The organism is Sphingobacterium sp. UBA7631 (assembly GCF_002483935.1).
Classification (GTDB): Bacteria; Bacteroidota; Bacteroidia; order Sphingobacteriales; family Sphingobacteriaceae; genus Sphingobacterium; species Sphingobacterium multivorum.
Genome location: NZ_DLIX01000004.1, coordinates 1 through 92,817, shown reverse-complemented (window position 1 = coordinate 92,817; position 92,817 = coordinate 1). Strand labels below are relative to the sequence as shown.

Here is a 92,817-nt window from a genome sequence, read left to right as displayed (position 1 = left end):
AAGGAGAAGGAGAAGGAGAAGTGTGAGCAAAAATGCTAATAAAAGCAAAGGTGATACTGGGGTATGTATCACCTTTAAGCTAACTAAACATTAAACATAAATAAACAGTCTTTTTTAAAGACCACACTAAAAATTACAATACTACTCTGCCACTTGTTGATTTGTCAACTTGGACATTTTTTGGTTGATTTTTTAACGCAATTCTTGCCGATGTAGAAACATTTCCCTGTAAGTTTTCTTTCACGCTGAGCGTAACATTTGCAGACGAATTGGCTTGTACTTGGGCATTTGTTGTCGAGAAACGGCTCATGTCAACCGATGCGGATGAATTGGTGTTCAAATTTAAATTTGAAGCGCTACCCGCAATTTCCTGCTTAGACGAACTGCTTGCCGATACTTGCAAATTTTTACTGCTGACATCTGTCGTTAACTTGCTAGAAGAGCTCGTTGAAAGGTTGATATCATCAGCAATTAATTTTTTAAGCGATATTTTTGCGGAGGAGGATACGTCTACAGAAATTTTGTTTGCCTTAATCGTTTCATCGGTATAGATCGAACTGCTGGATGATGCCGAAAAGCGTGTCGGTATCTTGCTTGAGTAAACAGTTACGCGATTGTTTCTCGCATTTCTGATTGAACTGTTTCTTTTATACTGTACATACAGTGTACCGTTTTTTACAGTCGTTTCGATAAGGGATAAATGTTCGGGATTATCTGCTTCAACAATAACCTCGTTGCGATTAGAGTGAATATAATCTACACGTAATGAAGTTGCCGATGAAATGCCATCTGGAGCAGTGATCTTACGTGTTTCGCGTTCTTGTGCCTGAGCTACATATAAAAATGAAATAAAGGCAATGGTTAAGATTCTTTTCATTATTTTTCTGTTATTAGTTTAAATTTATTTTTACTGAAAGTTTCATTTTAATTTCCCTTTTTATCGTTTCTTATGTGCTTATGCATACGCTCTATCGTTAACTGCCACCTATAGTATAATAGTAATGCCAAAACTTTAAATCCGTTTAAAATACTGATTAACACTAGTTTTGTTCCTGAGTGCTATTTTCGTTCATGCTCATTTTTGAACATCAACTGTTCGGTATCGGACAATAGTTTGTTTACCAGACTCTTCGTTTGTAGGCTGCTAACCAGAATTGATACTCTAATTGGGAAGCTGTTATAAATACTTGTCGCATCTTCTCCCGTTTTGTTGCAGTAGTTTCTGCTGCAATTTTGTCAACGTAGTTTTTCGCCTTGATAACGCCCTGTGCAAAATCCTCACCGCTATAAGTTGCTATCCATTTGGAATAGGGATTTCCCTGTGTATTAGCTGTCGATACAATGTGATCTCCGACCTCCTTATAAATCCAAAAACAGGGGAGTGTTGCCGCCATAGCAACCTCAATGCTCTCGAAAGCGGCTACGCTTTTAAGAAAATGAACATAATGATGGCAGGTTGGTTCGATTTTGTTGCTCTTGTCGGCAGGACTTAAACCAAATTCCCGAAAGTAATTTTCGTGTAATGCCCGTTCAACAAGTAGCGCATTGCGACCAAATTCGAAATAGTCCAATGCTTGTTGGTTATCCGTACTTTTTGCACCTATAAAGGCGAGCACACGGCCAAATTCTTCTAAATAGAAAGCATCCTGCTGCATGTAAAATTGAAATTTATCCAGGGGAAGACTACCATCACTAAGCTGAACAATAAACGGCATAGTGAGTATATCTGAATAAATTGATGTTATTGAATCCCAGGCATGATCAGTCCAGTTCATATTGAATAAGTTTAATCGGATTGTGGAAGTGATTTAATGGCCCATTTCCTTTGCCAATGATGAGGTCTTTGCTACCAGCTATTGCTGCGTGTATATAGGCCAATGCGAATTCAACCGCGCTATCGAGACCAACGCCTTGTGCCAAATGGCTCGCAATTGCTGAAGAAAGCGAACAACCGGAACCATGTGTATTTTTGCTGTTAATTTTTTGAGATTTGAATTCAATTGGTGGATTCTTGTGCTGGAACAATAGGGATGTTAATTCTTGACTTTGGAGATGCCCGCCTTTAATCAAAACGGATTGACAACCTTTCGCCAGTAGGCTATTTCCCGCTTTTTTCATCCTCTCGACATCGTCAATAACTTCGTCTACTAAAACACTTACCTCGTCTAAATTTGGTGTAATCAGCGTTGCCAAAGGAAAAAGAAGTTCAATGCAGGCCTGAATTGTATCATCGTGAATGAGCTTGTGCCCGCTGGTCGAGACCATGACTGGATCAAATACGATAGGCCCTTTATATTCTTTTAAATAGCTGCTAATAAGCTCCACAAGTTCAATATGGTGTACCATGCCTATTTTAATTGCATCGGGATAGATGTCGTCAAAAATAGCATCTAATTGGTCCTGGACGGCTGCTGTAGGAATGTCATAAATACGTCTTACACCTTGTGTGTTCTGAACGGGTAAGGCAGTTAACACATTCATGGCATAACAACCTAATGCAGATATGGTTTTGGTATCTGCTTGTATACCTGCACCACCGCTACCATCGAACCCCGCAATGCTGAGTACGGTAGGGACGCGGTATTTTTTATCTTTTGTCATTTTAATAGTTCTTTTAGTTGTGCACTGGCAGCTCTGGGATCTTGACTTTGGCATATGGCCGAAACGACTGCAATGGAGTCTGCACCGGCATTCCAGGTCTCTTCTGCAGTTTGTAAGTTCATCCTTCCGATAGCGATCAATGGTTTTTCCGTCTTATTCCGAAGTTGTTTTAAACCTGCAATTCCCCATTCAGTAATCGTATCCATTTTTGTTCTCGTAGAAAAAATGGGACTTACACCAAGGTGGTCGACAGCGTACATTTGTGGACTTTCCAGCTGCTGCATATCTTCTATGGACCAGCCTATGTTTAATTTATCGCCATATTTTTCGCGAATAGGGAGCGGCTGCAAATCATTTTGACCCACATGTACTCCCCATGCCTCGATTTTTGCAGCGATTGCTACGGCATCATTGATCACGAGCGGAATACCATAACGATCGGTCAGTTTTTTCAAACACATGGCTTTATCCAAAAATGTAGCGGGATCGTCAGCTTTTTCGCGTAATTGAATAAGATCGACTCCACCAATGATGGCTTCTTCGGCGACATTGAGCCAATGTTGAGGATAACAGTCCCGCTCAGAAATTACCAAATATAAAGGGTAGGGAAAAAGCGGATTAATGCGCATAACATTTGATCTTGAGCTTTGATTTTAGACGTTCTGCATTGAGCTTATAGAGTTCATCATAGAGATTCAATTGCAAGGTACCCGGGCCAGCTGCTGTTTGGGCTGCGAGTTCTCCCGCCAAGCTCAAAATGGAAACGCCGGCAACAGCTGCTTCAACATATTGGTCTGTAACACCTAGAAATGCACCAATAAGTGCAGTAGCACTACAGCCAAGTCCAGTTACCTGTGTCATTAAAGGGTTGCCATTAAAGACTTCAACCCTGTATTGTTCGGAAAGAATATAGTCTACTTCTCCGGAAATACAGATAATGGAACCGGTTTGCTCTTGCAATAATTGGCCAAATCGGAGCGCATCTTTACTCGCTGTCGTGCTGTCGACTCCTTTTGTGTTCGGTTGGTTGAAATTGTACAGCGTCATGATTTCTGATGCATTTCCACGAATAACCGTTGGTTTGAGATCCAGTAGATTGGCTAATAAATCATTGCGGAATGCTGATATCCCAGCACCAACAGGATCAAGTACCCATGGCCGTCCAATGGTATTGGCATGTTCGGTAGCAACCAGCATAGCTTCGGCTGTATCTTCACTCAAGGTGCCGATATTAATAACAAGAGCTTGCGCAATATCGACAACTTCGCGTACTTCTAAAGGACTGTGTACCATTACGGGGGACGCTCCTAGGGCTAACAGTGCGTTGGCCGTATTGTTCATCACGACTAGGTTTGTGATGTTGTGTACAAGGGGTTTTTCGACCCTCAGCTGCGCTAATAAATTGATAATTGAATCTTCCATTCTTTTTACATATGCTAAGATGTACGGTGTAGCCTTGGAGGGAAGAAGAGCGATAGACTGCGCAGTGAAGGAGTATGCTGTACAGTGGATTTTTGCTTTTCCCTACGCCGGTATAAACCGAATCAGGTTCAAAGGGACTATCTCAATTCTATACAGAATACCCCCAAAGCCAGACCAAATTTAAACAAAAAAGAGGACTTTTCATATCCATCATTTTTCGATCACTTAGCTTGTTAAATTAATCGGCCGGATTTTGATCGGCACTAATTTCAATATATTCAACAGGGGTATAAGTAACCCGGGCAAAATTTTTGGTCAAAAGTTCTGTTTCTAAAATCTTTCCACCCTGAAATTTTAAAAACTTCTCGCGCCAAATCTCATTTTTACGAAAGAACTGATTGTCTATTTTAAGAAATTGATGTTCTTTTTCAACGACATGGTATGCAAAATCCAGCTCCTGATCGATCCTCAATTCGCCCTCTAAACATTTCTCTGTAAACCAGAGGTTGATCTGGAAGGTGTAAGGCGTGTTGTTGGTGAATTGATAATCACGGTAGTTATAAAATACGGTAGCCCCACTGCCGAATGGCAAAACACGACCATCGTCAGGAAAAGGATCAAAGGAGTGATGATAACGTTCGCTGACGGTGAGTGGACTATGGATAACAAGCCAATGGATGAGATTGGATATTTGACAGATTCCACCGCCAATACCCGCCCTTGCTTCACCGAAGGATAACTCCATGCCGGGCAGATACCCTTTCTTTACGGTGGGGAGCCCCACGAGTTTACAAAATGAAAAGGTTTCCTTCGGTCTGATCAGAATGCTATTGATCTGTGCTGCTGCAATTTTCAGGTTGGTCACTTTGTTGATCTGCAATTGCATATTATTTTCGCCCAGCTTTTTTAATAATACAGACTGATGCTTTTTAATACGAAAGGGAAGTTTTTCAGCTGATTTAACTTTGCTGTATTTTTTGTCGTCAAATAGCCAGACGGCTTTTCGCTGCATTCTTCTTACCCATACTGCAAAAAAATAGAGCAAGGGGTGCTGTTGACTGATCAGTTTTCTTTTTTTCAATACGATGTTTATTTATCGCTATCAAAATTAATGCAGAAATGTATCTTTTGCCGCTTTTTTTGATTTTGTCCTGTGTTTTTACTGTATAGGGGGTAGAACTTTTGTTCCATCGGGTGTATACTGGCTTTTCGCTCTATGTCTATAGCTGTTTTCTTGTTTGTACGTATTTGCCCGTGATCTTCCCATGCCCGTTATAGTTCAGGTTTTCATACGTACAGTTTCCCAAATCTTTTACAATTGATTTTTGTTGCAATACCCCCTTGAAGTAGAATTCATCAACTGTTTCGTTGGCCCGGTAGGATCGCTTGATTTCCGCTGTGAGTTGGTCATTTTGATCGAAGGTTTGGCGTAGTATATAATCACTTGTTTTCGGATCGCTATACGCATAACGGACCCGACTTTCCCTTCGATCATTTCTGCCCGACAGCTCTTCACTCATGCGATTCTGTTTGTCATAACTGTAAATGGTCCAATCTATCCGTTGGTATAAAAAATGAATGGATTCACTTTTTACAACCTGGAGTTTGCTGTTCAAGTGGTCTATTGTCGCTGTTTGTAATGTTGGATCGTAGGAAACAATGGCGTTTGGGAGATAACGGTAAATGGTGCTGTTGCTCCATTTGCTGTTTTGAAGGTACTGTATGGAGTCGATAAGTCCGAACTGATTATAGCATCTTTTGCTGAAATAATTATTTCCGCCGGAAAGATTGTTGGATGTGAGCTCTTTGCCTTCTTCATATACAGTCGTCACAATTGCTCCAGTTTCCACCTCATTTTCATCGGAAAACTGCTGCATGACGTACGTGCCGTCACATTGATTTTTACGCTGACTGTAGTAAAGAGGGAGAGCTGTATTGGCGATAATAGCCGCTGCATATTGCCTGGATGGAATAAATTGCACTTGTGCAATGGAGTCAAAGAAATGTTGGGCATTATATTGTGACGAAGGATTCTTCGACGCAACTTGTGTGTTGTTGCTTAATATGGATTTGGCTGCTGTCAGATAGGTATTACTATCGTATATGATCTTGGGTTTGCCTAAGCCATCAAACAAGATCATGGCATGACGTTGTTTCAATGACAATAGATTGATGGTCCATTGTTGATTTTTAATGCTAAATGTAAGTTTTTTTGCATCGGTTTTTGTGACCAGTAACTTTGTTGTGCTAAAAGGTACTTGCTTGAAAATCGCAGCAGCATTTTTTTCGTGTAAACGCATGATAAAATCAGTTGATTTATCGGACTCATTGGTTACAAACAGAACTGCCTGTGTAGGGCTAGCTATTGTTAACGATTTTACTGTTTGCGATGCTGCAATGGGACTATAAAACAGCAATATCAACAACTGAATGATAATCGGATAAATTTGCAGTTTCGCGTTATAATTCATTTGGGTCGATATTGCTGTTGCTTACTTTGCTATTTAATTTAATACTTCTTTCAAAAATAATAAGGTGTGCTCCCAGGCACGTTTGGCCATCACGGGATTATATTCCGCTGACTCGGGATTCGTAAACGTATGTCCAGAATTTGCGTAGGTAATTATTTGCCAGTCTGCTTTTCCTTCATTTAATTCCTTGACCAACCCATCGTAATCTTCTTTTGATACACTCTTATCGGCTGCAGGGTGCTCAATGAGTACTTTTGTTTTAATGGAACCATTGGGTCTATCGGCAGCTTTGGATAGGCCTCCGTGGATACTGATCACGGCATTGACGGGGAAGCCGGCTCTCGCCGCTTCTAATGCTCCTGAACCTCCAAAGCAATAGCCAATGATCGCAATTTTTGTCGGATCTGCGCCTTCTTTTTTCAGTTGTTCTAATGCGAGCTTGATGCGATGCTGATAAGCTTTATAGTCCGTCTTGTAGTGGCCTGCAATTTTCGAAGCTGCGGTGTTGTCCGCAGGAATATTTCCCTCACCGTAGATGTCGGCAATGAACGCGATGTAACCTTCTTTTTCAAGAAGCAATGCCGCTTGTTTCGCTTCGTTGTCAATTCCCTTCCACGCAGGAATAATTAAGACAGCAGGGCCTTTTTTTGCCCTATTGGCGGTTACCATGCCGTTGAGTTTTTGTTCACCATCCTGGTAAGAAACCTGTTTTAATTGTTGGGCCTGCGTAGTCATCGTGACCATAGTAAGCATCAATAGTGTCATAACTGTTTTCATCTGTCAATAATTTGTTCCGCTCATTATTTTGTGTGATCAGAAATGAACCTAATTTGGAGTCCATCTCAACTAAATATAATTTTCAATGTACATTTTTTCCGCTGTCGCCAACCTGAAGTTACGACTTTATAGATTCAATAATACCAATAACATCGAGTTGTCCGAGACCTTGGTCGTGTGCTTTCCCGTAGGTATCGAGTAATGTCTTGAGGAGGGGATATTCGGCACCGGCTTGTTGCGCCAGTCGAATATCTTTCAGCATAAGATCTAGTGCGAAAGCAGGACTGTAGTTTTCTTCCACCAGTAAAGGCGTTTTGACTTTTGTTGCGCCACTGCCACTGGCACTATCATTGATGATTTCGAGCATATCACTCCGTTGAATTCCCAGTTTATCTGAAAATAAGATCGTCTCTGCGAGACCTTGATAGATCGTTGAAAGAAAATAGTTGATCGCAAGTTTGGCGGCAATTCCCTGGCCATTTTCGCCAACATGTTTGATCGACTTGCCCATCTGCTCGAGGTATGGCCGGGCGCGATGAAGATCCTCCTGTTCACCACCGACCATAATAATCAGGGTGCCCTCTGCCGCGGGCTTGGTACTGCCGGCCACAGGTGCATCTATAAATGCGGCTCCTTTTTCTTTGAGTTTGGATGCGATAGACAGGGTGAGTTTACGGGATATGGTACTCATATCGACAAATAATTTGCCCTTGATATCTCCTTGAAGGATTTTTTCATATACTTCACTGACAGCTTCATCATTGGTGAGCATGGAGAATACAATATCAGCATGTTCGACCAATTCGGCTATACCTTCTCTGATCATTGATTGTTTTTCAAAGCCCGCTGCTTTTGCACGGTTTCTATTATAAACAGAAAGGGGGAATCCTGCTTTTTCCAGGTTTTTAGCCATGGGGTGCCCCATGTTTCCTAATCCTATAAATCCTAATTTTTCTATCTTCATCTAAAATTACATTAATAGCTCTTGAAATTTACGTCTATTAAAGATACAAATGTTTTGGTCATTCCACTAATACCCTGATTTCGTTACGAAGGAGCACTATTTTATCTTCCTGTTCCAGTTTTTTTAAAATTCGGGAGACAACTACCCGGGATGTGTTTAGGTCAGAAGCAATATCCTGATGCGTAAGGGTAAGTATTCGGTCGTTGTTCAGCTTTACTTTGGCTTTCAGATATTGGATGATTCGTTCTTCCATATTGGAAAAAGCTAGACTATCAATAGCTTGTAACATTTCGTCCATACGGCTTGAATAGCTTGATATGATGAAATTTCGCCAAGAGGGGTATTTTCCCATCCAAAGGTTGACAAGCTCATTTGGAATCATGGCAACCGTTGTTGTTTTTTCTGCGAGGGCACGAATTTCACTTTTTTTATTTCCGAGACAACAGGCTATTGACATCGTACAGGTTTGACCTTTTTCCAAATAGTAGAGCAGCAGTTCGCCTTTGTCTTCATCTTCCCGGACAATTTTTATTGCTCCATCTAGGAGAAGGGGCATCGACTTGATGTATTGATTGGTATCAATGATGAGATCCCCCTCATGAAACGTTTTGATGTGTGCGTTTTTGGCTATTGCAGTAATTAACTCTGGCTCAAGAATGCCTGTATAAGCTTGTTGGATTGACAACATACGGTATTATTTTAGTTAAAGTTAATTATTTACGGGCTTATTTTATCCCCTGGGGGTGGAAAAGAATGTTGGTGGAAAAGAATGTTGGTGGAAAAGAATGTTGGTGGAAATAATGTGTAGAAAGACCGGTTTTTTTGTGCTGTGTGTGGCGTATCCAGCAGCTAACATATAAAATCGTGAAATTCATAAATTTTGATTTATTCAAAACAGACAAAATGTTATTCTGATTATTTTTAGTGTTTTTTTAAGAATGTGATGAATGTGTTGTATTTATTTTATTTAATCTGTTTTTTTATTGCCTCTTTGTTTTAGAAGTAGCTGTTTTTCTGTGGAAGCTTAAAACTGATTTGTTTTGTATAGCGCTAGGGTCTGATAATCCTATTGTTAAAATTAGTTAAAAAGACAATCAATTCCTAATTTTGCGCCACAAAAACAAAACAATCACATCTAACATGAAAAAGTCTTTACTTTTTTTTGCCCTCGTTTTTGCTAGTTATAGTGCCGTTCATGGTCAAACAGCAAATACTAGTTCGGTTTCAGGAGTTGTCAAAGAAGCTACTGGACAAACGGTTAAAGGAGCAACCATTAAAATTACCCACATCCCAAGTGGACAAGTTGTAAGTGGCTCAGCCGATGCCCAAGGAAAATTTCAAATTTCAAATCTTCAAGAAGGAGGCCCCTACAAAGTAGAGGTAACTTACATTGGCGAAACGCCTGTTGTTTTCGAAAACATCATGCTGAAATCGGGGGAATCGTTGAATATCAATCCAATTTTTACGGCTGGATCTTCAACAAATTTGGATGAGGTTGTTGTTGTTGGTCATGGTGTTATTGATATTGCTGCGGGAAGAAAGACGCCGATTGCCGTTTCGACGATCCGTAAACAGGATTTAGAGGAAAGGGTAGGCGCACAGGATATTACTTCAGCACTAGCTAATACCCCGTCGGTTTATATCACTGGTCAGGCAAAAGGTTTTGGTGAGTCTTCTATGACAACACGTGGTTTTGATCAGTCCAATACCGCATTTTTGTTGAACGGTCAGCCGATCAATGGTATGGACAATGGAAGTGTATATTGGTCAAATTGGTCGGGACTTACAGATATTGCTTCTTTAGTGCAGATTCAACGTGGTTTGGGATCATCTAAATTAGCGATTTCATCTGTCGGCGGTACCGTAAATTACGTGACACAATCTACCGCAATGAAAGAAGGTGGTTTTGTCCGCACTACTGTTGGTAACGATATGTTTATGAAGGCAACAGTAGGTTACAATACCGGTCTGATGAAAAACGGTTTTGCTGTTTCGGCTATGTTTACGCAATGGTCAGGTAACGGTTATATGGATCATACGGAAGGTGCTGGACAAAGTTATTTCTTGTCCGTTGGATACAAAGCAAATGAAAAGCACAACCTGAACTTCATGGTAACCGGTGCACCACAGTGGCACAACCAAGGATATACCTCAAAATTGTCTAACTATCTTGCTAATGGCAGACGTTACAACGACAATTATAAGGATGCAAATGGCGTGATGATGAATGCGCAAAAGAACTTTTATCATAAGCCGGTAGCCAACTTGAACTGGGATTGGACCATCGATGATAAATCATCTTTGTCAACTGTCGTTTATGCGTCGTTAGCTGCTGGGGGCGGTCAATCGTTAAGAAGTGATAAATACAACAAAGGCAAATATTTGGCTGCTGATGTGAACAATCATCAGTGGTTTGGTATAGTTTCCAATTATAACCGTAAGCTTTCAGAGTCCCTGAATTTTAATGTGGGTTTTGATGTGAGAGATTATAAGGGTACACATTATCGTAAATTGACAGATCCACTAGGAAATACAAATGGTGTTGTATTGGGCGGTAATGTTAATTTCCCTAATAAGCCATTGGTTACCAATACATACTCAACAAATCCTTGGAAAGCTTTCTCAAGCAAACCTGATTCGCGTGAAGATCGTTTAGCTTGGGATTACAATCAATACATCCGTTATGGCGGTCTGTTCGGTCAATTGGAATATGCGAAAAATGGCTTTACAGCGTTTTTCCAAGGATCGGTTTCCGAACAACAAAACAAACGTTCTGATTATTTTCAATACACACCAGGTAATGAGGATTCTAAAGACGTGAACAACTTTGGCTACAATACGAAGGGTGGTGTAAGTTATACATTGGGACATCATAGTGTTTTTGGTAATGCGGGGTACTATTCCCGTCAGCCTTATCAAAACAATATTTTCATGAATTTTGCAAATGATATTAATGAAAATGCTGAAAATGAAAAAATCCTTGGTTTAGAGGCTGGTTATAAATTTGCTTCTCGATTCTTGGATGTGAATGTGAATGTTTACCGCACAACTTGGGAAAACCGTGTTACGGGTAGTTCGAGTTTAGCGACGGCAGATGATGTGAAAAAATACAACCCAACAAATGATCCTGGTATTTTGGTCGAAGGTGCCTATTTATATACAACAAATTACGGTGTAAAACAGGTGCATAGAGGGGTAGAAGTTGATTTTGAGGCCCGCCCAATCGAAAAATTAAGCCTAACAGGGTTTTTATCGATAGGTGACTGGAAATACGATGGTGCAGTAAACTCTGTTATACGTAACGATAACCGCGTCGAATTGGGACGTTCTCAGGTTAACTTAACCGGTGAACATGTTGGTAACGCAGCGCAAACTTCTTATGGATTTGGTGCTAAATATAAAGTGTTTAAGGGTTTGTCTGTTGACGCAAACTACAGATATTATGAGCGTTTGTATGCATCGAATTATCGTAGAGAAGTAATAGATGGCCAAACTTATGGACGTTATATGAAATTACCGTCTTTTAATCTTTTGGATGCCGGTCTTTCTTACAATGTCAAAGTAAGTGACAAGAACAGCATGAGTTTCCGTGTTAACATGAACAATGTGTTGAATAAGTTCTATATTTCGGAAGCTACTTCGAGTAACTTGGTGACAGATGTGAACAATACTTGGAATGGTATTGATACTTCCAATTTTGTTTTGATCGGACAGGGTAGAACTTGGAATGCATCTGTGAAATTTACATTCTAATAAGATTTACGTCGAATACAAAAGGTCCACAATTATTTTGTGGGCCTTTTTTTGTTTTTTAATAAAAACTTAATAATTTTAGGTGATCTAATTGTCAACCTGATGTTGCATAAATTAATTTGTCTGGAAAATTTACAGATCGGTACTGTCCATTTTTCTGCTTTTGTTGTTAATTTGGATGGTGGAAATACAGGCTTTGCTTTATTTATTAACCAAGAAAATGACCCAATCTTTATTTTTCGAAAAGAAAAGAAAAATGAGGTATCTTTCCATGTAAATGAAGAGCAATTCTTTTGGATTGTAAAAAACAGCCAGTTTACACCAGGAGAACGTCAAGACTTTTTTGCTGAATTTGTTGAATTCCTGCGTTTGATGGAAGAGAAGGTTTCCAATTATGTTTTCAAAAAGGAAAAATTAATCAAATTTACAAATTCGAGGGATATTGTCCGCTATAAATACTTATACCTGACAGGTGAAATTAGTTGATAAGAATACCCGATTATAATACCTGATCTCCCGTTAGATTTCTTTTGTAATGAAATTTAGCTTAGTTTTGGGTATGAAGCATATGTTTTCAAATCTAGCTGTCATTCTACAAAACAATACTTTTGTGGAATCAGATTTTACACTGCCAGTACCCGTACTTCTTGCTAAGTTTTCTTTTTTACCTATTTCATCATTTTTTCCGGAAGCGAGTTCATCTTTTTCCGCTGATTGGTTAGACATCGTCCAACAGAGCGCGATTAGATCTACATTGGAAGGATTTAATGTCGGAATCAGTGGCGATGGTAATCCTGTCGCTTTACTTGAGCAGGCGATTGCTTTGACCAATCATGCACTTGCCTATAGCTATTTGGGGCTTTATTATTTTAAAATAGCGGCATATGACCAAGCTATTGCAACGTTTACAAGCGCAATCGAACAGTATAAAGAGGAGCCATTTTTTTATGCGAGCCGTTGTTTAGTTTATCGACTCATCGATGAAGACGAAGGTGCTTTCTATGATTATCAGATTGCCAAGAGACTGGATTTTAATTACCATAGTGTATTGGAATGGGCGGAGAATCAAGCTGAACTCACTTACTTTGAGGCCGATAATTTGGTTATTCAAGAGCTGGAATCGAAGCCAAAGCACCTGAGTACTGACGAAATAAATTCATTGGGACTTGAATATGTTCATTGCTATAGCTATCTAAAAGCAATCGGTCTTTATTCTTCTGCTATTGCGGAATCCGACAACAAGGATAGCAACCTGTTTGTTTTTAGAGGAAGTTTGTACCTGAAATTGACCTGTTTTGAATTGGCATTGTCTGATTTCAATCAGGCTATTGCTCTTGATGAGAATCGTTCTGCCGCCCATATATTTCGCGCTAAAGTGTTTGAATCCTATCGTAATTACCAAAGTGCGCTGGAAGACTATGCCAAGGCGGAGGAAATAGATCGTGATTCATCGATCGTATACGAAGAAAGGGCATCTTTGTTTGAGCGGTTGGGAAATTTTGAGGAAGCATTATTGGATTTTGATCGCCTTGTTACGCTCAATCCGGAAGATTTTTATGTGTATTCATTACGAGCCGATTTGAATGAAAAGTTGGAGGATTTACCAGGCGCACTGGCAGATTACTCGAAAGCGATCGATTTGAATCCATATTATTCTGATTTGTATTCATATCGCGCAGCAATTCGTGAAAAATTGGGTGATCCTATCGGGGCAAAAGCCGACCTGGATAAATTCAATGAATTGGAAGATGAATAAAAAAAGTCCACCTTTTGGTGGACTTTTTATACCTACTGCTCTAACTAGAGCAGCCTTTATTTAATGATCCTTTTTATCTTATTGGAACGGGTAATAAGTTTGTGCAATTTGTCATAATCCTCCGTGGCAATAGAATCGTGCAGGGATTGAAGCTGCTTGATATGTTCTTCGAGTACTTCGAGTACATTTTCGCGATTTTGCTTGAAAATAGGTGTCCACATATCGGGCGAACTTTTGGCTAGACGTACTGTAGATTCAAATCCCGAGCCTGCCAGCTCAAAGATACGCCCTTGAGATTTCTCTTTTTCCAATACTGTTAAGGCGAGGGCGAAAGAGGTCAGGTGAGAAATGTGGGATACATAAGCCGTATGCACATCATGTTCATCTGCATTCATAAAACAGCTGCGCATCTCCAATTGGTCGGTGATGGCATCGGCAATCTCGAAAGCATCCTCATCCGTTTTAAATGCTTCAACATACACCATCATTTTTCCTTTGAATAAGCCTGCTATTGCAGCTTCGGGTCCCGAATACTCTGTTCCGGCCATGGGATGGGCTGCAACATAACGGCCCCTATTGGGATGATCCTTTATTTTATTCAGAATATTCGTTTTTGTTGATCCCATGTCGATGACAACCTGGTCTGTGACCAGATCCAAGATTTGAGGAACAACATGTAAAATGGCATCAACAGGAATTGTGAGCACCAATACTTTACAGGTCTTAATCGCATCTTCTAAGCTTGCTGTTTCGTCAATGAAGCCGATATGCATCGCTTTATCTAAGTTCTTTTGACTCTTATCTACACCGATTATTTTGTCGCAGAATTTTGTTTCTTTTAGGCGAATGGCAACTGAGCCGCCGATCAAGCCTACGCCTACAATGGCAATGTTCATATATAAACAATTATATTAAGCGTATTTTTGTTCAAATGTTATACATCGAACCCTTCATACCCTGGTTGTTTGTTGATCAATTATTCTATCGATAATTTCAAAGCAGTTAAGCTGCGCCGAAATCGAATGTGTTAGAAATTATCTTTAATACGTTGGATTGATTCTTTGAGTACCTCTACCGTAGCACAGAGACTGATGCGTATATATTGATCGCCTTTATCTCCAAAAATTCCACCCGGTGTAATAAATACCCGTGATCTCTCCAAAACAGCATCACTCAGGGCATAGCCATCCTCGTATTTCTCCGGAATACGCGCCCATACAAATAGACCTACTTGGTCTTTTTGATAAGCACAGTCCAGCAAATCCATGATCTCATAAACCTGTTGGCGTCGTTCCGCATAAATTTTGTTTAGATCAGCATACCAGGAGGCATCAAGTTGTAAGGCTTTTGCCGCAGCCAGCTGAACGGGTAAAAACATACCTGAGTCCATGTTGCTTTTGAAACGGAGTACTTGGTTTATACGTTCTTCGGCACCCACGAGCACACCAATTCGCCATCCCGCCATATTGGAAGACTTGCTCAGCGAATTCAACTCAATGGCTACATCTTTCGCGTCAGGGATACTCATAATGCTTCTTGGCGTATCTGTCAAAATAAAGCTATACGGATTATCGTGGCAAATCAGGATATTATACTCTTTAGCAAATTGAATCAGCTCTTGATAAAATGCATCGGGTGCTGAAGCACCTGTTGGCATATGAGGATAGTTTATCCACATCAATTTAACCTTTGACAAGTCTTGTTTTTTGAGCTCATTTAGATCGATAAGCCAATTTTTCTCTTGTGTAAGATTATAGGTGATCGCTTCAGCACCACTCAATCTCACTGCAGCAGCATAAGCTGGGTAGCCAGGATTGGGTATAAGCGCTTGGTCTCCTTCCTGAAGATAGGTCATACAGATGTGCACAATACCCTCTTTTGACCCTATTAAGGGTAATATTTCGGTATTGGGATTAAAAGTCGCGTTATAATAACGTTGATACCAATCTGCAACGGCTTGTCGTAGGGCGGGGGCGCCTTTATAATTTTGATAGCCATGCACATTTGGAAGTTGGGCATTCGTATTTAATGTCTCGATCACCTCCGGGTGTGGAGGCAAGTCTGGACTTCCAATTCCTAGGTTGATTACACGCGCACCCTGCTTGTTTAATTCATCTATTTCTCTTAATTTTTTGGAGAAATAATATTCCTCAGTATGCTGCAATCTTTTGGCAACGTCTATTTGCATTTTATTTTAATAAATTTGGTATTTGAATAAGGCTAAATTAGGGAATTATCTATTAAAAGGAGATTTTTTTATCGATTTTTCAAGCTGAACAAGCTGAATGCTTTAGTCTTGAGATGCAACAATTTTATAGTCCCTTACCAGGATATGTGCTTTTCTTGATTAATTTGTTATTTTTGTTCAATTTCCTCGTCAAAAATCTGGAAGTTAGAGGAGAGACCGACGAATTACTTTTGATGTAAAAGTAATTTGTCTTAGTTCAACATAAATGAAAACATATTTTAGGCTCTTATCGTTTGCTAAACCCATTGAGAAATTTGCAATCCCCTATGTAATTTGCACGCTGATCACGGTTGTTTTTAGCACGTTGAATTTGGCATTACTTGCTCCTTTACTCCATACACTTTTTAAAACCGGAAAAGAGGCTTGTGAAGCAGCTATTGAAGTCGTGAAACCTGAAGCGTACACAGATATTTTAGCTTGGTTCAATTACTATGCATCGATGGCAAATGAGCAGTTTGGTGCCTATGGCGCATTGCAAAGGGTCTGTATTGCAATTGTGATCTCCGTATTTATCAGTAATCTGTTTCGCTACTTCTGTCAACGCATTATGGAGAATTTCCGTATTCATACTTTGCTCAAATTGCGTAGAGCGGTATTTGACAGTGTAATGGATTTACATGTCGGTTATTTTACAGGACAACGAAAAGGAGATATTGTTTCTAAAGTTGCGTCTGATGTACAGGTCGTGCAGTATTCTGTGACGGGTACTTTACAGGTGGTTTTTAAAGAGCCCTTGCAATTGATCGCTTATATCGTGATGCTTTTTAATATCTCTGCGCAATTGACATTCTTTTCACTCTTGGTCATTCCCATCTCTGCATTTTTTATTTCTAGAATCGTTAAGAATCTTAAAAGCCAAGCGCATGCGGCACAGGAATCGTATGGAAATATGATTTCCTATTTGGACGAAGCATTGTCTGGAATAAAAATTATCAAAGCTTTCAATGCCGTTTCATTTATTAAGAACAGGTTTCATAATGAGAACGAACGTTACGCCAATATCGGTCGTGCTATGGCTAAAAGACAACAGTTAAGTTCACCTGTGTCCGAATTGCTGGGGGTAATTATGGTGGCTATTATTCTTTTGTATGGCGGCCATTTGGTGCTTTCAGGTGACAAGAATTTAACGGCGCCCGCATTTATTGCCTATATCGCTATTTTTTCACAGGTGATGCGTCCGGCAAAGGCTTTAACAGATTCTTTCAGCGGTATTCATAATGGTCTTGCTGCGGGTGAGCGTGTATTGGAACTTATCGATGAACGGACGGAAGTGAAAGATCGCGCCGACGCGAAGCTTGTGAAAAGCTTTGAGAAGAATATTGTCTTTAATCAGGTGAATTTTTCGTATACCAAAGATAAAGAGATTCTACAGAACATCGATTTGACTATAGAAAAAGGGAAGATTATTGCGTTGGTGGGACCTTCAGGTGGGGGAAAATCAACTTTAGTTGATTTAATTCCGCGTTTTATGGACGTTACTGGGGGGCAAATTTTGTTTGACGGTATTGATTTACGGGATTTAGACCAGGATTCTTTACGGGACATGATCGGTGTCGTCAATCAGGAGTCCATTTTGTTTAATGATACAATCTTCAATAATATTGCATTCGCTAATCTTTCGGCCAGTCAAGAGGAAGTAGAAGCCGCTGCACGGATTGCGAATGCGCATGAGTTTATTGTGAAAACGGAACAGGGTTATCAGACCAACATAGGTGATAGGGGCGGTAAATTATCTGGTGGCCAACGTCAGCGGATCTGTATTGCACGAGCTGTCTTGAAGAATCCACCGATCATGCTTCTTGATGAGGCGACTTCTGCTTTAGATACCGAATCTGAAAAGTTGGTGCAGGACTCCTTATATAAATTAATGGACAATAGAACAACGGTTGTGATTGCCCATCGTTTAAGTACCATTCAGAATGCGGATAAAATTGTGGTTATTGAAGCCGGAAAGATCGTAGAAGCAGGTAGCCATAGTGAGCTGATACAGCAAGAAGGATTATACCGTAAATTAATCGAAATGCAACAATTTACAGATTAGGATCCTTTTCTAAGAGCTATGTCAAATTAGTTGTTGTCACATTTTTTATTATAACTTTTGTTGCCTTTTCGGTACATTTGATTTAAGATAGGAGATACATTTAATGAACGCAATAGATAAATTGAATTTCTTGATTAACGATAAGAATTTAGCTGTCGAATTGAGAGATATAGCGGAGAAAGTTTTGCGAGAGGAGCGTATCACTTTTGAGGACGGCGTACTTTTGTATGAGAAAGGTGAGTTAGGCTACCTTGGTGTGCTTGCTAACTATATTCGCGAGAAACGCCATGGTGATCATACTTTTTTCAATCGTAATTTTCACATCGAGCCGACTAACGTCTGTGTATATGACTGTAAGTTCTGTTCGTATTCCCGCTTAATAAAAGAACGGGCTGAAGGTTGGGAGATGGAAGTCGACGGCATGATGGATATTGTGAAAAAGTACGACAAGGAGGCTGTTACTGAAGTTCATATCACCGGAGGGGTTGTTCCTAAGCAGAACCTCGAATTTTATGCCGATTTTTTTCGCAAATGTAAAGCACATCGTCCCGAGTTGCATATCAAAGGACTTACACCTGTAGAGTATTACTATATTTTCAAGAAAGCAAAATTGAGCCATTACGACGGATTGAAGTATCTGCAATCCTGCGGATTAGATTCTATGCCGGGCGGTGGTGCGGAAATCTTTCATCCAGAAGTCAGAGAGCAGATTGCACATGATAAATGCACAGCCGAACAATGGCTGGATATTCATGAGCAGGCGCATAAGCTGGGCATGCATACCAATGCAACCATGCTGTACGGCCATATAGAGCAGTTTTGGCATCGTGTCGATCATATGGAGCGCTTAAGACAGCTACAGGATAAGACTGGCGGTTTTCAGACCTTTATTCCACTAAAATTTAGAAACAAGGAGAATCAAATGTCCCATATTCCGGAGGTATCCGTTATTGAAGACCTCAGGAATTACGCGATCGCTCGAATTTACATGGATAATTTTGATCATATTAAAGCTTATTGGGCAATGATATCGAGAGATACGGCCCAGTTGTCCTTGGCTTTTGGGGTCGATGATATAGACGGAACACTGGATGATACGACAAAAATATACAGCATGGCAGGAGCAGAAGAGCAAAAACCGGGGATGACCACACAAGAGGTTGTCGAGCTGATAAAAAATGTTGGACGCCATCCGATTGAAAGAGATACCCTCTACAATGTGGTAACCGATTATAATGATGTTGTTTTTGATCAAGTTGATCAAAAGAAAAGCTATTACGCATTACCTGTTGTCAATTCATAACTCATATCGCACGTTGAAAAAGACATTTTATTTTATACGACACGGACAGACTGATCTAAATTTAAGAGGTATTGTGCAGGGGCGGGGTGTTAATTCCCCACTCAATAAAATGGGCATAGCTCAAGCTCAGGCTTTCTTTGATCACTATAGTACGGTGCCTTTTGATAAGATATATACCTCCACTTTATTGCGTACTCATCAAACTGTACAGGGGTTCATTGATTTGGATTTACCTTGGGAACAGCTTGTTGGTTTGGATGAAATAAGCTGGGGAGTTTATGAAGGAAAAGAACAAACACCGGAGTTGCTAGCTGGTTTTGAAAAATTGGTCGCAGCATGGCGCAATGGAGAATTGGATGTCAGTATCGAAAACGGAGAGTCTCCTCATGAATTAATGGCGCGTCAACAAGTCGCCTTGGATCATATGCTCGCTCAGACAGATGAAAAAAACATATTAGTCTGTATGCACGGTCGTGCTTTACGGATTATGCTTTGTCTAATGACTGGTGTCGATGCCCGTTATATGGATGATTTCCCGCATACAAATACTGCTTTATATAAATTGCTGTATGATAATGGTCAATTTGAGATTGTAGACCATTACAATACCGCACACTTAGAAGCATTGATAAATGAATAAAATTAGAGTTTCTGCCGTATCGTATACCAATACTTATCCATTTTTGAATGGAATACGTAAATCGAAAGTGATGGAGCAAATCGACTTGAGCGTCGATTATCCAAGTGCCTGTGCACAGAAAGTAATCGACGATCAAGCTGATATCGGGATTATACCGACAGCTGCCTTATTAAGTCTACCCGAGTACTATATTAATACCGATTTTTGTATCGGCACGGAAGGTGCTGTCGATTCTGTCTTTATTTTTGCCAATAAACCCATTGAAGAGGTAAAAACTTTACGTTTAGATAAGCAATCGCGCACTTCAAATGGTTTAGCACGTGTATTGATAAAAAATTATTGGAAAAAGGATGTGGAATTGATCGCTGATGAATCTATCGAGCCAGATGCCTATGTTTTAATTGGGGATCGTACTTTCGGTAAGAAGAATGCAATACCCTATGTTTATGATTTGGGGGAAGAGTGGTTTAATTTCACCGGACTTCCTTTCGCTTTTGCCTTATGGGTAAGTAACAAAAAACTTCCCGACTCTTTTGTAGAGGAATTCAATGAAGCTTTAGCGTATGGCGTTGAACATGCAACCGATGTGATAGCCGGTCTCCCAGAATTTGAGGACTTTGATTATACCAAATATCTGACAGAGCATCTTAATTTCCATTTGACAGCCAAGAAACGCGAAGCTGTACAATTGTATCTCCGGTATTTAAAAGAATTGGATTAACCTGGGGGCGCTTGGCCTGAACAGGAACGATGACATACCCTGAAAAATTTTAAATCAGAATCGCCAGGTAAGCCTTACACGGTATTGTGAAGGCTTACCTGGCGATTGATTTCCAAAGAAGAAAATACAAGAATTGAAGCCACCGTTTTACACTTGAATTCCAATTAACCAATGTTTTGGACCTTTAAGTACGTCCAATTTTTACTTTACGTCCTTTGATTTTTTGCCCATTTGCCTTGTTGATAATAAAAGGAGCAAGCTTTCTTTTAACGGCGACATAAGCGACCTTATCTTTCACTTCTATTATACCAATGTCGTCTTTTTCAACACCTTCCAAATGCAGGAGAAAACCTACAATGTCAATTTTATTGACTTTGTCTTTTCTTCCAGCACTAACATAAAGTGTGGCGAAAGGTGAATTTTCAGGAAGATCATAGTATTCGGGAAATTCCTCTTCAGGTATTTCCTCCGCTATATAGGGATACGCTTCTTCCGGCTTTAAGATGACATAGACATCACCCTTTGCCTGCATACGCGCAGTACGTCCATTGCGATGAATAAAGCCATCTACTTTATGCGGTAGTTGATAATGAATAATGGCATCAACTTCGGGGATATCCAGCCCTCTTGCAGCCAAATCGGTCGTGATCAAAACATTGTTGGAATGATTACGGAATTTGAGAAGCGCCAGTTCACGATCTTGCTGTTCAAGTCCGCCATGAAAGGTGTCGTGAATAATATTGCGATTATCCAGTAGTTCGCTGATGTGATCGACGGCATCGCGATGGTTACAGAAGATAATCATTTTTTTCGTCCCAATCTTGCAGATAAGTTTTAGTAGTGCCTCCAATTTCTTTTGAACAGGGGCAACTACTTTTTTAATTGTAATGCGGGGTATATTTTGTGAATTATTCAAAAAATCGACAAGAATAGGCTCCTCTATCTGTGTAAAAGGCGGAATTGCATCCATCATCGTTGCAGAAGTCAATATCCGCGATCTGATGGCCGGTATATGTCGAATAATAAAATCCATTTGTTGCTGAAATCCCAGTTCCAACGATTTATCAAATTCGTCTAGCACGAGGGTATGAATACCGGAAGGATCAAAATTTCCTTCTTCGATATGTTGTTTTATGCGTCCTGGAGTTCCTATAATAATTCCGGGAGCATCCTTGAATTCATTTTTTTCAATACGGGTACTATGACCGCCATAGGCACAGGTGACTTTGTGGCCAGTGGCTACCTTGCGAAGCACTTGCTCTATCTGTAAGGCCAGTTCGCGGGTCGGCACTAAGATCAGTACTTGAACCTCCCGAACGATTTCCTTCAGTTGCTCTAAAATGAGCAATGAAAAGGCCAAGGTTTTGCCAGATCCTGTGGGTGAAAGTAAGATGAAATCATGATCTTTTTGGTACGATTCCACTACTTTTTCTTGCATCTCATTTAAGGATGAGATACCTAATTTATTTAAAATAGCTTCTAGCTGCATTCAGCAAAAATACAAAATACCGCTATTTTGAAAGGAACAAACTCGAATGAAAATTTTTTAGGCATTTTGTAATTAAAAAAACAAGGTAATCAGTCTATAAAAGATGATTACCTTGCCTTGATTTTTATCGGTATACTGAAACACGCGGTATAGTTGCCGAGTTATTAATTTTCCATAAGTATTGTTTTATAGGATATCAATACCTTCTTGTCTTAATGTTTCTTTTTTGTCCTCTTCCCAGATACTGACTTGAACTTCTCCAATATGTTGTTTTTTGAGCATAAACATACAGACACGGGATTGTCCGATTCCACCGCCCATAGATTCCGGTAATTGATCATTGAGAAGCATGCTATGGAAAGTCAGTTTGGATTTTTCAGTGCAATTTCTGATTTCCATTTGATGTGCCAAAGCGGTTTTATCGACGCGAATCCCCATGGAAGAAAGCTCAAAGGCTGAATTTAAGATGGGGTTCCATACGAGAATATCTCCATTCAATCCTTTGTGTCCAGCCTCATTTGCAGTACTCCAATCGTCGTAGTCTGCTGCGCGCCCATCGTGTGCGACACCATTGCTGAGTGCCCCGCCGATACCATATAAAAATACTGCACCATATTCTTTTGTGATGGTATTTTCACGTTCTTTTGCAGTTAGATTAGGATATTTTTGCAGTAGCTCTTCTGCTGCAATAAATGTAATGGTTTCTGGGAGAATAGCTTTTATCTGTGGATAGTTGCTTTCAACATGTTGTTCTGTATAGCGTAATGCATCGTAAATTTTTAATACGGTATCTTTCAGTAAGGCCAAAGTACGTTGATCTTTATCGATTACTTTTTCCCAATCCCATTGGTCTACATATATCGAATGAATAGGGGTGTAATCTTCATCAGGACGCAGTGCTTTCATGTCGGTCACGATGCCTTCCCCGGGTAACATTTCAAGTTCTTTTAAACGGACTCTTTTCCATTTTGCCAATGAATGTACGACGACAGCCCTTTTTTCATTCAATGATTTAATCGGAAATGATACCGGGCGCTCAATTCCATTTAAGTCATCATTTAATCCTGTGCCGTCTAAAACCACCAAAGGCGATGAGATCGGAATTAAATTTAATGCTTTCTTTAGTTGTTGGACAAATGTATCTTTAACGAAGCTGATAGCAACTTCGGTATTTAAAAGTTTTCTTCCCTCCATATGAGTTAAATGAAATACCATGTGCGGATTGATACGCATGGTTTTATTTTTTATTCAGTTATTTCCTACAAAAGTATGAAAATATCACTGGTTAATCTGTTTGGTTGTGATTTTTAATATTTATCCATTAAAAAGTTGAAAAAATAAAAAAATTCTAACAAAATGAAGGTAGGTCAATATTTAATTATAAAACTAATAATTTGTTGGTGCAACTAAAAGTGTTTGGTTACTTACTAAAAGAGCCCTGAATATTTCAGGGCTCTTTTATTTATGGTGGATCGACGTGATTGATTAAACGGAGAAACTTTCGCCGCATGCACAGGTCCTGCTGGCATTCGGGTTATGGAATTCAAAACCTTTTCCGTTCAAACCATCGGAATAATCCAGTTCTGTACCTGCTAGGTATAAAAACGATTTTATATCCAAACAGACTTTCACGCCTTTATCTTCGAAAAATTGATCACCTTTTTTTTCTTCGTTATCGAAGTTCAGCTTATAACTCAAGCCCGAACAACCGCCACTTTCCACAGCAACACGCACAAAGTAATTGCTGTCATATTGCTCATCCTTCATGATTTCCTCGATACGAGTTTTTGCTTTGTCAGTAACTGTAATCATAGTAATATCCTTTGTATAGCACAAAGATACATACAATCTTGTTATATTTCGCCTGTTATAAAGTTTTTAGAATGTCATAAATTAATCGATCAGGCCAGCTTTGAAAAGTTGCCAGATGGGGGATTGATCGCGGATTTTGCGAACCGCATCTGTGACCAATTGAGCGCATTGTATAATATCCTCTTGAGTCGTAAATACGCTTAAGCTAAAGCGAATGGCCGATAATGCATCTTCTTTGGAGACATTCATAGCTATTAATACATGGGACGGTTCTCTGGACCCGGTTACACAGGCTGAGCCCGAGGAAAGGGCCAAAGCAGGACAGGCAGTCATTATTTCGCTGGCTAGGATGTGTTTAAAACTAATGTAACTGGTGTTGGGTAGGCGGGGTACATTTTTTCCATGAATGATGATTTCAGGAATATCACTTAAAAGTTCTTCCAATAGATCGCGGTTTCGTTCGACCGTATGATAAGATGTTGGTTTAAGCAGAGACAGGGCTTTTCCAAAGCCGACGATAGCTGGAACGTTGTACGTGCCGCCTCTAAATCCGCTTTCCTGACCACCACCTACAAGCAGCGGAGCAATCTGAATCGGCTTCGATTTGCGACGGATGTATAAGGCACCGATTCCCTTCGGGCCATGAAGTTTATGCGCACTCAGGCATAAAAGGTCAATCGGGACTTTTTGTAGATCAATGTTGATTTTTCCAACAGCCTGCGTTGCGTCACAGAAAAATAAGATGTCTTTCTCTGTACAAATAGTAGCGATTTGTGCTAGTGATGTACATACCCCTGTCTCGTTATTGGCAGCCATGATGCATACGAGTATGGTCTGGGAACTCATTGCATTTTTCAAGTCGTCGATATTGATCATTCCTTGTGCATCGACGGGTAGATAGCTGATCTGCGCTCCTTTTTTCGTCAATTGTTCACAGCAACTTAGGACAGCTTTGTGTTCTGTTGAAACGGTGATAATATGATTTCCTTTGGATTGATATTTGTCAAATATGCCGCAGATTACGGTATTAATACTTTCTGTTGCACCTGAATTGAAAAATAGTTCTTTTGGTGAACAATTCAGCACTTCAGCTATTTGCGCTCTAGCCAGTTGGACGGCGGCATTGGCTTCACGCCCCATTTGGTGATAAACACTAGATGCATTCGCATAGTTTTGGATGAAGTAGGGGGTCATGGTATTCCATACTTCATCCAAAATTCGCGTTGTTGCGTTGTTGTCCAAATAAATGATATCCTTCATCAGGATAAAGATAAGGATAATGAAGGTTATGCTGAAGCCTTCACATCAACTTCCTTTTTTTTGACATTTGGATCATATCTTAAGCCCGGGGTCAACCAATACATCAGTATGATACGGGAATAACGGTAGTTGAATGGCGACATTAAAACAACGCTCATGATAGCAACGGTTGCATAGAGTATAAAAGAAGAGTCATTGCCTGTCAGGATATAGGTTGCCATACAAGCCGTAACCATTTCTGCAATGGAGAAAGCATAGGTAACATACATGGCACCATAAAAATAACCTGGTTCACGCTCGTAACGAAGTCCACAGTATTCGCAATGGCTATTCATTTTTTGTACTTTAAGACCATAGGCAGGACCTTGGTATACATGGCCGATCCGGCATCTTGGACATTTCGCTTGCCATGCAGCTTTAAATTCAGATAATTCGTATTTAACCTCTTCCATAGTTATAGTTGTTTTCTGAACTCTTCTGGTGTGAGCCCAGCGGATTTTTTGAAAAATTTAGTAAAGTATGAGTTGTCATTGAATTGCAGCTCATCTGCAATCTCATTGATATTTAAGTTTCGATTGACCAATAGTCGCTTCGCTTCGAGTACAATCCGGTTTCGTATAATTTCACCTGCTGATTGTCCGATGTAGGATTTGCAGATCGCATTCAGATGATTGGGTGTAATAAATAACTGATCTGCGTACACACTGGGCAATTTGGTAGATCTGAATTGCTGTTCAACCAATTGCTGAAAACTATTGAATATTTTGTGATTATATGGCGTACTGTGCTCTTGATGATCTTTTTCCGTAGAAATTGAGATATACAATATAAATTGGAGCAGAAGTGTACGGATATAGTCTTCCGATTGACCTGCCGCTTTTGCGGAAGCAATTTGTTCAAGAATGTGAATAGCCTGCTTGCGAAATTGTTCCGCAATAACAAAAATAAGCTGCTCAATTTTACCCTGTAAGAAGCTGAAGCGTTCCAGGTAATCGGTTCTTAAGAGAAAAGACTGAAAATAGTCAATGGAAAAATTGACAACATAGCCTTCTTCGTCACCTGTAAAGTTCCAGGTATGAACTTGACCTGGTACCATAAAATAGATTTGATAAGGTTCAATGTTGTAATGATTGAAATCAATAATGTGTTCTCCTGAGCCCTTGGTGAATAGCACAAAATGGAAAAAATTATGTTTATGAGGAAACACCATATCCTGATGCTTGATGATATATTCTTTTAGATCATCAATATGAATCGTTGTTTTGTTATTTAGATCAATGCTACAACTATCAATAATCGGAATGGTATTTTTTCTATTCATATAGCAAAATTACGCTAAATATTCTTTTAATAGTGGTGTTTATTTGGTCTTTTATGGTGTTTTTCAATGATTTTTATATTTTGATACGGTATACGATATGTTGGAACAATCCTTGTGCCTAGAGGTTTAAAATATATTATACAACATGGAAAGTAATTTAAATAGTTTGGGGAGTAGATTTGGTCGTTTGACCGATATTGTCATTGAGTCTATTCCGGGGATTATAGGTGGAATTATCCTATTGATTCTTGGGAAATATGTGATCAATTTTGTAGATCGCTTATTACATAAACGTTTCGAAAAGAAGAATGTAGATCCCTCTATTCGGGCATTTATCTCCAGTATTGTAAAGATCGTCATGTGGGTGATGTTGCTCCTCACCGTCGCAAGTCAGATTGGAATACAGACAACTTCTTTTATTGCTGCTTTATCCGCCTTTGGGTTGGCCGTTGGTATGGCGCTGCAGGGAAGTCTGAGTAATTTTGCCGGCGGAGTGCTGATTTTGATGTTTAGACCATTTGAGGTAGGGGATTCCATCTCGAGTGCAAATGGTACCGCAGGTACTGTAGAGAGGATTGATATCTTGTATTCCACTTTAATAGGCGATGATGGTGTACGTGTTTTTAGCCCAAATGGCCCTTTGGCCAATTCGGTTATTAAAAACTATACGAAAATTGTGCAACGCATGTTTGAATATACCATCAGTATCTCTTATGATAAAAATGTGAAAGAAGCGAAAGATATTATATTAAGAGTTCTCCGTTCGAATGAAAATGTGTTGACAACTCCAGAGCCAACTGTTTTTATCAAAGAATTGGGAGACAGTGCCATGGTTTTAACCGTTCGTGCGTGGACGAAAAGAGAGCATTATGTCGCTGCTCGAAACTCAATGCAGGAAAAGATTATGTTGGAGCTGGAAAGGAACGATATTAGTTTATCTTCCAATCCGACACAGATTAGCATTGTTTCGAATTCAAGCGACCTAGGGACTGCAAAAGCTTAGTCCTGATCTGTTCCCAAGGCGTGTAAAAGGACAAAGTACCGGTAGGCAATGATAGCCTGCTGGTACTTTTTTAATTTCAAGGGATCCATCTTACCATATTTTGGTAAGATGGCTTTATTTAAGCTGTTTAAAAGCTGAAAAAATCTTCGTTTCATTGATATACCTCTTTATTGATAATCTGCGGCATTTTTTCGCCTTTAATTGCTGACAGTAAGTTACTGGCGGCCATCATTGCCATATTATCCCGCGTTTCTTCTGTTGCAGACCCGATGTGTGGCAGTACACAGACATTTTCCATATTTAACAGTGGATTTTTCGGATCCATCGGTTCAGGATTTGTCACATCAAGTCCGGCACCCCATAGTTGGCCAGTCTCTAGAGCTTCTGTTAGATCTATTTCATTGACCAATCCGCCTCTGGCGGTATTAATCAATATAGCGGAGTTTTTCATGCGCGCAAATGTCATTTTGTCAAACCGGTTTTTAGTCTCCGCTGTCAACGCCGCATGGATTGAAAGGACATCGCTCCGCGTGAGCAGATCGTCGAAATTCACATATCGTGCGCCAAGAATTTGCTCTGCTTCCTCATTACGGCTCCGATTGTAATAGATAATATCCATGTTATACGCTGCTTTGGCTTTTCTCGCGAATTCAAAGCCAATTCGTCCCAGTCCATAAATACCCAGTGTTTTGTTGTTGAGCTCGATGCCTAGGTTTGCCGTTGGATCAAAACCTTTCCATTCGCCCTGCAAAATTCTCTTGTGGTTGAAAAATGCCTTCCGCGATACCGATAACATTAAAAGGAATGCGACATCAGCTGTTGCTCCCGAAAGTATGCCTGGCGTATTGCTTACAGGTATTCCATGCTGTGTTGCGGCAGCGATATCCACATTGTCATAGCCGACACTCATGAGGGATAGGGCTTTAAGGTTTGGGCAGTTTTGGAAAAAATTAGCATCAAACTTTTGCATCCCACCATTCAGCACGTAATCAGCCTGTTGGCTCGCTTCGATAAGCTGCCTTTCGGATAGGGGATCAGCTGAATCGTGTATCGTTAGATCGTGACCGGCAGATTTTAATAAATCTATACCTTTTTGTGGTATTTTTTTAGTGATAAATATCTTCATGCAAATAGCTGTTCTTTAGCTTTCTTGTGATTGATTTTGGTAAATCAATTTGTGTTTTCTTCTAGTCAAAATTAATGATCACTCATCGCTATAACAACAAAAAAAACCATATTGTTGTTTCAATATGGCTCATTATTCTCTATTTTTTGAACTTTATTTTTTACGGAGTATGTAATCTAAAATAGCTTTACCCTTATCATCGGCAGAGATGGCAGAATTGGACAAGATGATAACGCCACTTTTTTTATCGGGCGATAAGGCTAGATAGGAGCTGCTTCCGGCAGTTCCGCCATTGTGCCAATAGACCGTTAGGTCGTCAATCAGGTTCATATGCCATGCGAGTCCCAAGTCGGTGTCTGGAGGCAGAAAAAAAGTAAACAATCTGGTGTTTGCCATGGCGTTTTCCAATGGGGTCTGCGGCATCTTGAATTGCGCATTCGCAAATTTAAGCAGATCCTCAAGAGTCGATTTTAATCCGCCAGCGGGACCAAAAGCGTCAAACGACCAGGGAATTACTTCTTGACCATCTTTGTTGTATACTTTAAAGGTATCTTTTCTTTTAGGATCCAATACCTGAAAGGTATTACTCATTTCGAGCGGCTTGCAGATGATGTCTTTTACAAGCTGATCATAGCTTTTTTTATAGATACTGCATATAATGTCTCCTAATACGGCGTAACCAAGGTTGCTGTACTCATACTCTTCACCTGGTTTCTTGTTATTTTTAAAGCTTGCGAGGAAACTATAAAGTGCTTTTTTATCGTATGTTTTGTAAGGATCGTTTTCGTTAAATCCTTTGACTTTGTCGAGATTGTCAGGAAGTCTTGGTAAGCCAGAGGTATGATTGGCCAACATTTGAAACGTTATTTTTGAAAGTTCTTGATTTTTCTTGAGTGTATCAGGAAGAAATAGCGCAATAGGCTGATCTAAGGTTATCGTTCCTTCTTCGACAAGATTTGACAAAAGTATAGCGGTAAAAACTTTACTTAACGAACCAATTTCATAGGTAGACGTTTTTGTAGGCGCTGTTTGGTTGCCTTTGGCAGTCTCACCATAGAAATAGCTTTTTGTTTGTCCATTCTTTAGAATGCCAATTGCAAGTGATTGCGTATTTTGTTGTTTCAAATAAGCATTTGCAACAGAATCGACAAAAAGGTCGTCATTATCGACTGATTTCTGTGTGGCAGGTACCACAATAGTTTTTTCCACTTGAGGCTTGATTGCCAGAGGAGTGAATTTTAATGTATTGAATTTTAAGGTTGTGTCCGTTGCAAAAAGAACCTCATACGATTGGCTGTCGAAGTCCATCTGATAGGTTGCAAGCCCTTTTTCAAACTCTTTTATGGTTGAGCTTTTTACCCTTCCTAAGGGATAGAGTTCCTGTAGTACTTGCGTGAATTTGGCTAAGCTAAATTGTTGTTTGAAGGTGTCACTGGCCAAATTATAGGCGGAGTCTGTCATCTGGGAATTGATAAAAAATTCCAGCTTATTGTAAACTCCTTTATTGATCTGTTCTGCAGGATTCGTTTGGGCAAAGGAGTAAGATGTGATGCCCAGCAATACTATTGTAATAAAATGTTTCATAACGATTGATGGGCACAAATCTACGGAATGTTTAAATTCCAATCAATTGTTTTAATCGGGCATAGCCTGATTTACTGATATTGAGCTTTTCGCCTGATGTCAGTGCAGCAATATACGAATCCTTTTCATAAGGTTCCAATTTGGCCAACTGATCCACTTTAATGATAAAAGATCGGTGTATACGGACAAATTGATTCGGATCCAAAGATTTTTCAAAAAATGCCATTGTTTTATTTTTCAGGTACATGCCATCTTTGGTATGAATTTTAACATAGTCGTCATAAGACTCCAGGTATTTGACGGTATCAATCGGAATAATCTTGATCTGGGTGCCTGTTTTGACAACAATACGGTCGATTTTTGTTTCGTCCTGCGCTGTAAGCACTTCGTAGTTGGGTTGAACTTTTTTCTCAGGTGCGGAGTAGCTTGCCCTGAATTTTTCTAAGGCTTTTTTGAAACGTGTTGGTGATACTGGTTTTAATAGGTAATCCAAGGCGTTCTTTTCGAAAGCTTTCAAGGCGTATTCGTCAAAAGCGGTCGTAAAGATGACCGCCGGAGGGTCGTCAACGAGTTCAAGCATTTCAAATCCGGTCAATTTGGGCATTTGTACGTCCAGAAAAATTAAATCCGGTTCGTGCGTATGGATAGCCTTAACAGCTTCAAAGCCATCACCACATTCCGCCACAATGGATATATCGGCTTCATTTTTTAGGTAACCCGCAATAATGGAGCGTGCAAGGGGTTCATCATCGATAATTACGACTTTAATCATATTGAGGTATTTTTAGAGTGCTAATAAATATGTTGTCCTGAATTTGAGTTTCCAGTAGATCATTTCTTCCATAAAGGAGATATAATCTGCGTTGAATACTCGATAGTCCAAATCCAGTGCCTTTTTTTGGTTTTGACTGTTCTTCGGTATCGAATGGGTTGGTAATCTGGATCAGCAGTTGGCCATCATTCGAATGGCATTTTATTTTAATTTCTACTTGATCCGTTACATTATATAACCCGTGTTTAATCGCATTCTCCACCAGTGGCTGAATAATCATGGCAGGCAATCTATTGTTAAAAATTTCTTCTGAAGAAGAGATGGATGTATTGAGTCGATGACCGAAGCGTACTTTTTCAATATCGAGATAAAGTTGAAGGTGATCGAGTTCTTCTTCAAGTGTGATAATTTGATTATTTTCTTTTCTTAGTGTTCCTCTTAAAAAGTCCGATAGCTGGAACGTCATGTTTCGGGCTTCATCCGGATTGGCGCCAATAAGTGCTATAATGGAGTTGAGGCTATTGAAAAGGAAATGAGGCTGTAACTGTTGTCTTAGATTATACAGTTCGGCTTCCCGAAGTAAATTTTCGGATTCCTGCTTCCGTTTGATATTGTTAATATTGTCTTCCTGAATATTCCAGACAATGTTGATAATGGCAACAGAAGTCAAAATGAGGAAGTTAACGATGCCCCGATAAGGTAATGTTAAGTCCAGCAATGGGGTAAAGGTCGATTGGATAAAGTAACTCATCAAGAATCGGCTTAATGCGATGCTTATTGCGCCCATGATTAAACCGATGATGAGTACTTTCCAAATCTCCCGGGGTTGTGGGGTGTAGAAATTGAGTGCTGATGACATGCCATAGCAGCAAAACATCATCACCATACTGTTTATAAATGAATCCTTGAATGCAAGTTGCTGATCAAATCCAGAACGAAGCATCAATAGGTATTGTAATGCAAGATATCCGATAAATACGGATACACAGATAATGCCAATTAGTCGACTTTTAACACTGAGGAACAGCTTGCTTTTCATCTATTAAGCATTTTTTATGGTTAAATTACCTAAAATACAGGTGCCTGTTATATAGATTTTTTTATCTGTATCGGGGTTATAAATCGTTTGGAACCGACGGTCATCGACAGAGCCTAAGACCGAGGCGACGTTACTAAATACTGTCCAATGTGGGGGGATAATTATACGTGCGCTGCCAAACAATTGGAACGTATCGATCACAATTGGCTGCTGAATATCTGCTTTCGTTAAATCTAGCTCTACGCTTCCAAATACATTGGTCAAATTGCCCCCTCTAAAGTTTTTGGAATAAATGACTTTCTTTTGGCCCGCAAAGATGCTGTTCAGATTGAGGTTGTCCTCAAATGACTGGTGAAAGGAACCTTTCTCTTTGTCGCCAAAAGCCTGCTGATTAGGCGAGGCTTGTTGGCTTGAACCGTATTGTTCATTAAATGGTCTTGATTCCTGATCCGTAATGTTGCTCTCAGTTGCGCCCTCTACAGGTACACTGACTCGCTTATCCCAGTCGTAAGAGCCTTGTGGCGGATTAGGGTAAGTTGGGGGAACCATCGGCGGTTTCCTTTTGCTCATGATAAAGTAGATCCCGAGCGAAATGATGATGATAGGGACCGTTACAGAACCAAAGTCTGTACGCATCATTCTTGAAATAAGGCTCGCTCCGCCTATGATCAATAGGATAATTGCCGATTTTTTCTGAAATTGGGAATTTATGCCAATGACCAATCCAATAATGATTAATATCGTTTGCCAGCCAAATAACCAATCCGGAAACCAGCTTCCTAAATTGAGGTTATTCAATAATAAGAATATACCTACGATGATCACAATCGCTCCTACAATATTGCGGCTATTATTGCTGTTTGGTATGATGGGTTCTTTTTCCATAATGTTTTTACTATTTATGACTCAAAGATAGAGGCACAAATATATTCTACATATTTGCTTTAGGTAATACAACTTATATTTTCGGTAAATGTAATGATTTCGTCGGTAAAAAATCTTGTTGTTTAATTTTTATCTAGCCTATGTTAGGAAGGGGAACTGCCATTTTTATGCGTAATTGTCTTTTTTTTTAATATTATTTGGTGTATTAAAATGAATTATTATATATTTATCAAAGATTAAGATTACTTTAAACTTAAATAACAACCAATGGGAGATTTTGAAAACAAAGAACGTGAAGAAGTTTTTTCAAAAAAGGTGAGAGCAGGTAAGCGTACTTATTTTTTTGATGTAAAAGCAACTCGATCGAACGATTACTACATTACTATCACAGAAAGCAAGAAACGCTTTGAGGATGGCCAGTTTATTAAGCATAAGATTTTCTTATATAAAGAAGATTTTGAAAAGTTCGCTGAGGGTTTGACAGATGTAGTTAATTACATCAAGTCTAATCAGGAAGTAATCGAGAAACGTTATGAGCCTAACTTTGATGATGCATACGCTGAAGAAGCGGGTGTTCGGTCAAAAGATGATTTTTCGTTCTAGTATTGTAGAGCGAAATCTGAATGAAAGAAAGAAATAAAAGCCACTGACGTGGCTTTTTTTGTTGTTTTTTATATCCGATGTTGCACTTGGCGACCAAAGTGATGGTTACAATGGTATATTTCGCAGGAAATCATTTAGCACGGCATTGAATTTTTCGGGTTCCTCGAGATTCGGCAAGTGCCCGGATTCTTCAAACTCCATATAGCGGACGTCGGGTATATTTTCGATAAGAATATTTGTTTGTTCTTCGCTCATCATCTTGTCGTGTTTCCCTTTTATAATCAGTGTTGGGATAATAATGGTCTTCAACGAATGGGTTGTATCTGTTCGTGAAGCAAGAGCAAGTTGTGTCGCACAAATGCTGGCGACTTCATTTCTGCGAATACAGCTTTTGATGAGTTCAACAGCTTCGGGGTTTTCACGGATTGTTTTATCGTGAAATACATTCGCGATAAAGCCAATGGCAAACGGTCTTCTGCCATATTTTAATAGCGCCTGAATGGAATCAAAACGCTTTTGTTTGCTTTTGTTGTCGTCGGAAAGGGAATTCGTGTCACAGAGGATAAGTCCTTTGAGTTGTTGGCCGATCAGTTCATAGGTCCTGAGTGCAATGTAGCCGCCCATAGAAATTCCACAAAGGACGACATGATTGAGGTCGAGTTTACGAATAAATTCCACTAGATCTTTGGCAAAAACATCGACGGAGAAAAAACCATGTCCATTGGTGCTTAGTCCATGTCCGCGAACATCAATGGCGATGCCTGTATAATCTTCGTCGAGTTGCAGGAGCTGCTGTTTCCACGTGTTTTTGTTGAAGGGAAAACCATGGATGAAAATGACTGTTTTTGGAGCGGGGTATAATTTGCTAGGGCGAATATAATAGGAGATACTGATATCTCCGATGCGAATTTTACTGAGTTTTAATTCTCTTTTGCTCATGAATGCTAACATTTGTCCGTGTCTGAAAAAAAAAGTTGATATTTTAAATATAATATTATCAACGAGATAAAAGAAATGTTGTTGTATAAAGTTTAAAAAAGAGAAAAAATGTTTGTTAAATCGATAAATATAACGATATTTGCATCACCAAAACGGAAAAGGATAACAGATTTGTTTTGGTTGCCTAGCGCTCCTAGCTCAATTGGATAGAGCATCTGACTACGAATCAGAAGGTTAGGGGTTCGACTCCCTTGGAGTGCACAAAGAAAAGCCAGTCAATTTGATTGGCTTTTTTGTTTTTAGTAACGTTGTTGCAAAGCTGTCGATGGTAAAGGGAACTTCTTTTTGAAAAAAAATTTGTAAAAAAACGAATTCTGACTATATTTGCGTCACCAAAACACATGGGACAGAGTTCTAAACGTAATGGTTTATTGCGCTCCTAGCTCAATTGGATAGAGCATCTGACTACGGATCAGAAGGTTAGGGGTTCGACTCCCTTGGAGCGCACAACTGAAAAGCCTAGTCATCATCTGTGATTAGGCTTTTATTTTTTAACTCGTTTTAATTTCTTAAATAAAACTATGCTAAACCTTGTAATATTTGGCCCTCCGGGTGCAGGTAAGGGAACCCAATCTGCAAAGCTTATTGAAAAATATCAATTGGTTCATGTTTCAACTGGTGATATTTTTAGAGCACACATTAAAGGTCAAACGCCACTTGGTCAACAAGTGAGCCAGATTATTGCTGAGGGAAATTTAGTGCCAGATTCGATTACGATAGCAATGCTGGAAGAGGAAGTAAAGAAAAATCCGGATGCAAAAGGATTTATTTTTGATGGATTTCCTCGTACTGTTGCTCAAGCTGAAGCATTGGATGCTTTTTTAGAAGGTATCAATACATCAATCTCGGTCGTAATCGCACTGGATGTGAATGAGGATGAATTGAAAGCACGCATCGCTAAACGTAAGGAAATTTCTGGTCGTGCGGATGATGATGCGGATAAATTGGTGAAGCGTATCGATGAATATTTCACAAAGACGATTCATGTGTTGCCGTATTACGAGGCACAAGGCAAGCTTTCTAAAGTGAATGGTATCGGCGATATCGATTCTATCTTTAAAAGTTTGACTGATATCATCGATAATTATTAATTAAGATAAGTATTTTCTAGACTGTAATAAATTGTAATGGCGCAAGGTTCGAATTTTGTTGATTATGTGAAAGTGTGTTGTCGTTCTGGACATGGTGGGGCAGGTTCGGCTCATTTGCACCGTGACAAGCACACCGCTACTGGTGGACCCGATGGTGGTGACGGCGGTCGTGGCGGACATATTATACTGAAAGGAACGACTAATCTCTGGACGTTACTCCATTTAAAATATCGTAAACATATTATCGCGTCAAACGGTGAGTCTGGCGGTAGTTCTTTGCGTACCGGGGCAACCGGACGTGATGAGATCTTGGAAGTGCCACTGGGTACGATTGCAAAGGATGCGGAGACGGGAGATGTATTGTTCGATATCACAGAAGACGGTGAAACCAGAATATTGGTTCCGGGTGGAAAAGGCGGGCTGGGCAATTGGCATTTTAAGTCGCCGACACAACAGACACCACGGTTTTCGCAACCTGGTCTTCCGGGGAAAGAGCAGTGGATGATTCTCGAATTGAAGGTTCTTGCTGATGTTGGATTGGTTGGATTCCCGAATGCAGGTAAATCAACGTTGTTGTCCGTGGTCTCTGCTGCGAAACCAGAAATCGCGAATTACCCCTTTACAACACTGGTGCCTAATTTGGGTATGGTGAGCTACCGGGATAACCGTTCTTTTGTTATGGCCGATATTCCGGGTATTATCGAAGGGGCTTCGGAAGGAAAGGGATTAGGGTATCGTTTCTTGCGGCATATCGAACGAAATTCTGTTTTGTTGTTTATGGTGCCGGCCGATACAGATCGGACAATCCGGGAGGAGTACGCCATTCTATTGAATGAACTGACTGCATATAATCCCGAGTTGGCAGATAAACCTAAATTGCTGGCTATTACCAAGTCTGATATGCTCGATGAGGAACTGGAGAAGGAAATGGAGCTGGAGCTGCCGGAAAATGTACCCTATATTTTCATTTCGTCGGTGACCGGTAAAAATATATTGCCATTGAAAGATATGATCTGGAAAGCAATCAACTCTTAAGTTTAAATACATAAACAGAAAAGGCGCCCCACACCGTGGGGCGCCTTTTCTGTTTATGTTAATTACGAATTTCTATCCTTAAACTTTCATTGCCCCCAGTTTTAGTGGTAACGGCAACTGGCTGATTTAAGAAACGCATTACAACTGACTCATTCAGCCACCAACTTATCCCTAATCCCAATTTTCAATCAGTTTTTAGTCAGTATTTATTCACTGTTTATTCAGTCTTCACTGAGCAAGCACTGAACAAACACTGAACGAACACTGAACAAGCACTGTTAAAAAGACGAATTTGATTCCTCCGTATTTCTAATTTTCTGCAACTAAAAATTAAAAGAAAAAAGCTGCGATTACGAAGCAAAAAGATCGCTGTTCTATAGTAATAGGTCATTTTAACGGGAAGATGAACTAGCGCACAGCATTGTGCTCCAAAAAATGTATGTTTTTTAAGTTTTTTTATTAATTTCAACCTATTATTTAATCCCTGATGGACGACTGTTTTTCAGTTCCATCGCCAAACTAAATCTAAATGAAAACAGAAGACGAAAAGTATTGTGTAGAGTGCGGTAAGTTAATCAATATCAAGGCGGAGGTGTGCCCATTTTGTGGTGTGAGACAGCCTATTTTTTATGCTAACCAACCTTTTCAACAGCAAAACAACACCTTTCAGGATGACAGGTGGTTACCAGCACTGTTATTTTGTTTTTTTCTCGGCCCTTTTGGAGCGCATCGATTCTACTTGGGGCAAATTGGTACTGCTGTTATTCAGCTGCTTACCTTGGGGGGATGTGGTATCTGGTATCTAATCGATTTGATTATGATTATTGTCGGAAAATATAAAGATGCCAACGGTAATTATATCAAGAGTCCAATTAACAATAATTAATGATTTCGCTCGTCCTGAAATACCTTAAATGTCATTGGATATATTCGTTGGTGCTAGGGTATTTCGGGATTGCCATTGGCTTGTATCTTCTTACAGATATCCATATCCTTATTCCCTGTCTTTGGAAGAGTATCAGTGGTTCTGATTGTCCCGGTTGTGGGTTAACAAGAGCCTTTATCGCCTTGCTGCGGATGGAATGGCAAGAAGCTTGGTTAGAAAACCCGCTGATTTATATGCTTGTCCCATTATTGACTGTGCTGATTTTGAGGGACTTTATTCGGTTTCGGGAAGTCCAATCAATGGAAGGATAAAAAAATAAAAAATGTTTTCACTTTATAAGTGATATGTCGTAACTTTGTCTCCCGTGAAAATTAAAGTAGAGTCTTTACTGGTAGGTGCCTTAGGAAACGGTTTGTCAATCGTAATGATGCATTGTTAATTGATATTTAGCCCATTTGAGGGCTTTTTTTATATCCAGTCAAGAAGGCTTTAAAATTCATAAAAGTAAGGATACACATTTTTATAATATTACATCGATAATGACCAACTACAGCAAATTGCCTGCAATTTTAGTTTTAGAAGATGGTACAGTTTATCACGGTAAAGCCGCTGGTAAAATTGGTACGACTACTGGGGAGATCTGTTTTAATACAGGAACAACTGGTTATCAAGAGATTTTTACAGATCCATCTTATTTTGGACAAATCATGGTAACGACCAATGCGCATATAGGTAACTATGGTATTGATGCGGATGATACCGAATCAAATCAAATTCAGATTGCTGGATTAGTTTGTAAAAACTATAACATCAACTACAGCCGCAAAATGGCTGATGAATCGATCCAAAGCTACTTTGAGGAAGGAAATTTAGTTGGTATTTCTGATGTGGATACCCGTTCATTAGTGCGCCATATTCGTGATAAGGGGGCGATGAATGCGATTATTTCTTCAGAAACATTGGATGTTGAAGAATTAAAACGTCAATTGGCGGAGGTTCCTTCAATGGATGGTCTTGAATTGTCTTCGACAGTAACGACAGCTGAGCCTTATTTCTTCGGTAATGAAAATGCTTCGTTGCGTGTTGCAGTTTTGGATTTGGGAATCAAGAAAAATATCTTGCGCAATTTTGAGGCTCGTGATGTATATACAAAGGTTTTTCCTGCGAAGACAACATTTGAAGAAATGGAGCAGTGGAATCCGGATGGTTATTTCATTTCCAATGGTCCTGGCGATCCGGCACCGATGGATTATGCTATCGAGACTGTAAAAGCTATTTTAAACGCAAATAAACCGATGTTTGGTATTTGCTTAGGTCACCAGATTTTAGCATTGGCAAATGGCATCCGCACAAGCAAGTTGCATAATGGACACCGTGGTATCAACCACCCCGTGAAGAACATTATCGCCAACCGTTGTGAAATTACGTCGCAGAACCACGGTTTTGGAGTTGTGGCTGAAGATATCCAAAATTCTGAGAACGTCGAAATTACACATGTTAATTTGAATGATCAGTCTATTGAAGGTATCCGTATCAAAGGACAGAAAGCATTTTCGGTGCAATATCATCCAGAATCATCACCGGGTCCACATGACTCGCGCTACTTGTTTGATGATTTTGTAGCAATGATCAAAAACTAAATTGCACAATATTCTATAAAAAACCCTTCAGATTTTGAAGGGTTTTTTATTGTTTTTAGTTGAACAGTTATGCCGATGGAGCATATTTTATTTCATAATAAATAGGGGAATAAATACATTTTTTATTATATTTGATTGTGAAAAATGTCTGTAGATAAGAGTGTGTCTTATCTACACTAAGTAATGAAAATAAATTATAGTCTAATAAAGAGATGAGTTTAATTATCGATGTTCATGCGCGTCAAATTTTGGATTCGCGCGGTAACCCTACAATTGAGGTAGATGTTACTACACAAAATGGTTTTGTTGGTCGTGCAGCTGTTCCTTCAGGTGCTTCAACTGGTATTCACGAAGCAGTAGAATTACGTGATGGTGACAAGTCAAAATATCTAGGAAAAGGTGTTTTGAAAGCTGTTGAGAATGTAAACACTAAAATTGCAAAAGCGCTAGAAGGTGTAGATGTTTTCGAGCAAAATGCCATCGATAAAATCATGATTGATTTAGACGGTAGCGAAAATAAAGGAAACTTAGGCGCAAATGCTATTTTAGGAGTTTCTTTAGCTGTAGCGAAAGCTGCTGCACAAGAGTCACGTCAACCATTATACCGTTATATCGGTGGTGTAAATGCGAACACGTTACCTATTCCTATGATGAATATCATCAATGGTGGTTCACACTCTGATGCACCTATCGCATTTCAGGAATTTATGATCATGCCTGTGGGTGCGCCTTCATTCTCTGAGGCTTTGCGTTGGGGTACTGAGGTTTTCCATACGTTGAAAAAAATCTTACATGACAGAGGTCTTTCAACTGCAGTAGGTGATGAAGGTGGTTTCGCGCCAACTTTTGAAGGTACTGAGGATGCTATCGAAACAGTTTTGAAAGCGATTGAAATTGCCGGTTACAAACCTGGTCAAGATGTTTGTTTAGCGTTGGATTGTGCTTCTTCTGAGTTCTACAAAGATGGTAAATACGATTATACTAAATTTGAAGGTGATAAAGGAGCTGTGCGTTCTAGCGAAGAGCAAGCAAGCTATTTGGCTGAATTAACAGCTAAATACCCTATTATTTCTATAGAAGATGGTATGGCTGAAGATGATTGGGCTGGTTGGAAAACATTGACTGACAAAATCGGTGACCATGTTCAATTAGTAGGTGATGATCTTTTTGTTACCAATACAAAACGTCTTCAACAAGGAATCGATACTCATACAGCAAACTCAATTTTAGTGAAAGTAAACCAAATTGGTTCATTGACTGAAACAATCAATGCGGTTACTTTAGCTCAAAATTCTGGTTACACTTCTGTGATGTCACACCGTTCGGGCGAGACTGAAGATGCGACTATCGCTGACTTAGCTGTAGCACTGAACTGCGGTCAGATTAAAACTGGTTCTGCTTCACGTTCTGATCGTATGGCTAAATACAACCAATTGTTACGCATTGAGGAGGAATTGGGTGGTAATGCACGTTTCATCGGTAAAAACTTTAAATACGCTAAAAAATAAGCGAAAGCTTATTTTTTATATAAAAAGCCGAAGTATTTTCTACTTCGGCTTTTTTTGTGGGCAAAATATGCTGAATGATTTTTTCTATAGTTGGCTTTAGCACCGGAACTGATATCCTGTCTTAGAATAATGTATTTCCTGTGTTTTTGTTGGGATAGGTTAGATCCAAGTCGAATGTTGTATTCAGTTTTTTGATAAAATGTGTTGCCAGTAATGGCGATTCTATCTCAATATTCTGGTGGATAAAGAAATACAGTTTTTGCAACCCGTTTTCGCGCCATAGTTTCAGCACATCGATCCATTGATCTAGGCGATCGTAATCTGACGCGTGGTTGGCACCTACATACCGTATAAAAGCAGTCGGTGTGGTTAAGCGCATATGGAGCATGTCTCTACGGCCTGCGGTATCGACCAGTACGTTGGTCACGTTGGTTTCCTCCAGCAGCGCATAGAGTTCTTTTGTTACTTCGGGTTTGGAAAACCAATCTTTATTTCGTACCTCTAAGGCTAGAGGGACTTCTTTTGGCCAGTCATGAAGAAATAGTTTTAGACGGGCCATATCCTTTGGACTATAATTGTCGTGCATCTGTAAAAAGGCCATTCCCAGTTTCTCATCGAAATGAACAATGGAATCTGTAAACAACTTCACTTTATCACCCGTATTTAATAATCTGCTAAAATGGCTGATGGATTGTGGGATTTTTGGGAAGAACTTGAAGTTGGAAGGTGTTTTCTTTTTCCAGGTTTCTACCTGGTCTATGCCGGGCGAATTGTAGAATGTGGCATTGAGTTCAATGCTGTTAAATTGCGTGGAGTAATAAGCAAGTTCGTCTTTTGTACCTCTGGGGTAAAAGCCTTTTAAATCTTGTTTATTCCATTTTGCACAGCCTACAAATACCTCAAAAGATTGATCGTTTTTGAAATGCTGTAATAGGGTTAAGGTTTCCGGTGGAGTAGGAGGAAGGGTAAAATCGATTTCCTCCGGATGTTCAACTTGGCCGAATTTCATATTAGTTTTTTCTTAATTTATAATCAAATAATAGATGAGCCAACAGTGACAATACCGTATAACATGTGCCTACGACAATAACACCGGGCCATTGGAAGTGTTGCCATGCTTGTGCAGCAAAAAAAGTGCCTGTTGATCCGCCAATAAAATAACTGACCATGTATACGGTGTTTAGTCGGTTGTTGGCCCCGAGGTTCAGCGCATAGAAATCGCTTTGATTTAGGATGTGCATCGACTGTAGACCAAGATCAATGAGAATAACACCAAGAATGAGACCCCAATAGGTATAGCCAAAGAGGGTAAATAATAACCAGCTGAATAACATCAATAAGATCGCATATAAGATGATTTTTGCTTTGCCTATATAAATGGTTAGTTTATTGACAAAAGCAGCGGCAAGCGCACCACAGGCACCTACGAGACCAAAGGCTCCAGCAGTTGCGGGGCCATCAAAAAAAGGTGGGGCCGAAAGATGGAAAACAAGCGTTGTAAAAAATGCAGAAAAAGCCCCAAATCCCATGGCTCCACGAAATGCAGCCAACTGTAATACAGGTTGTTTCCTGGCAAAGTTCCAGACTGATCGCATCAATTCCTTATAAGAACCTTTAAAATTAGGCAGTACCTCCGGTAGCTTGAATGCTATGGTGATGGCTGTAATGACCATAATTGCTGAGGCTATCCAGTACATTTCGCGCCATCCGAAGTAGGAGCCGACAAACCCGCTTACAACCCTAGATAGTAATATACCAATCAGCAGGCCCGACATGACCATTCCGATCGCTGAAGCCTGCTTTTCTTTGCTCGCAAGCTCGGCGGCCATGGGCACAAAAACCTGCGGAATAACAGATGTGAAACCTATCAAAAAGCTGAATAGCAATATGGATAGGATAGAAGTGGACATGGCCATACCTACCAAAGAAAAAATAATGAAAAAGAAATCGATCAAGATCATTTTTTTTCTTTTAAACATATCCCCTAAAGGAACGATCAGTAACAGGCCAAAGGCATATCCGATCTGCGTTAACATGGCCGAATTACTGACCGTAGCCTCGTCAATATGTAGGTCTTTGGCAATCAGGTCCAATAATGGTTGATTGTAATAATTATTGGCGACAACCAAGCCTGTGGCGATGGTCATCAGCCACAAGGTTGCTTTGGATATTTCGTTTTCGGAATCTATTGTTTGCGACATGAGCGACTAATGTAATTCATCCCAGAGATCCTGAAATTTTTGTTTCAATGCTGCAACTTCCTGTTCCAATTGTCCAATTCGTTCGAGTGAGGTCTGGTCGTTCGAGGAGCTGCCTGCAGGAACGCTATTTTCATACGCTTCCAGGTTGATATCTCCTAATAAATGAATATAGCGGACTTCTTTATGCCCTATTTGTTTAGGCAGGGACTTCAAGTAGCCTTCTTGTGCCAATTTTTCCAATTGTTCATTGATTTCGCCCAATGATTCAAATTCATAAAGTCTTCCAGAGTTTGAATTAATTTCCCCGGCGGTCATTGGTCCTCTGAGTAGTAATAAGCAAACAATGGTTAATTCGGAAGGAACCAGTGGAAATTGTATGGCAAAATTGTGTTTATACTTTGTTACGCGAGATCCTCCGCCAACAACTGTCGAGATTAAGCCCTTTTTCTTTAATATATCCAATGTAGCGATAATATCTTCTTCTGTATATTGTACAACCGGTTTGCGGGAAGTCTTTTGATTACAAGCAGCTTGTAAGCTGTTGATTGTCATTGGATAATATTCTGGGGTTACTTTTGATTTTTCGATTAGTGAGCCTAGTACACGTTGTTCCATGGCAGACAATTGGGGCAAATGAGTTGTTTCCATTTATCTTGAAGAATATAAATTTATGATTGAATACAAGTATGCTGTTAAGCAACGTAACATTGGCTTGCAGTTTGTTCCTTCTCAAAGATGCCCTTTTTCTCCTACAACTCCAAAAGATCTTTTTCTTATCTTCGCATGAGTAATAGAAGATTTTAAGGTGCTTAAGATAGCTTTTCGTCAAGAATTTGTCCATCCCGTCAAAGAGGGGCATCGATTTCCGATGCTGAAATACGAGTTGATTCCTTTACAGTTAAAACATGAAGGGCTGGCAGATGAGTCAAGTTTTTTCAGTCCTGAACTAGCAAGCTTTGAGACATGCTGTTTGGTCCATGATCCAGTGTATGTAAAGCAGTTGTTTGAGCTTACTTTGGATTCGAAAATGATCCGTAGAATAGGTTTTCCATTAAGTCAAAGCCTTGTTGATCGGGAGCGATATATCTTAGATGGGACGATCCGAAGCGCCGCATATGCACTTGAGTATGGTGTTGCTTTTACCATTGCAGGGGGGACACATCATGCCGGTTATGATTTTGGTGAAGGCTTCTGTCTGATGAACGATCAAGCGACTGCCGCCGGGTACCTGTTGAAGCATAACTATGCAGGTCGTATCCTTATTATTGATCTGGATGTACACCAAGGAAATGGTACTGCGCATATTTTTGAGGGGCATAATCAGGTGTTTACCTTTTCAATGCATGGCGAGAAAAACTATCCCTTTGTCAAACAGCGTTCCCATTTGGATATCGGCTTGGAAGATCAGGTTACTGATGCGGAATATCTCACTTTATTGGAAGAAAATTTGGTTGATGTGTTCCGGAAATTTGAGCCTGATTTCGTTTTCTATCAGGCTGGAGTAGATATTTTACAAACAGATAAGCTGGGGAAATTGAATTTAAGCAGCAGTACCTGCCGTCGAAGAGATGAATTGGTCTTTCATATGTGCCATAAACACCATATCCCTATTCAGGTAAGTATGGGGGGAGGTTATTCTCCTGAAATTAAAGATATTGTCAATGCACATTGCCAGACTTTTAGAATAGCAATAGATTTATATAATTTATAAGATAAGAAATATGTTTTTTCACCAAGATGCAACTTTTGAAGCGTTATCCATTCATCGTGTAGGCAATAAAGCGCAAGATGAATTTTATATTTTGTCGGATGCCCCGGTATCTCTTGAACGAGATGAAGTGTTACCTGGACTATTGATGCAGTATTTTATGAGTCCTTTTGCAAAGGTGAATGAGGTATATCGCTTATATCATCCGAATGGAGAGCTGGAACTGAATGAGATTTTCTATTTTGCAAGACAGTATTTTAAGGAGCAGCTTCCATTTCACGATTTTTCCCAACAAATTTCAAAACACCTTTATGAGGTATCCAGCCATCCAAAAATTAAAGCTGGGGAGGTGTACGTAGTTGCCTTAAAGAATGTACAGATCGAAGGGGAAGAACATGATGCCATTGGTATATTCAAATCGGAGAATAAAGAGACTTATTTGAAAGTATATCCGGAGCAAGGTGCTTTTATGTTGGAATATGAGCAGGAGGCGATCAATATCAATAAACTGGACAAAGGCTGTATTATTATCAATGTAGAAGAAGAAGAAGGTTATAAGGTGCTGGTTCTCGATCAGACAAACCGTCAACAGGAGGCAGTATACTGGAAAGATGAGTTTCTACAGCTGCGCGTGCGTAACGATAACTTCAATCAAACAGGGAATTATCTAAAAGTCTATAAGAACTTTGTTCAGGAAAAACTAGATGAGACATTTGAACTGGAGAAAGCGGACAAAATTGATTTGATGAACAAATCCATGAATTACTTTAAGGAAAAAGAAACTTTTGTCCAAGAAGAATTTGAGGAGGAAGTACTGGGCAATCCGCAGGCTATTGCTTTATTTCAGGACTTTAAAGCTGGTTTTGAAAACGAATTTGACTCCCCATTTCAGGCAAGTTTTGAAATAGCAGATAAAGCGGTGAAAAAAATGGAATCTTCTTATAAGTCTGTTTTAAAGCTGGATAAGAATTTTCATATCTATGTTCATGGCAAACGTGAATATCTTGAGAAGGGGTACGATGAGGATAAAGGCATGAATTATTACAAGGTCTATTTTGAGAACGAAAGTTAATCGTTTTATAGCTTATTTGAATGGAGAAACGCGATAAAATAGCTGTTTTCACGGTAGTATTACTTCTGATTGGAATTTTTATTTTCTCCTTGGTTGAGCAACATAGCCAATGGATTGAGGCGTTTTATGCACGCGGGTTTTACCGTTCCTATAGTCATGTGCCAAGATTTATTTTTGGGTATGTTCCCTTTAGTTTAGGTGATCTATTTTATGTCCTAGTCGTTGCATTTCTACTCTATTCAATTGCTAAATTAATCGGAAATTTATGGAAAGGAAGATGGAAAAGTTCTTTTCGTTCGGTTTTGACTATGATCAATTTGGTATTAGGTCTCTATTTTTTCTTTTACCTATCATGGGGTATGAATTACTATCGTGAACCAATCAGTATAAATGCCAATTTGAAAGTTGATAGCTTAAAGTTAGCGGATTATCTCGTGGTTTTGAATGGGTTTTTGGACAGTACAAATAATCTGCGGGAACATGTGGATCCATCCGAATGGGAAGAGCATAAAGAAACTATTCAAAGGGATTTGAATACATGGGTACAACAGGATACGGCTTTTGCAGATTTCCTGTCAAGAGGTCAAATTAGGGCAAAATCACCCATAAATAGCAGGATAGTTTCTTTTTTTGGTGTCTCAGGTTATTTTAATCCGTTCACTCATGAAGCGCATGTTAATAAAGCCATGCCGGTAACCTTTTTACCTTTTACTACAGTGCATGAACTTGCGCATCAACAGGGAATTGGTTTTGAAGACGAGGCGAATTTTATCGCTTTTGCTCGCTTACAGCGACATCCACAGATCTTTTACCGATATTCGGCTTATCTACAGACCACACTGTATATGTTACGTGAACTGCAGGTTATGTATCCTGATTTAGGAAAAGATTACAAGGGAAGATTAAGCGCAAAAGTATTGAACGATATGGAAAAAGAAAGGTATTTCTGGAGTCAATACACAGGTTGGGTCGACGATGTGATGGGATTGTTTTATAATCAATACCTCAAGCACAACAATCAACAGGAAGGCATAGCACGATACGATCGGATGACACGGTTGGTGTTGGCCTATGAGCTTAAAAGAAGAGGCTGTAGATAATAATGAGCCCATTAAAAAAGGCGTATTAGAGAATAATACGCCTTTTTTATGGATTAAGGAATTTTGTTATTGTGTTGAAATTAGTTCAAATGTACCTTCAGTTCCGGCACTGCCCGAATAAATTTGCCCTTGAGGCAAGCCTCTCAATCCGGTGGGAGCGGTTTTAATCCGATCATAGATGTTTCTCAAGTCCGTGTTTGCATTGACAGCCCGCCCACCTGCTGCAACATCTCCATAAATATAATTAGGCGCTTTTTTATTTGTTGTCTGAGGTTTAAGGCTACCAGTTGTTAAATTGACTTTAATTTTTCCTCCGTTACCATTCGGAAAAGTTTTGGTGCCATTAAAAGCGTCATCTCCCTTTGCAATGATATAAAGAGAACCTAATTTTTGAAAATTAGCATTGATGTCAAAATTTGCACCATTATTCTTTCCATCTGTTCCATAGATGGTTGCTTTATTTCCAATTTCAGCATAACCAATTGTTAGCTTGACATTTTTCTTACCATAGAACGAAAGGGTAGAATTGTCTTTCATGATTAAGGTATCGATGTGCATGACAACAGTAGAGTCTCTATTATCGATATTTTTTTTCGCTTTTTTGCCAATTTCCAGTTTAGAAATATGTTGTGTTTCTTGTGCTTTCCCAGTGAAGGTCATTGCAAAGCAAAGAAAAAAGCCTAGAATAAATTTAAATTTCATAAAACTTTTAATTAATTGTAACTAACTAGTAGTTTGACAAATAAAAGGTAAAAGAGTTTAAAATTTAGCGAGATATTTTACAATTAATTTGGCCGTTTTCTCTGATGCGCCAGGAGAACCTAGCTTTTCGGCTAAAATATCATAGTTTTCCATCACACTTGCACGGTGAGCTTTGTTATTGATAAGTTCACCTACTTCATAGGAGATATCGTATGCCGTGCATTCGTCTTGAATCAATTCCCGTACTGATAAGAAATTGTTAATTAGATTGACTAGTGAGATAAATTTAACCTTGATGACTAATTTGGCAATCCATACCGATATTGGGTTAGCTTTATAAACGACAACCTGAGGTACTTTCAAGATACCTGTTTCGAGTGTAGCCGTTCCACTCGTTACGACTGCGGCTTCTGCGTTATGGAGAATGTCGTAGGTTTGATTGAAGATTACGGGAATATCAATACCTTTAAAAAATTGCTTGTAGTAGGCTTCATCAAAATTAGGCGCACCGGCAATGACAAATTGATGTACAGGAAAGAAAAATGGAAGTTCGGCCATGATGGGAAGGAGGTTGGCAATTTCCATTTCGCGGCTTCCGGGTAAAAGGGCGATCAAGGGTTTTTCTGAAAATCCATGCTGCTCCCTGAACTTTGGGTTGAATTGATAGGCTGAAATCGCATCCAACAGCGGGTTTCCAACGTAATCAACGGGCATGCGCCACTTTTTATAAAAATCTACCTCAAAAGGCAGAATACAAAACATATGGTCGACAATCCGTTTGATTTTCTTTACGCGGCCTTGATTCCAGGCCCACACTTTAGGGGAAATATAATAACATGTTTTGATGCCATTTTTTTTTGCAAAATCAGCAATTTCCAAATTGAAGCCAGGGAAATCTATAAGAATGACGGTATCCGGTTTTTCTTTCAATAGATCATTTTTAACAAGTTTGAGATTCCTAGATATCTTGGGCAGATTTTTTAAAACCTCTATAAAGCCCATAAAGGCCATTTCTGAAGTATGTATCAACGCTTTTTTTCCCGCCTCTGCTTGCATGAGATTGCCCCCTACGATTTGGAAAGTCGCATCGGGGTCTTCAATTTTTAATTCTTTAATAAGATTGGCACCATGTAAGTCTCCTGAAGTTTCACCTGCAATAAGATAGTATTTCATATGTCAATGATTTTATTCTTTATGATCTTATGAGATATCTTTTTTTCGTTAAAACTGCGTTTAGTCTTAACCATGGATATTTCATTCAAATGATCGTTTTTGAACTGTTAAAGATAAGATTATTCTAGGTATATGATGAATTCGAGCATATTATTCCATATCTTTAATTAAAGATGTTCAAGTTTTGAAGAAAATATCCGAAGTATAAAAGGTAAATAGTAATTTTGTCTTATGCAACGATTGTGGTCCTTAATAAGAAATAAGTATTTGTTAGCCGCTTTGGCTTTTCTCGTGTGGATGTTGTTTTTTGATCGAAATGACTTTGCCACGCAGTATAGTTATCAAAAGCAGAAAGCGAATTTGGAAAGTGAACGCTCCTTCTACCTTAAGGAAAATGCGGCTATCATTAAAACAATAAACGATATTCGATCAAATCCGCAGGAAGTACAACGTATTGCACGTGAGAAGTATAAGATGAAAAAAGATAATGAAGATATTTATGTGATTACTAAAGTAGCACCTAAAGAGAATCATTAAGATCTACGATATGATATAAAATGAGAAACAACGGCCATCATGTTTACATGACGGCCGTTGTTATATAGTATATAGATATGGGTATTTTAATTTGCGGCTTGGGCTACTAGACCAATATATAAAGGTTTCTTTTCATCATTAGCCTTGCCTATGAGTATTAATGAATAATAATAACCTTCAACCAATTTAATGTCGCTACGTGTTGCGATAGTTTTTCCGGCTTTATCACGAGCGGTGACAGTGAATGTGCCACTCTTTTGAGCAATAAATCCCTGATGGGCACTTGCTGAATTTTGTGTTTCTTGTGCTCTATTGGTCCATTCTGAGGGGGAAGCCTGATCGCCTATTTTCAGGGTAACTAAATCTGTACCTTCAGCAAGATTAAAGAAGCGTAAACCAGACTCTGTATTTTTGATGTCTTTATTGATTCGATCTGTTGTGATCACCTGTACGGGTTTGGCTTTAGTTCCAAATAAAAAGGATGTATAGATGGTGCTATCTTTGATTGTTACAGTTGTATCCGTTAATTTCGTGTTATATTCAGCGGAGACTGCAATTCTACGTGCTCCTGTAAATAGCCCAATTTGAGCATAACTCTTGAATCCCAATGGATAATTAGGGTTTTGAAGCGGGCCGCCGTCTGCAAAATATATAACTGCATTGGCATCCGTGTATCCATTAACCATGGTAAGCAATGCGGCAGGAATTGGCTGGTCATCGTTATCTTTTAGACAGCTTGTTAAAAAGAATGCCGCTAAAGCAATAGCAATAAAATTAAATAATCTATAGTTTTTCATAACCGTGTAATATTAAAATTTGTTTTTGTGACTCACATTGCGCTTGTGTTGTCTATTATACGGAGATGACTGACACTTTGCTACAGCGATTTGTAAAAATAATAAAAATCCATATTCAGACCTCGTTTTTTATTCCGATGACCGTTGTAAATGAATATATAGAGTAGTTGGTTGGACCGGCAGCGGATCAATAAGGGTTTCTAGGCAAAATTTAGTCGGTGTGAGGGGAGGGATTTGGTTATGTCCGCTGCGCATTCTGATTCTGGTTCGTGTTTGGTTTAGCGCGAGGATTTGGATTGTTAAACTAGTAATCCTAATTTTGAAGTATGAACAATAGAATCAAAAGAATTGCGAAGGGAATGTTTGAGCAGTTTAGGCATCGTAAAATTACGGAATCTGAATTTGTACAGGCGGAGGCAAAAGCGAGGAATCTAGGAGGCTATATGGACGACTTCAACGTATTAATTGCGATGTGTAAGGACACCATTACGGGGAAGTATAAAATGGACAAATGGAATTTATCGATTATTATTGGAACGATACTTTATGTGGTTTCGCCAATTGATGCAATTCCCGATTTTATTCTCGTGGGCGGGTGGATCGATGATGTGGCCATTGTGGGTTATGCGATTCGCAAACTCAGCGCTGAGATGGAACAGTACAAGCGTTCAAAGTTTCCTGTCGAAACGAGATAAATAAAAAAAGCTACTTTTCTAAAGTAGCTTTTTTTATTTATTATTGAAGTTCAATTAGTGCTTAAAGTGTCTAACACCTGTTGTCACCATGGAAATTCCTTTTTCATTGGCCATATCAATTGATAATTGATCTTTAATTGAACCACCAGGTTGTAACACGGTTGCTATTCCAGCTTCCGAAGCAATCTCCACACAATCAGGGAAAGGGAAGAAGGCATCAGATGCCATTGCACAGCCTTTAAGGTCAAAACCGAAAGAAATTGCCTTCTCAATAGCTTGTTTCAATGCATCTACTCGAGACGTTTGCCCTACGCCTGAAGCCAACAAAGTACCATTTTTAGCAAATACGATTGTATTTGACTTGGTGTGTTTTACAATTTTGTTCGCAAAATAAAGATCCTCCAGTTGTTCTGCAGTTGGCTCTACTTGTGTTACCGTAACCATTTGTTCAGGTCCTTCAATCGTATTGTCTTTATCTTGAAGAATGACGCCGTTCAATAAAGTTTTGAACTGTTGGCCAGGTAATGTAACCTCTTTACGAACCAAAATAATTCTGTTTTTCTTTGCGGTAAGTATATTGATCGCTTCTTCAGAATAAGAAGGTGCAATCAACACTTCGAAGAATAATTTATTAATCTCTTCAGCTGTTGCAGCATCAACTTGACCATTCGTTATTAAGACTCCACCGAAAGCTGAAACAGGATCACATGCTAAAGCATCTAACCAAGCTTGTTTGATTGTTGACCGTGAGGCAACTCCACAAGCATTTGTGTGTTTTAAGATCGCGAATGTAGGCTCTGTGAACTCATCAATCAAAGCAACGGCAGCATCAACGTCAACCAAATTGTTGTAAGATAGCTCTTTACCGTTCAATTTGTCAAACATCTTATCTAAGTCGCCGAAGAAAATACCTTTTTGGTGCGGGTTTTCACCATAGCGCAACACCTGCGCTTTTTGCTCAGATTGTTTAAAAACCTGAAGCGGATTTTCTTGATTGAAATAGTTGAAGATTGCCGTATCGTAATGCGAGGATGTATTGAATGCACGTTTAGCAAATTCTTTACGTTGTTCCAACGACGTATTACCTTCTTGGTTTGCTAGTATTTCTTCCAATTCTTTGTAATCATTTTTGGAAGAGATAATAACCACATCGTTAAAGTTTTTAGCGGCAGCGCGTATCAATGAAATTCCACCGATATCTATTTTCTCGATAATATCTTGTTCCGATGCACCGGAAGCAACAGTTTCTTCAAAAGGATACAAATCCACAATAACCAAATCGATCTCAGGTATTTCATACTGAGCAAGCTGTTGTTGATCCGACTCAAGCGGGCGGCGCGCCAAGATACCGCCAAATACTTTTGGATGCAATGTTTTTACACGGCCTCCTAAAATAGAAGGGTAGCTGGTGAGGTCTTCAACTGGAACAACATCTATACCTAAATCTTTGATAAATGTTTCTGTTCCACCAGTGGAATAGAAGGTAACACCGTATTTGTTTAATAATTCAACTAAAGGAGCGAGGCCGTCTTTATAATAGACTGAAACCAATGCATTTTTAATCTTTACAGGATGGTTCATTATGATGGATTTGTTTCGTGGCGCAAAGATAGGTATTTAAAATCTTGATATCAATAAATCAAGTACTTTAAATAGAAAGGAGAATCTGTTTACGAGATTCTCCTTTCTAGATTGTTTTAATTTTATACCAAATTGAGCTTTAATTTTAGCTCTTCAGAAATTTGGTTGGTGATTTCCCAGATTGGCTCTGGTTCATCGGTATTGTTAAATATGACCTGATCGCAAGTGTCCTGATACGGCAGTAGGTACTCGTTGTAGGAGGGTAGAACATGGTTTACCCATTTGTACATGACATCATCTTCAAAGTATCCCCGTTCGACCAAATCGCGGTGTAAGCGTCGTCTTAACGCGATATCCTGATCAGCGCTTAAAAATATCTTATGATTGATTAAATTATTTATCTCTGTATAATAGAAAATGAATAGACCTTCAATAATTAAAATAGGTGCCGGTTTAATCTCTAATATTTTGGGTGTTAATGAAGGGTTGTTAAATGTATACTCTTCCTTATATATTGTCTCACCGTTAAAGAGAGCCTTGATATCTTTATAAAAAGCATCTCTGTCGATTGATGTCGGAATATCGAAGTTATAGAGCCTGTTTTCCTCCTGAGTTTTAGTATTGGCAGGGATGTAATAATCATCTTGGGAAATTAAGGTCACCTCATGTGGGTTAAAATGTTTTAAAAAGCTATTTAAAAAAAAAGTCTTCCCAGAACCACTACTTCCGGCAATTCCTATGACATACGGTTTGTTATTCATTCTTACTATGCTATAAAAGCTATTTTATTCTGTTAATTTTCTAGAGGTAATCCATACGCAATTTCAACCTGGAAGCGTTTATCAAGTGCGCCTATGCTCGCGGCGGCAGACTTTGACAACACGACAATTGCATTTTGGTTTTCGGCATTATCATTAAATTTACCGACCACTTTTGCATAAGTCACACTTTTGGTCATTGGGTTAGTAATTTTTAAAATAGTACCTACTGGAGCTGACTTATGAAGAGCGAGGTTGCTTGTACCTTGAGATGATAGCCCATCAATCCAGACGCCAATACCACGTTCGGACTTTTCACGTATTCCGTAGCGGTTTGTTGAAATTTGATTTTCTTCTTTATCATCACCGTCAGTAGAATCGGGGCTTATAATTTCGATTCCTTTAGGTTCAACTAATTTTGGCCGTTCAGGAGGCAGGGGCTGATTGGGGATCATGAGTTTCATTCCACCGCCAATAACATTATTTTTTAAGTTATTTGCTTTTTTGATGTCTTCAACAGAAATACTGAACCTTTTAGATATGGCATAAAGTGTCTCTTTCTCACCAACGATATATTCCGTGAAACCTTCTTGCTGCTGCGGATTACGCGGATTTTGCACTGTCGTATTTCCACGGTCATTGTTTACTGTTGACTTCGCTTTTCGACCTGTTGGAATCTTAACAATTTGACCCAGGCTTAATGTTCCATTACCGTTTATTTGGGTCAATTGGCCTACCGTCGTTTTATACTTTTTACTTAACTGGTAATAATTATCTCCTTTTTCAATTTTGAACAGCACGTATTCCTCACCATTGATTGCTTCTGTTCCTACTGAATCAGGGATAAAATCAGCGCGTAAAGAAGTTGAGTTTTTTGCTTCAACTTGTTGAACAGCTAATATCGCGATGGATAGAATAGCTATCTTTTTATATGTCTTTAATTCGAATAAAACTTTCATATATTTTGCAATTATACTAAATACGAAACAAACTCCCGTTTATTATCTGTCAAAAGGAATATTTGTTCGTGAATAAGAAAATAAATGTTGAAGAGCTTTAGTTCCAGCTTGGAAACTGCAATAATAGACTCTGTCAATGTTTCTCTTGTGGATTGCACTAGCCTGATTTGATAACAATTGTTTCTGTCTTTTTCATAGAAAGCCCAAATAAAGTAATCATTTACTGTATTTATCCAGATTTCACCATCAATTGGGAAATCCTTCAAAAAAAGGGGTATTTCACCATTGTAGATAATAGGATAGACGAGCTCGCTAGCATAAGGTTTAAAGAAAATTTCATTTTTGCTTTCAATCGACATCGATTGGAGGTTCAAAAATAATTGGAAGCCTTCTGCTATTACTTTTGGTCTAATAAGCACGCCTTGATCAACCATACCGATGAATATGTAGTTGAACCAGGTTTCTTGAAGCTGCGGATTGTAGCAATCGATTACCTGTATGCCTGCGTCAATAGGTGAATTATTGGCAATCTTTTTAAGTATTAATTTTTTGCATTGAATTCCTGCTAGGACCCACTCTTTGGCTATTGCCTTGAAGTCTTGTAATACGTAAGTTCCTTCAAAAGTGATGACATTAAAATAGGGAAAGGTATCATCTGGATTTCTTGTCTCTATAGCGATCAATTTATTCTCCGCATCGATTTCTATCCGCCAAATGGGGTATGTAAAAACGAAATTGAATGCTTTTGAAATTGTGTGATTTGCCATGTAATTTTCAATCCAAGGGGACAAACTTAGATAAAGTTACTTTTATATACAAGTATAATCACGCGTAAACTGATTTTATCGTGTTTTATGTTTGTTTTAAACAATATTTTTCTCAAAAAAAAAGTCCAGACATAGCTGGACTTTTTTTGAGAAAAATACTTCTTAAAATTTAGAACCAATTGTTAGTACAACATTAGTCCGTTGATTTTTTATATCGGCTACCGGACTAGCATTATTCCAGTAGTTCTCATTAATCAAATACGGGCTTTCTTTGTAGTTGACTGCATTATACGCACCGGTCAAATCAACATACATGCCGCGGCCAAGTTTAGCGCCGATACCTAAAGATGCTGTATAATTCGTGTAGTCTGCATTTTTATAGGGGTTGCCACTGTAATTGAAACCAGCTCTTCCGCTGAATACATTATCAAACATCACTTCACCACCAATTCGGGCATTAAATGCACCTTGGTAAGTATCTTTGATGTTTTGATTCATGTTCTTTTCTAACGTTTTACTGTAATTTCCCACATCTTTAAAACGCATAGCGGCATAGTCTACCCATTCGACATCAGCCGTTATTAATCCTCTTGAGAATAATTGGCTTGCCCCAAGAGACAATTTATAGGGTGTATTCATGTTATACTCCAAGTAACTGTGCCCTGCGTCATCACTGGTTCTATACTCTTTAAATGATTTGTCTTCATTTGGTCTGAAGTAACGGAACTCAGAATTGCTATATGATTCATCCCGGATGCTCATAAATGTAGGTGACTTAGCAGTGAATCCCATGCTAAACGTTGGCGTAAATTTATAGATTACCCCAAGTTTAAAGTCTACACCGGTACCATCAGTGGCTTGCGCATAATCATCATATAATTCATAATCTTTATCCAACATGGCATACTTTTGGGCATTGGTTGGTTTTAAAAATTCTGAATCTTTGTTGATGGCTTTTAATTGGTCGGCGGTCATTGTTTGACCATATTCAGTAAACCAGCTGGAATTGTCGTACGTAAACGCAGTGAAACCTAAAGAGGCTCCCAAATACAATTTGTTGCTATAATTCGCACCAAATGACAAAACAGATTCGGATTTACTACCTTTTTCTAAGATCGAGTTTACTTGATTAAAGCCATTTTTTCCATCAAAAGTTCCGCCAACAGTAATTGGGATATAGGCACCCGCATTTTTGGGGTCTACGTCGAATAACAAAGAGTTGTTATAGACTTCCTGACCCCAGCCTTGAGTTCCTCCGACATCTGAAAGACGGTCTGAATAAGCATCTGATATCGAACTCGTATTATTTACTCCTCGATATTCTAAAAGGTTGTTATAGACGTAATTTCGGTTGTAAGCAATACCAACATTGAAATTTAACCAGCCTCGATCTAAGTTTCCGCCATTGCGGTAAGTTGGTAAGTGAAAAACAATTCCAGCATTATCTAAGTTGAAATTGTTCTTGCTACTGTTTGAATTTTGACCAAAATAGTCGGTTTTGTTTTTATTGTTCAGGTACCTGCCAGTTACTGATATATCAGACTGATTGAAGTAACCCAAACCTGCGGGGTTACTCGTAATCGAACTTATATCTCCACCTAATGCGGTAGATGCATTTCCCATGGCCTTAAAACGAGCTGTTCCGCCATTGTCCCCTTGGGAGAATAAAAGTACATCTTTCGTATATTGCGCTTGAGTAGTCCCTGCTGCACCTAAAACGAATGCAGTTCCAAAAAGTAATTTTTTGATTGTCATATGCTAAAATATCGTCAATAATAATCAGTAGCACACAAGATGCTGCGTGCTACTGTTTAAATGCTTTTAACTATCGAGTGCGTCCTCCACTTGATCTTGAGCTACCGCCTCCAGAGAAGCCTCCTCCCGAAGATCTAGAACTACCACCTCCAGAAAAACCACCGCTAGAGCGGGAAGATGAACCACTATCATAGCTTCTTGTTGGCGGAGTATACGACGGTCTTGACGTTGAGCTTGGGTTGCTGGAACGTGTTTCCATCGAACGGCTCATCGGACGAGATACCTCTCCCGAACTGTTTCGTGATCTGGAATCATTATTATAATATCCGCTAGAGGTGCTACGTGTGTTGTTTGGATAGGAGCCATTGACTCTGTCTGACGTTCTTGAACGCATACCGTCTGAGTAAGCTCTGTTCGAAACGCCATCTGATGTTCTTGTTCTTCCTCCAGTTCTATCGTATGAAGAACTCCGTGAAGATACCGTGCCATCAGAATTTCTTGATCTACTAGCAACGGATGTGATTCTGCCTCTAGAATCACGTGCTACGCCAGTACGGTCGTATCCTCCAGAACTCCGAGCAACACTGTTACGGTCATATCCACCTGAAGTTCGGGTTCGTGATGATGAACTGCGCGTGTTATAGTTATCTCTGTATACAGATCTACTTGATGCATAGCGTGGTCTTGAGTTACCCCAGTAGCCACCGCCCCAGTAACCGTTTCCATACCAACCAGATCCCCAATAGCCGCCGCCATACCAGCCACCCCAAGGTCTGTAACCGCCATACCAAGGAGAGCCCCAGCCCCAGCTAGATCCCCAACCCCATCCGAGGCCGATAGACCAGGATGAACCCCATCCAGAGTTCCATCCCCATCCCATTCCGAATGAAGGGCCGTATCCATACCAACCACCGAAACCATAACCATACCATGGATCAAAAAATGGGTCAAAGTACGTCATGCCCGGACTAGCGTAATAGAAACGATTGATACGGTTTGCATATTCAAGATCTTCATAGGAATCATTGTTGTAATCCTGATCAGAATATTCGTCATCATAGTAACCACCTTGTGCCTGTCCGTTTGGTTGGGACTGATCTGCATCTGTGTAATAGTAATCTGGGCTTTGATAAACCTTTTGTCTCGCTTGCCCATTATTGCCATAGACATCGTCGCCATAGATTTGCCTACTTGTACCGCAGGAACCAAGCATGAACGCTCCTGTTATGGCAAGTGCTCCGATAAATAATCTATTTTTTTTCATAATATCCTAAATCCTTATTTTCGATTATACAGCCTTATTTACTATCTTAGACGCAGATTTCTCGAAGGGGTTTAATCGAAGTAATCAAAAATACAAATATTTTTTATTGAACGCTTTTCGTATTAGAATTACAGACGGGATTTAACGTAATAATGTTACAATAATTTATCAATTTCATATGAGTAAAGGAATAACAAGTCGTGCTGAAGATTATTCGCAATGGTATAACGAGCTTGTGATCAAAGCTGATCTAGCTGAAAATTCAGCTGTACGAGGCTGTATGGTGATCAAACCATACGGGTACGCTATCTGGGAACGGATGCAAGCGATCTTAGATAAAAGATTTAAAGAAACAGGTCATAGCAACGCTTATTTCCCTTTATTCATTCCCAAATCGTTTTTTTCAAAAGAAGCTGCGCATGTGGAAGGTTTCGCTACCGAATGCGCGGTAGTAACTCATTATAGATTAAAAAACGATGGTACAGGTAAGATCGTAGTGGATGAAGAGGCGAAATTGGAGGAAGAGCTAATTGTACGTCCGACTTCTGAGACGATTATATGGAATACCTACCGTGGTTGGATTGAATCTTATCGTGATCTTCCAATTTTGGTCAACCAATGGGCCAACGTCGTACGATGGGAAATGCGTACACGTCTTTTCTTGCGTACTGCGGAGTTTTTGTGGCAGGAGGGCCATACAGCTCACGCAACCAGAGAAGAGGCTATTGAAGAAACCGAACGTATGCTTGATGTCTATGCGGAATTTGCTGAAAAGATATTGGCTGTGCCTGTTGTACGTGGTAGAAAAACAGAAAACGAACGTTTTGCGGGTGCCTTGGATACCTATTGTATTGAAGCATTGATGCAAGATGGAAAAGCATTGCAAGCAGGAACTTCTCATTTCCTCGGCCAAAACTTTGCAAAGGCGTTTGACGTGAAATTTACGTCTAAAGAAGGAAAATTGGAGCATGTTTGGGCGACTTCTTGGGGTGTTTCTACACGTTTGATGGGTGCATTGATTATGGCTCACTCAGATGATCAAGGATTGGTATTGCCACCAAAATTGGCACCAATTCAAGTTGTCATTGTTCCGATTTTTAAAACTGATGCAGAAAAAGCACAGATCGATGAATTCGTGAATCAGTTGACAAAAGAATTACGGGTGAACGACATATCCGTAAAATACGACGATCGGGACACTCAACGTCCGGGCTTTAAATTTGCAGAATGGGAGTTAAAAGGTGTTCCTGTACGTGTCGCAGTCGGGGCAAGAGATATGCAAAATGGTACGGTAGAATTAGCGCGACGTGATACCCAAACGAAGGAAACGGTTGCTCAGGAGGGCTTGGCCGGTACTATTGTACAATTGCTAGGTACTATACAAGAAAATATATACCAAAAAGCATTAAATTTCAGGACATCGCATTTCACTGAAGTGAATTCGTATGATGAGTTTAAAGAAGTGCTGGAAGGTAAGGGTGGTTTTATCTCTTGTCATTGGGACGGAACAACAGAAACAGAAAAACGCGTAAAAGAAGAAACCAAGGCAACAATTCGTTGTATTCCTCTGGATGCGAAAGAAGAGGAAGGTGTTTGTATCTTTACCGGGAAGCCTTCAAATCGTCGTGTACTCTTTGCAAAAGCCTATTAATAGTCTTATCAGAATATGAGGATACTCATTTTGGGATGTGGTTGGCTTGCAGAATCTTTTGCGCTACATATGAAGTATCAAGGCCATGAGGTTTGGGCTAGTACGACAACATCTGAAAAATACCATCGGCTTAATGCCGATGGTATTTTTTCATTTATTCTAGACTTTGATTATGAAAACTTTCCAGCAAGGATAGATTTACCTACTCAATTTGACTTCGTATTAAACAGTATTCCGGCAAGTCAGAAAAATAGTGTAGCGATTCTTGAAAACAGATTTTCGAATATTAAATCATTTTACAGGCACATTACTTGGAAGAAACAAGTCTTTCTGAGCTCTATTGGAATTTATCCGGATAAAGATGCTGTATTTGATGAATTCTATGCAGATACAACCGAGCTCTCATCAAAACTCTTGCTTGCTGAAGCATGCATGTTGGGATTGGCTGATACCATAATTTATCGATTAGGAGGTTTGTTTGGTAAAAACCGTGTTTTTGCCAAATATTTTTCCGAACGTATTTGTACGACGGGTGAACAGCCAGCCAATTTTGTTCATATCGATGATGTGATCAGACTGTTAGAGGCGGCATCTTGCAATGTGCTTAAACATACTGTATACAATGTTGTTGCTCCCTTACATCCTAAAAAAAAGGACGTAATTCTAGCGTCGGCAAAAAAATATGGCTATATTTTGCCACTTGCATTCGAAGCAACGAATACGATTCAAAAAATAGTTAGGGGTGAATTACTTCAAGAGGAACTGGAGTATGAATATGTCCTGCCTGATCCTTTGCAATTTTAATTCATTTTTATTTTAAAAAGAAAAATGAATTTGTGACTACCAAGGTGAAAAAATTAAATAATTTCATTATTTTAACATCAATTCTACTATGGGAAATTTAAGTAGGGGGTCATATTTGCGGGAATTTACCCATATCGAGAAATTTTTGCCAGATATTGGTGTTTTCCTTTGAACAAACCGATAATAGATTAGTATTTTAACAGCATATTATAATAGAGCCATGACAAATGTAGAGAGACATCAATATATCTTAAAACAATTAAAGGAAGTCGGCGTAGTTCAGGTAATTGATCTATGTGAGGAATTGGGCGTTTCCTCTGTGACCATTCGGAAGGATTTGACCTTGTTGGAAGATAGTGGATTGTTGTTTAGGACGCATGGCGGGGCAACACAATATAATCCTTATACGACTGATCGTACCGTATTTGAAAAAGAGAAACTTCGTTCGGATGATAAAAGCAGGATCGGGAAAAAAGCGGCTGAAATGATTGAGGAAAATGATTCCATCATTATAGCTTCAGGAACGACCATGCAGTCGCTAGCAAAGCAGATTGTTCCTAAAGGAAATATTACTGTAGTGACTTCGGCATTGAATGTTGCAATGGAATTGATCAAATATCCTTCGGTTGAAATCATGCAGATGGGGGGGACGCTTCGCAAGACCTCAACATCCGTAACGGGAAAGTATGCAGAAAATTTATTACAGGATTTTTATTGCAGTAAATTGTTTTTGGGTGTAGACGGGATTGACCTGGAGTACGGGGTATCAACGTCAAGTGCGCAGGAAGCTCAATTAAATCGCATTATGATCGATACGGCTCAAAAAGTTGTCGTTCTTGCAGATTCTTCCAAATTTGGAAGAAGAAGTTTCGGACGAATTTGTGGTTTTGATAAAATTGATATATTAATTACCGATGACAAAGTAAATACAAGCTTTGTGGAATCGTTAGAAAAAGCTGGGGTAAACGTCATAGTTGTTTAACACAGTTTAACAAAAAAAACTCAAAACTATGCTCGACTTTTTATCATAAAAAATGTCCCCAAAAGAGTGTTTAACTTTTTGGGGACATTTTTTCTATGGATAGTTTTTTTAGCTCAGTGCCGGCTCCTGCTGGCTTAAACAGTGGAAACTTCCCAGCCCCCAAATAATGTCAACGGAATTTATACCGATGACTTTACGTGTAGGGAAACAGCCTTGGATAATATCCAGTGCTCTTTGGTCATTTTTATCGTTGAAGATCGGTACAACAACGATATCGTTTGCAATGTAGAAATTAGCATAAGAAGCAGGCAATCTTGTTTCGTCATAGATGACCGGTGCTGGCATTGGGAGCTCAACGATATGCAGTGGCTCTCCATTTAAGAGTCTAAATGAACGAAGTGTTGCTAGATTTTCTTGAAGTATCTCGTAGTTTTCATCCCTTGGATCTTCCTCGACAACTGTTAAAACGGTGTTTTCGTTGACGAAACGTGTAATATCGTCAATGTGTCCATCTGTATCGTCTCCAACGATACCGTCTCCAAGCCATAAAACCTGTTCCTGACCGTAAAATTCTTTTAAATAAGTTTCTATCTGCTCTTTTGTCAGGTGTGGATTTCGGTTTTTATTCAATAGACAAGCCGTTGTTGTCATGATTGTTCCTGCGCCATTAAACTCAACTGAACCGCCTTCCATGACGATATCAGGGACAAATAGAGGAAGGTTGAATGTTGTGGCAATACGTGTCGGAACAATATCGTCCAGGTCGAAAGGAGGGTATTTTCCACCCCAGGCATTATAGCCCCAGTCGACTACTGCTTTTTGATTTGTTGCTTGGTTAATAATAAAAGCGGGACCGTGGTCTCTACACCAAGCATCGTTAGTCGGATTAAAGTAGAATTCGATATTGCTAAAATCTGTTGTCACTTCTTTGAGTGCGGTAATAGCAAAATTTTGCATTTCCTCATTAGCGACGTTAATCCTTACTTTTTGCCCTGCTGCTACGGCTTTAATAAATTCGCAATAAGGTTTGTATATTGTTTCGATCTTCCCAGGCCAAGATTCCTCTTTATGTGGCCAACTCAACCATAAGGCTTCTTGCTTTGCCCATTCTGCAGGAAAAGAGAAGCCCTGTTGTTTTGGGGAATTGTCAAAATAGTCCAGGGTGAATGTTTTTTTTTGTTCCATACTTATTTTAGCGGGATTAAAAAAGCCATTTCAGTTTGTTTCAGCACAGTGGTATGCCTTCGAAACTGAAATGGCTAGCATATCCAATATTAGTCTTCGTCAATAAAACGTTTGGTGATCGGCGCGTATGTTTCGATTCTTCGGTCTCTCAAAAATGGCCAATGTTTTCTGAAATAGTCCGATTCATTTAAATCTAGTTCGACGACCTCAATTTCTTCTTTGTCATGTGAAGCAAGGTAGAGTAATTTACCTTGTCCATTCGTCACGAAGCTTCCACCCCAGAATTTCATTGCACCATTTTGTTCAAATCCCACACGGTTAACGGATACAACAGGAACGCCGTTTGCAACGGCATGGGAGCGTTGTATTGTTTGCCATGCATTATATTGATCTTTGTTGGTTTCTTCATCTTGGTCTGTTGCCCATCCGATAGCAGTAGGATAGAATAAAATTTCGGCACCCATCAATGCGGTAATTCGAGATGCTTCCGGATACCATTGATCCCAGCAAATTAAGATGCCTATTTTTCCAAATTTTGTTTTGAATACTTTGTAGCCTAAATCGCCTGGTGTAAAATAGAATTTTTCGTAAAACGCAGGGTCATCTGGAATATGCATTTTGCGATATTTTCCTAAATAGGAACCGTCTGCATCCAATACAGCGGTTGTATTATGGTACAGTCCTTCTGCTCTTTTTTCAAATAATGAAGCGATAATGACGACACCTGCTTCTTTAGCAACAGCCGATAGGGCGTCCGTTGATGGACCCGGAATAGCTTCAGCCAGTGCGAAATTGTCATAATCTTCCACATCGCAGAAATATAAAGAGGTAAATAGTTCTTGCAGACACACAATTTGCGCACCTTTTGCAGCGGCTTCTTTTACTTTAGCGATAGCTTTTTCGAGATTCTCTTGTTTGCTTGCGGTACAGCTCATCTGTACAACTCCAACTTTTACTTTGCTCATTCTTTAATGCTTATTTTAATACAGCACAAAGATACTATTCTTAATTTGGATTTGGTCGGTAGGAAAAACAAAAAGAGCTCTTAGAGCTCTTTTCGTAATCTTGCTACCGGAATGTTCAATGCTTCCCGATATTTTGCAACCGTTCGCCGCGCAATATTGTAGCCTTTTTCTTTGAGAATCTCAGTGAGTTTCTCGTCAGCCAAGGGTTTCCGTTTATTTTCTTTTGCGATGCACTCCTCCAATATTTTCTTAACCTCTTTATTGGATACTTCTTCACCAGAATCCGTTTGAATAGCTTCAGAGAAAAACGATTTTAAGAGAAATGTTCCAAATTCTGTTTGTACGTATTTTGAATTTGCTACCCGCGACACAGTTGATATATCCATATCGATTTTGTCGGCGATGTCTTTTAATATCATTGGTTTTAGCTTACGATCATCACCTGTGAGGAAATAATCATATTGGTATTCCATGATTGCATTCATTGTTTTTAGTAGGGTTTGTTGACGCTGTTTTATTGCATCAATAAACCATTTGGCTGAGTCAAGTTTTTGTTTGACAAATTGCACAGCCTCTTTCATTTTTTTATCCTTTTGATCCGATTTCTCGTAATGTTCAAACATGTGTTGGTAATCACGACTTATGCGGAGCTCAGGTGCATTTCGGCCATTTAAAGTCAAATGCAGTGTTCCATCATTATTGCTGATATGGAAATCCGGGATAATATGTAGTTGCTTGCCTGCTACTGCGCCAGAATCTCCTGGTTTTGGATTAAGTTTTAGAATTTCGTTGACTACGTTTTTTAAATCTTCTGATGAAACGCCTAAAGATTTTTCTAATTTATCATAATGCTTTTTAGTGAATTCTTCCAGGTAATTCGCTACGACTTTAATAGCGAGTTTGATTGTGGGATTTTGTGTGTCCTTTTTTTGTAATTGGATCAATAGGCACTCTTGCAGATCTCGTGCTCCAATTCCTGCAGGCTCAAAATCTTGAATTACCTTTAGCATATCCAATACTTCCTGTTCATCGGTCATTACATTTTGGCCAAAAGCGAGGTCGTCGACAAGATTGATGATGGGCCGGCGTAAATAGCCGTCATCGTCCAGACTGCCAATAATTTGCTGGCCAATTAAAAAGTGCTTGTCATCTAAAGCTAAAAGGTCTAATTGTTGTTGTAACTGCTCATAAAAGGAGTGCTGAATTGCAACAGGCATTTCTTTTCGGTCGTCATCGTCATCTCCGTAGTCATAGCCATTGCCATAATCTTTGAAATCATCTTCCTGGATATAGTCTTCTAAACTAAAGTCTTCTGAGTCGAATCCGTCTTCATTGTCAAAATTGTCATCTGGATCTTTATCGGGGTATTCTTCTATAGGATCGGTCATATTAGTCAAGCTACCATCTTCTAACGCAGGGTTTTCTTCTAATTCTTCCTTGATTCTCGCATCTAATGAAACAGTCGGAACCTGCAACAATTTTATAAATTGTATTTGCTGCGGGGACAATTTCTGTAATAGCTTTTGTTGTAATGTTTGTTTTAACATGCTAATAGTTGACTTTTTTACATCTAAATTTAAACAAATATCATTATTATTTTAAAATAAAATCGATAATAAATAAAAAATGGGTATAATATTTGTGGAACGCGGGAAAAAGTTGCAAAGAAATTTGAGACTAGGCCTTTTTCTACCTATAGGTCTTTTGTTGTTTAATCGTGGCTGTAATTTCCAAAATCCACCCTTTCGAATTATGTCGTATTTTACAGTTGTTTGGCAGGTGTTTTTTATTGTTAAAAAATGTAAATAGTTGATTACAGCGATTTATTTAGTTGTATATTTAGCCCCTGAAAATAGATAAAAAGGCATATTGGACAGGTGTAAAACCTTTTGCTGGTCGGATGTGTTGAATATAAGATAAATTTCCATTTATGTTTAAACGTATTAAGAATAGGATTCTTCGTTATCTTGTTATAGCAGTATATTTTATCATTATATTGGTGTGTGCTATACAATTGAATTTTTTGTGGCTCTTTGGTTATTCTCCAACAAAAAAGGATATCGTTATGCCTAGTGTTAATATCTCTACGGAATTATACACGGCAGATAGTGTTTTAATTGGACGGTATTTCGACGAGGACAGAAATCCAATTCCATTTGATAGTATTCCGAAGTCTGTTACTAATGCGTTGATTGCAACTGAGGATGTTCGTTTTTATAGCCATAATGGTGTTGATTTTTTTGGTCTAGGATCAGGTATTATCTCTACATTAAAAGGGGATAAACGAGGCGCGAGTACAATTACGCAACAGTTAGCTAAAAATCTTTATCGTACTCGTTATAATAAGGCCGGTGGATTGTTGACGCGTCTTCCGGTGGCGGGTCTAGTGATCACGAAGTTTAAGGAGTGGATGACGGCTTATAAATTGGAGCAACGTTATTCCAAAAATCAGATATTGGAGATGTATTTAAATACAGTATCCTTCAGTAATAATGCCTATGGGATTGAGACTGCTGCAAAGCGCTATTTTTCGAAAGGAGCGAATCAATTGAATCAGACCGAAGCTGCTGTTTTGATTGGCATGTTAAAAGGTACGACTTTATATAATCCTATTCGTAATCCCGAAAATGCTTTTGTGCGAAAAAACACCGTTTTAAGTCAAATGTATAAAGGTGGTTTTCTGAAAAAAGAAGAGTATGATAAACTGGTTAAGGAGAAGATTGTTTTGAATACAAATAGTCAAGATCTTAATGCGGGTGGAGATTCTTACTTACGTGCTGCAGTAGCTAAATGGTTGGAAAAATGGTCTGAGGATAACAATTATGATATCTATACAGACGGTTTGAAAATTTACACGACGATAAATTCTAAACTTCAAAAGCATGCTGAAGAGGCTGTGGCGAAACAAATGATTGAATTACAGCAACGTCTAAATAACACCTGGGAGGGCCAGGAGCCTTGGCGTGATTTATCAGGTAAGGTTATACCCAACTTCTTGGATAATTTGGCAAAGAAAACTCCTTATTATGCTTTTTTGAGTAAAAAATATGCGAATACCCCTGATAGCATCAATTACTTCCTAAATAAAAAGAAGAAGATCGAAGTTTATAATTGGAAGGATGGTGGTAAGATCCAAAAGGATATGTCTACAATGGATTCTTTGAAATATTATGCCATGATGTTAAATGCAGGCATGATGTCTATGGATCCGTACTCGGGTGAAATTAAAGCATGGGTGGGTGGGATCAACCACCAATATTTTAAGTATGATCACGTGATGCAGGCGAAGCGACAAGCGGGGTCTACATTTAAACCTTTTGTATACTTGGCTGCTTTGGAGTCAGGGATGTCTCCGTGTGATAAGATTACGGATAAACCTGTTACGATCAAGATTGATAAAGGAGATTCTGTTGAGGTTTGGGAGCCTAAAAATGCAGATTGGAATTTTTCCTATCGTGAAATGTCGTTGCGTCATGCGATGGCGCGTTCCATTAATTCGGTTACGGTTCAGTTAACTGATATGGTTACGCCCGCGAAAGTTGTTGATGCGGCACATCGTTGTGGTATTACAAGTAAATTAAATCCTGTTGCCTCTGTGGGGTTAGGACCTAATGATGTTTCTGTTTTTGAAATGGTGAATGGGTACTCGACGATGATGAATCACGGTGAGCGTGTCTCACCTTTATTGGTGTCTAAGATCGAGGATCATGATGGTAATGTTATTGCCACTTTTCAGGCGGAGCGTAAACAAGTGGTGGATAAACAAGATGCCTGGTTGATGACGTATATGCTGCGGGGTGGTATGGAAGAACCTGGAGGTACATCTCAGGGATTGTGGGAATGGGATTTATTTGATAAGGAAAATGAAATCGGAGGAAAGACAGGTACTTCTTCCGAATATGTAGATGGTTGGTATATGGGAGTGACTAAAGATTTGGTGACAGGTGTTTGGGTTGGCTGTGACGAACGGAGTATTCACTTTAAAAATTCTCATTCGGGAGAAGGTTCTCGTACAGCATTACCAATATTTGGGGTGTATATGGAGTCTGTTTATAAAGACAAACAATTGGGATATACGCAAGGTAAGTTTCCTAGTCCTACTGTTGAAATTACGAAATCTTACAAATGCGAAACTCCGCGTTATAGTGATCCGGAACCAGAGCAAAGTGATTCGACACAAGTAGAAGAGCCCGCTGATGAAGGATTTATCGGGCCTGAGGAAGAGGGAACGGAGCATCCTGTTGAGCGTAATCATACTGAAGGTGCTGATAGCGGAACGAGTAGCGTGGGGTCATCCTCGTTGGAGGAGCTTGGTAGTCAAAACTGATAATAGTTAAAGATATATCTAAAAAATAAAGATGGCCGCCTAGTTTAACTAAGGTGGCTTTTTTTATGCTAGGCTGCGTGGTTGGAATCTCTCTTGGTGAACGTTTGGTGTTGCTGAGGGAAAAGATTATTCCAATTAGGATTATATTTACGGATGAGCCTTTCGACTTGCATGGTTGTAAAATGTTGCAGTTCACTTATTCTCTTATTGGCGGTCTCCGAATTTGTGAAAGATTCTGTGTAGATTATTCGATTTAAGCTAGGGCCCTGGTTGAAAATAAAATTATTGGACTGCTGTAGTTCCATTACTGTACTAAAGATGTTGGAACTGAGACCGATTTTAAAGTGTTTCCGATTGTTGTCAGTTGATATATATACAATAAAATTGTTCATAATGCTAAATTATTTGGACGTTTAAAATATATTTACTAATTTTATTGGCACAATATTACTAATAAAATTAGTTTTTGCAAAATATTTTTTTGAAAAAATAATATGTCAAATATTTCGTCCAATCTGAAATTCCTTCGAAAAGGAAAAAAAATCACCCAGCAACAATTTGCTGATCTTATGGAAATTAAGCGTGCGTCTGTCGGTGCATACGAGGAAGATCGAGCAGAGCCTAAATATGAGTTATTAAAGAAGATTGCCGAATTCTATGGTTTGACTATGGATGAGTTGGCAAACGATGTTATTGATGACAAATGGAAGCCGGTTCCTAAAAGCAATGCCTCAAATTTAAGGGTGCTTAGTGTGACTGTGGATGCAGATGATCGTGAAAATATCGAACTTGTTCCGGTTAAGGCTAGTGCGGGGTATTTAAATGGATATGGTGATCCAGAATATGTTGCTGAGTTGCCAAAGTTTTCGCTACCTATGTTTGGTCAGGGGACATTTCGTGCTTTTGAAATAAAAGGGGATTCGATGTTGCCTTTACCTTCTGGTTCTATTATTGTGGCCGAATACGTAGAAAATTGGCATGATATTAAACCAGGAAGTACCTATATTGTCGTGTCGAAAGAAGATGGTGTGGTGTATAAACGCGTTGCTTTTAAATTTAAAGAGGATAAAGGTTTGAAGCTTGTTTCTGATAATAAGACCTATGAGCCCTATTGGGTAGAGACTGCTGATATTCTTGAAGTGTGGAAGGCTAAGGCTTTTATTAGTACACAGCTGCCCGAACCTACTCCGGAGCCAACCATGGAAACCCTGACCAGCATGATGGCGCAGATGCAGAAGACGATTAATGCAGTGGTAGATGGTTCTAAATAGTGGAGAATTATCTACGTATTTTTATTATTTAGTCACGCTGTGAAGATGATTACAAGGACTGAGGAGCGATCGGTAGCTTGTTTTTATAGGGACTGTAGGTATATTGAATATAAAAACAATCTATCTAAGTTTGTTTTTTATTTTATAAAATGCTATATTTGCATATCTGAAAGGAAGGGGGCTCGTATTGCCCCCTTTTTTTAATTCAATTAATTTAGCATTTCTAGAAACAGAACAATGCAGCATATAGAAAAGAGAGTTATTGAACTCATCGCGGAAAAAATTGCAGATCGCGAGGATTTGTTTATCGTCAGTGTGAAGATGCGCCCAAATAAAATTCTCGAGATTCTTTTGGACGGAGATAATGGGGTGAATATTGATGATTGCGCACAGGTGAGCCGTCATGTTGGTTTCCACTTGGAGGAGGAAAATGTAATTGATGATGCTTACCGTTTAGAGGTTTCATCTCCAGGTATTGATGCTAATTTTGTTAATATCCGACAGTATCAAAAGAATATAGGTCGTACAGTTCAGGTAAAGTTGAACGATAATACAAAAGTTGAAGGTACATTATTGACCGTAGACGAGATGAAGATCAATGTTCTTCAAAAGATAAAAGAAAAAGGTAAAAAAGCACAAGAGGTAGAAAAAGAACTTCCTTTTGATCAAATAAAAGCAACAAAAGTGGTAATTTCATTTTAATAATAATGAGTAACAGCAACATCAATCTGATAGACTCTTTTCAAGAGTTTAAGGAGTTTAAGAATATCGATAGACCTACTGTTATTACAGTATTGGAAGAGGTTTTTCGTAGTATGATCCGTCGTCGTTTTGGTACGGATGAAAATGTGGATGTTATCGTGAATCCAGATAACGGAGATTTGGAGATTTGGAGGACGCGTGTCGTTGTTGAAGATGAGTTTTCAGAAGATGATGACCTTGAAATCGAATTAGCGGAAGCTAGAAAGCATGATGAAGATTTGGAAGTAGGTGATGATTTTATTGAACAGATCACATTGGAAAGCTTTGGTCGTCGTGCAATTTTAGCGGCACGTCAGACGCTTGTATCTAAGGTTTTGGAATTGGAAAAAGACGAGGTCTTTAAGAAATATAAAGATAGAGAAGGAGAGTTGGTCATTGGTGAGGTCTATCAGATTTGGAAAAAGGAGATCTTGGTATTGGATGAGGACGGGAATGAATTAATTCTTCCTAAATCAGAGCAAATCCCAGCTGACTATTTCAAAAAGGGAGATGGCATTCGCGCAGTTGTGCATAAAGTAGATATGATGAATAATAATCCGAAGATTATTATTTCACGTACTGCACCTGCGTTCTTACAACGTTTATTTGAACTTGAGGTTCCTGAGATTTTCGATGGTTTGATTACGATCAAGAAAATCGTTCGTGAGCCAGGGGAAAGAGCAAAGGTTGCTGTTGAGTCTTATGACGATCGTATTGATCCTGTAGGAGCTTGTGTTGGTATGAAGGGGTCTCGTATTCATGGTATCGTTCGTGAGCTGCGTAATGAGAATATTGATGTAATTAATTTTACAACAAATCATTCGTTGTACATCGCTCGTGCTTTGAGCCCTGCAAGAATTAGCTCAATCAAAATCGATGAAGAAAATAAGACTGCGGCTGTATATTTAAAATCGGATCAAGTTTCTTTAGCCATTGGACGTGGGGGACATAATATTAAATTGGCTGGTAAATTGACTGGTTATGAAATAGATGTTTATCGCGAAAATGACGAGTTTGATGAAGATGTCGATATCGAAGAATTCAGCGATGAGATTGAAAGCTGGGTTATTGATGAATTGAAGCGTGTCGGCTTGGATTCAGCTAAGTCGGTGTTGTCTCTTAGCGAGGAAGAGCTGGTTAGACGTACCGATTTGGAAGAGGATACTGTTCGTGAGATTGTACGTATTTTACAAGCTGAATTTGAATAAAATTCAGCTCGTTAATTTTTTTCTATCTAACATTCGGAATAAATTGTTTATGGATGGAAAAAAACATATTTTTGTAATTATATTAAAATAGTTTATATTATAGATGACTGAAGGAAAAGGAACAAACTTGCTTAAAGCAGCAAAGGAACTCAACATCGGGATACATACCGCCGTGGAATGTTTAGTGAAAAAAGGATATGATGTAGAAGCAAAGCCTAACACTAAATTGAGCGGAGAGATGTATGGTGTGCTGTTAAAAGAGTTTCAGGGAGACAAATCACTGAAAGATGAAGCTAAACAAATTGTGATTGGCAAAATTCGTCGTGAGGAGTCGCCGTCCTCTTCTCCTAAGGAATCATCTAAGAATGAGGATTTCGAAGATCATGATGAATCCAAGGAAATCTTGGTCAAGAATACAGTAGAAATCCCTTCTGTTAAGGAAACTACTCCTGCAAAAGTGGAGGAGCCCGTTCATCAAGGTGGTATGAAGGTGGTTGGTAAGATTGATCTTGACGCATTGAATAGAGGCGGAAGTAAGGTCAAGAAGGAAGAACCTGTTAAGGAGGAACCAAAAACCATTAAAGAAACGCCTGTAGAGGCTAAAGCTGAAGCTAAGGTGGAAGAAAAGAAGGAAGCCGAAGTCAAAGCGCCTATTGTTGAAGCGAAAAAAGAAGAACCAAAGGTTATTGAAAAGAAGCCGGAAGTTGTTGTACCAAAAGCTGAAATAGAAAAACCCGAAGTAAATAAAACTGAAGTAAAAGCAACTCCGGTTGTAGAGACAAAAACTGAACCTGTGAAGGTAGAAGACAAGAAAAAAGAAGAAACAGCGCCGAAAGCTGTGCCAGTAACTCCAATAGTGGAGCCTGCGAAAAAACAAGGAGATGAAATTATTTCTGCTCGTGCGGAAAGATTGACAGGTCCTAAAGTCATTGGTAAAATTGAATTACCATCTGCTAGACCTTCCCACAAACCAGTGGCTTCATCTTCAAATGCTGGAAATAATAATGAGAAACGTAAGCGTAAGCGTACGAATCCAAATGGTCCAGTAAACCCAAATGCGGGGCAAGGTCATAATAATCAAAACCGTGGACCGCGCGATGGTAACAATCCCAACAACCGGGACCAACAAGGAGGTAACCGAGGTGGGAATCATGGTCCTAACAACAACCCGAACAATCGTCAAGGGCAAAACAACAACCAACACCCAGGTAGACCGGGACAAGGAGGTAACAACCAACACTCAGGTAGACCAGGACAAGGTACGAGACCGCAACACGGTAATCGTTTTGACAATAGAGGTAAGGGAAGACCTGTTGAGAATAAGGAAGAACCTACTGAAAAGGAAATCCAAGATCAAATCAAAGCAACACTTGCTCGTTTGAGTGGTGCAGGTAAATCTGGTAAATTTGCGCAACGTGCCAAATTGAGACGTCAGAAACGTGATGATGTTGCTCAACATGCGGAAGAAGCTGCAATGGAGCAAGAAATGATGGCAAAAGTATTGCGTGTTACAGAGTTCGTAACTGCAAACGAATTAGCTAATTTGATGGACGTTCAGGTAACCCAAATTATTGCAACTTGTATGAGTTTGGGTATGTTCGTGTCAATTAATCAGCGTTTAGATGCGGAAACTTTAACCATTGTAGCGGATGAATTTGGTTATCAGGTAGAGTTTATCAAACCTGAGGATGAGGAGACTGCTGAATTGGAGGAACCGGATACAGAAGAGAACTTGATTTCAAGAGCGCCTATTGTAACGGTCATGGGACACGTCGACCATGGTAAGACCTCTTTACTGGATTATATCCGTAAGGCGAACGTTACTTCTGGTGAGGCGGGTGGTATCACCCAACATATCGGTGCATACGCGGTGAAATTGGAGGATGGTCGGAAGATCACTTTCTTGGATACTCCTGGTCACGAGGCTTTTACAGCGATGCGTGCCCGTGGTGCCAAAGTAACAGATATTGTTATTATTGTTATCGCAGCTGACGACGCCGTCATGCCGCAAACAAAAGAAGCGATCAACCACGCGCAGGCAGCAGGAGTTCCAATCGTATTTGCATTTACTAAAGTAGATAAACCGGGAGCAAATCCTGATAGAATCCGTGAGCAGCTTTCTGCGATGAATATCTTAGTTGAAGACTGGGGCGGTAAGTTCCAAGCGCAAGAGATTTCAGCAAAAACGGGGGAAAATGTTGACCTATTATTAGAGAAAGTTCTATTGGAAGCTGAGATGTTAGATCTAAAAGCTGATCCGAAAAAACGTGCTGTTGGTTCAGTAATTGAAGCAGCTTTGGATAAAGGTCGTGGTATCGTGACAACGGTGTTGATACAAAGTGGTACATTACGTGTTGGAGACCCTATTTTAGCGGGATCACATTCAGGTAAGGTGAAGGCTTTGACTAATGAAAGAGGTGAACGTGTTAAAGAGGCGGGACCTTCTGTTCCAGTGCAAATCTTGGGTATGGCCGGCGCACCAACAGCAGGGGATAAGCTTTATGTTCTTGAAAGCGAGTCTGAAGCTAGAACTGTAGCTAACAAACGTCTTCAGTTACAACGCGAGCAAGGCATGCGTGCAACTAAACATATTACCTTGGATGAAATCGGTCGTCGTTTGGCTATCGGTAACTTTAAAGAACTTAATATTATCGTTAAAGGTGATGTGGACGGTTCTATTGAAGCATTATCAGATTCATTATTGAAATTGTCTACTGACGAAATTCAGGTTAATATCATTCACAAATCAGTGGGTGCAATCTCTGAATCAGATGTATTGTTAGCTTCTGCTTCCGATGCGATTATCATAGGTTTCCAAGTACGTCCAACACAAAACGCACGTAAGTTGGCAGAGAACGAGCAAATTGATGTACGTTTATATTCGATCATCTATGATGCGATTGATGAAATCAAATCTGCGATGGAGGGTATGTTGGCGCCGAAATTTGAAGAGAAAATCGTTGCTGAGGTTGAAATCAGAGAAACCTTCAAAATTTCTAAAGTGGGTACGATTGCCGGATGTATGGTTAAAGAAGGTAAGATCAATAGAAATAATGATATCCGCATAATCAGAGATGGTGTTGTAATTCATACTGGTAAACTGGCATCGTTGAAACGTTTTAAAGACGATGTGAAAGAAGTTTCAATGGGTTATGAATGTGGTTTGAATATTGACCGTTTCAACGATATTCAAGTAGGAGATATTGTTGAAGCTTACGAACAAGTTGAAGTGAAACGTAAATTGTAATCACTTAGTGGTACACTAATAAAACAGAAAGCGGCATTGANNTCAATGCCGCTTTCTGTTTTAACGTTCGTATAGTTCTATTGGAACCTGATCAGGATCAAAGAAGAATGTAAAGCGTTTATTTGTTAACTCGTCTATTCTGATCCCTTCATGTGATACACCTGCTTTTTCGAGCTTATTTAATTCGATGTCGAGATTATCGACTTCGAATGCAAGATGTCTTAAACCGGCAGCTTCTGGAAAGCTGAGCCGATTAGGCGGTGATGGGAACGAAAAAAGTTCTATAATGTAATGATCGTTGAGTTTGAGGTCCAGTTTGTAGGAATCACGTTCCACACGATAGTATTCTCTAGCAATCTCTAGGCCCAGTATGCCCGTATAGAATTTCTTTGAACGCTCGTAATTGCTGCATATAATGGCAATATGATGTATCTTGTTGAGGTTTAATTTCATCTTTCAATACTTATCTCATGGCATTTGTTATATCTTTTGTTCGTTTAGGATATGGAGCATATACAGACTATTTTACCATGTCTCTCCTATTATTTTGCTCTTTCATATTGTTTAGGCCAAGGAACTTCAGCGTCTAATTCTTTGGCAAAATGTAATGGAAGGTGTGGATCATCAAGAAATCCCCGTGCGATTAAGATTAAATCTGCTTGCTTTCGCGTAATGATCTCGGATGCTTCAATAGCAGTTTTAATTAAACCTACAGTGGCAACGTTATTCTTGGTATTCTCCTTAATAGCGGTGGCGAAAGGGAGCTGATATGCTGGTCCTACATCTATTTTTTGATAGGAGACCAATCCTCCACTTGAAACATCAATCAGGTCTACCCCCAATGCATATAGCTGTTGTGATAAGGCTATGGATTGCTTTAAGTCCCAGCCGGCTTCGGCCCAGTCAGTTGCTGAAATACGTACCCATAAACTTTGGCTTGTTATTTCTTGTTTTACTCTTTTCACAATTTCAATAAGAAAGCGTATTCTATTTTCAAAGATCCCGCCGAAAGTGTCTTTTCGTAAGTTGCTCAGTGGTGAAAGAAATTGATGGATCAGATATCCATGTGCTGCATGGAGTTCAATAATTTCATAGCCGGCTTGGATTGCTCTTTTCGTCGCTGTTCCAAATTGTTCAATCAGATTTTCAATGGCGGAAACATCAAGTTCCTGTGGTTCATAATCTCCTGCATGGAAAGCTATTGCAGATGGAGCAACTGTTTGCCAGCCCTGAGGGTCCGTTGGTGAAAATTGATTCCTGCCAAGCCAAGGTTTATTGCTGCTTGCTTTGCGGCCTGCATGGGCAAGTTGTATGCCGGGTATGGAATTATTTGCTTTAATGAACTCGGTTATTTCTTTTAATTTTTCGATATGCTGGTCGTCCCATAAACCAAGGTCTCCATCACTGATTCGACCGTCAGGGCTAACTGCTGTTGCTTCTTGTATTACTGCTGCAGCTCCGCCGATTGCAAATTGGCCCAAATGAACCAAATGCCAGTTATTTGCAAAACCATCTTTTGCCGAGTATTGACACATTGGGGATACAACCAAACGATTTTTCAATTGTAAATTTCCGATGTTTACTGATGAAAATAATTGACTCATAATTGCTTGTTTATAGAAGATAGGAGCAATGAAAGCTCCTATTTTAATCAATTTCTTTGTATCATAAAAGAAAGCTATTAAAAGGGCTGTATTTGACCCTGATGAATAGCTATTCGATTATTAGGGATTTGTAGACCATAAAGAAGCTGATTTTAACATGGCTCTTCTTGGTAGTTTTAAATTAGCAATGATCAGCTCCGCGAAATCTTCAGGCTGAAGAACTTTTTCTGGATCACCATCGGTAAGTCCAAGATCTTTGGACATATCCGAGGCAATCGTACTAGGCATAAGTGTACATACCCGAATATTGTTTTTCCGTACTTCCCGCATTAAAGAATCGGCGAAGCCGATGACGCCAAACTTTGATGCACTATAAGCGGAAGTGGTGGCTGCGCCATTTAATCCGGCAGTCGAAGATATCATAATGATATCGCCTTGATTTTTTTCAATCAGTTGCGGAAGAATAGTTTTTGTAACAAAATATGTACCCAGGAGATTCGTTTGAATGATCGATGTCCAATCGGCAACATCCATGTCGAGCACAGTGGAAAACGATGCTACTCCCGCATTGTTAACTAATATGTCAAAGCTACCGAAGGTGTTTTTCAATCGCTCGATCTCCTCCTGTACTTCACTATAATTTGATACGTCAAAGACGGCATAAGTGACCTCAGTGCCCAGCTCGGCAAGTTCCGTGGCCGTATCCTTTAAAGCAGCTTCATTTCTACCGGTTATCGCGATATGAACACCTTCTTTCGCTAAAGCATAGGCAATCGCTTTCCCCAATCCTCGCGCACCACCCGTAATTAAGGCTCTTTTTCCTGTTATATTTTCCATAATATAAAAATAGGCATGATCTTTTTTATTCCTGTCAGATGATCCTAAAAAAGGCAATTTATTTTGCCTTTTTTAGGATATTTTCGATAATGGGGTAAGTATTGTTGCGTATGTCTTCAAATTGGTCCACATGACGCCATTCTGCTTTTGTGATATCTTCTGCAGTTTGCGGAATCAATTTAGGGACTTTGTTGACTCCCATTTCATACCAGTTCGTTGCTTTTAAGACGAATTCTCCATTTCGCAAAAAATAGGTATGGTATGATGTGGTGATTTTTTTTCCTAAGTAGTTGATTTTGATGCCACATTCCTCTTCAACTTCGCGTACAGCTGCTTCCCGCATTTTTTCATTTTCTTCCACTTTACCTTTCGGAAGATCCCATTTTCCTAATCGGTAGATAAAAAGATAGTCTCCATCACCATTTTTCACCAGCCCACCTGCAGCTTTAATGAGCTTAATTTTATTTTTTAAGTTTTGAAATACGGTTTCAAAATCCTTGTTGATGTAGAGATATGTTTTTGGAACTTTATCAATTTCAGATTGTTTGAAAAGTTTTTGGAGGTCAATCTCTTGAAAACTAATTGTTTGCGGGTTTTTGATTTTCGATGGAACAAAATCTGCTAAAATTAGCACGGTTTCGTTCATATAAATTTTATAAATTTGCGCCATGAATAATTTAAATGAGGTTGAACAAAAAGTTGCTGAATCCTTATTGCAAATTAAAGCAATAAAATTGCAACCTAAAAGTCCTTTTACATGGGCGTCGGGTTGGAAGTCTCCAATTTACTGTGATAACCGTATCACTTTATCTCATCCTGCGATTCGTACATACATTCGTCAAAAGCTTTCTAAGCTTATTCAAGAAGAGTTTGGATCAGTGGATATGATTTCTGGAGTTGCTACGGCAGGTATTCCACAAGGCGTTTTGGTAGCACAGGATTTGGGACTACCATTTTCTTATGTCAGAAGCTCAGCTAAGGATCATGGTCGTCAGAATTTAATTGAAGGTGAAGTAGTTAGCGGTCAACGCGTAGTTGTAATTGAGGATCTAATTTCGACAGGTAAGAGTAGTTTAGTGGCTGTAAAGGCGTTACGTGAGGCTGGCTGCAATGTTGTTGGCTTGGTGTCTATTTTTACTTATGGATTGCAACAAGCTACTGATAATTTTGCTGATGCAAAATGTCCTTATTTCAGTCTATGTAATTATGATGCTTTGATTCAGGTCGCTGCTGAAAATAGTTATGTATTGGAAGAGGATATTGAGATCTTGAAAAAGTGGCGATTGAACCCGGCTACTTGGGGCGACAATTTTCAATAAAGAGGATTAATTTATCGTTATGACTACTATTCAGAATACAACAGAAATCAACAAAAATGTCGGCGAGGTGTATGCGTTTTTGGCGGATCTCAACAATCATGAGCAGTTGATGCCTGAAAATATCTACAATTGGTCTTCGACTACGGACGAGGCGCGATTTACAATACAGAATATGGCAAAATTGGCTCTTCGCGTAGAAGAGCGTGTTGAGAATCATCTTATTAAGTTGACTCCTTTAGAGAAGGCACCTTTTGACGTAACTCTTCGTTGGGAATTGCAAGTTATTGCTGATACAGTGACAAAGGCAACCTTTATCATAGATGCTGATCTCAACATGATGATGAAAATGATCGCTTCTGGGCCGCTTCAAAAATTGGTTGACTTTCAGGTCAACAAATTAAAAGAAAAGCTAGGGTAGGTTGGTTCATAGCGAATATAAAAAAAGCTCGATTAGTAATAATCGAGCTTTTTTTATGCTAGTCTTTCATTGACTTTTTTCCAATTCACAATATTCCACCAATTTTTAATATAATCAGCTCTTTTGTTTTGATAGTGCAGGTAATAAGCATGCTCCCATACATCAAGACCTAAAATGGGAATACCTTTTACCTCTGCAACATCCATTAAAGGATTGTCTTGGTTTGGAGTAGAGCTAATTTTTAAGTTACCTGAGTCATCCAAAAGCAACCAGGCCCATCCCGAACCGAATCGTGAGGTTGCTGCAGCGGCAAACTGTTCTTTGAATTTGTCTAGAGAACCAAATGTCTTATTGATCATAGTCAATAATTTTTCGGATGGCTGGCTCGGCTTATCGGACAGACTTTCCCAAAAAAAGTTATGGTTCCAGGCTCCTCCAGCATTATTCCTTGCTTTTGGAGAGTACTTAGATATGTTTGCTAGAAGTTGCTCCTCTGAGGCTTCCTTGATGTTTTCAGCAAGAATGGCTTCGTTAACGGCATTAATATAGGCCATATGATGCTTTGTATAATGGATTTCCATCGTCAACGCGTCAATATTAGGCTCCAAAGCGGCATAACTGAATGGTAATTTTACTTGGGAAAACTTTAAGGTAGCGGCAAGTAATTCAGTAGCTTTCGCGGAAGCAATATCTTGTAATATTGATCCAGATACAGCGATGCCTAGCGTAGCTTTTGCTGCATTTTGAAGGAAGTTTCTGCGTGTTTGCATATAATCTTATTGTGATTAGTTTTGATATAAATATAACGTGAAATTTTGCAAATATTGTCCAAGAATTGTCTGTTAATTGTAATACAACAAAATTGTTATAAATTCATCTGTAGAGCAGCATGCTTTGTTTCGAATTTTGATGTACGGTAATTTCGCTACCCCTAATTTCTATTGTTTTAAAGGCATTTCATGGCAGTTATAGGACAGGTTGGCTAAAGAATTATAATTGTTTATAAAATCAAATTTAGCTAAGTTTGATCTATGTATACATTAAGGATTTCAAAAATCATCCCCCAACCTAATAATAACCTTACTTTTCAGCTTGAGTCTATAGCAGGAGACTATCCTTCCTATAAAGCTGGGCAGTTTATTACGCTTTCTTTTGTGTTTGGTGACCGTGAGGTACGTCGTTCTTATTCTTTTAATAGTTCGCCGGATAATAATGAGCCCTTAAGCATCACTGTTAAGCGTGTCGAAAATGGGGAAATATCTCGACTGCTCCACCATACTATTGTGGAGGGGGATATCGTCAACGCGATGGAACCTCAGGGTTTGTTTGTATATGAACCTGAACCGGAAAAGATTCGGACCTTATTTTTGTTTGCTGCTGGAATTGGCATCACACCCTTGTACGCTATTCTCAAAACAGCGCTTCTTGCGGAAAGTAAGTCTAAAATAGTGTTAATTTACAGTAATAGTACGCTGGAATTAACACCGTTTCGATCCGAATTGGAGGGTTGGGCAGACCGATTTCCTGATCGTTTAACAATTGTGTGGATTTACTCCAATAGTAAAAACTTGATGAAGGCAAGGTTGAATAGAGATTATATACATGCTATTGTTAACGATCATTTGTTTGGAAATAAGGAAGATGCCTTGTTTTATACCTGCGGTCCTGTGATTTATATGGATCTATGTCGTTTTACCCTTTTGGGGATGGGATTTGATTCCAATCAGATAAAACGAGAGACATTTCTATTGCCCGAAAATGAAGAGGATGATGATGACGAGACCGAAAAGGAAGTTGATACAACGACCTATGCTATCGAATTATATTTTCAAGGCAAAACCTATAATCTTGAAGTGCCATATAACAAATCTATTTTGGACATCGGGCTGGAACATAAAATTAAGTTGCCGTATTCTTGTAAATCCGGTATGTGTAGTACCTGTATTTCACAGTGTACAAGAGGTAAAGTAAGAATGGATTATAATGAGGTTTTAACAGATCGCGAAGTTGAACAAGGAAGGATACTTTTGTGCACGGGGCATCCGGTAGAAATGAATACGGCTATTGAAGTATTATAATTTAACATCTGTATTTAATCCGAAAATACAGTGTGTTGTTATAGGGCGTTATAGCTATTTAAAATTGCATATACACGTAAATTTACCTAAGTTTGAATATAACCGTTTTATAGCTAACTATTATGGGAAAATTACTCTGGAGCCCAACAGAAGAGCAAAAATCTCTAGCTGAGATCAATAAGTTTAAACAATATGTGGAGAATGAGCATGGCTTATTCTTTCCATCCTATCAGGACCTTTGGGCATGGTCAACGACGGAACTGGCTAATTTTTGGAAGAGTATAGCCGCCTATTTTAATTTAAAATTTCATTCAGCTCCTACAAACATTGTCGAGTTACCGGCAGATTCCACAAGCTTTATTGGGACAAAGTGGTTTAGTGGGGCTACTTTGAATTATGCTGAACACGTATTTCGGAACACAACGGAAAAGCGTCCTGCATTAATCTTTCAATCTGAACAGCATGCTAAAAGAGAGGTGTCATGGACTGAGTTGGAATCCATGGTTCTCAAACTCCAAGTCTATTTGAAAGAATTAGGTGTACAAAGTGGAGATCGTGTAGCTGGTGTATTGATTAATGGCATCGAAGCAGTTGCGTTATTTTTGGCTGCTAATTCCATCGGTGCGGTTTGGTCCTGTTGTTCGCCCGACTTTGGAGAGGCAAGTATTCAGGAACGTTTTGAGCAGATTGAACCCAAAGTACTCTTCGCAAATTCCAGTTATTACTATAATGGACGTCTTTTTGAAAAGGCGGAAAGTATTCAGCAACTTTCGCAGCGGCTACCATCATTAGTGGCTTGTGTTTTGATTGATGATCCTATTTGGGAAGAGATTCTGAAAAAGGATCTTACACAAGTTAAGCTCCAATTTACGGCAATGCCTTTTGATGCTCCAATATGGATTTTGTATTCTTCGGGAACTACCGGGAAGCCTAAAGCCATTACACATGGAGTTGGTGGTATGCTGCTGGAACATATGAAAGCACTTGGACTGCATCAAAATGTGCAAGACGGCGATCGATTTATGTGGTATTCTACTACAGGATGGATGATGTGGAATTATGCGCTTTCGGCCCTTTTAATGGGAAATACATTGTGTATATATGATGGAGCTACGAATTATCCCGACAAATTGAGTTTATGGAGGTTTGCACAAGAAAGTAAGGTGGATCATTTTGGCGTTGGGGCTGCTTATCTCATCTCCTGTCAAGATCAAGATTTAAAATCCATGGCTTATCAGCCGAAAACAATAGGGTCAACAGGCTCACCACTTCCGCCAGATGTGTTTGAATGGCTAAATGTACAGTTTCCAAAAAGTCAAATTGTCTCATTAAGTGGTGGTACAGACGTTTGCAGCGCCTTTCTTTCGGGGTGCACTTTGCGTGATGTTTATGCAGGAGAGATTCAATGCCGCACCTTAGGAGCTAAGATAGAAGCATTTGATGAGAATGGTCATCCACTTTATGGGGAGGTTGGAGAACTCGTTATTTTAGCTCCCATGCCCTGCATGCCCATCTATTTTTGGAACGATGGGGCGAATAAAAAATACTTCGATAGTTATTTTGATAAATATAGCGGTGTTTGGAGTCATGGTGACTGGATTAAGATTACTGACCATGATGGAGTAATTATGTACGGGCGTTCAGATGCAACTCTGAACCGTGGCGGCGTACGTATTGGTACTGCGGAGATCTATAATGTTTTAAATAGAACCGAGGGGGTCTTGGATAGTTTGGTTATTTGCGTAGATCATGAAAATGGATCATCTGATATGTTGCTTTTTGTTCAATTGGACACTGGCTTATTGAATGACATGTTAAAAGGTGAGATTAAACGGGTGCTTCGGCAGCAATATAGTCCGCGACATGTGCCTGACGATATTTTTCAAGTAGCGGCTATTCCTTATACGTTAAGCGGCAAAAAACTGGAGCTGCCTATTAAGAAAATCTTTTCGGGGATACCCGTAGAAAAAGCGGTGTCAGTAGACATTATGCGGAATCGAGAATCTTTGTTGGACTTTGAAGCGATTAGCAAAATCTGGAGAAGATCCTAAATATAGCTATAAAATAGCTAATTTAAAAACCCCTCAGATGACGAAGTTTGCCGTTTGAGGGGTTTTCGAATTTAACTTTACTCCACTCAGACCTGTATAACACCTACATTATACCGGTCTAAGATAGGTTTTTCGTTGGCAGCTTCAATTCCCATGCTGATAACTTTTCGTGTTTCTTCAGGTGCTATAATTCCATCAACCCATAGTCTCGCAGCAGCGTAATATGGGCTCAATTGCTCGTTGTACCGGTCTTCGATGGATTTAAGGAGGTCGTTTTTCTCTTTTTCATTAATTTCTTGACCTTTGGCCTTTAAAGCTGATTCTTGGATTTGAAACAGTGTTTTGCCTGCTGCGGCACCGCTCATGACTGCCATTTGGGCGGTAGGCCAAGCGTAGATTAGTCGTGGGTCATACGCTTTTCCACACATTGCATAATTTCCTGCGCCATAACTGTTTCCGACAATAAATGTAAATTTTGGGACTACGGAGTTGGCCATTGCATTGACCATTTTTGCGCCGTCTTTGATAATCCCCCCTTGTTCAGATCGGCTCCCTACCATAAAACCAGTGACGTCCTGAAAAAAAACAAGTGGAATGCGCTGTTGGTTGCAATTCATGATGAAGCGCGCCGCCTTATCTGCTGAATCACTATAGATAACCCCGCCCATCTGCATTTCCATGGTGTTGCCAGGTTTTTTGGCTTTAATGATCTCGCGTTGATTAGCAACGATCCCGACAGCCCAGCCATCTATGCGGGCGAGGCCGCATACAATGGTTTTTCCATAATCTGGCTTGTATTCTTCTAAAGTCTCTGCGTCTACAATCGCATTCAGGATATCCTGCATGCGATAAGGTTTTGTCCTGTCTTCGGGAAGAATCTCTATTATTTTACTCGGATCAGTTTTTGGGGGTAGGCTTATCTTTCTGTCGAAATTAGCTTTTAGATTTCCACCGATTTTATCGATAACATTTTTTATAGCATCTAAACAACTTTGGTCGTCGGGAAATTTATTGTCTGTTACGCCGGATATCTCCGAATGGGTAGAAGCTCCGCCGAGTGTTTCTGCATCTACAGTTTCACCTATCGCAGATTTGACCAAGTAAGGGCCTGCTAAAAATACAGATCCCGTTCCTTCGACGATAAAGGCGTAGTCGGACATAATAGGTAAATAAGCGCCACCTGCTACGCAACTTCCCATAATTGCTGCAATTTGAGGTATTCCCATGGAGGACATTCGGGCATTGTTACGGAATATACGTCCAAAATGTTCTTTGTCCGGAAAGATTTCATCTTGTAGCGGTAAAAATACACCGGCGGAATCTACTAAATAGATAATTGGCAAGTTGTTTTCCATAGCAATTTCTTGTGCGCGTAGATTTTTCTTGGCAGAAATTGGGAACCATGCCCCAGCTTTGACAGTCGCGTCGTTGGAGACAATTACGCATAGTTTGGATTTTACATAACCCAGTACCGCTGCGCATCCTGCGTTTATGCATCCACCATGTTCTTTGTACATTCCTTCGCCGGCAAACATGCCTATTTCAAGATACTCACGGTCTGGGTCCAGTAGATATTCTATTCTTTCCCAGGCTGACATTTTGCCTTTTTCTTTCAGTTTTTTTATTTTATCGATGCCGCCACCGAATTTTAAATTTTCTCTTTTTTGGCGAAGTAATGCGAGTAGCTCCTTCATAATTTATAATCTTGGTTTTAAAAACTGTTAAATTAAGAATTTCTTATTTTTAGATAAATTTAAAATAAAATTTTAAAATATTTGCAATTTTATTCCTAAATATTTTGATATATTTGAATTGAATTACCGATTGTAAATTTAATATTCATGCTTATGTTTATTGAAAATAAACAACAAATGGATATGATCAGACAAAGTGCACGAGATTTTGCACAGTATCATATCAAACCTTATGTGATGGAATGGGACGAAGCCCAAATATTTCCAATAGAAGTTTTTAAAAAGTTAGGCGAACACGGTTTCATGGGAGTAATCGTTCCTGAAGAATATGGCGGATCAGGGCTCGGGTATCAGGAATACATTACCGTTTTGGATGAAATCTCCAAGGTATGTGGTTCAATCGGGCTTTCTGTGGCGGCGCATAATTCCTTGTGCACAAATCATATATTAAGCTTTGCCAGTGAAGAACAGAAGAAACGTTATCTTCCAAAGTTGGCGACAGCTGAATGGATCGGTGCCTGGGGGCTTACAGAAACCGGTTCCGGTTCTGACGCCGGTGGAATGACGACATTTGCGGAGAGAGATGGTGATCATTACGTGTTAAATGGTTCTAAAAATTTTATCACGCATGCCATCAGTTCTAGTGTTGCTGTCGTTATTGCACGAACTGGGGCTAAGGGGGATAAAAAAGGGATGTCGGCTTTCATTGTTGAGAAAGGTACACCTGGATTTACTGCGGGAAAGAAAGAAAATAAATTGGGGATGCGTGCCTCAGAAACTGCCTGTCTTTTTTTTGATAATTGTCGGATTCATCGGGATCAACTCATCGGTGAGGAAGGACAGGGCTTTGTACAGGCTTTAAAATTATTGGATGGCGGACGTATTTCGATTGCGGCACTTTCTTTGGGTATTGCCCGCGGAGCTTACGAGTGTGCGCTGAAATATGCACACGAGCGTGAGCAGTTTGGGAAAAAGATTTACGAATTTCAGGCAGTTTCTTTTGCACTTGCAGATATGGCTACACAAGTAGAGGCAAGCGAATTGTTAACGAGGCAGGCGGGCTATTTAAAGGATCATGGGGACCGTGTTTCTAAAATTGGAGCGATGGCTAAACTTTATGCGTCGGAGGCTGCCGTTAGTGTCTCGAATGAATCTGTGCAGATCTTTGGTGGTTATGGATTTACAAAGGACTATCCTGCCGAGAAGTTTTTTAGAGATGCTAAACTATGTACCATAGGTGAAGGGACTTCAAGTATTCAGAAAATGGTGATCGCCAGAGAGATTGAGAAAGATATTTTATAGCATATGATGAGGGATCAAGTTGTATTGGTTGATTGCCCAAGAGACGCTGTTCAAGGGCTTCATAACTTTATTGAGACAGATAAGAAAATTAAACATATCAATACGTTAATCGAAAGTGAGCTGTTTGATGTTATTGATTTTGGATCTTTCGTTTCGCCGAAAGCAGTTCCGCAGTTGGCGGATACAAAAGCAGTCCTGGAAGGAATCAGAAAGAATGAAAAAGTGAAGTTATTGGCGATTGTCGCCAATCTTCGGGGAGTAGAAGAAGCCGTTCTAGAGGAAAAAATCGACTTTTTAGGGTATCCATTTTCAATATCGGAAACATTTCAACGTCGAAATACCAATATGGGCTTGGCGGCTTCTTATCAGCAAGTAAAAGAAATGAAACTTTTGGCAGACGCTAATCATAAATCTTTAGTTATTTATATTAGCATGGCTTTTGGGAACCCATACAAGGATCCGTGGTCCCCACTTTTGGTAGAAGAATGGATTGGGAAATTATACGATCTGGGTATCCGGGAATTTTCTTTGGCAGACACAACTTCAGAAGCCGATGCGAATCAGATTTCAGCATTATTCACTTTTGTTAAAGCCAGTTTTCCAAAACCGGAAATAGGTGCACATTTTCATGCGAGGCAAGCGGAGAGTCTTGCTAAGATTGAAGCCGCTTATCTCGCAGGTTGCCGTAAATTTGAAGGCGCATTGCTTGGTTATGGCGGTTGTCCATTTGCAAAAGATGATTTGGTTGGCAATATACCTTCAGAACTCTTGTTGCGTTATTTTGGACGAGGAACTGATGCTGAAATACTCGGATTGGAGCATAGCTTCAGGCAAATGATTTTGTAGGGATTTTTGAGATGGAAAAACTAAATTTTATAAAGGTGCACGTTGAGCAGCATGTGTTCAATTTGACGCTAGCTCGTTCGGATAAAAGAAATGCTTTTAGTCCGACTATGGTGAACGAAATTGCCTATGCATTGAATCTGGCGAATAGCAATCCCGATATTCGTTTAGTACAAATAGAGGCTGAAGGTCCGGTGTTCTGTGCGGGTATGGATCTTAAAGCTTTTGAGGATCCTACAGTAGATATTGGTAATCCGGCAATTCCAAAGGTTGAAAAGTCTTTGGCAGAAATATTTGCCTGTTTAGATAAGCCTTCAATCTGTGTTGTTAGGGGAGATGTTATTGCAGGTGGTTTTTTGATTGCATTATCTTGCACTTATTTGTTTGCACTGCCACATGTACGTTTTTCTTTGCCAGAAGTAAAAATCGGACTCTTTCCATTTCAGGTGTTGGCCTTGCTAATGGAATATATGCCTGAAAGAAAAGCGATGGATCTTTGTATCAGGGGAGATTCTTTTTCTGCGGGAGATGCGCTGGATAAGGGTATTCTGTCCGGAATTTTGGATGTTGAAGAAACTGCCTTGGTTGAATTGAGAGAAACTATTCTTAAAAATGCTCCTTTGGCTATATCGAGAGGTTTTGTTGCACTGCGAAGGCTAAAAGAGCAAGATTATGATGATAAGTATAACTTTCTCTTAGAGAGCTTGGCAGATTTGCGTAAAACCAATGATTTCAAGGAGGGAATGGATGCCATGCGTAATAAAAGAAAAGCCAACTGGAAAAATAGCTAATTAAAATGATCGAAAACTCGGTCTGCTTGTCAAGGGAGAGAATTCCCAAGGAATAGAACTAAGGATAATCAGTAAAGCTAGTCCAAACCAGATTAATAATGTTTTAAAACGTCGATCGTTTGTATCGGCGTTTTTGCTTTTATGGGCACCCAATGTCAGGCAAATTGCAGCCATAATCATCATGCTACTGTGCTCCATACCGAAGAAGCGAATTTGCCTCAGGTGGACTGCTTCGTCGAAATGTCGTAGGAAGTACTGTGTGAAGGGGCTCAGTATATAGAGATTAATACCTAAAACTAGCTGAATATAGAAAGAAATAACCGTGGTTTTTACAAGAAATTGATCGATAGGGGAGAATAGAAGCTGCTGTTTTTTCTTATAAAAAAAGGTTGAAAGACTAATTGCTAGTATAATCAGTACTTCCCATCTCCATAAAGAATGCATCGCTAGAATGAAGGGATAAATGTAATTCATCATGAAAACAAAGATGGTAATAAAATAGATTTAAAGCTATTTTAAACTATACCAGCTTATAGAATAGATGCTGGTTTTTCATTAATTGTCTACGTCATCTGATCAAAGGGACTTGTATTTATATGTATTTTTACTTTATATAAGCACTTTATTGTTTTGGTTATTAGGTTGCTTTGTATTGTTTTTAACTCTTGGTTAATGCTGTTGTTATGTGTAATTCGCCGTTTATCTATCTGGCGGAGAATAACGATTAGCTGGACCAAATAGGCTGTCCAAATGATCGAGAACGAAGGTATTCGCTTGTGAATAACTAATGATCGTCTGTATGCCTTATTTTTAGTTGTTTTTAGCCTCTCTGAGGTGATGTTTGTCATTCCCGAAGGGTTTGTGTGGTTTTGATTTGTTTTAGCTGAGAATGCGGCTATTTCGGGTTTTTGAAGGTGGTTGCGATTTGCGTGTTGTTTTTAAGGATAACGCACATCGATAAAAATGATGTTTTATTTGATTACGAATTTCATAATTTATTATAATAACAATTTGTTTATCATAGTATTATGTTTATTATATAAATTGAATGTATATGTTTTATTATGTCCGATCTGCGCTATTAAATTAAAATAATGCCTTAGCGTAAGCAAAGCTCTGCCTGTGTTTTTTTTTAAAATATTTTTGGAATTATACAAAATCCGTTTCTATATTAGTGTATTAATTAAATAATACAGCAGTATGGTTACTATCCAAAATCTAAATTTCAGCTATAGTAAATCAAGGCCCCTTTTTCTTCATATGGATCTTGAATTGAAGCAGGGGTATATCTATGGCCTATTGGGAAAGAATGGTGCTGGCAAATCAACTTTGCTTAAGAATATTGCCGGTTTGGTATATCCTGTTTCGGGGCAAGTTGATGTGCTGGGGCATAACCCTAATCGAAGGGAACCTTCCTTGTTAAGGGAGATTAGTTTTATTCCGGAAGAGTTTTATCTCCCTGCCGTAAAATCAGAACAGTTTCTGAAGGCTAATGCAGGGTTCTACCCCAACTTCGATCAGGTATATTTTGATCAGCTTATTCGTGAGTTCGATATTCCCATTGAGCAAAAACTAGCAAGCATGAGTTATGGACAGAAAAAGAAATATATTATTTCTTTCGGTTTAGCGTCTAACACAAAAGTGATCATCATGGATGAGCCAACGAATGGTTTGGATATTCCTTCTAAGGTTCAGTTTCGAAAGATCATGGCTTCTGCCATTACTGATGATCGATGTGTAATTATCTCCACACATCAGGTGCGTGATCTGGATAATCTTATTGATGCTGTTATTTTACTTGATGATCATAAGGTTGCACTCAACGCTCCGATGCATGTGATTACTGATCGCTTATGCTTTAAAAAAGTAAGAGAGTTGCCTTTGGATACACTCTATTCCGAAGAAGGAGTAGGCGGTTTTAATGTTATTCTCCCAAACTCGGCGGCAGAAGATTCGAAACTGGATTTGGAGTTGCTATTTAATGCAGTGTTACAGTGCAAGGAAAAAATTACGGACCTTATTAAACATGATGAATATGTCAAATCTATTTAATGCTACGCGTTTTTTTGGACTGATTCGAAGACAATGGATTGGTTTTGGGCGAATTTATCTGATGTCAATAGGGATTATTGCCGGGGTAATTTTTGGTTTTTATGCAGTTAACTTGGGATCAAATTATGATGATATCAAAAAGAATACTGTTTATTCGTTGCTAAATTTCAGAGCACCGTTGTTTTGTATCTTGGGACTCTTTTTTGTAACGGTTATCTCGAGCAGTTATTTTGCTGATTTAGGGAAGAAGACCCGGGCGATTTTTGAGCTGATGATTCCAGCGTCACAATTGGAAAAGTTTCTGGTCAGCTTATTCTATACGGTTGTCGTGAGTATTGGTTCATATTTATTGGTCTTTTATTTGATCGATTTGGCATTTGTTTCTTATTTGAGGAGCGTTGGTTCTGTGGTTGTAAATGAAGTACAGCCATCAGGAGAGACGGTCAGTGTGGATCTATGGCAGTACTTTTTCAAGGTTCAATACCCTGAACCGGCTTATTATTTTTGTTTTGTACCAATTCTTCTGAATGCAATTTTCTTACTTGGTGGGATCGTCTACCAAAACTATCAATATGTAAAGACGGCTATTTTTCTTGTGCTTTACTGTGTAGTTTGGATGTGTCTTTTTGTTTACTTAATGAAGACTCAGACCCAAGATACCGTAGGTACAATGGATAATAACTATTGGTCTGATTCAAATCATATTTTTGCATTGATCGGCGCTGTAGGAGTGTTGCTTGCCATAATGATTTGGGCGGTTGCTTTTTTAAGGTTGAAAGAAAAGGAGATTTAATATGGAGTTCAATGCAAATAAAGCCATTTACCTTCAGATTGCTGAGTACGTATGTGATCATATTTTGCTAGCGACCTGGAAAGTGGATGAAAAACTCCCCTCAGTAAGGGAATTGGCAGTTCAGATGGAGGTTAACCCCAATACTGTTATGCGGACCTATGATATGTTGCAGCAGAAAGAAATTATAGCTAATAAGCGCGGGATCGGTTTTTTTCTGACACAAGAATCGGTGAAGAATGTGAAGTTATATAGAAAGGCAATTTTTCTAGAAGAAGATCTTCCCTTGTTTTTTCGTAATATTTATTTATTGGAAATCGGTCTGGATGAGTTAGAGCAACGTTATAGACGGTTTGTAAGTCAGAATTTTAATCAAAATGAGTCATGAAATTAAGTACAAAAATAATAATGGGATTAGCAATAGGCTTATTCGCGGTTCCGATGCTTGTCGCGTCCTACCTTGTTCGTATAAATCGAGTGGATGCGAAAAAATATAATGCTGATGTTGAGCAGGAGGTATCCAAGCCAGGTGCAAAGGATGTTTATTACCGGTCGTTCCCCTTGGCAGCTTTCGATAAGCTTTATATTGTAGGTACCAATGCAAGCGGTGTAGGGTTGTATTGGGTGAAAAGCGATAAGTTTATGGTTAAAGTTAATAAAAGTCAAGCCGACTTTGTGAAAGCGAATGTCGATCAATCTGGCAATCTTACCTTAGATCTTTTATCAGGAGGAGAGGGGGGGTATAAGTCAATCTATATTTTTTCACCTGATCTTAGGGTTTTAAAATTAAAAAATGCGGGTATTAACGAGTTGTCCGCCAGGTTGAACGAATTGACTGTCGTAGGTGATAGCGTTGAGGTATTTTCCCTTGCGGAGAAATCCGTTATAAATACATTGAATCTGAACCTGACAAATTCCACTATTGATGATCTTGGCGGGACGGACAGTAAGGGGAATTCTCTTGTCGGTCGTTTATTTGTTAACACAACGAATAGTGTTTTGGGACTTCCGCGTACGAATTATCAAAGTGCAGATATTGTGGCAAACAATTCAGAAGTTTATTTCAATAGGAAGGGACCTGAAGCCAAAGTAGGTCTTCTGAATATCAAAACTGAAGGAAAATCATCTGTCCGTTTAGATAGTTTGCAATGGGGAACATTGAACGGGAATCTATCCAATGATACTAAAATAGATTTGCCTATACATGCATTGCGATCATTGATTAAGTAAGGTTTAATTGGTGGATGTTGCAGTCGATCGTTAATAGTAGAGATCGGTATTTTCTGAAAAGGTCAAAATTCCATAGTGGGGTTTTGACCTTTTCTTTAAAGGGATGATGTAGATTTTCGGTGTTCGATACTGCAGTCCAAAAAATACGTCTCGAATTCGAAATAATTCTTTTTGTTTTTTTTCTTTAACATCTGCAAGAGAAGTTCTACCGATTTTTCTGCCATAAGCTGTGTTGGCTGGGTGATTGTTGTTAAAGATGGGTTGAGACTGTTGGCAAAAGGGGTGTTGCTAAAGCCAATTAAGTTCATGTCATCAGGAATTTTCACCTCTAATTTATTTAATACGTGCAAAACTTTTAGCGACAAGGTGTCTGTCGTTGAGAGGAGTGCATTTGGAGCGGAGGGCTTATTTAATAACGTGTTTATTTTGCTTTCCAGTTCGTCATCGATATTATCTTTGGGGCTTGAGTAGGATATTTCAACAATATTTTCTTCTTTAAAAGGAATAGAGGCATTAAAGAGGGCATCTTTATATCCTTTTATTCTGCTTACATTTCCACCGATATCTTTGCATAATAAAAGAATGATATTTTCGCGTTTGTTTTTGATCATTTCTTCTGTTGCCTGATAGATGACTTTGTTGTTTTGGATTCCGATTTTAAAGGTGTCGAGTTGATGGTTTATCCGGTCAAAAATAATCACAGGGCAGATCTGTTCCATGATATAAAACAAGAGTGATAAACTTGAATCATTTTTTACAGGAGAAATGATTATTCCTTCGATATTGCTTTGTATGCAAAGTTCCAGTGCTTCCTTTTCTTTTTTCTCATCGTTAAAAGTCTGCAAGAGGATGAGTTTATAATTCGTCTGCGATAGAATGAGGGAGATGTCTTCGTAAAAATCAAAGAAAAAAGAGCTTGAGATAAATGGAACAATGATCGCTAGGGTGTTTGATCGCCCCGTTTTTAAGCTTTTTGCGGAGAAATTTGGTATATAATTAATTTTCTGCGTGAAATCTAAAATTAACTTTTTTGTTTCTGCGCTTATTTCATGGCTATCGTTTAGTGCTTTGGAAATGGTTCCTGGAGATAGGTTTAACTGTTGGCCAATCTCTTTTAACGTAAATCTCTTCATGTGCTCGATCCTCTTTCATTGATTGTAATTGTTCTAGCGTCAATACGATGGTAGATAGCGCTAGAATTATTATTGAATTATCGGTTAGTGTTTTTAATGTATTAAGTCCGAAAATTCTTGAAATTATAAAGATAAGATAAAAAACATGTTTTCAAATGGAGATCAAGAAAAGCGTTGTTGATGAAAAAGAAGTTTTCCGCAAGTGTTAAACAAGAAAAGCTAATCCTGCGATTAGCTTTTCTTTAGTGATCCCGCTGGGNNCACCCCTGAGCCTCCATTGGATCGAACCCGGCCGACCCTTCTTTCGAATCCTAATATCTTTAAAACAAGAAAAGCTAATCCTGCGATTAGCTTTTCTTTAGTGATCCCGCTGGGATTGGCTCAGCCCCTCATTTCCCAAGCGCACCCCTGAGCCTCCATTGGATCGAACCCGGCCGACCCTTCTTTCGAATCTTAATATCTTTAAAACAAGAAG

Annotated in this window: 88 protein-coding genes, 2 tRNA genes and 1 riboswitch; of the genes, 41 read left to right on the top strand and 49 right to left on the bottom strand. The window is 39.2% G+C overall.

The window, feature by feature from the left end:
* Positions 1 to 133 precede the first annotated feature (133 nt).
* The 10 genes from B3P16_RS05235 to B3P16_RS05190 form a co-directional block, all read right to left on the bottom strand.
* Entirely contained in the window at positions 134 to 877 is a 744-nt protein-coding gene (locus B3P16_RS05235; protein WP_159333064.1) for a GIN domain-containing protein, read from the bottom strand.
* A 241-nt stretch (positions 878 to 1,118) separates the two neighbouring features.
* A complete protein-coding gene (gene tenA, locus B3P16_RS05230) occupies positions 1,119 to 1,775 on the bottom strand; it encodes a thiaminase II (protein WP_070567862.1) in 657 nt (218 codons plus the stop codon).
* Positions 1,762 to 2,601, bottom strand: a complete 840-nt coding sequence (thiD, locus tag B3P16_RS05225) for a bifunctional hydroxymethylpyrimidine kinase/phosphomethylpyrimidine kinase (protein ID WP_070567859.1) — start codon at positions 2,599 to 2,601, stop codon at positions 1,762 to 1,764. Before thiD ends, tenA begins: the two co-directional genes overlap by 14 nt.
* Positions 2,598 to 3,230: a thiamine phosphate synthase gene (gene thiE / locus B3P16_RS05220; RefSeq protein ID WP_286841639.1), complete on the bottom strand. Its 633-nt coding sequence runs from the start codon at positions 3,228 to 3,230 to the stop codon at positions 2,598 to 2,600. The genes thiD and thiE overlap by 4 nt, the downstream gene beginning before the upstream one ends.
* The gene (gene thiM, locus B3P16_RS05215) at positions 3,220 to 4,023 is read right to left on the bottom strand and encodes a hydroxyethylthiazole kinase (RefSeq protein WP_286753736.1); all 804 of its coding nucleotides are present in this window, start codon (positions 4,021 to 4,023) and stop codon (positions 3,220 to 3,222) included. The genes thiE and thiM overlap by 11 nt, the downstream gene beginning before the upstream one ends.
* 82 nt (positions 4,024 to 4,105) lie before the next feature.
* Positions 4,106 to 4,198: riboswitch (TPP riboswitch) on the bottom strand.
* Between the two features lie 63 nt (positions 4,199 to 4,261).
* Positions 4,262 to 5,104, bottom strand: coding sequence for a VanW family protein (locus B3P16_RS05210; RefSeq protein ID WP_236560236.1), 843 nt, complete (start codon positions 5,102 to 5,104; stop codon positions 4,262 to 4,264).
* A 139-nt stretch (positions 5,105 to 5,243) separates the two neighbouring features.
* A complete protein-coding gene (locus B3P16_RS05205) occupies positions 5,244 to 6,494 on the bottom strand; it encodes a hypothetical protein (RefSeq protein ID WP_159333062.1) in 1,251 nt (416 codons plus the stop codon).
* A 33-nt stretch (positions 6,495 to 6,527) separates the two neighbouring features.
* The gene (locus tag B3P16_RS05200; RefSeq protein WP_159333061.1) at positions 6,528 to 7,271 is read right to left on the bottom strand and encodes a dienelactone hydrolase family protein; all 744 of its coding nucleotides are present in this window, start codon (positions 7,269 to 7,271) and stop codon (positions 6,528 to 6,530) included.
* Between the two features lie 118 nt (positions 7,272 to 7,389).
* The gene (locus B3P16_RS05195; RefSeq protein WP_159333060.1) at positions 7,390 to 8,235 is read right to left on the bottom strand and encodes an NAD(P)-dependent oxidoreductase; all 846 of its coding nucleotides are present in this window, start codon (positions 8,233 to 8,235) and stop codon (positions 7,390 to 7,392) included.
* 58 nt (positions 8,236 to 8,293) lie between these two features.
* Positions 8,294 to 8,923: a Crp/Fnr family transcriptional regulator gene (locus B3P16_RS05190; protein WP_070567849.1), complete on the bottom strand. Its 630-nt coding sequence runs from the start codon at positions 8,921 to 8,923 to the stop codon at positions 8,294 to 8,296.
* Between the two features lie 452 nt (positions 8,924 to 9,375).
* On the opposite strand from B3P16_RS05190, the gene B3P16_RS05185 reads away from it, so the two are divergent.
* The 3 genes from B3P16_RS05185 to B3P16_RS05175 all read left to right on the top strand — a co-directional run bounded on the left by B3P16_RS05185 (position 9,376) and on the right by B3P16_RS05175 (position 13,744).
* The gene (locus tag B3P16_RS05185) at positions 9,376 to 11,988 is read left to right on the top strand and encodes a TonB-dependent receptor (protein WP_112376103.1); all 2,613 of its coding nucleotides are present in this window, start codon (positions 9,376 to 9,378) and stop codon (positions 11,986 to 11,988) included.
* Positions 11,989 to 12,090: 102 nt separating this feature from the next.
* Positions 12,091 to 12,474 carry a hypothetical protein gene (locus tag B3P16_RS05180; RefSeq protein ID WP_088162243.1) on the top strand — a complete coding sequence of 128 codons (384 nt, stop codon included), beginning with the start codon at positions 12,091 to 12,093 and terminating at the stop codon, positions 12,472 to 12,474.
* 49 nt (positions 12,475 to 12,523) lie between these two features.
* Entirely contained in the window at positions 12,524 to 13,744 is a 1,221-nt protein-coding gene (locus tag B3P16_RS05175) for a tetratricopeptide repeat protein (RefSeq protein ID WP_159333058.1), read from the top strand.
* A 56-nt stretch (positions 13,745 to 13,800) separates the two neighbouring features.
* Here the strand turns inward: B3P16_RS05175 and B3P16_RS05170 are convergent, their stop codons facing one another.
* Together B3P16_RS05170 and B3P16_RS05165 are read right to left on the bottom strand one after the other, a co-directional pair.
* Entirely contained in the window at positions 13,801 to 14,640 is an 840-nt protein-coding gene (locus B3P16_RS05170) for a prephenate dehydrogenase (RefSeq protein WP_070567840.1), read from the bottom strand.
* 131 nt (positions 14,641 to 14,771) lie between these two features.
* Positions 14,772 to 15,932, bottom strand: a complete 1,161-nt coding sequence (locus B3P16_RS05165; RefSeq protein WP_286841636.1) for a pyridoxal phosphate-dependent aminotransferase — start codon at positions 15,930 to 15,932, stop codon at positions 14,772 to 14,774.
* Between the two features lie 265 nt (positions 15,933 to 16,197).
* On the opposite strand from B3P16_RS05165, the gene B3P16_RS05160 reads away from it, so the two are divergent.
* The 4 genes from B3P16_RS05160 (at position 16,198) to B3P16_RS05145 (ending at position 20,697) form a co-directional block, all read left to right on the top strand.
* Complete coding sequence (locus tag B3P16_RS05160; RefSeq protein WP_286841635.1) at positions 16,198 to 18,033, top strand: ABC transporter ATP-binding protein; 1,836 nt, start codon at positions 16,198 to 16,200, stop codon at positions 18,031 to 18,033.
* Positions 18,034 to 18,136: 103 nt separating this feature from the next.
* Positions 18,137 to 19,336, top strand: a complete 1,200-nt coding sequence (gene mqnE / locus B3P16_RS05155; RefSeq protein ID WP_070567833.1) for an aminofutalosine synthase MqnE — start codon at positions 18,137 to 18,139, stop codon at positions 19,334 to 19,336.
* Between the two features lie 13 nt (positions 19,337 to 19,349).
* A complete protein-coding gene (locus B3P16_RS05150) occupies positions 19,350 to 19,976 on the top strand; it encodes a histidine phosphatase family protein (protein ID WP_159333055.1) in 627 nt (208 codons plus the stop codon).
* Positions 19,969 to 20,697, top strand: a complete 729-nt coding sequence (locus B3P16_RS05145; RefSeq protein WP_112376106.1) for a menaquinone biosynthetic enzyme MqnA/MqnD family protein — start codon at positions 19,969 to 19,971, stop codon at positions 20,695 to 20,697. The genes B3P16_RS05150 and B3P16_RS05145 overlap by 8 nt, the downstream gene beginning before the upstream one ends.
* Positions 20,698 to 20,881: 184 nt before the next feature.
* Here B3P16_RS05145 and B3P16_RS05140 read toward each other — a convergent pair whose 3' ends face one another.
* The 6 genes from B3P16_RS05140 to B3P16_RS05115 all read right to left on the bottom strand — a co-directional run bounded on the left by B3P16_RS05140 (position 20,882) and on the right by B3P16_RS05115 (position 26,579).
* Positions 20,882 to 22,135 (bottom strand): DEAD/DEAH box helicase, encoded by a 1,254-nt coding sequence (locus B3P16_RS05140; RefSeq protein WP_286841634.1) that lies wholly within the window; start codon positions 22,133 to 22,135, stop codon positions 20,882 to 20,884.
* A 237-nt stretch (positions 22,136 to 22,372) separates the two neighbouring features.
* On the bottom strand, positions 22,373 to 23,419 hold the full coding sequence (gene asnA / locus B3P16_RS05135) for an aspartate--ammonia ligase (protein WP_286841632.1): 1,047 nt from the start codon (positions 23,417 to 23,419) through the stop codon (positions 22,373 to 22,375).
* A gap of 252 nt (positions 23,420 to 23,671) precedes the next feature.
* On the bottom strand, positions 23,672 to 23,998 hold the full coding sequence (locus B3P16_RS05130) for a HesB/IscA family protein (RefSeq protein ID WP_046675441.1): 327 nt from the start codon (positions 23,996 to 23,998) through the stop codon (positions 23,672 to 23,674).
* An 81-nt stretch (positions 23,999 to 24,079) separates the two neighbouring features.
* Entirely contained in the window at positions 24,080 to 25,258 is a 1,179-nt protein-coding gene (locus B3P16_RS05125) for a cysteine desulfurase family protein (RefSeq protein ID WP_286841631.1), read from the bottom strand.
* A 26-nt stretch (positions 25,259 to 25,284) separates the two neighbouring features.
* Positions 25,285 to 25,710, bottom strand: a complete 426-nt coding sequence (locus tag B3P16_RS05120; RefSeq protein ID WP_046675442.1) for a DUF983 domain-containing protein — start codon at positions 25,708 to 25,710, stop codon at positions 25,285 to 25,287.
* 2 nt (positions 25,711 to 25,712) lie between these two features.
* Positions 25,713 to 26,579 carry an AraC family transcriptional regulator gene (locus tag B3P16_RS05115; protein ID WP_070567827.1) on the bottom strand — a complete coding sequence of 289 codons (867 nt, stop codon included), beginning with the start codon at positions 26,577 to 26,579 and terminating at the stop codon, positions 25,713 to 25,715.
* Positions 26,580 to 26,724: 145 nt separating this feature from the next.
* Between B3P16_RS05115 and B3P16_RS05110 the strand changes: the two genes are divergently transcribed.
* Positions 26,725 to 27,582: a mechanosensitive ion channel family protein gene (locus tag B3P16_RS05110; RefSeq protein ID WP_070567825.1), complete on the top strand. Its 858-nt coding sequence runs from the start codon at positions 26,725 to 26,727 to the stop codon at positions 27,580 to 27,582.
* On the opposite strand, the gene B3P16_RS05105 is transcribed toward B3P16_RS05110, so the two are convergent.
* The 6 genes from B3P16_RS05105 to B3P16_RS05080 all read right to left on the bottom strand — a co-directional run bounded on the left by B3P16_RS05105 (position 27,579) and on the right by B3P16_RS05080 (position 32,988).
* Positions 27,579 to 27,737, bottom strand: a complete 159-nt coding sequence (locus tag B3P16_RS05105) for a hypothetical protein (RefSeq protein WP_286768570.1) — start codon at positions 27,735 to 27,737, stop codon at positions 27,579 to 27,581. The genes B3P16_RS05110 and B3P16_RS05105 overlap by 4 nt on opposite strands.
* Positions 27,734 to 28,708 (bottom strand): 2-hydroxyacid dehydrogenase, encoded by a 975-nt coding sequence (locus B3P16_RS05100; RefSeq protein WP_286841629.1) that lies wholly within the window; start codon positions 28,706 to 28,708, stop codon positions 27,734 to 27,736. Before B3P16_RS05100 ends, B3P16_RS05105 begins: the two co-directional genes overlap by 4 nt.
* 153 nt (positions 28,709 to 28,861) lie before the next feature.
* Positions 28,862 to 30,292 (bottom strand): serine hydrolase domain-containing protein, encoded by a 1,431-nt coding sequence (locus tag B3P16_RS05095; protein ID WP_286841627.1) that lies wholly within the window; start codon positions 30,290 to 30,292, stop codon positions 28,862 to 28,864.
* A gap of 31 nt (positions 30,293 to 30,323) precedes the next feature.
* Positions 30,324 to 31,064, bottom strand: a complete 741-nt coding sequence (locus B3P16_RS05090; RefSeq protein WP_070567819.1) for a LytR/AlgR family response regulator transcription factor — start codon at positions 31,062 to 31,064, stop codon at positions 30,324 to 30,326.
* Entirely contained in the window at positions 31,057 to 32,103 is a 1,047-nt protein-coding gene (locus tag B3P16_RS05085) for a sensor histidine kinase (protein WP_070567817.1), read from the bottom strand. The genes B3P16_RS05090 and B3P16_RS05085 overlap by 8 nt, the downstream gene beginning before the upstream one ends.
* Positions 32,104 to 32,106: 3 nt before the next feature.
* A complete protein-coding gene (locus B3P16_RS05080) occupies positions 32,107 to 32,988 on the bottom strand; it encodes a LiaF transmembrane domain-containing protein (RefSeq protein WP_083296035.1) in 882 nt (293 codons plus the stop codon).
* A gap of 267 nt (positions 32,989 to 33,255) precedes the next feature.
* On the opposite strand from B3P16_RS05080, the gene B3P16_RS05075 reads away from it, so the two are divergent.
* Positions 33,256 to 33,591, top strand: coding sequence for a DUF3276 family protein (locus B3P16_RS05075; protein ID WP_070567815.1), 336 nt, complete (start codon positions 33,256 to 33,258; stop codon positions 33,589 to 33,591).
* Positions 33,592 to 33,696: 105 nt separating this feature from the next.
* On the opposite strand, the gene B3P16_RS05070 is transcribed toward B3P16_RS05075, so the two are convergent.
* On the bottom strand, positions 33,697 to 34,530 hold the full coding sequence (locus B3P16_RS05070; RefSeq protein ID WP_070567813.1) for an alpha/beta fold hydrolase: 834 nt from the start codon (positions 34,528 to 34,530) through the stop codon (positions 33,697 to 33,699).
* Positions 34,531 to 34,717: 187 nt separating this feature from the next.
* Here B3P16_RS05070 and B3P16_RS05065 point away from each other — a divergent pair.
* The 8 genes from B3P16_RS05065 to eno all read left to right on the top strand — a co-directional run bounded on the left by B3P16_RS05065 (position 34,718) and on the right by eno (position 40,750).
* A tRNA-Arg gene (locus tag B3P16_RS05065) sits at positions 34,718 to 34,791 on the top strand.
* A 172-nt stretch (positions 34,792 to 34,963) separates the two neighbouring features.
* Positions 34,964 to 35,037 (top strand) — tRNA-Arg (locus B3P16_RS05060).
* Positions 35,038 to 35,111: 74 nt separating this feature from the next.
* A complete protein-coding gene (locus tag B3P16_RS05055; RefSeq protein WP_046675448.1) occupies positions 35,112 to 35,681 on the top strand; it encodes an adenylate kinase in 570 nt (189 codons plus the stop codon).
* Positions 35,682 to 35,717: 36 nt separating this feature from the next.
* Positions 35,718 to 36,716 carry a GTPase ObgE gene (gene obgE, locus B3P16_RS05050; protein ID WP_286841625.1) on the top strand — a complete coding sequence of 333 codons (999 nt, stop codon included), beginning with the start codon at positions 35,718 to 35,720 and terminating at the stop codon, positions 36,714 to 36,716.
* A gap of 529 nt (positions 36,717 to 37,245) precedes the next feature.
* Positions 37,246 to 37,602, top strand: coding sequence for a TM2 domain-containing protein (locus tag B3P16_RS05045; RefSeq protein WP_046675450.1), 357 nt, complete (start codon positions 37,246 to 37,248; stop codon positions 37,600 to 37,602).
* Positions 37,602 to 37,913 carry a DUF2752 domain-containing protein gene (locus B3P16_RS05040; protein ID WP_286841623.1) on the top strand — a complete coding sequence of 104 codons (312 nt, stop codon included), beginning with the start codon at positions 37,602 to 37,604 and terminating at the stop codon, positions 37,911 to 37,913. The genes B3P16_RS05045 and B3P16_RS05040 overlap by 1 nt, the downstream gene beginning before the upstream one ends.
* 228 nt (positions 37,914 to 38,141) lie before the next feature.
* Positions 38,142 to 39,242, top strand: a complete 1,101-nt coding sequence (gene carA / locus B3P16_RS05035; protein ID WP_286841621.1) for a glutamine-hydrolyzing carbamoyl-phosphate synthase small subunit — start codon at positions 38,142 to 38,144, stop codon at positions 39,240 to 39,242.
* A gap of 212 nt (positions 39,243 to 39,454) precedes the next feature.
* Positions 39,455 to 40,750 (top strand): phosphopyruvate hydratase, encoded by a 1,296-nt coding sequence (gene eno / locus B3P16_RS05030; protein WP_046675452.1) that lies wholly within the window; start codon positions 39,455 to 39,457, stop codon positions 40,748 to 40,750.
* A 121-nt stretch (positions 40,751 to 40,871) separates the two neighbouring features.
* On the opposite strand, the gene B3P16_RS05025 is transcribed toward eno, so the two are convergent.
* The 3 genes from B3P16_RS05025 to B3P16_RS05015 are packed head-to-tail and all read right to left on the bottom strand — an operon-like array spanning position 40,872 to position 43,599.
* Positions 40,872 to 41,759: a DUF72 domain-containing protein gene (locus B3P16_RS05025; protein WP_070567803.1), complete on the bottom strand. Its 888-nt coding sequence runs from the start codon at positions 41,757 to 41,759 to the stop codon at positions 40,872 to 40,874.
* A gap of 1 nt (position 41,760) precedes the next feature.
* Positions 41,761 to 42,951, bottom strand: coding sequence for an MFS transporter (locus B3P16_RS05020; RefSeq protein WP_286841620.1), 1,191 nt, complete (start codon positions 42,949 to 42,951; stop codon positions 41,761 to 41,763).
* A gap of 6 nt (positions 42,952 to 42,957) precedes the next feature.
* The gene (locus B3P16_RS05015) at positions 42,958 to 43,599 is read right to left on the bottom strand and encodes a YceH family protein (protein ID WP_286841618.1); all 642 of its coding nucleotides are present in this window, start codon (positions 43,597 to 43,599) and stop codon (positions 42,958 to 42,960) included.
* Positions 43,600 to 43,756: 157 nt separating this feature from the next.
* Between B3P16_RS05015 and B3P16_RS05010 the strand changes: the two genes are divergently transcribed.
* The 3 genes from B3P16_RS05010 to B3P16_RS05000 are packed head-to-tail and all read left to right on the top strand — an operon-like array spanning position 43,757 to position 46,831.
* Positions 43,757 to 44,662, top strand: coding sequence for a histone deacetylase family protein (locus tag B3P16_RS05010; RefSeq protein WP_070567797.1), 906 nt, complete (start codon positions 43,757 to 43,759; stop codon positions 44,660 to 44,662).
* Positions 44,663 to 44,672: 10 nt separating this feature from the next.
* Positions 44,673 to 45,731 (top strand): nucleoid-associated protein, encoded by a 1,059-nt coding sequence (locus tag B3P16_RS05005; protein WP_286841616.1) that lies wholly within the window; start codon positions 44,673 to 44,675, stop codon positions 45,729 to 45,731.
* Positions 45,732 to 45,751: 20 nt separating this feature from the next.
* Positions 45,752 to 46,831, top strand: coding sequence for a DUF3810 domain-containing protein (locus B3P16_RS05000; protein ID WP_286841614.1), 1,080 nt, complete (start codon positions 45,752 to 45,754; stop codon positions 46,829 to 46,831).
* Positions 46,832 to 46,897: 66 nt separating this feature from the next.
* Here the strand turns inward: B3P16_RS05000 and B3P16_RS04995 are convergent, their stop codons facing one another.
* Both B3P16_RS04995 and lpxB read right to left on the bottom strand, forming a co-directional pair.
* The gene (locus tag B3P16_RS04995; RefSeq protein WP_046675459.1) at positions 46,898 to 47,533 is read right to left on the bottom strand and encodes a hypothetical protein; all 636 of its coding nucleotides are present in this window, start codon (positions 47,531 to 47,533) and stop codon (positions 46,898 to 46,900) included.
* 57 nt (positions 47,534 to 47,590) lie between these two features.
* Positions 47,591 to 48,706 (bottom strand): lipid-A-disaccharide synthase, encoded by a 1,116-nt coding sequence (gene lpxB, locus B3P16_RS04990; protein WP_286841612.1) that lies wholly within the window; start codon positions 48,704 to 48,706, stop codon positions 47,591 to 47,593.
* A gap of 231 nt (positions 48,707 to 48,937) precedes the next feature.
* Between lpxB and B3P16_RS04985 the strand changes: the two genes are divergently transcribed.
* Positions 48,938 to 49,243: an FtsB family cell division protein gene (locus tag B3P16_RS04985; protein ID WP_070567789.1), complete on the top strand. Its 306-nt coding sequence runs from the start codon at positions 48,938 to 48,940 to the stop codon at positions 49,241 to 49,243.
* A gap of 86 nt (positions 49,244 to 49,329) precedes the next feature.
* On the opposite strand, the gene B3P16_RS04980 is transcribed toward B3P16_RS04985, so the two are convergent.
* Positions 49,330 to 50,040: a DUF4397 domain-containing protein gene (locus B3P16_RS04980; protein WP_070567787.1), complete on the bottom strand. Its 711-nt coding sequence runs from the start codon at positions 50,038 to 50,040 to the stop codon at positions 49,330 to 49,332.
* A 326-nt stretch (positions 50,041 to 50,366) separates the two neighbouring features.
* Between B3P16_RS04980 and B3P16_RS04975 the strand changes: the two genes are divergently transcribed.
* Positions 50,367 to 50,735 carry a YkvA family protein gene (locus B3P16_RS04975; RefSeq protein WP_053003880.1) on the top strand — a complete coding sequence of 123 codons (369 nt, stop codon included), beginning with the start codon at positions 50,367 to 50,369 and terminating at the stop codon, positions 50,733 to 50,735.
* A 54-nt stretch (positions 50,736 to 50,789) separates the two neighbouring features.
* Here the strand turns inward: B3P16_RS04975 and purH are convergent, their stop codons facing one another.
* The 6 genes from purH to B3P16_RS04945 all read right to left on the bottom strand — a co-directional run bounded on the left by purH (position 50,790) and on the right by B3P16_RS04945 (position 57,819).
* Positions 50,790 to 52,316 (bottom strand): bifunctional phosphoribosylaminoimidazolecarboxamide formyltransferase/IMP cyclohydrolase, encoded by a 1,527-nt coding sequence (gene purH / locus B3P16_RS04970; protein ID WP_286841610.1) that lies wholly within the window; start codon positions 52,314 to 52,316, stop codon positions 50,790 to 50,792.
* 122 nt (positions 52,317 to 52,438) lie between these two features.
* Positions 52,439 to 53,077, bottom strand: a complete 639-nt coding sequence (locus B3P16_RS04965) for a uridine kinase family protein (RefSeq protein ID WP_046675464.1) — start codon at positions 53,075 to 53,077, stop codon at positions 52,439 to 52,441.
* A 32-nt stretch (positions 53,078 to 53,109) separates the two neighbouring features.
* A complete protein-coding gene (locus B3P16_RS04960) occupies positions 53,110 to 54,033 on the bottom strand; it encodes a LysM peptidoglycan-binding domain-containing protein (RefSeq protein ID WP_286841608.1) in 924 nt (307 codons plus the stop codon).
* 11 nt (positions 54,034 to 54,044) lie between these two features.
* Positions 54,045 to 54,800, bottom strand: a complete 756-nt coding sequence (locus B3P16_RS04955) for a hypothetical protein (RefSeq protein WP_286841606.1) — start codon at positions 54,798 to 54,800, stop codon at positions 54,045 to 54,047.
* Between the two features lie 162 nt (positions 54,801 to 54,962).
* Entirely contained in the window at positions 54,963 to 56,555 is a 1,593-nt protein-coding gene (locus B3P16_RS04950; protein ID WP_286753755.1) for a hypothetical protein, read from the bottom strand.
* Positions 56,556 to 56,625: 70 nt separating this feature from the next.
* Complete coding sequence (locus tag B3P16_RS04945) at positions 56,626 to 57,819, bottom strand: hypothetical protein (protein WP_084823262.1); 1,194 nt, start codon at positions 57,817 to 57,819, stop codon at positions 56,626 to 56,628.
* A 178-nt stretch (positions 57,820 to 57,997) separates the two neighbouring features.
* Between B3P16_RS04945 and proS the strand changes: the two genes are divergently transcribed.
* The 3 genes from proS to agaR all read left to right on the top strand — a co-directional run bounded on the left by proS (position 57,998) and on the right by agaR (position 61,256).
* On the top strand, positions 57,998 to 59,470 hold the full coding sequence (gene proS / locus B3P16_RS04940) for a proline--tRNA ligase (RefSeq protein WP_286841604.1): 1,473 nt from the start codon (positions 57,998 to 58,000) through the stop codon (positions 59,468 to 59,470).
* 15 nt (positions 59,471 to 59,485) lie between these two features.
* On the top strand, positions 59,486 to 60,274 hold the full coding sequence (locus B3P16_RS04935) for a GDP-L-fucose synthase (protein WP_112376121.1): 789 nt from the start codon (positions 59,486 to 59,488) through the stop codon (positions 60,272 to 60,274).
* 220 nt (positions 60,275 to 60,494) lie between these two features.
* Positions 60,495 to 61,256, top strand: coding sequence for a transcriptional repressor AgaR (agaR, locus tag B3P16_RS04930; protein WP_046675473.1), 762 nt, complete (start codon positions 60,495 to 60,497; stop codon positions 61,254 to 61,256).
* 108 nt (positions 61,257 to 61,364) lie between these two features.
* On the opposite strand, the gene B3P16_RS04925 is transcribed toward agaR, so the two are convergent.
* The 3 genes from B3P16_RS04925 to rpoN form a co-directional block, all read right to left on the bottom strand.
* Complete coding sequence (locus B3P16_RS04925; RefSeq protein ID WP_286753757.1) at positions 61,365 to 62,441, bottom strand: agmatine deiminase family protein; 1,077 nt, start codon at positions 62,439 to 62,441, stop codon at positions 61,365 to 61,367.
* An 89-nt stretch (positions 62,442 to 62,530) separates the two neighbouring features.
* Positions 62,531 to 63,406 (bottom strand): carbon-nitrogen hydrolase, encoded by an 876-nt coding sequence (locus tag B3P16_RS04920; RefSeq protein WP_112376122.1) that lies wholly within the window; start codon positions 63,404 to 63,406, stop codon positions 62,531 to 62,533.
* 80 nt (positions 63,407 to 63,486) lie between these two features.
* The gene (rpoN, locus tag B3P16_RS04915) at positions 63,487 to 64,953 is read right to left on the bottom strand and encodes an RNA polymerase factor sigma-54 (protein ID WP_112376123.1); all 1,467 of its coding nucleotides are present in this window, start codon (positions 64,951 to 64,953) and stop codon (positions 63,487 to 63,489) included.
* Between the two features lie 518 nt (positions 64,954 to 65,471).
* On the opposite strand from rpoN, the gene B3P16_RS04910 reads away from it, so the two are divergent.
* Entirely contained in the window at positions 65,472 to 67,733 is a 2,262-nt protein-coding gene (locus B3P16_RS04910; protein ID WP_312352068.1) for a penicillin-binding protein 1A, read from the top strand.
* Between the two features lie 68 nt (positions 67,734 to 67,801).
* Here the strand turns inward: B3P16_RS04910 and B3P16_RS04905 are convergent, their stop codons facing one another.
* The gene (locus B3P16_RS04905) at positions 67,802 to 68,125 is read right to left on the bottom strand and encodes a GIY-YIG nuclease family protein (protein ID WP_112376125.1); all 324 of its coding nucleotides are present in this window, start codon (positions 68,123 to 68,125) and stop codon (positions 67,802 to 67,804) included.
* 102 nt (positions 68,126 to 68,227) lie between these two features.
* Between B3P16_RS04905 and B3P16_RS04900 the strand changes: the two genes are divergently transcribed.
* From B3P16_RS04900 to infB, 4 genes are all read left to right on the top strand, one after another.
* Positions 68,228 to 69,004, top strand: coding sequence for an XRE family transcriptional regulator (locus B3P16_RS04900; protein WP_112376126.1), 777 nt, complete (start codon positions 68,228 to 68,230; stop codon positions 69,002 to 69,004).
* 237 nt (positions 69,005 to 69,241) lie between these two features.
* A complete protein-coding gene (gene rimP / locus B3P16_RS04895; protein WP_075993376.1) occupies positions 69,242 to 69,706 on the top strand; it encodes a ribosome assembly cofactor RimP in 465 nt (154 codons plus the stop codon).
* 5 nt (positions 69,707 to 69,711) lie between these two features.
* The gene (nusA, locus tag B3P16_RS04890) at positions 69,712 to 70,953 is read left to right on the top strand and encodes a transcription termination factor NusA (protein ID WP_070567754.1); all 1,242 of its coding nucleotides are present in this window, start codon (positions 69,712 to 69,714) and stop codon (positions 70,951 to 70,953) included.
* A 103-nt stretch (positions 70,954 to 71,056) separates the two neighbouring features.
* On the top strand, positions 71,057 to 74,200 hold the full coding sequence (gene infB, locus B3P16_RS04885; RefSeq protein ID WP_286841601.1) for a translation initiation factor IF-2: 3,144 nt from the start codon (positions 71,057 to 71,059) through the stop codon (positions 74,198 to 74,200).
* A 60-nt stretch (positions 74,201 to 74,260) separates the two neighbouring features.
* On the opposite strand, the gene B3P16_RS04880 is transcribed toward infB, so the two are convergent.
* The 4 genes from B3P16_RS04880 to B3P16_RS04865 all read right to left on the bottom strand — a co-directional run bounded on the left by B3P16_RS04880 (position 74,261) and on the right by B3P16_RS04865 (position 77,287).
* Complete coding sequence (locus B3P16_RS04880) at positions 74,261 to 74,653, bottom strand: VOC family protein (protein WP_286841599.1); 393 nt, start codon at positions 74,651 to 74,653, stop codon at positions 74,261 to 74,263.
* 89 nt (positions 74,654 to 74,742) lie between these two features.
* Complete coding sequence (locus B3P16_RS04875) at positions 74,743 to 75,804, bottom strand: NADH:flavin oxidoreductase/NADH oxidase (protein WP_070567747.1); 1,062 nt, start codon at positions 75,802 to 75,804, stop codon at positions 74,743 to 74,745.
* Positions 75,805 to 75,924: 120 nt separating this feature from the next.
* Positions 75,925 to 76,641 carry a 3-ketoacyl-ACP reductase gene (locus tag B3P16_RS04870; protein ID WP_286841597.1) on the bottom strand — a complete coding sequence of 239 codons (717 nt, stop codon included), beginning with the start codon at positions 76,639 to 76,641 and terminating at the stop codon, positions 75,925 to 75,927.
* A 58-nt stretch (positions 76,642 to 76,699) separates the two neighbouring features.
* Positions 76,700 to 77,287, bottom strand: coding sequence for an NUDIX domain-containing protein (locus B3P16_RS04865; RefSeq protein WP_236560231.1), 588 nt, complete (start codon positions 77,285 to 77,287; stop codon positions 76,700 to 76,702).
* A gap of 22 nt (positions 77,288 to 77,309) precedes the next feature.
* On the opposite strand from B3P16_RS04865, the gene pyrE reads away from it, so the two are divergent.
* Together pyrE and B3P16_RS04855 are read left to right on the top strand one after the other, a co-directional pair.
* Positions 77,310 to 77,960, top strand: a complete 651-nt coding sequence (gene pyrE, locus B3P16_RS04860; protein ID WP_070567741.1) for an orotate phosphoribosyltransferase — start codon at positions 77,310 to 77,312, stop codon at positions 77,958 to 77,960.
* 19 nt (positions 77,961 to 77,979) lie between these two features.
* Positions 77,980 to 78,378, top strand: coding sequence for an SRPBCC family protein (locus tag B3P16_RS04855; RefSeq protein WP_070567739.1), 399 nt, complete (start codon positions 77,980 to 77,982; stop codon positions 78,376 to 78,378).
* Positions 78,379 to 78,431: 53 nt separating this feature from the next.
* Here the strand turns inward: B3P16_RS04855 and B3P16_RS04850 are convergent, their stop codons facing one another.
* The gene (locus tag B3P16_RS04850) at positions 78,432 to 79,148 is read right to left on the bottom strand and encodes a superoxide dismutase (RefSeq protein WP_286841595.1); all 717 of its coding nucleotides are present in this window, start codon (positions 79,146 to 79,148) and stop codon (positions 78,432 to 78,434) included.
* 261 nt (positions 79,149 to 79,409) lie between these two features.
* Here B3P16_RS04850 and B3P16_RS04845 point away from each other — a divergent pair, with 261 nt between their 5' ends.
* Positions 79,410 to 80,456, top strand: coding sequence for a ferredoxin--NADP reductase (locus B3P16_RS04845; protein WP_115050681.1), 1,047 nt, complete (start codon positions 79,410 to 79,412; stop codon positions 80,454 to 80,456).
* Positions 80,457 to 80,578: 122 nt separating this feature from the next.
* Positions 80,579 to 82,507: an acetoacetate--CoA ligase gene (locus tag B3P16_RS04840; RefSeq protein WP_286768588.1), complete on the top strand. Its 1,929-nt coding sequence runs from the start codon at positions 80,579 to 80,581 to the stop codon at positions 82,505 to 82,507.
* An 86-nt stretch (positions 82,508 to 82,593) separates the two neighbouring features.
* Here B3P16_RS04840 and B3P16_RS04835 read toward each other — a convergent pair whose 3' ends face one another.
* Positions 82,594 to 84,201, bottom strand: coding sequence for an acyl-CoA carboxylase subunit beta (locus B3P16_RS04835; protein WP_286841593.1), 1,608 nt, complete (start codon positions 84,199 to 84,201; stop codon positions 82,594 to 82,596).
* Positions 84,202 to 84,354: 153 nt separating this feature from the next.
* Here B3P16_RS04835 and B3P16_RS04830 point away from each other — a divergent pair, with 153 nt between their 5' ends.
* From B3P16_RS04830 to B3P16_RS04820, 3 genes are read left to right on the top strand one after another with little or no spacing between them, the layout of a single operon-like run.
* Complete coding sequence (locus B3P16_RS04830; RefSeq protein ID WP_070567729.1) at positions 84,355 to 85,503, top strand: acyl-CoA dehydrogenase family protein; 1,149 nt, start codon at positions 84,355 to 84,357, stop codon at positions 85,501 to 85,503.
* Positions 85,504 to 85,506: 3 nt separating this feature from the next.
* Complete coding sequence (locus tag B3P16_RS04825; RefSeq protein ID WP_115050687.1) at positions 85,507 to 86,349, top strand: hydroxymethylglutaryl-CoA lyase; 843 nt, start codon at positions 85,507 to 85,509, stop codon at positions 86,347 to 86,349.
* 11 nt (positions 86,350 to 86,360) lie between these two features.
* Positions 86,361 to 87,137, top strand: a complete 777-nt coding sequence (locus B3P16_RS04820) for an enoyl-CoA hydratase/isomerase family protein (protein ID WP_070567727.1) — start codon at positions 86,361 to 86,363, stop codon at positions 87,135 to 87,137.
* Here the strand turns inward: B3P16_RS04820 and B3P16_RS04815 are convergent, their stop codons facing one another.
* Entirely contained in the window at positions 87,138 to 87,614 is a 477-nt protein-coding gene (locus B3P16_RS04815; protein ID WP_286841591.1) for a hypothetical protein, read from the bottom strand. It lies immediately after the preceding gene.
* Between the two features lie 723 nt (positions 87,615 to 88,337).
* Here B3P16_RS04815 and B3P16_RS04810 point away from each other — a divergent pair.
* Genes B3P16_RS04810 through B3P16_RS04795 form a run of 4 tightly spaced genes read left to right on the top strand, consistent with a single transcriptional unit; the run spans position 88,338 to position 91,209 of the window.
* The gene (locus B3P16_RS04810; protein WP_286841589.1) at positions 88,338 to 89,189 is read left to right on the top strand and encodes an ATP-binding cassette domain-containing protein; all 852 of its coding nucleotides are present in this window, start codon (positions 88,338 to 88,340) and stop codon (positions 89,187 to 89,189) included.
* Positions 89,173 to 89,982: a hypothetical protein gene (locus tag B3P16_RS04805; RefSeq protein ID WP_286768594.1), complete on the top strand. Its 810-nt coding sequence runs from the start codon at positions 89,173 to 89,175 to the stop codon at positions 89,980 to 89,982. The genes B3P16_RS04810 and B3P16_RS04805 overlap by 17 nt, the downstream gene beginning before the upstream one ends.
* Before the next feature lies 1 nt (position 89,983).
* The gene (locus B3P16_RS04800; protein WP_070567719.1) at positions 89,984 to 90,367 is read left to right on the top strand and encodes a GntR family transcriptional regulator; all 384 of its coding nucleotides are present in this window, start codon (positions 89,984 to 89,986) and stop codon (positions 90,365 to 90,367) included.
* On the top strand, positions 90,364 to 91,209 hold the full coding sequence (locus B3P16_RS04795) for a hypothetical protein (protein WP_286768596.1): 846 nt from the start codon (positions 90,364 to 90,366) through the stop codon (positions 91,207 to 91,209). Before B3P16_RS04800 ends, B3P16_RS04795 begins: the two co-directional genes overlap by 4 nt.
* A 95-nt stretch (positions 91,210 to 91,304) precedes the next feature.
* On the opposite strand, the gene B3P16_RS04790 is transcribed toward B3P16_RS04795, so the two are convergent.
* Complete coding sequence (locus B3P16_RS04790; protein WP_286841587.1) at positions 91,305 to 92,342, bottom strand: LacI family DNA-binding transcriptional regulator; 1,038 nt, start codon at positions 92,340 to 92,342, stop codon at positions 91,305 to 91,307.
* Positions 92,343 to 92,817 lie beyond the last annotated feature (475 nt).

What these genes read in the sequence shown, in the direction of transcription:
- B3P16_RS05235 (WP_159333064.1), bottom strand. Translation starts at nt 877, where the DNA reads ATGAAAAGAATCTTAACCATTGCCTTTATTTCATTTTTATATGTAGCT.
- tenA (WP_070567862.1), bottom strand. Translation starts at nt 1,775, where the DNA reads ATGAACTGGACTGATCATGCCTGGGATTCAATAACATCAATTTATTCA.
- thiD (WP_070567859.1), bottom strand. Translation starts at nt 2,601, where the DNA reads ATGACAAAAGATAAAAAATACCGCGTCCCTACCGTACTCAGCATTGCG.
- thiE (WP_286841639.1), bottom strand. Translation starts at nt 3,230, where the DNA reads ATGCGCATTAATCCGCTTTTTCCCTACCCTTTATATTTGGTAATTTCT.
- thiM (WP_286753736.1), bottom strand. Translation starts at nt 4,023, where the DNA reads ATGGAAGATTCAATTATCAATTTATTAGCGCAGCTGAGGGTCGAAAAA.
- B3P16_RS05205 (WP_159333062.1), bottom strand. Translation starts at nt 6,494, where the DNA reads ATGAATTATAACGCGAAACTGCAAATTTATCCGATTATCATTCAGTTG.
- B3P16_RS05200 (WP_159333061.1), bottom strand. Translation starts at nt 7,271, where the DNA reads ATGAAAACAGTTATGACACTATTGATGCTTACTATGGTCACGATGACT.
- B3P16_RS05195 (WP_159333060.1), bottom strand. Translation starts at nt 8,235, where the DNA reads ATGAAGATAGAAAAATTAGGATTTATAGGATTAGGAAACATGGGGCAC.
- B3P16_RS05190 (WP_070567849.1), bottom strand. Translation starts at nt 8,923, where the DNA reads ATGTTGTCAATCCAACAAGCTTATACAGGCATTCTTGAGCCAGAGTTA.
- B3P16_RS05185 (WP_112376103.1), top strand. Translation starts at nt 9,376, where the DNA reads ATGAAAAAGTCTTTACTTTTTTTTGCCCTCGTTTTTGCTAGTTATAGT.
- B3P16_RS05180 (WP_088162243.1), top strand. Translation starts at nt 12,091, where the DNA reads ATGTTGCATAAATTAATTTGTCTGGAAAATTTACAGATCGGTACTGTC.
- B3P16_RS05175 (WP_159333058.1), top strand. Translation starts at nt 12,524, where the DNA reads ATGAAATTTAGCTTAGTTTTGGGTATGAAGCATATGTTTTCAAATCTA.
- B3P16_RS05170 (WP_070567840.1), bottom strand. Translation starts at nt 14,640, where the DNA reads ATGAACATTGCCATTGTAGGCGTAGGCTTGATCGGCGGCTCAGTTGCC.
- B3P16_RS05165 (WP_286841636.1), bottom strand. Translation starts at nt 15,932, where the DNA reads ATGCAAATAGACGTTGCCAAAAGATTGCAGCATACTGAGGAATATTAT.
- B3P16_RS05160 (WP_286841635.1), top strand. Translation starts at nt 16,198, where the DNA reads ATGAAAACATATTTTAGGCTCTTATCGTTTGCTAAACCCATTGAGAAA.
- mqnE (WP_070567833.1), top strand. Translation starts at nt 18,137, where the DNA reads ATGAACGCAATAGATAAATTGAATTTCTTGATTAACGATAAGAATTTA.
- B3P16_RS05145 (WP_112376106.1), top strand. Translation starts at nt 19,969, where the DNA reads ATGAATAAAATTAGAGTTTCTGCCGTATCGTATACCAATACTTATCCA.
- B3P16_RS05140 (WP_286841634.1), bottom strand. Translation starts at nt 22,135, where the DNA reads ATGCAAGAAAAAGTAGTGGAATCGTACCAAAAAGATCATGATTTCATC.
- asnA (WP_286841632.1), bottom strand. Translation starts at nt 23,419, where the DNA reads ATGCGTATCAATCCGCACATGGTATTTCATTTAACTCATATGGAGGGA.
- B3P16_RS05130 (WP_046675441.1), bottom strand. Translation starts at nt 23,998, where the DNA reads ATGATTACAGTTACTGACAAAGCAAAAACTCGTATCGAGGAAATCATG.
- B3P16_RS05125 (WP_286841631.1), bottom strand. Translation starts at nt 25,258, where the DNA reads ATGAAGGATATCATTTATTTGGACAACAACGCAACAACGCGAATTTTG.
- B3P16_RS05120 (WP_046675442.1), bottom strand. Translation starts at nt 25,710, where the DNA reads ATGGAAGAGGTTAAATACGAATTATCTGAATTTAAAGCTGCATGGCAA.
- B3P16_RS05115 (WP_070567827.1), bottom strand. Translation starts at nt 26,579, where the DNA reads ATGAATAGAAAAAATACCATTCCGATTATTGATAGTTGTAGCATTGAT.
- B3P16_RS05110 (WP_070567825.1), top strand. Translation starts at nt 26,725, where the DNA reads ATGGAAAGTAATTTAAATAGTTTGGGGAGTAGATTTGGTCGTTTGACC.
- B3P16_RS05105 (WP_286768570.1), bottom strand. Translation starts at nt 27,737, where the DNA reads ATGAAACGAAGATTTTTTCAGCTTTTAAACAGCTTAAATAAAGCCATC.
- B3P16_RS05100 (WP_286841629.1), bottom strand. Translation starts at nt 28,708, where the DNA reads ATGAAGATATTTATCACTAAAAAAATACCACAAAAAGGTATAGATTTA.
- B3P16_RS05095 (WP_286841627.1), bottom strand. Translation starts at nt 30,292, where the DNA reads ATGAAACATTTTATTACAATAGTATTGCTGGGCATCACATCTTACTCC.
- B3P16_RS05090 (WP_070567819.1), bottom strand. Translation starts at nt 31,064, where the DNA reads ATGATTAAAGTCGTAATTATCGATGATGAACCCCTTGCACGCTCCATT.
- B3P16_RS05085 (WP_070567817.1), bottom strand. Translation starts at nt 32,103, where the DNA reads ATGAAAAGCAAGCTGTTCCTCAGTGTTAAAAGTCGACTAATTGGCATT.
- B3P16_RS05080 (WP_083296035.1), bottom strand. Translation starts at nt 32,988, where the DNA reads ATGGAAAAAGAACCCATCATACCAAACAGCAATAATAGCCGCAATATT.
- B3P16_RS05075 (WP_070567815.1), top strand. Translation starts at nt 33,256, where the DNA reads ATGGGAGATTTTGAAAACAAAGAACGTGAAGAAGTTTTTTCAAAAAAG.
- B3P16_RS05070 (WP_070567813.1), bottom strand. Translation starts at nt 34,530, where the DNA reads ATGAGCAAAAGAGAATTAAAACTCAGTAAAATTCGCATCGGAGATATC.
- B3P16_RS05055 (WP_046675448.1), top strand. Translation starts at nt 35,112, where the DNA reads ATGCTAAACCTTGTAATATTTGGCCCTCCGGGTGCAGGTAAGGGAACC.
- obgE (WP_286841625.1), top strand. Translation starts at nt 35,718, where the DNA reads ATGGCGCAAGGTTCGAATTTTGTTGATTATGTGAAAGTGTGTTGTCGT.
- B3P16_RS05045 (WP_046675450.1), top strand. Translation starts at nt 37,246, where the DNA reads ATGAAAACAGAAGACGAAAAGTATTGTGTAGAGTGCGGTAAGTTAATC.
- B3P16_RS05040 (WP_286841623.1), top strand. Translation starts at nt 37,602, where the DNA reads ATGATTTCGCTCGTCCTGAAATACCTTAAATGTCATTGGATATATTCG.
- carA (WP_286841621.1), top strand. Translation starts at nt 38,142, where the DNA reads ATGACCAACTACAGCAAATTGCCTGCAATTTTAGTTTTAGAAGATGGT.
- eno (WP_046675452.1), top strand. Translation starts at nt 39,455, where the DNA reads ATGAGTTTAATTATCGATGTTCATGCGCGTCAAATTTTGGATTCGCGC.
- B3P16_RS05025 (WP_070567803.1), bottom strand. Translation starts at nt 41,759, where the DNA reads ATGAAATTCGGCCAAGTTGAACATCCGGAGGAAATCGATTTTACCCTT.
- B3P16_RS05020 (WP_286841620.1), bottom strand. Translation starts at nt 42,951, where the DNA reads ATGTCGCAAACAATAGATTCCGAAAACGAAATATCCAAAGCAACCTTG.
- B3P16_RS05015 (WP_286841618.1), bottom strand. Translation starts at nt 43,599, where the DNA reads ATGGAAACAACTCATTTGCCCCAATTGTCTGCCATGGAACAACGTGTA.
- B3P16_RS05005 (WP_286841616.1), top strand. Translation starts at nt 44,673, where the DNA reads ATGTTTTTTCACCAAGATGCAACTTTTGAAGCGTTATCCATTCATCGT.
- B3P16_RS05000 (WP_286841614.1), top strand. Translation starts at nt 45,752, where the DNA reads ATGGAGAAACGCGATAAAATAGCTGTTTTCACGGTAGTATTACTTCTG.
- B3P16_RS04995 (WP_046675459.1), bottom strand. Translation starts at nt 47,533, where the DNA reads ATGAAATTTAAATTTATTCTAGGCTTTTTTCTTTGCTTTGCAATGACC.
- lpxB (WP_286841612.1), bottom strand. Translation starts at nt 48,706, where the DNA reads ATGAAATACTATCTTATTGCAGGTGAAACTTCAGGAGACTTACATGGT.
- B3P16_RS04985 (WP_070567789.1), top strand. Translation starts at nt 48,938, where the DNA reads ATGCAACGATTGTGGTCCTTAATAAGAAATAAGTATTTGTTAGCCGCT.
- B3P16_RS04980 (WP_070567787.1), bottom strand. Translation starts at nt 50,040, where the DNA reads ATGAAAAACTATAGATTATTTAATTTTATTGCTATTGCTTTAGCGGCA.
- B3P16_RS04975 (WP_053003880.1), top strand. Translation starts at nt 50,367, where the DNA reads ATGAACAATAGAATCAAAAGAATTGCGAAGGGAATGTTTGAGCAGTTT.
- purH (WP_286841610.1), bottom strand. Translation starts at nt 52,316, where the DNA reads ATGAACCATCCTGTAAAGATTAAAAATGCATTGGTTTCAGTCTATTAT.
- B3P16_RS04965 (WP_046675464.1), bottom strand. Translation starts at nt 53,077, where the DNA reads ATGAATAACAAACCGTATGTCATAGGAATTGCCGGAAGTAGTGGTTCT.
- B3P16_RS04960 (WP_286841608.1), bottom strand. Translation starts at nt 54,033, where the DNA reads ATGAAAGTTTTATTCGAATTAAAGACATATAAAAAGATAGCTATTCTA.
- B3P16_RS04955 (WP_286841606.1), bottom strand. Translation starts at nt 54,800, where the DNA reads ATGGCAAATCACACAATTTCAAAAGCATTCAATTTCGTTTTTACATAC.
- B3P16_RS04950 (WP_286753755.1), bottom strand. Translation starts at nt 56,555, where the DNA reads ATGACAATCAAAAAATTACTTTTTGGAACTGCATTCGTTTTAGGTGCA.
- B3P16_RS04945 (WP_084823262.1), bottom strand. Translation starts at nt 57,819, where the DNA reads ATGAAAAAAAATAGATTATTTATCGGAGCACTTGCCATAACAGGAGCG.
- proS (WP_286841604.1), top strand. Translation starts at nt 57,998, where the DNA reads ATGAGTAAAGGAATAACAAGTCGTGCTGAAGATTATTCGCAATGGTAT.
- B3P16_RS04935 (WP_112376121.1), top strand. Translation starts at nt 59,486, where the DNA reads ATGAGGATACTCATTTTGGGATGTGGTTGGCTTGCAGAATCTTTTGCG.
- agaR (WP_046675473.1), top strand. Translation starts at nt 60,495, where the DNA reads ATGACAAATGTAGAGAGACATCAATATATCTTAAAACAATTAAAGGAA.
- B3P16_RS04925 (WP_286753757.1), bottom strand. Translation starts at nt 62,441, where the DNA reads ATGGAACAAAAAAAAACATTCACCCTGGACTATTTTGACAATTCCCCA.
- B3P16_RS04920 (WP_112376122.1), bottom strand. Translation starts at nt 63,406, where the DNA reads ATGAGCAAAGTAAAAGTTGGAGTTGTACAGATGAGCTGTACCGCAAGC.
- rpoN (WP_112376123.1), bottom strand. Translation starts at nt 64,953, where the DNA reads ATGTTAAAACAAACATTACAACAAAAGCTATTACAGAAATTGTCCCCG.
- B3P16_RS04910 (WP_312352068.1), top strand. Translation starts at nt 65,472, where the DNA reads ATGCCTAGTGTTAATATCTCTACGGAATTATACACGGCAGATAGTGTT.
- B3P16_RS04905 (WP_112376125.1), bottom strand. Translation starts at nt 68,125, where the DNA reads ATGAACAATTTTATTGTATATATATCAACTGACAACAATCGGAAACAC.
- B3P16_RS04900 (WP_112376126.1), top strand. Translation starts at nt 68,228, where the DNA reads ATGTCAAATATTTCGTCCAATCTGAAATTCCTTCGAAAAGGAAAAAAA.
- rimP (WP_075993376.1), top strand. Translation starts at nt 69,242, where the DNA reads ATGCAGCATATAGAAAAGAGAGTTATTGAACTCATCGCGGAAAAAATT.
- nusA (WP_070567754.1), top strand. Translation starts at nt 69,712, where the DNA reads ATGAGTAACAGCAACATCAATCTGATAGACTCTTTTCAAGAGTTTAAG.
- infB (WP_286841601.1), top strand. Translation starts at nt 71,057, where the DNA reads ATGACTGAAGGAAAAGGAACAAACTTGCTTAAAGCAGCAAAGGAACTC.
- B3P16_RS04880 (WP_286841599.1), bottom strand. Translation starts at nt 74,653, where the DNA reads ATGAAATTAAACCTCAACAAGATACATCATATTGCCATTATATGCAGC.
- B3P16_RS04875 (WP_070567747.1), bottom strand. Translation starts at nt 75,804, where the DNA reads ATGAGTCAATTATTTTCATCAGTAAACATCGGAAATTTACAATTGAAA.
- B3P16_RS04870 (WP_286841597.1), bottom strand. Translation starts at nt 76,641, where the DNA reads ATGGAAAATATAACAGGAAAAAGAGCCTTAATTACGGGTGGTGCGCGA.
- B3P16_RS04865 (WP_236560231.1), bottom strand. Translation starts at nt 77,287, where the DNA reads ATGAACGAAACCGTGCTAATTTTAGCAGATTTTGTTCCATCGAAAATC.
- pyrE (WP_070567741.1), top strand. Translation starts at nt 77,310, where the DNA reads ATGAATAATTTAAATGAGGTTGAACAAAAAGTTGCTGAATCCTTATTG.
- B3P16_RS04855 (WP_070567739.1), top strand. Translation starts at nt 77,980, where the DNA reads ATGACTACTATTCAGAATACAACAGAAATCAACAAAAATGTCGGCGAG.
- B3P16_RS04850 (WP_286841595.1), bottom strand. Translation starts at nt 79,148, where the DNA reads ATGCAAACACGCAGAAACTTCCTTCAAAATGCAGCAAAAGCTACGCTA.
- B3P16_RS04845 (WP_115050681.1), top strand. Translation starts at nt 79,410, where the DNA reads ATGTATACATTAAGGATTTCAAAAATCATCCCCCAACCTAATAATAAC.
- B3P16_RS04840 (WP_286768588.1), top strand. Translation starts at nt 80,579, where the DNA reads ATGGGAAAATTACTCTGGAGCCCAACAGAAGAGCAAAAATCTCTAGCT.
- B3P16_RS04835 (WP_286841593.1), bottom strand. Translation starts at nt 84,201, where the DNA reads ATGAAGGAGCTACTCGCATTACTTCGCCAAAAAAGAGAAAATTTAAAA.
- B3P16_RS04830 (WP_070567729.1), top strand. Translation starts at nt 84,355, where the DNA reads ATGTTTATTGAAAATAAACAACAAATGGATATGATCAGACAAAGTGCA.
- B3P16_RS04825 (WP_115050687.1), top strand. Translation starts at nt 85,507, where the DNA reads ATGATGAGGGATCAAGTTGTATTGGTTGATTGCCCAAGAGACGCTGTT.
- B3P16_RS04820 (WP_070567727.1), top strand. Translation starts at nt 86,361, where the DNA reads ATGGAAAAACTAAATTTTATAAAGGTGCACGTTGAGCAGCATGTGTTC.
- B3P16_RS04815 (WP_286841591.1), bottom strand. Translation starts at nt 87,614, where the DNA reads ATGATGAATTACATTTATCCCTTCATTCTAGCGATGCATTCTTTATGG.
- B3P16_RS04810 (WP_286841589.1), top strand. Translation starts at nt 88,338, where the DNA reads ATGGTTACTATCCAAAATCTAAATTTCAGCTATAGTAAATCAAGGCCC.
- B3P16_RS04805 (WP_286768594.1), top strand. Translation starts at nt 89,173, where the DNA reads ATGTCAAATCTATTTAATGCTACGCGTTTTTTTGGACTGATTCGAAGA.
- B3P16_RS04800 (WP_070567719.1), top strand. Translation starts at nt 89,984, where the DNA reads ATGGAGTTCAATGCAAATAAAGCCATTTACCTTCAGATTGCTGAGTAC.
- B3P16_RS04795 (WP_286768596.1), top strand. Translation starts at nt 90,364, where the DNA reads ATGAAATTAAGTACAAAAATAATAATGGGATTAGCAATAGGCTTATTC.
- B3P16_RS04790 (WP_286841587.1), bottom strand. Translation starts at nt 92,342, where the DNA reads ATGAAGAGATTTACGTTAAAAGAGATTGGCCAACAGTTAAACCTATCT.